Here is a 112,979-nt window from a genome sequence, read left to right on the forward strand (position 1 = left end):
GAATGGGCCAGGCCTGCTGGCCAATCTCCACCCGCCGTTTACCGTTGCCGGCGCGACCGTATTCGCGGGTAAACCCGCTCCTACACACAATGCACAGGCCGTTGTAGGAGCGGGTTCACCCGCGAACACGGGCGAAGCCCGTGCTATCCGCCGCGTTGTCTGTTTCGTGAACAAGCCCGCACGCTCCAGGATATGGCGGTTATTCGACCGCCAACCGCCCCTTGTTCTGCCGCTCGGCCTTGTACTGCATGGCCACTGCCGGTGCCGGCTTGGAGGTACCGGTTTCCAGCCATTGTCGCATGCGGCTGGCATCGGCGAAGTGGGTGTACTTGCCGAAGGCATCGAGAATGACCATGGCCACCGGCCGGTTGTCCATGCGGGTCAGCAGTACCAGGCAGTGCCCGGCTTCGTTGGTGAAGCCGGTCTTGGTCAGCTTGATGTCCCAGTTGCTCTTGTTCACCAGGTGGTCGGTGTTACGGAAGCCCAGGGTGTAGTTAGGCTTGCGGAAGGCCACGGTCTTTTCGCGGGTGGTCGACAGCTCGCTCAGCATTGGATACTTGCGCGAGGCCATCAGCAGCTTGGCCAGGTCGCGGGCAGTGGAGACGTTCTGCGTCGACAGGCCGGTCGGCTCGACATAGCGGGTATGGGCCATTCCCAGGCTGCGGGCTTTGGCATTCATTGCCTTGATGAACGCAGGGTAACCGCCGGGGTAGGCGTTGGCCAGGCTGTTGGCCGCACGGTTTTCCGACGACATCAGGGTAATCAGCAGGGTTTCGCGACGGTCCAGCAGGCTGCCCAGGCGCACGCGAGAGTACATGCCTTTCATTTCCGGGTTGTTGGCGATGGTCATGGTGAGCATTTCATCCATGGGCAGCTTGGCATCCAGCACCACCATCGCCGTCATCAGTTTGGTGACCGAAGCGATGGGCACTACGCGGTCGGCGTGGCTTGAATACAGCTCCTTGCTGCTGTTCAGGTCGATCAGCAGGGCGCTGCCTGAAGCCAGATGCAGTTTGGATGGGTCACGTTGAACCTGGGCCGGGGGTTGTGCAGCAGCAGTCGACGGAAGGGTCGCGGTACCTGTGAGCAACAGCAGCAGGCTGAGGATAGACAGGGAAGTTTTCACGTTGAGGCTCACTAAAAGTTTGTATGTCGTTGGCTGTGCAAGGGTTTTCCCCCTAGAAACCGATGCATTCTGGAGTATGGCTGAATTGCTGTCGAATGCCTTATGACCAAAGGGCGCAAGGTGAACGATATTTAATCCTGTACCCATTACGTTCTTTTCCAGCTTCGCCAGTTCCGTCCAATCGTTGGCAGAATTCAACCACTTGGCGTAGGTCGAGAGAAGCACCTGCACCGAGCGCCCAAGCTGCCCAGCAATGAACGCTGGATTCGTGGTGACGAGCCAGAAGGCTGGAAGATGAATGGCGACTCCGTCGAGACGCGGCGCTTCTGCTTCGAGCGGTATTGCGCGATCTCTCTGGCCCTTGCCAGTGCGCCAAGAGCCCGGCTGTTCAACATTACGGTGCGGGTGTATTTCGTCTTGGTCCGCTCGACTGCCTGCTTTTCAACCACGATCCGGCAGATGTGAGCCGTCTTTTTCTCGACGTCGACCTCATTCCAGCGCAGCGACATAATCTCGCCTGTGCGCATACCCACCCTGCGACACGCTGCTGATGACCCGATTTGCCTCAGAGGCGGTCGACCGTATCTTCAGGCCCGGCTTTCGGTACAGCAAGGCAGAGGTGCTGCTGATGGACTTGCGGCAACCCGGTGAGTTGGCAGAGGACTTGTTTGCGCCCAAGCAATGAGTGGCTGCATTCGACTTACATCTGCCTTTAAAAAAGGACAGCTAACGGCCAGAAGAGGACCGTCGAAGACATTACCTGATGGGCTGATTTGTGGAACGAGGCGGTCATCCATGTTCCGCTGCTAGCATTGATCTGAACTGAGAAATGAGCGCTGAAGATAATCCGGCACCTTCGAACACTGCGCAGGTGAAGCTAACGGGTGCAGGGCCTGGAGCAGTTATGATGCGGTCTGCAACCACAGCTACTGCACTGCTTCGATAGCGCGTGCGCCCGTCATAACCTACGGCATTTTTTTGCAGAAAGTCAGCGCTGTTCGAGGTATGAGGAACCGTGTCGAGTAGCCCAGCTCTTGCAAGTGCCAGCGTTCCACCACAGATGCCAGCAATTGTCGCTCCACTTGAACGACTAGCATGAAGAAAGTCTCGAATATCCGGAGCTTCTGTACGCTCCCAGACCATTCCTCCAATCACGACAACAACGTCCGGTTTCCAGTCCAGGCATTGTTGCAAGCCACTATCGACAGTTACAGCCAATCCGCCCTGCGAGTGGAGCGGCCCTGTAACAGGTGCGAAAAACCTGACGTCGATCCCATAAAATGGAGACGCAGTTCCAGCAATGAATGCGTATTCCCAGTCAGCAAAACCCGGTGTCAGTATCAAACCCACGCGTGCCATCAGCCAGATTCCTCCATGAATGCCGATAGCGTACGGCGGCTTCAAACAGACATCAAGGTTCAGCTAGCGGTGCTCATAGAAGGAAGGATGATGTTCCCGGTCGCGATATTGGATTCAATATCGAAATTAAGAATACTGTGCTGCTGGCACCAGGGCCTTAGAGCAATTTGAAATTTGTCAAGTTTCGGCAAGCTTGATTGACTACGATTATGAGGGCGGAAGCGAAGCTGACGCATCTTAGATAACACGCAATTGACTCCAGACCGTCGGGGGCATTTAGTGAGCCCCTCAGACTTTGTCTTCAGTAAGGGTAACCCTGGATTGAGAGCGGACAGTAAACGTCGGCTATCCGGTGATACCAATTTTGATACCACTGATACGGAAATGAGGGGTACGTGTGTGGTCACAACGCGCTGTTGTGCTCACACGCTTTATGGAATGGCCGCTATGGGTCCAGGCTGTGTGAAAACCCAAACGCATCTGTGAAGAACTCGAGCGTACGTGAAATCTGTAATGGCTAGGTTATTCAGCTATCCCTGATTTCGCGCAGGAGCGCGAAATTCTGGTCGTTTTCTAACCAACCGGATCGCGCCGAACGTTTTCACACAGCCTGGGTCGACAGCGGACTGTGGGAGGTGGCTGTAGCTGACGACCCAGGATGGATCTTGGTTGGCTGAACGCCTGGATGGGGGAGTAAAGCTGTCTAAAACCGCCCGAAAGCGTCTCGGTCTTATTGGGCCAAAGTCGCTGAAACTGGCTGAACCCTATTAGACAGGCCAGATGCTCAGGCCGCTTGCGGTGCGGTCTGAGGATAGACTCCCACGCTACTGCTGCATTGCCGGGATGTGCTGGATGGACGCACAGCCGGCGCGTACCAATTTTTGCACCAATGGCTATGTTTTTGAGTGGGATGCAGTGTAGCGAAAGGTCCCGGTATTGAGGTTCTCGCCCGTGTCCGGTGATCTGATATAAAACCTTTCTGGACAGGGTAAGCGCACACTTGATGTAGCTCAGAGCTTCTGAGCATTGAGAGGTGCGTATGACCATAGATAGGGATGGAATGGATTGTGATCAGCAGGCTATCAGGCCGGCTGAAAACAATGGTCCGCCAGGCGGTCAAGACTCGGAAGGTAAAAGGGAGCAGCCCGAGGATCGCGACGATTCCGCACATAATCGGCCCTTTCGAGGCAGGCAGAGACCAGGCCCGCCGGACCCATCGCGGGCATCCAATGCCGAGCGTTATAGTTATCACAAGCGCCCACTGGAGTAACTGCCAGTACAGTGTGTAAAGGCTGGCGGAAGTACTGTTCAGCCCAGCTGATAGAAGCCCAGCCCCGCGCTGGGCTTTTTGCATTCATGCGACGCCATGAGGGCTTGTGCTAGCAGGGCTGGGCATCGACGTTCAGCGGTGGATGAGCAAGAGCTCGCTGATGATGCAGATCGAGCCGTCCTCGGCGGGTGTTGCGTCGGTGTAATCGACCTGGTTGTAGACCCCGCCGTGGAACTCGAACAGGTGTGAAGCCCAGGTGCTGTCGAGCTGCAAATCGCCCGACGAGGCGGATACCCCGTTGTATTCGGCCGTCACGGTTACCACGCCTTCAGACGTGGTGTGAATGCTGATGTGGAACGTCGCACCCAGTGGCACCCCCTTCAAAACCGTGGAGTTCACCGGATCGGTCTGGTTGAAGGTGCGCCGAAACCCGAAGGTGATGTTGCCCTTGTTCCAGAACACCTTTACCGGCGGGCCGTCATCCCCGCGTACGTGCATCTGGGCAATGACCACCTTCTGCGCCGAGTTGACCTTGGTCAGCGTCATGGTCTGGCGATTCCAGTGATTCTGGGCGCTGGCCAGCGTCCAGTCTTGCGTTTCTGTCCATTCGCAGCGTGTCCTGTGGGTGCTTTTGCTCGAAGCACCTTTGGTGGGTGCTGAAAACTGGATCGAGCCATCGCTGAGCACCGTCACGATGCTGGGGAAGCGGGCAATCGCTTCAGCACCGTTTAGCTCCAGAGCAACGGGGTTGGTTGAGGAGACGGCTATCGGCGTGGCGATGGTGAGGTGGCTGATATCTACGGCCATGGGGAGCTCCTGGCGAAAGGGTTTGAGTGGTTGAGCAGCCGTGCAAATGGCGGTCGAACACAAAATTAGCCTGCGGCTAAAATCAAATCAATAGCTTTTGGCTAAATTAATTTCGCTTTGGGGGATGTTACCTACTGGCGAAATTTTTCGCGATGGGGCTTTACGCTGGCTTTGGCGGTGAGATAAGCTTTAGCTGAATACTGTACGAATATACAGCTATCAGGATAAGAATATGTCTAGGCACATGCAGTCGGGACCCCAACAGCGCCAGGAAATGACTGGAATAGAGCGGCTTAGCCTGCGGGTATCGTCAATGATCAACCACCCACTCGCGCAGACGCAGCGTTGGGTAGTGGTGCACCGCCTGGATACCGACGGTGAAGCGGAATGGGAGGAGGTGATGGGCCAGTTGCTGGAAACGCCCGAGTTACAGTTGACGTTCAACGATGATGCTAGCGTGACGGTGCGATGGGCGCGCTCTAGCGTGGAAGAGCGTGATGATTTTGTCGTCGAGCGCGACTGCGAGATGCAGGTCGAGGAGGCGGCACCTTTCTGAGCTTCAGCAAAAGCCCGCCGGTCAGGGCGGGCTTCGGTTTATACCAGGTGGGCATTCCACACCAGAAGGACCCTGGCCTGAATGTAGGTCTCTTCCCGACGAATCATGCGGTCTTTGTGCCGCGAGTTGTCGGAGATCATCTCGAAGTGGTCCTCGTCCGCGATCTGTAGCCGCTTGATGTAGATGTGGTCGCCCCAGGAAAAGAAGTAGATGCCATCGCCGACGAATTCGCGGATGCTGACGTCGACGATCAGCGGGTCGCGGTGCCTGATGGTAGGTTCCATCGACTGACCCCAGCCGGTCACCATCTTCAGGTGATGGTGCTCGCTGAACTCCACGCCCAGCTCGCGCAGGTGGCTGGGGCTGACGCGAACGTCCTTGAACATCTCGGGGTAGTCGTGGGGGATCTGGCCACCGCCCATGGCGGCCCGCACGTCATAGTGGGCAATCCACACTTCGTCACCGACCAGGCCGGGGCGAAGCGGCTCGGCTTTCAGCAGCGTGGTATCTGCAGGCTCTTGCGCAGCTGCCAGCAGCCTTTGCCGGGTTTCTTCAGAGATCCCTTTGCCGCTTCGGGCCAGCATCTGCTTGACCAGGTCGGCTGCTGAGAGTTTGTTGTCACCTGCCTCGACAGCACCTTGCGCATGTTCGCCTGGCGACAGTGCGTCGAACCAGCCCCGTGGCAGGCCTTCGATGCCCTCGATGCGACGGGCCACGTCATCGCCCAGGTTTTTCACTGTCTTGTCCGAAAGGATCTGGCTCAGGTGTGCAGGCGCCATCCCCCAGCGCTCTGCGCAGGTCCCCTTTCTCTGGCTACCGATCAGTTTCACCAGGTTGTGCTTGCGAATTTGGTAGATGTCCATGGGGTGAAGCATGCCAGTGTTTAGCTTGCTGCTAAATGTGCGCATGGCTAAATCTGCTCTTGTGGTTATGTTAGCTGTAGGCTAAATTAAGCGCGCGAACAAGGAAAGCTAACGAGACATTTTTCTCCGGGGCTGATCACATCATCATCTGTAATGAGGTTCACATGGATCCGACCGACCTCGGCCCGGGCACCGTCACTTGGTTGGGCGGTACGGGGACTGTACTGCTAGGTGCGTTTCTGTGGCTGCGCAAGTGGTTGTCCAGAGATGCAGTCGACCGCGCGATGGACAACGCGGAGCTTGCAGTCATCCGCCACCTGACAGAACTGCTGGACATCGAACGGGATGCCCGACGGGAGGCCCAGGCAAAAGCTGATCTGCTCGCCAAGGAACGAAACGAGCTGGTGATGACCGTAGGCCGGCTGCAAGGCAAGGTCATGGTGCTGACCAGTCAGTTGGGCAGTAGCGGCCAAACACGAGGTGGCAACCCCGGCAATCCGTGAAGAACAAAAAAAAGCCCGCCAGTTTGGCGGGCAACAGGGGCATAGGGAGCAACGCACAACAAATTCGGGTCAGGCAGCCAAGGTGCCTGGCTGCAACTGTTCGGCCAGTGCCCGGGCTGATGCGAGCGTCGGCATCGGGCCGCTGACGGCTTCGCCGTTGCGAACCAGGTACCAGCACGCCAGCAGGCCCTGCTCACGCAGTGAGGTGGGAACGGCGCTACCGACAACGGACATGATCTGGATAGTGGCCATGGGGACCTCCTGTGAAACATGGCTCCACCATACGCAGCAGCCGGGGCAGTTTGAAATCAACTTCCTCGATAGTGATCATTGCTCCTATCAACCGTTACCACGTTCGGGCCTTGTTACTTTGACTCCGTTCTCTGTCAACCGAGCACAGGGAAACGGTAAAGGTTGTGTAAGGGACGACCAGTGGCTGACTCTGTTACGCTGAATAAACGTTTCAGTCATGACTAAGGAGCCTGTTATGCCGACAACTCCAAGCCGGGACACCGTGCTTTGCATCTCTCTGGCCGGTCGCCCGGGGACCTTCGGCGTGCGCTTTCACAACCACCTGTACCAGCAGCTGGGCCTGGATTTCTATTACAAGGCCATGCGCACCGATGACCTGCCGGCGGCGGTGGCAGGGATCCGCGCTTTGGGTATTCGCGGCTGTGGGGTGTCGATGCCCTACAAGGAAGCCTGCATGGCTTTGGTCGATGAAATCGATCCCTCGGCGGCGGCCATCGAGTCGGTCAATACCCTTGTCAACTGCAATGGCCACCTGAAGGCTTACAACACCGATTACCTGGCCGTGCGCCAATTGCTGGTGCAGCACCAGGTCGATCCGGGCACTGCGTTTGCCCTGCGAGGCAGCGGGGGTATGGCCAAGGCCGTGGCCAGCGCCTTGCGCGATGCCGGCTTTGCCGAAGGCATTATCGTTGCACGCAACGAGCAGGCCGGGCGTCAGTTGGCGGATGTCTGTGGTTATCGCTGGATGCCTGAGCCTGGCGATATCTGCCCGCCGATGCTGGTAAACGTGACGCCGATCGGTATGGCAGGCGGGCAGGAGGCAGATGAGCTGGCGTTTCCCGAGCACGCCATCGCGGCGGCGGAGCGGGTGTTCGATGTGGTGGCGATGCCGGCGCAGACGCCGCTGATTCGCCGGGCTCAGGCGTTGGGCAAGCCGGTGATCACTGGGCTGGAGGTCATTGCGTTGCAGGCGCTGGAACAGTTCGTGTTGTACACCGGGGTAAGGCCATCGCAGGAGCAGGTGGATGCGGCTGTGGCGTACGCGCGCGCTATCTAGTTGCCCCAGCCCCCTTCACGGCTTTAGCTGCGAAGGGGGCTGGCGAAACCAGGGTCAGAACACCTTGTTCCCGCCATCGAGCTGCTTGTCGACCAGTGCCCGGCCATGGGCCAGCGACACATGCTGCGCATTCTCAAGGTCGGAGAAGAACTGCATTGGCATCGACATGCGCTTGCTGGTGTGCCCGTCAGGTGCCGTGATCAGGCAGCCGGCGGCATAGGGCAGGGGTGAGTCGGGGTGGGGCATCACGCTGGCGGTGATGGTGTGCTCGCGGTATTCACAGTGAAGAGATTGCATCGTCCTTACCTCGCTGTGGCATGTGAAGCAGTTACCTTCATATACCACAGCAAGAGGCCGGGAGTTCCCGGCCCGACGAGCGCGCCGCGACGAACGCTCAGCCTTTGAGCTCGGTTGGCTGGATCACTTCGACCCAGTAACCGTCCGGGTCCTTGACGAAGGCCAGGTGGTTCATGCGCCCGTCTTGCAGGCGTTTCTGGAACGGTACTTCCAGCTCCTCGAAGCGCGCGCAAGCGGCACGTACGTCGGGTACCGAAATGCAGATATGGCCAAAGCCGCGCGGGTCGGTGTTGCCATTGTGGTAGGCGAACTCGGCATCGTTTTCGGTGCCATGGTTGTGGGTCAGCTCCAGCACGCCAGGGATCGACTTCATCCACTGGTGGCGGGCGTTGTCATCAGCGGGGATCTGTGCCGGGTCGACCAGGGCCAGGAAGTACAGGCTGAAAGCGGCTTCAGGGAAGTCACGCTTGTCCACCAGGCGAAAGCCCAGCACGCGGGTGTAGAAGTCCAGCGACTTCTCGATGTCCTTGACCCGCAGCATGGTGTGGTTGAAGACGAACTGGGCGGTGGCGGCGTCAGGTTGCGCGGTGACGCCAGGCAGGGTTTGCAGATCGTGCAGGCTCATGGGAACTCCTGAGACGGGGCCGGGCGCAGGGCGCCGGCAAAACAGACAGGCTGGCCATGATACGGCAGTGCACCGATTGCGCAAATGAAAGCGCCCTGCAAAGGCAGGGCGCTGAAATTAGAGGCCCGCATGTGCGGGCGCGTGATGGGGTCGCTAATCCTTTAGCTGTTTCGATACTGAGCCAGTCCTTGTGAAAAAAGTGTGAAGCCTGTGTGCACATTTCATCAGCGTACCCAGCTTTCTACCGTGGCGGCCCCATACTGTTCTTTCCAAGCCTTGAGACCGCGGTGGTTGCCACCTTTGGTCTCGATTCGCTCGCCGGTGTGCGGGTTCTGATAGACCTTGACCACCCGTGGGCGGCGTTGTTGCTTGGCGGGTGTGCTGGAAGCGCGGGCCACAGCCTTCGGGTCGAGGATGGCGATGATATCGCGCAGGCTCTTGTCATAGCTTTTCATCAGGCCGACTAGTTTCTGCTCGAATTCGATTTCGCGTTTGAGGCCGGCATCCTTTTTCAACGCTTCCAGTTGCGCCATCTGTTCCTGGAGCGCTTTTTCGGCAGCACGAAACTCTGCAAGTCTGGACACTGTAATCACTCCTGTACGTCGGTCGTGGCAGGGCGTGACGAACATTGAAAAAGAGTAAAACGCCGGCCACGCAGGTGGGTTCCACTGTTCGCTGATATCGAGTGTAGTCATTCATGGCTACCGGGTAAACTGCTAACTTTTTGCAAGTAAGCCGGGAACTTTCCCAGTTTTGCGTGCGGTATTTGGCGGTTTTTCTGCGGTTGCGCGACCGGGGGGCTAGACCATGGTCCAATGGCCTGCGCCAGAGCCTTTGCGCGATCATTTCAGATAATGGCCGACTCATGTTCGGGCTTGCCGCAGTACCGTGGCCAATGCGTGCCGCAGGTTGTTAAATCGTGTTCATTCTGGATGTTTCTTCGCATGTTTTCCCCTTTTCCCCTCGCCCCCGGGCGCCGTGTTACCGGCCTGTTTCTGTTGTGTGCCGGTGTCAACGCCCAGGCTGCCGGGTTTCTTGAAGACAGCAGTGCCAAGGTTGAAGCACGCAATGTCTATTTCAACCGGGACTTCCGGGACGGTTACAGCAGTTCCAGCCAGGGCGCATCCAAGCGCGAAGAGTGGGCACAAGGCTTCATCCTCAATGTGCAATCGGGTTATACGCAAGGCCCGGTAGGTTTCGGAGTGGATGCGCTGGGCATGTTCGGCTTCAAACTGGATTCCAGCCCGGCCGACAGTAACAGTGGGTTGCTGCCCTCGTCCGGTCACGATCCCCGGCACTCGGCCGACCAGTATGCGAAGATGGGCCTGGCGGCCAAGGTCAAGGTCTCCAATACTGTGCTCAAGTACGGCTCAATGATGCCGGATGTGCCGTTGCTCAAGTACAACGATGGCCGTCTGCTGCCGACCCTGTTCCAGGGGGCCATGCTCACCTCCGAAGAACTGCACGACCTGAAGTTCACCCTGGCTCGTCTGGACAAATACACGGCTCGGGATTCCACCGACCGCCAGGACATCCGCGTGCATTGCAAGAACAAGCGTTATGCTTGCGATACCGAAGCCGACCACTTCGACCTGGCCGGTGTCGACTATCGCTTCAACGAGCGTTTCAGCGCCCAGTACCAAGTGGCCAAACTGGAGAACATCTATCGCCAGCACTTTCTCGGGCTGGTGGCCAGTCAACCGCTGGCGGTGGGCAGCCTGTCGGCTGACTTACGGCTGATCAAAAGTGATGACATCGGCAATGCCCGTGCGGGCGAAATCGACCATCGCGCCTTCAGCGGCATGCTTGGCTATAGCCTAGGTGGCCACAAGCTCAGCGGCGGCTGGCAGCGCATGTATGGCAACAGCGCCATGCCGTACCTGGATGGCAGCAACCCGTACCTGGTCAACTACGCCCAGGTCAATGATTTCGCCGCTGCCCAGGAGCGCTCCTGGCAAGTACGCTATGACTACGACTTCAAGGCGCTGGGTGTGCCCGGCCTGACCTTCTTCACCCGTTACATCAACGGTGACAATATCAAGGTGCCGGGCAGCCGTACCGAAGGCAAGGAGTGGGAGCGCGACACCGAGTTCAAGTACCAGGTACAAAGTGGCACTTTCAAGGATGTCAGCGTACGCCTGCGTAATTCCACTTACCGCAGCAACTATGAAAGGTGGGCGCGTGACATGGATGAGACGCGGGTCATTGTCAGCTACAACTTCTCGATCTTCTAAGCGGCCGCTTTGCCAAATACCGGTAGCCGCCTGACAATAGAGGTGGGTTTGCGCAAAGGGCAGGGCAATGAAAGACCTGTTGTTGATCGGCATCGGCGCGGGTGACCCGCGCCAGGTCACCTATGAAGCAGTCGATGCGCTGCGATGCGCTAGCGTGTTCTTCGTGCTCGACAAGGGCGACGGCAAGGATGAGCTGGTGCGCCTGCGCAAGGTCATTCTGCAGCGCTACCGTCCCGAAGGTGGCTATCGCCTGGTGCCGGTGGTCGACCCGTTGCGCGATGTGCAGGCGGAGGACTACCTGGGTGCGGTGCAGAGCTGGCACCGGCGGCGTGCTGCGCTGTATGCGCGCCTGATCGAGGAGGAAATTGGCGACGGGGAAACAGGTGCCTTCCTGCTGTGGGGCGAGCCCACCCTGTACGACAGCACCCTGCGTATTCTCGACCTGGTCCGCGAACACGGCGTGACGTTGCGCTTGCAGGTCATCCCTGGCATCAGCAGTGTGCAGGCGCTGGCGGCGCGGCACCAGGTGCCGCTCAACCGCATCGGCGAGCCCCTGACTGTGCTGCCGGGGCGACGCCTGGCCGGGCAGGGGCCTATCGACAATGTGGTGGTGATGCTCGACGGGCAGTGCGCCTTTGCCGGGCTCGATGACCCGGCGTTGACTATCTATTGGGGGGCGTACCTGGGGACCGAGGATGAAGTGCTGATTGCCGGGCCGTTGCAGGCAGTCAAGGCACAGATACTGGAAGTGCGTGAGCGGGAGCGGGCGCGCAAGGGGTGGATCATGGATACCTATCTGCTGCGCAGAGCGCTGTGAGGTGGGTTGCCTGTGTCGGCCTCTTCGCGGGCAAGCCCGCTCCTACGAGCGAAACAGGCGACACCGTGCTCAAGGGTTACCCAGAATACCCACCACCGTGTCCCGCAACTTGTCGATGCTGAACGGCTTGCCGATCAGGTGCATGCCCTCCGGTACATTGAAACTGTCGGCGTAGCCACTGGCGAACAGCACCGGTAATAGCGGCCGCAGTTCGCGCGCTTTACCCGCCAGCACTTCACCTCGCATGTCCGGCAGCCCCACATCGGTCATCATCAGTGCCAGTGCTTGGTCCGGGTCCTCGAGTACCCGCAGGGCGGCTGCGGCGTCTTCTGCCTCGATGACCTTGTAGCCCAGCTCGTCGAGCACTTCGACCATCAGCATGCGTACGATGTCGTCGTCTTCGACTACCAGAAGGTGCATGGTTCAAATCCTGTACAAATGAGTGTCTTTAATCTGTGCACCGCGCGGCATCAGAAGTTCCCGAGGATACCGCTCCATGCAAACAGATGGAACGATTGCCGAACGCAACCTTCAAATACTGGCTTAATGCCCTGCCAGACCTGTCAAAGCTGGTTAGACTCGCTTATCAGGACAGCGCAGTGGCAGATAACAATAACGACTGACCGGCCACTCTTTTCAATGGACTTTTCTAGCTCGGGCGTTTTCTCATGATTCAAGCAGCCTCGATGGACCAGCGAAGCTTTCGCAAGCTGTTGAGCCGCAACATCGGCCTTCCCTTGGGGGTTGGCCTGCTGGGGGCCGTGGCCTTCGTCGCGGTGATCAACTACCTGCTTTCGGCCATGCAGTGGGTCGAGCACACCGACCGGGTGATCGGCAATGCCAACGATACGGTCAAGCTGTCGATCGATATGGAAACGGGCATGCGCGGCTTCCTGATCACGGGCGACGAGCGCTTCCTTGACCCCTACGAGGTGGCCAAGCCACGCATTTTCGGCAGCCTGCAGAGCCTGCGCGGCATGGTCGAGGACAACCCCCAACAGGTCGACCGCATCGATCGGCTGATCGCCTTGCAGCAGGCCTGGAACGACTTCGGCAACCAGATGATTAACCTGCGCCGCAGCCAAGGCGATTACCAGACCTTGATCGGCAACGGCCGGGGCAAGCGCATCACCGATGAAATCCGCAAGGAATTCGATGACCTGATCAGTACCGAACAACAACTGCGCATGGCCCGCAACGAAAAAGTCAGTTCCGTCACTGTGATGGCGATCTCGTCTTTCGTGCTGTTCATTGTCGGCCTCAGTGCATTGCTGGCTTACCTGGGCCGTCGCGACCTGTTGGCACTTTCGGCCAGCTACGATGAAAACCTGCAGGCCCAGCAACGGTCGGCGCAGCGCCTGGAGCACCAGGCCTGGTTGCGCAGCGGCCAGACTCAGTTGGCGCAGCAGGTGCTCGGGCAACTGACCCTGCCCATGCTTGGCGAGAACATCCTGCGCTTTTTTGCCTCTTATCTGGGCAGCGTGGTGGGCGCCGTGTACGTGCGCGACGAGCATGGCCGGCTGGTGCGCGTGGCCTGTTATGGCCTGGGTGCTGAAGAGCAGGCCCGCGAGCAGGTCGAACCGGACCACCATGGCCTGTTGGCCCAGGCGGTCCGCGAAGGCCGCTTGCTGCGCCTGGACGACCTGCCCGAAGACTTCTATCGCCTCAGTTCCGGCCTGGGCAGCGGCTTGCCGCGCAGTGCGCTGCTGATGCCGGCGACCGAAGACGGGCAGATCAACGGGGTGATCGAGCTGGGTTTCCTGCGCCCCTTGCAAGAGCGGGATGAAGAGCTGCTGGAGCGGGTCGGCGGCAACCTGGGCATGTCGATCGAGAGTGCGCGATATCGTCAGCGCCTGCAGGAAGTGCTGGCCGAAACCCAGCAACTCAATGAAGAGCTGCAGGTGCAGCAGGAAGAACTCAAGACTGCCAACGAAGAGCTCGAAGAACAGTCACGGGTGCTCAAGGAGTCGCAGGCCCATCTGGAGACCCAGCAGGCCGAACTCGAGCAGACCAACGAGCAGTTGTCCGAACGCACTGAAGCACTGGACCGCAAGAACGATGAACTGAGCCAGGCGCAGCTGGAGCTGCAAGCCAGGGCCGACGACCTGCAGCGATCGAGCAAGTACAAGTCCGAATTCCTCGCCAACATGTCCCATGAGCTGCGCACGCCGCTCAACAGCTCGCTGATCCTGGCCAAGCTGCTGGCAGAAAACGGTGAAGGCAACCTCAGCGAAGAGCAGGTCAAGTTCGCCGAATCCATCTACTCGGCCGGCAACGATCTGCTCAATCTTATCAACGACATCCTCGATATCGCCAAGGTCGAGGCCGGCAAGCTCGAAGTACGGCCCGAGACCACCCAGGTCGAGCGACTGGTCGACGGCTTGCGCGGCATGTTCCAGCCGCTTGCCGGTCACAAGGGACTGGCCTTCGAGGTCAAGGTCGAGCCGCAGGTACCGACCACGCTGTTCACCGACCGTCAGCGCCTGGAGCAGATCCTCAAGAACCTGCTGTCCAACGCCATCAAGTTCACCGAGCGTGGCCAGGTCAGCATGAACGTCAGCTTCCAGGCTGGCAGCGGTATCGTGTTCGCGGTCCGTGACACCGGCATCGGCATTGCGGCCGATCAGCAGCAGGCGATCTTCGGCGCCTTCCACCAGGTCGATGGCACCAGCAATCGCCGCTATGGCGGCACTGGCCTGGGCCTGTCGATCTCCCGTGACCTGGCGCATTTGCTCGGTGGCCAGATCAATGTCGACAGCAGCCCCGGGCAAGGCAGCGTGTTCAGCCTGATTCTGCCGGAGCGCTATGCCGCCGAGGACGAAGGCGTCGAGCCGCAAAGCCTGCGCCCGGCCGTCGATGCGTTGCCGCCTGTACCGCAAGCGCCGTTGGCCGCCGCGGTCATGCGCCCGGCACCGGCTTTTGCCGACGACCGCGAGCGCGCCCCTTTCGATACCCGTTGCATTCTGGTGATCGAAGACGAGCCCAACTTTGCCCGCATCCTCTTCGACCTGGCCCATGAGCTGGGCTACAGCTGCCTGGTGGCCCATGGCGCCGACGAAGGCTTCGAGCTGGCCGCCCAGTACATTCCGGATGCGATCCTGCTGGATATGCGCCTGCCCGACCACTCGGGCCTGACCGTCCTGCAGCGCCTCAAGGAGCAGGCCGGCACCCGCCATATCCCGGTGCACATCATTTCGGTGGAAGACCGCGTCGAGGCGGCCATGCACATGGGGGCGGTGGGGTATGCGGTCAAACCCACCAGCCGCGAGGAGCTCAAGGAGGTGTTCGCTCGCCTGGAAGTCAAGCTTACGCAAAAGCTCAAGCACATCCTGCTGGTGGAAGACGACGACCTGCAGCGCGAGAGCATCGCCCGGCTGATCGGCGACGACGATGTCGAGATCACGGCCGTGGCCATGGCCCAGGATGCCCTGGCGCTGTTGCGCCAGAACATCTACGACTGCATGATCATCGACCTCAAGCTGCCAGACATGCTCGGCAACGAGCTGCTCAAACGCATGACCGCAGAGGATATCCGCGCCTTCCCGCCGGTGATCGTGTATACCGGCCGCAACCTCACCCGTGAGGAAGAAGCCGACCTGCTCAAGTATTCACGCTCGATCATCATCAAGGGCGCACGTTCGCCAGAGCGCCTGCTGGACGAAGTGACACTGTTCCTGCACAAGGTCGAATCGCAGTTGTCCAACGAACGTCAGCGCATGCTCAAGACCGCGCGCAGCCGCGACAAGGTGTTCGAGGGCCGCAAGGTGCTGCTGGTGGACGACGATGTGCGTAATATCTTCGCCCTGACCAGTGCCCTGGAGCACAAGGGCGCCATTGTCGAAATCGGCCGCAACGGGCGCGAAGCCATCGAGCGCCTGGAGCAGCACGACGACATCGACCTGGTGCTGATGGACGTGATGATGCCGGAGATGGATGGGTTCGAGGCTACCCGCCTGATCCGTCAGCAACCGCGCTGGCGCAAACTGCCCATCATCGCCGTGACCGCCAAGGCCATGAAGGATGACCAGCAGCGTTGCCTGCAAGCCGGTGCCAATGATTACCTGGCCAAGCCGATCGACCTGGACCGCCTGTTCTCGTTGATCCGTGTCTGGCTGCCGCAACTGGAGCGAATTTGACTAGCGAACGCAACACCGACATCGAGATCCGGCTGCTGATCGAGGCGATCTACCTCAAGTACAGCTACGATTTCCGCAATTATTCCGGTGCTTCGATCAAGCGCCGGATTCTCCACGCGCTGCGTCAGTTCGATTGCCTGACGGTGTCTGCGTTGCAGGAGCGCGTGCTGCACGACCCGGGCATGTTCATGCAGTTGCTGCAGTACCTGACGATCCCGGTCAGCGAGATGTTCCGTGATCCTGACCACTTCCTTGCCGTGCGCAACGAAGTGGTGCCGCTGCTGCGTACCTGGCCCTCGATCAAGGTCTGGATCGCGGGCTGCAGCACGGGGGAAGAGGTGTATTCCATGGCCATCCTGTTGCGTGAGGAAGGGCTGCTTGAACGCACCATCATCTACGCCACCGACATCAACCCGCTTTCGCTGGACAAGGCCAAGCAGGGTATCTACTCGATGCAGAGCATGCGCGAATACGAGGAAAACTACCGCCTGGCCGGTGGCCGCCGAGACTTCGCCGAGTACTACACCGCCGCCTATGGCAACGCCATCATGGACAGCAGCCTGCGCGACAACGTGACTTTCGCCGACCACAGCCTGGCCACCGACAGCGTGTTCTCCGAGACCCAACTGGTGTCGTGCCGCAATGTGCTGATCTACTTCAACAAGGACCTGCAGGATCGGGCGCTCGGCCTGTTCCATGAGTCGCTCTGCCACCGGGGTTTCCTGGTGTTGGGTAGCAAGGAGTCGGTGGACTTTTCGGCTTACAGCGAACGTTTCGAGCCGCTGGTCAAGCCCCAACGGATCTTCCGTAAATCATGAACGCCGTACGTGCAGTGGTGATCGGCGCCTCGGCGGGTGGCGTGGCGGCATTGTTCCAGGTGCTCGGCGCGCTGCCATCGGCGTTTGCCATCCCGGTGCTCTGCGTGTTGCACCTGCCGGACGATCGCCACAGCCAGCTGGCTGGCGTGATGCAGCGGCGGCTGCATCGGCCGGTGTGCGAGGCACATGACAAGGAGAGGATCCGCAGCGGGCAGATCTATGTGGCGGGGCCGGGTTACCACTTGTCGGTGGAGCGCGACCTGACGCTGTCGCTGAGCCAGGAGGAACCGGTGCATTTCTCGCGCCCCGCGATTGATTTCCTGTTCATCTCGGCGGCCGATGCCTATGGCGACGGCCTGCTGGGTGTGCTGCTCACCGGGGCCAACGAAGACGGCGCCAGGGGCCTTGCCTACATCAAGAACAATGGGGGGCGCACGATCGTCCAGGACCCTCGTGACGCACAGGTTGCCCTGATGCCGGAGGCCGCTCTGGCCCTGCACCAGCCCGACCATATCCTTACTCTGAGCGGTATCGGGCAGTTGCTCGCGACCTTGGAATACAGCGCATGCTAAGCCACACCATCGCCAAACTGCTGATTGTCGACGACTTGCCGGAAAACCTGCTGGCGCTCGAGGCCCTGATCCAGGGCGAGGACCGTGAGGTGCACCAGGCCCAGTCTGCCGAGGCTGCGTTGTCGTTGCTGCTCGAGCACGAGTTTGCACTGGCCATTCTCGATGTGCAGATGCCGGGCATGAACGGTTTCGAACTGGCCGAGCTGATGCGCGGCACCGACAAGACCAAGCACATCCCGATCGTCTTCGTCAGTGCGGCGGGCCGCGAGATGAATTATGCCTTCAAGGGCTACGAGAGCGGGGCCGTGGACTTTCTGCACAAGCCGCTCGACACCCTGGCGGTGAAAAGCAAGGTCTCGGTGTTCGTCGACCTGTTCCGCCAGCGCAAGGTGCTTGGCCGGCAACTGGAAGCCCTGGAGCAGAGCCGCCAGGAACAGGAGCTGCTGCTCAGCCAGCTGCAGGTGGCACGGTGTGAGCTGGAGCATGCCGTGCGCATGCGTGACGACTTCATGTCGATCGTCTCCCACGAGGTGCGTACGCCGCTCAATGGCCTGATCCTGGAAACCCAGTTGCGCAAGATGCACCTGGCACGGGGCAACCTGGACGCGTTCAGTGTCGACAAGCTGCAGGCCATGGTCGAGCGCGACGAACGGCAGATCAACAGCCTGATCCGGTTGGTCGAGGACATGCTTGATGTTTCGCGCATCCGTACCGGTAAATTGTCGCTGCGGCCCAAACTGTTTGACCTGGGCCAACTGGTGCGTGGGCTGGTGGAAAACTTCACGGCGCAGGCCATGGCCCTGGAAACACACATCGAATTGCAGCGTTGCGAAGCGCTGAAGGGGGAGTGGGACGAATTCCGGATTGAACAAGTAGTGGCCAACCTGTTGTCCAATGCAATGCGTTACGGCGAGCGCAATCCGGTGCAGGTACGGGTGTTCGAGCAGGGCGGCATGGCCTGGGTGCAGGTGCAGGATCACGGTATCGGTATCAGCGCCGTCAACCAGCAGCGGATCTTCCAGCAGTTCGAGCGGGTCGCTGCCCAGCAGGCTAGCGGAGGTCTGGGCCTGGGGTTGTACATCTCCGAGCAGATCGTCCAGGCGCACGGTGGCCGGATACAGGTTGAAAGCGAGGAGGGCAAGGGTGCCACATTCACCCTGCAATTGCCGCTGGCAACATTCAAAGAACAAAACGACCAGGCGCGGGCAACCTCTGTGTAAGCCTGGGGTCTGATGGCCAACTGTAAGTATTTCAAGGCGTTAACATGAGTGAAGATGCACAAGATGTGGTTCTGGTCGTCGAGGATGAACCGGCGATTCGCATGATTTTGCGCGATTACCTGGCGGGTGAGGGGTACCACGTCCTGGTGGCTGAAGATGGCGAGCAGGCGTTTGCCATCCTGGCCAGCAAGCCGCACCTGGACCTGATGGTGACGGACTTCCGTTTGCCGGGCGGGATCTCGGGCGTGGATATTGCCGAGCCCGCGGTGAAGTTGCGGCCAGACCTGAAGGTGATCTTCATCAGCGGCTACCCGGCGGAGATTCTCGAATCTGGTAGCCCGATCACCCGCAAGGCACCTATCCTGGCCAAGCCGTTTGACCTGGATACCTTGCACGAGCAGATCCAGTCGCTGTTGCGTTGAGGCATCCGGCCTCTTCGCGGGGCAAGCCCGCGCAGGGGCCCTGGCAGGCTATCGCAGTGTCCGCTCAATCCCGCCGACCAGCAAGTTTTCCATCAGCTCCAACCCCTGTTCTTCAGGCAATGCTTTGAGTAACCCCGGCAGCTGATTGAGAAGCGTCGCCAGTACATGCGCTGTGGCGTCCAACGCTTGCCCCGGCAGTTTTGCTTGCGGTGCGATGAGGCGCAGCAAGCCTGCCTCATAACGCTTGCGCAACGCTGCAAGGTGCGCCTGTTGCGCCTCACTCAAACAACACAAATCCCGCTCGGCCAGCCGAAACTGCAGCGGCCGCTCGGCATGCAGCTGCCAGTGCGCAGCAATCAGGCAGCTCAACGCCGATGCCCCACGGGCCATGGCCCGGCGGGCCTGGTCCAGCGTGGCTTGCAGCTCTTCGTACAACTCTTCGATCAAGTCGTACAGCAGGTCCTGCTTGCTGGGGAAGTGATGGTACAGCGAGCCGGCGGTCAGCCCCACATGGGCCGCCAGCTCGCGCATGCTGACCTGGCCAAAGCCCTTTTCGGCAAACAATGCCATGGCCCGGTCACGTCGCTCCTCAAAGTTGGCACAGCGCATTGCGGCATTGACCGGGGGCATGGTGCTTGGTCCTCAGTAGGTGAAGAAACCGCGACCGCTCTTGCGCCCCAGCCAGCCGGCCGCGACCATTTCCTTGAGCAGTGGAGCAGGGCGGTACTTGCTGTCGTTGAAGCCGTCATGGAAGGCCTCCATGATCGCCAGCAGGGTGTCCAGCCCGATCAGGTCGGCCAGGGCCAGCGGGCCGATCGGCTGGTTGCAGCCCAGGCGCATGCCGGTGTCGATATCCTCGGCACTGGCCAGGCCTTCCTGGCGCACGAAGATCGCCTCGTTGATCATCGGCACCAGGATGCGGTTGACCACGAAGCCCGGGCGGTTACCGGCGGTGATCGGGGTCTTGCCGACTTTTTCCGTCACCAGCAGTGCCTGGGCGTAGGTGCTGTCGCTGGTCTGCAGGCCACGAATGATCTCCACCAGCGCCATCATCGGTACCGGGTTGAAGAAGTGCACACCAATGAAGCGCTCGGGGTGCTCGATGCAGGCGGCCAGTTGAGTCACTGACAGCGACGAGGTGTTGGTGGCGATCAGGCAGTCGGCGGCGACGTTGGCTGCCACCTGCTGCAGGATGCGCTGCTTGAGCTGCAGGTTCTCGGTAGCCGCCTCGATCACCAGCTGTGCAGCGCTGAGCTGGGTGTAGTCGGTGCTGGTGCGGATGCGGGCTTTGGCGGCTGCGGCTTTGTCGGCGTCGAGGGTGCCTTTGCTGAGCTGGCGCTCGAGGTTCTTGCTCAAGGTGGCCACACCGCGCTCAAGCGCTGCGTCGGAAACATCCACCAGCAGCACCTGGTAGCCGGCAATGGCGCACACCTGGGCTATGCCGTTGCCCATGGTGCCCGCGCCGATCACGGCGATCTGTTCAATGCTCATGTGTCAGCCTCCCTCAGACGCGCTCGAACACGACAGCGATGCCTTGGCCACCGCCGATACACATCGTGGCCAGCGCGTAGCGGCCCTGGATGCGCTGCAGCTCATGGATGGCCTTGGTGGCGATGATCGCACCGGTGGCACCCACTGGGTGGCCCAGGGAAATGCCCGAACCGTTGGGGTTGACCTTTTCCGGGTCAAAGCCCAGCTCGCGGGCAACCGCGCAGGCCTGGGCGGCGAAGGCTTCGTTGGACTCGATCACATCCAGGTCTTGCAGGTTCAGGCCGGTTTTTTCCAGCACTTTGCGGGTGGCCGGGATCGGCCCCAGGCCCATCAGCTCAGGTTCCACCCCGGCGTGGGCATAGCCCACTAGGCGTGCCAGAGGCTTCAGGCCCAGGCGGCGCACCGCGTCACCTGTGGCCAACACCAGGCCGGCGGCGCCATCGTTGATACCGCTGGCGTTGCCGGCGGTGACGGTACCGTCTTTCTTGAATACCGGCTTCATACCGGCCAGTTGCTCGGCGGTTACATCAGCACGCACATGCTCGTCGACACTGAACTGCACGCTGCCCTTGCGGGTTTTCAGCTCCAGCGCAACGATCTGGCTGGCGAAGCGGCCCTCGGCAATGGCACGAGCAGCGCGGCGCTGGCTGGTCAGGGCCAGTTCGTCCTGCATTTCGCGGGTAATGCCATGCTTGGCCGAGACGTTCTCGGCGGTAATGCCCATGTGGAAGTGCTGGAAGGGGTCCTGCAGTACGCCGACGGTATAGTCGATGCCTTGCAGATCACCCATGCGTGCACCCCAGCGCGCTTGTGGCAGCAGGTAAGGGCCACGGCTCATGGATTCGGCGCCGGCCGCGACGGCCACGTCGGTGTCGCCCAGCAACAGGCCCTGGGCCGCAGAGACAATGGCCTGCAGGCCAGAGCCGCACAGGCGGTTGACGTTGAATGCCGGCGTTTCCTTGGGGATGCCGGCGTTCATTGCCGCTACCCGTGCCAGGTAGGCGTCACGCGGTTCGGTGGGGATTACCGTGCCCATCACCAGGTGGCCGACTTGCTCGGCGGCCAGGCCCGAGCGCTCGATGGCGGCGCGGGTCACGGCGCTGGCCAGGTCGGCCAGTGGCAGGTCCTTGAGAGAACCGCCGAAGCCACCAATGGCTGAACGGACGGCACTGACGACGTAGATTTCTGCGCTGCTCATAAGGGCTCCGATTGCGAAGGCGTGGCGGGACCGGGCCAGGCTCTGCGAGAATGGTTGGCGGCCCCGAAGTGGGATCGAGTCTAGGCAAAGGCTCTGTTGCAGCCTATGCCGGATCTGTTCAAACAACCTGGCACTTTTTGCCACTCAGCATAGACAGCGAAAACCGCCATGCGCGAAAGCGATTCAGTCGCCGTGTACTTCCTCAACGCCATGCTCCACGCTCTGCGCGACACCCCCGCCGAGCGTGACGCCCAGCTGCTTGCAGTGGGCATCGCCCCGCAGCTGCTCGATCAGCCTCAGGCGCGGGTGCCGGCCAAGGCGTTCGCCCAGCTGTGGCTGGCGTTGATCCAGCGCCTGGACGATGAGTTCTTTGGCCTCGACAGCCATGGTATGCCGCTGGGCAGTTTCGCCCTGATCTGCCGGGGCTTGATCCTCGAACCGAACCTGGAAAAGGCCTTGCGCCAGTGCATGGGGGGCTTCGGCCTGTTCCTGCGTGACCTGCGTGGCAGCCTGACAGTACGTGGCGGTCGGGCGTTGATCAGCGTGCAGTCGAACATTGCCGACCCCTTGACTCGGGTGTATGCCGAGGAAACTTACCTGGTGCTGATGATCGGCATGCTGTGCTGGCTGGCCGGGCGGCGAATTGCCATCGACCGCACGGAGCTCGCGGTGTCGCGCCCGGCCCAAGAGGACGACTTGCTGCTGTGGGGGCCGGACCTGCGCCTGGGCAGCGGACGCACCGAGGTGGAGTTCGACAGCGCTTACCTGCGCCTGCCGGTGGTGCAGGACCGGGCGGCTTTGAAGACCTTCCTGCGCAGTGCGCCGCAGGGCCTGGTGATCCGCTTTCGCAATCAGAACGGGCTGGTGGCTGAGGTGTATCGACACCTGCGGGCATTGCGCTATGGGCAGTGGCCGACATTGGCCGCGCTGGCGCAGCAGCAGGGGATCAGTGCCAGTACCTTTCGCCGGCAGTTGGAGCGGGAGGGGCGTTCGTACCAGCAGATCAAGGATGAAGTGCGCCGGGCCATGGCCTTCGAGCGGTTGCGCGAAGGGGCGTTGAGCATCGCCGAAATTGCCGAGCAGGCGGGGTTTCAGGAACCGAGTGCGTTCCACCGGGCGTTCAAGAAGTGGACCGGACAGAGCCCTGGGAGCTACCGGGCACGGTTGGCCGGCCTGCGTTCTACCTGTGGGAGCGGGCATGCCCGCGAAGAAACCAACGCGGTGGATGGCACCGGCTCTGCCGGTGTTCGCGGGTAAACCCGTTCCTACAGGGCACGAACAGAATTGTGGGGGCGGGCATGAATTGTAGGAGCGGGCTTGCCCGCGAATAGGCCAGCACAGGCCACCCGAAAGAATCAGGCCGGCACCATGGCAAAGCCGACGCCGAACCGGTTCCAGGCATTGATGGTGGCAATTGCCAAGGTCAGGTTGGCCACTTCGGCTGGCTCGAAGTGTTCCTGCAGGGCTTCATATTGCCCCTGCGGCGCACCCTGTTCAGGCAAGCGGGTCAGGCTCTCGACCCAGGCCAGCGCAGCACGTTCACGCGGTGTGAAGTAGCTGGTTTCCTGCCACACGCAAAGGGTCTGCTGGCGTGCTTCGGTCTCACCGGCCTTGCGCGCATCGTTGGCGTGCAGGTTGACGCAGTAGGCGCAGCCGTTGATCTGCGAAGCGCGCAGGCGTATCAGCTCCAGCAGCGAGTTCTCAAGGCCGCTGTTGGCCAGGGCCTGCTCCAGGCCGACCATGGCTTTGTAGGCTTGTGGGGCGTGTTTGGCCCATTCGATACGGTTGTGCATGGCAGTCTCCAACGTGCGGGGGTAGGGCGCTACTGTAGCGCCGCTCATTGGCCACCCCGATAGCCAATTTTGCGCATAAGCGGGAGGCCAATCGCCCATTCAGGTGGCCACTGACCTGCATCCAATCTCTTCATTTCTGCCAAGTCAGCCGAGCCGGGATAATGGCCAGTTCCTGCTTCAAGAGAACCGATTCACAATGAGAGCTGCACTGAACCTGTTGCTGGTGATCCTGCTGGCGTTGAACCTGCGGCCGATCCTGACCAGTATCGGCCCGTTACTCGAACCCATGCGCGCCAGCACCGGCCTGGGTTACCAGCAGGCTGCCCTGCTGACGGCGCTACCGGTGCTGTGCATGGGCCTGGTGCCCTTGTTGCAACCGTGGCTGCGACGCTGGGTCAGCGAGCACGGCGGCATGCTTGCGGGCCTGGCCGCGATTGCCCTGGCCTGCCTGTGGCGCCTGCAACTGGATAGCGCCTGGGCGCTGATCGCCAGTGCGCTGGTGGCTGGCCTGGGCGTGGCGGTGGTGCAGGGCATGATGCCGGGGCTGGTCAACCGCTGGTTCCCCGGGCGTCTGGCCGGGGCGATGGGGCTGTACTCGGCGGCACTGATGAGCGGCGGCGGCCTGGCTGCAGTACTCGGGCCACACATCAGCGGCCATTTCGGCTACTGGCAGGCGGGCTTGGGCGTATGGGCGGTCCCGGCCGTGCTGGCGTTGCTGGCGTGGGCCGTGCTGCGGCCAAGGCAGGAGGCGCCGAAGCTGGGAACGGCCACTGGCGGGCACTGGTTCGGCAGTCGCCGGGCGTGGTTGCTGGCCCTGTACTTCGGCCTGATCAACGGCGGCTACACCAGCATGGTGGCCTGGTTGCCGGCTTACCACATCGAGCACGGCGGCAGTGCTCAGGGCGGTGCCGACCTGGTGGGCCTGATGACCGTCTTCCAGGTGCTCGGTGCGCTTGGCCTACCGCTGCTGCTGCGACGTTGGACAGACAGGCGCCCCGGTCTGTCCCTGGCATTGGCGATCCAGCTGGCGGGCTTCCTGGGTCTTTTGCTGGTACCTGCGGGGGCTTCCGGGCTTTGGGTCGCCATGATCGGCTTTGGCTTGGGTGCCTGCTTCAGCCAGTGCCTGACGTTGACCCTGGAACACCTGAAAACGCCTGCCGAGGCCGGCAGCCTGGCGGCGTTCGTACAGGGCATCGGCTTTATCATCACCGGCATCGTGCCGTATATCACCGGTTGGCTGAGGGATGTCAGTGGCGACTTCCAGGCTTCGTGGACGCTGTTGACCGTGACCGTGCTGGCAATGCTGCTGGTGACTGCGTGCTTCAACCCGCGCGGCTATGCGGCGGCCATCGCACGGCCGGCTGCAACCGGCAACGCCGCACCGGTCAACTGAGGCGTTGCAGGGTATCGCGTACCCGGTCCAGCGCCGGGTCGATATCCAGCAGTTCGATGGCGCCGAAGCCCATCAACAGCCCCGGGCGTACCGGCGCCTCGCTGAAGAAGGGTGCCAGCGAATACAGGCCGACCTCTACCTTGCGCGCGAGGTTGGCCAGCAGTTCCACATCCACCCCGTGTGTAGCCAAGGCACTGAGGTGGAAGCCGGCGCTGGCGGGGATGGCGCGGAACCACGGTGCCAGATCGCCACCCAGGCGCGCCAGGATGCGCTCGCGGCGTGCGCTGTAGACCTCGTGGCAGCGGCGGATGTGCTTGTTCAGGTGGCCTTCGCCAAGAAAGCGCGCCAGCGCCCACTGCAGCAGGGTAGGGCTGTGCCAGTCACTGAGGTGCTTGGCCACGCAAGCGGCCTGCAGTACGGCAGGCGGTAATACGGCATAGCCCAGGCGCAGCTCGGGCAGCAAGGTCTTGGAGAAGGTCCCGACGTAGGCTACCAGCCCATGCCGGTCCAGGCGCTGCAGCGCGTCCGAGGCTGGCCCGTGGTAGCGGAATTCACAGTCGTAGTCGTCTTCGATGATCAGTGCACCCAGCTCGGCGGCCCGCGCAAGCAGGGCATGCCGGCGTGGCTCGCTCATCGGCATGCCCAGCGGGAACTGGTGCGAGGGTGTTACGTAGATCAGCCGGGTGCCGTCGGCGATCTGTTCCACGCACAGGCCCTCATCATCCACTGGCACCGATTGCAGGCGTGCACCCAGGGCCAGGAACAACTGCCGTGCTGGCGGGTAGCCGGGATCCTCCATGGCCACCTGGCAGCCCGGTTCGACCAGCACCCGGGCGATCAGGTCCAGCGCCTGCTGGGCGCCGTTGCACACCAGCAGGTCGGCTGCGCTGCAGTGCACCCCGCGCGAGTAGGCGATGTGGTGGGCAATGGCTTCGCGCAGTTCCGGCAAGCCCTGAGCCGGGAATTGTCGCTCGGGGTGGCGCTGGCTACGGCGCAGGGCGTAGTTCAGGCAACTGCGCCACTGGTCGAAGGGGAACTGGGCCTTGCTCGAAGCACCACCGACGAAGTCATAGCGCGATGGCGCCTGCAACTGGCGTTGGCTGAGCACGGTGGCGCGCTGCTGCCAGCGCTCGAGGGAGGCGCCGCCGGCCAGGGGGATGGTGGCTGATTCGGTGCTGCGCAGCGGATGGCGTGGGGTGACGAATGTGCCACGGCCGACCACGCCGTTGAGCAGGTTGTCGTAGGTCAGCCGCGAATAGGCCTCGGCCACGGTCTTGCGCGATACGCCCAGTTGTTCAGCCAGCAGGCGGGTGGGCGGCAGTTGGGTGCCGGCGGCCAGGTGGCCGCTGTCGATACCGTCGCGCAGTTGCTGGTAAAGCTGATCGGCCAGGCCTTTGCGGCCCTCCAGGCGAATGTGCAGTTCCATGGACGGGTCCGGAGCGGAGGATTGCTCAGGATAGCGGATTGGCTGCGACTCAGGTGCTTGTCACAGGCTACGATGATGCCAAGCCAACCGCTCAGAGCCGGGCGGTGCTGACAGTGATGTAGCCTTTTTCTGCCAGGGCAATGCGTATCACGGTTTCATCTTCCGGCGCGTTGCGGTTGCGCTTGATGCGCACGCCTTCTACCGTCGAAGCCTTCATATGCTCTGAAATGGCCCGTCCGTTCGCGTCGAAGAACACCTCGCTGGCCAGCAACTCGATGCGTTCGATCAATTGCCGGGAATGTTCATCGGTGACGCAGAAGAACATGACCCCCGACAAGTGCGGGTCGTTGTCGGGGTTGGTCATGTCATGGGCCAACATTTCGCGCAGGCTGCTGCGCAGTTCGGCGATGGGGCGGGCGTACGGGTGCATGCGGAGCCTCCTCTGGATCGCGACCTTGCGTCCTCCAGCGCCGATCATGTTTTCTCTGGGTAGGGACATCAAGTAAGGCGCTTCTGAGGCTCGTGTAGGAAATGCCTTTAAGGTGCGGAGGCGGGGTCGAATCCCAGGATCTACAAGGCGGCAGCCCCAGCCTTGGCCACTTGGGCATCCTGTTCGGATTTGACGCCGGATACACCGATGGCACCCACCACCTGGCCTTCCACCCGCAGCGGCACCCCACCTTCCAGGCTGGTCAGCAGGGGGGCGGTCACGAATGCAGTACGGCCACCATTGACCATATCTTCATAATCCCGCGTCTCTTTGCGCCCCAGTGCGGCGCTGCGGGCTTTTTCCAGCGCGATATAGGCACTGGCCGGCGCGCAGCCGTCCAGGCGTTCCAGGGCCAGTGGGTGGCCGCCGTCGTCGACCACGGCGATGGTCACGCTCCATGCTCGGGCCTGGGCTTCCTGGCGGGCGGCGGTCAGTACGCGGGCGATTTCGGTCTGGCCGATAACGAACTTGCTATGCATGGGCGGGCTCCGGGTTCAAGGCTGCTTCGACGATTTCGATCCAGTGGCGCACGGGCGTGCGTCCAGCCCCGTCGAGGTGGGCCTGGCAGCCTATATTGGCTGTGGCAATGAGGTGCGGTTTACCGCTTTCCAGCGCATTCAGACGATTGTCGCGAAGTTGCAGTGACAGTTCAGGCTGGGTCAGCGAATAGGTCCCCGCTGAGCCGCAGCACAGGTGACCATCGGGCACCGAGGTCAGGGTAAAGCCGAGCCGCGTCAGCAACGCTTCTACCGCACCGCCCAGCTTCAGGGCGTGCTGCAGGGTGCATGGGCAGTGGAAGGCCAGGCGCTGTTCGGCGCACAGGGCCAATTGTTCGATCGGCTCATCGCGCAAGATTTCCACCAGATCGCGGGAAAGGGCGCTGACCCGGGCGGCCTTGGCAGCGTAATGGGGGTCTTTTTCCAGCAGGTGCCCATAGTCGCGGACAAACGCACCGCAGCCGCTGGCGGTCTGCACGATAGCCTCGGCACCCGCTTCGATGGCGGGCCACCAGGCGTCGATATTGCGCCGTGCCCGCTGCAGGCCTTGCTCCTGGGCATTCAGGTGATAGTCCACCGCGCCACAGCATCCGGCTTGCCGGATCGGTTGCACGCTGATGCCCAGGCGGTCGAGCAGCCGCGCAGCAGCGGCATTGGTATTGGGTGACAGGGCCGGTTGCACGCAGCCTTCCAGCATCAGTACCCGGCGCGCATGGCGCGCTGCCGGACGCTGGCCGGGTGGGGTGACCTGCGCCGGCAACTTGCGTTTGACTGAGGCCGGTAGCAGCGGGCGCAGCGCCTGGCCGCTGCGGGTCAGGGCCTTGAACAGTGCCGGGTGCGGCACCACCGCACGCAGGCCCAGGCGCAACAGGCGCTGGCTGAGCGGGCGTGGCACTTGCTGCTCGACCACCGCGCGGCCGATGTCCAGCAGATCGTGGTACTTCACCCCGGATGGGCAGGTGGTTTCGCAGTTGCGGCAGGTCAGGCAGCGGTCCAGATGCAATTGGGTACTGGCGGTGACCGGCTCGCCTTCGAGCATCTGCTTGATCAGGTAGATTCGCCCGCGCGGGCCGTCCAGTTCGTCGCCCAGCAACTGGTAAGTAGGGCAGGTGGCGGTGCAGAAACCGCAATGTACGCAGGTGCGCAGGATGCGCTCGGCTTCGTCGGCGCGGGCCAGGCGGCGCGATGTTTCGCTAAGGTTGGTTTGCATGGTCTGGCCTCACAGGTCCGGGTACAGGCGACCAGGGTTGAACACCCCCTGGGGATCGAGCTGCTGCTTGAGGGCGCGGTGGTAGCGCATCAGTGCAACCGGCAGTGGCGGGCTGCTGGTTGCACCGGGGGCGTAGCAGGTGGCGTGGCCACCTACCTTGGCGACCTGGTTGCGAATGGCCTGCGCCGGTGCGCGGGTCTTGAGCCAGCGCTGGGCACCCCCCCAGTCGATCAGTTGCTGGCCGGGCATTTCCAGCTCGCCGGTGATGGTGGGTACGGACAGGCGCCACAGGGGGGCGGCGTCGGTAAAGAACGCCAGGCGCTGCTCGCGCAGGTCGCTCCAGAAGCGGTTATCGAGTGTTTCGCCCCCCAGCCGTTGGCGTGCCGACTGCACCGACCCTTCGCCGCCTTCCAGGCGCAGGTATAGCGTTTCGCCGTCATGGCAGGCGGCGCTGATCGGCAGCGGATGCTGGCCCCATTCGGCCAGCTCGGCCAGCGCTTCATTGCGGCCCATCGGCAGGCGCAGGCTCAGGCATAGGCGCGGCCGTGGCAGCACTTTCAGCGAAACTTCGGTCAGCAGCCCCAGGCATCCGAAGCTGCCCGCCATCAGGCGTGACACATCGTAGCCGGCGACGTTCTTCATCACCTCGCCACCAAAGCGCAGCAGTTTGCCGTGGCCGGTGATCACCCGTGTACCCAGTACAAAGTCGCGCACCGACCCGGCCCACGGCCGTCGAGGGCCAGACAACCCCGTCGCGACCATGCCGCCCAAGGTGGCCTCGGGGCCCAGGTGGGGTGGCTCGCAGGGCAGCATCTGGCCAGCCTCGTGCAGGGCTGCCTCGATCTCGCGCAGAGGGGTACCGGCGCGGGCCGTGAGTACCAGCTCGGTGGGGTCGTAGCTGACGATGCCGCGGTGGTTGCGGGTGTCGAGTACTTCGCCCGCCACCGGGTTGCCGAGCATCGCTTTGCTGTTGCTGCCCTGGATACGCAGCGGCGTACCTTCGTTCAGTGCCTGGTTGACTTGTTCCAACAGCCCCTGGCTCATGTCGCGGTCCATGCTCATCAGAAGCGCTCCAGCTCGGGGAAGGGTAGTTGCCCATGGTGCACATGCAGGGCGCCGAATTCGGCGCAGCGGTGCAGGGTGGGAATGTTCTTGCCGGGGTTGAGCAGGCCCTGAGGGTCGAAGGCGGCCTTCACCGCGTGGAACAGGGTGATTTCGTCGCTGTTGAACTGCGCGCACATCTGGTTGATCTTCTCGCGTCCCACGCCGTGTTCACCGGTGATGCTGCCGCCCACCTTCACACATAGCTCCAGAATCTTGCCGCCGATCGCTTCGGCACGCTCCAGCTCGCCGGGCAGGTTGGCATCGAACAGGATCAAAGGGTGCATGTTGCCGTCGCCGGCATGGAACACGTTGGCCACCCGCAGGCCGTACTCCGCGGACAGGTCGCTGATGCCCTTGAGCACCCGTGGCAATGCTCGGCGCGGGATGGTGCCGTCCATGCAGTAGTAGTCCGGGGAGATGCGCCCCACGGCCGGAAAGGCGTTCTTGCGTCCGGCCCAGAAGCGAACGCGCTCGGCTTCGTCGCAGGCCAGGCGCACCTCGCGGGCCCCGGCTTGCGTCAGCACGGCGGCGACGCGCTGGCAGTCGTCGTGAACATCGGCTTCCACGCCATCCAGTTCGCACAGCAGGATCGCCGCCGCGTCCACCGGGTAGCCGGCATGGATGAAGTCTTCTGCGGCGCGGATCGCCAGGTTGTCCATCATCTCCAGGCCGCCGGGAATGATGCCGGCAGCGATGATGTCGGCGACTGCCTGGCCGGCGTCCTCGACGCATTCGAAACTGGCCAGTATCACCCGCGCCACCTGGGGCTTGGGCAGCAGCTTGACGGTGACTTCGGTGACGATACCGAGCATGCCTTCGGAGCCGGTGAACAATGCCAGCAGGTCGAAGCCAGGGCTGTCCAAGGCATCGCTGCCCAGGCTCAGGCGTTCGCCCTCGACGGTGAGGATTTCCACCTTGAGCACATTGTGTACGGTCAGGCCGTACTTGAGGCAGTGCACACCACCGGCGTTTTCGGCGACGTTGCCCCCGATTGAGCAGGCAATTTGCGAGGAAGGGTCTGGTGCGTAGTACATGCCATGGGGGGCGGCGGCCTGGGAAATGGCCAGGTTGCGTACGCCCGGCTGCACGCGGGCGTAGCGCCCCTGCGGGTTGACCTCAAGGATGCGGTTGAAGCGTGCCATCACCAGCAGGATGCCCTTGGCCAGCGGCAGGGCACCACCCGACAGGCCGGTACCGGCACCACGCGCAACCACCGGGACGCCGCGCTGGTGGCAAAGCTTCAGCAGCGTCTGCACCTGCTCCAGGCGCTCGGGGAGCACCACCAGCAGTGGCACGGTGCGGTAGGCCGACAGGCCGTCGCATTCGTACGGTTTGAGGTCTTCATCGCGGTGCAGGATTTCAAGGTCCGGCAGGGCGTCGCGCAGCGCCTGCAACAGGGCGGCCCGGTCCACGTCAGGCAGTACGCCATCGACGCGTTCGTCGTACAGGATATTCATCGGCTCACTCGGCAACGGTTTTTATTGTTGTTGGCAAAGCGGTCACCGTTGCAGCGTGCGCGTGCTAGCGGCCGGGGTCGAGTGAGATGTTGACTGGTCCTACCAGTTTCTTCGGACAATGCTGTTTACTCACGGCTCTGTCCGGCTAGATTGGCGCTATAAGTCAAAGTGGTCCTACCAGCAGGAGTGTGTGCAGTGGGTACTGAAGGCAAGGTCAAGGTCGCCGACCAGGTGGCCGAACGGGTCGAGCGGCTTATCGTCGAAGGTGTGCTCAAGGTGGGCCAGGCGCTGCCGTCGGAGCGGCGGCTGGTGGAGAAGCTTGGCTGTTCACGTTCGGCGTTGCGGGAGGGCCTGCGCATTTTGCGTGGGCGCGGCATCATCGACACCGAACAGGGGCGGGGTTCGTTCGTCGCCGATCTCACCGGGCAGGCGGGTGCTACGCCTTTGATGCACCTGTTCAGTTCGCAACCGCGTACGCTGTTCGACCTGCTGGAGGTCCGGGCGTTGCTGGAGGCTGAGTCGGCGCGGTTGGCTGCGTTGCGCGCTACCGACGTCGACCGCCTGCTGATCCGCCGGCGCTATGAAGAAATGCTGGCTGCGCACGAGGCTGCGCAGGCGCTGGATGCCCGTGAGCATGCCCGTCGTGACCATGCCTTTCACCGGGCAATCAGTGAGGCGTCGCATAACCCGGTGCTGGTGCATACCCTGCAATCGCTCAGTGACCTGACGTTGAGCACCGTGTTTGCTTCGGTCAACAATTTGTATTGCCGGCCGGCGCAGAAACGCCAGATTGATCGGCAGCATGCGCGGTTGTATCGCGCGGTGATGGAGCAACTGCCCGAGCAGGCGCAGCGGGCGGCGCGTGAGCATATCTACGGCATACGCGACAGTTTGCAGGAGATCGAGCAGGAAGAGCAGCGCCTGGTCAGGGCGACCATGCGCATGGATGGCTGGGGGTGAGGTGGCCCTGTACCGCCCTTTTGCGTCGAACCGCTGCGAAAGGCGGTACAGGTTTACGCAATGGTCAGTGGTCAGCCACAGGGTCATCCTGCGACAGGATGGCCCGGGCCAGTTCTTCATCATTGGCCTGCAGCCCTGGATGGTCCTTGCGGGCCTGTTCAAGCGCCGACTCCACATAGGCGCCGCGGATGGCACCGCCGCTGGCGACGAACGCTGAAAGTTCGTCACGGGCCGGGATGATCCGTTTGTCATCCTTGAAGGTCGAATACAGCGAAGCGGAAATACCGGCCGAGGTGGCGACGTCGCCCGCATCGACGCGGGCCAGGGCAGCGCCGGCAGGCATCAGGAGCAGCAGCGCAGGGGCGAGCAGTAGGTGGCGCATGTTGTGTTCTCCAGTAGCGTAAAGCACAGGGAAATAAACCACTCAGTGTCTAAGACGGCCGGGGCGTTCAGGTAGTTCCCTACTCCTGGCAGGCGCCGCTGACGAGGTGGCTGAACTCACGGTTTTCAAGGTACCGACGGAGCGCGTCATGGATTGACCGCGTCGGGATGCGCGTGATTTGCTTGGGTGGATGGCGCTTCGCGGGCAAACCCGCAGAGGGCCCTGCCGATCATTCAAAGGAAACTGAAGGTTCGCCCATGTCCGACTACAAGCTGCATTGCTTTGCCGAATCCGGCAACGCCTACAAGGTTGCGCTCATGCTTGAACTCACCGGCCAGAACTGGCAGCCGGTGTTCGTCGACTTCTTCCATGGCCAGACCCGTGAGCAAGCCTGGCGCGATGAGGTGAACGAGCAGGGCGAGGTGCCGGTGATGGAACACGCTGGCAAGCGTTTCACCCAATCTGCGCTGATCCTGGAATACCTTGCTGAACAGACCGGCCAGTTCGGGCCCCGCGATGAAGACGAAAAACGCGAGATCTGGCGCTGGATGCTGTTCGACAACCATAAGTTCACCAGCTACTACGCTGTGCTGCGCTTTCTGTTCTGCCTGAAGAATACTGGTGAAACCGATGTCACGAGGTTTCTGCGCGAGCGTGCCACGGCGGCTTACCGTATTGTCGACGCGCACCTGGCGAAGATGCCATTCATGATCGGTAACCGGTTGACCATCGCCGACCTGTCGTTGGCGGGGTATGTGTTCATGCCAGAAGACACCGGTATTCCGCTGGCAGAGTTCAACCACATCGAAGCGTGGAAAGCCCGCATTCAGGCGCTGCCGGGGTGGAAACACCCGTATGAGCTGATGCCGCGCACGGCATCCTGACGCATTCGCGGCTATGGCCGCCTCCACAGCGGCCGCGCAAAATCAAGTGTGTGGCACACCCCGAGTGGGTGCGCCGCCCGCATACTCCGGCTTCAGGTGCCCTTGCTCATCCAGCAGATAGGCGTCCATCACCTCCCGTACCACCGGCCCTGCGACCCGGCCCCCAGCCTCGCCGTTCTCGATCATCACCGCCACCACCACGCTGGGATGCTCGGCCGGAGCAAAGCCGACAAACAGGGCATTGTCGCGGTGGCGCTCCAGGGTCTTGTTGCGGTTGTAACGCTCACCCTGCTTGATCGCCACCACCTGCGCGGTACCGCTCTTGCCGGCAATCCGGTACTGCGCACCGGCTGCCGCGGCGCGGGCAATACCGCGCGGGTCGTGCATGACCATCTGCATGCCCTGGTTGACCTGGTCCCAGGCATGCTTGTCGTGCAGAACGATGTTGGGCATGGGGTGGGTGTCGACTGGTGTGTCGCCGCCCACGGTCATGGCCAGGTGCGGGCGGTGCCACACGCCCTTGCTTGCCAGCAGGCTGGTGGCCTGGGCCAGCTGCAGCGGGGTGACCTGCATGTAACCCTGGCCAATGCCCAGGATCAGCGTCTCGCCCGGGAACCAGGCCTGGCGCCGTGTAGCGCGCTTCCACTCGGCCGAGGGCATCAGCCCGGAGGCCTCCTCGAACATGTCCAGCGACACCTTCTGGCCCAGGCCGAACTCGGCCATGTAGTCGTGCAGGCGGTCGATGCCCAGTTTGTGCGCCAGGTCATAGAAGTAGGTGTCGTTGGAACGCATGATGGCGGTGTACATGTCCACCCAGCCGTCACCGCTGCGGTTCCAGTTGCGGTACTTGTGGTGATAGTTGGGCAGTTCGTAGTAGCCCGGGTCGAACACCCGGCTGCCCGGAGTGATCACCCCGCTGTCGAGGCCAGCGATCGCCACTTCAGGCTTCACGGTCGAGCCGGGCGCGTACAGGCCGCGCAGGACGCGGTTGAACAGTGGGCGGTCGATGGAGTCGCGCAGCGCGGCATACTGTTTGAAGCTGATGCCCTTGACGAACAGGTTGGGGTCGAAGCTTGGGTTGCTGACCATCGCCAGGACATCACCATTGGCCGGGTCCAGCACCACTACCGAGCCACGGCGGTCACCCAGCGCTTTTTCTGCGGCTACCTGCAAATGGGCGTCCAGGGTGAGCACTATGTCCTGCCCTGGGGTCGGGGCCTTGTGGTTGAGCACACGCATCACCCGCCCTTGAGCGTTGGTCTCGACCTCTTCGTAGCCCACGTGGCCATGCAGCTGGCTTTCGTAGAAGCGCTCGATGCCGGTCTTGCCAATCGATTGGGTGCCGCGGTACTCCGTGCTGTCGAGCGTCTTGGCTTCTTTCTCGTTGATGCGCCCCACATAGCCCACTGAATGAGCGAAATGCTCGGCCAGTGGGTACTCGCGGATGAATTGCGGCTCTACATCCAGGCCTGGCAGGCGGAACTGGTTCACGGCGACCAGGGCGATCTGTTTCTCGCTCAAACCCACCATGAGGGTCACGGGCTCGAACGGTTTGCGGCCACGGCGCAGGTCCTTGTCGAACTGCTTACGGTCGTCTTCGGTCAGGCCCAGCACCTGCGTCAGGGTGTCGAGCACTTTGGCCGAGTCGCCGCCGGCCCGCTCGCGAGTCATGGTCAGGTCGAAGCTGGGCTTGTTGTCCGCCAGTACCACGCCGTTGCGGTCGTAGATCAGCCCGCGTTCGGGAGCGATGGGCAACACGTGCACGCGGTTGTTTTCCGACACGGCCGTTTGCTGGTCGTGCTGTAGCACTTGCAGCACATAGAGCCGGCCAACCAGGACGGCACACAGGCTGAACACCATGGCGGCGCAGGCCAGAAGCCGACGGTTGACCAGATGTTTTTCCTTTTCGTGGTCCTTTAGAGGGATAGGTTGCGGCATCAGTGAGTCGATCCTGGGGGGGGAGCAGTACGCGCGCGATCGGGCCGCGGATGCTACGCAACCCGTACTGCCCCCTCAAGACGAGCCCCGGCTGCCGGCTGGCTGGCATCGGCTGTGTGCCCCATGATCCGGGCGCTGAGGGGGAATATGAAGATTTGTTCATTGCGGAGTCATGATGGCGAGTCAGGGGTGGTTTTTGATGATTTGTGGATCCATAGATCGATTCTGTTCGGTAACCGAACATCAAGTTTCGTTGGTTGTAAATTTCTAAACTATTGAATTTATTTATAAAAAATATGATTTTTCCTAGCAATGAACTGAAATTGGTTGCGCCTGATTGTTAGGCAGTGCTTTCGTCACGTTGTCTGTGGATCCATTATCTGGTTGATTAGCGCCTGACAACGGCCGGAGCCCTCCTGCCGTATGCGATAACAATTACAAAAAGGGTCCAGTCATGAATGGCTATCCAGCGGCACTGAACCGTCAGGGTTCCTCCCGTTGCGCCTGCGTGTGCGCATCGTTCTTCTCGCCTGTGGCCAAGCCTGGCCGGCAGGTGACCCCATGAATACCGATCTCAAGCAACGTCTGGACAACGACCCGATGGGCCGCTTTCAGTGCCTGGCCATTGGTATTTGCATCATCCTCAACATGATCGATGGCTTCGACGTGCTGGTCATGGCCTTTACCGCTGCCTCGGTGTCTGCCGAGTGGAACCTGAACGGGGCGCAGGTAGGGCTTCTGCTCAGTGCCGGCTTGTTCGGTATGGCGGCCGGGTCATTGTTCATCGCGCCGTGGGCTGACCGCTTTGGCCGACGCCCGCTGATCCTGCTGTGTCTGGCGCTGTCCGGTATCGGCATGCTGCTCTCGGCACTGAGTCAGAGCCCGCTGCAACTGGCGCTGCTGCGTGGTCTGACCGGGCTGGGCATTGGTGGCATCCTGGCCAGCAGCAATGTGATTGCCAGTGAATATGCCAGCAAACGCTGGCGCGGCTTGGCGGTTAGCCTGCAGTCCACTGGTTATGCGCTGGGCGCGACCCTGGGCGGTTTGCTGGCGGTATGGTTGCTGGGGCATTGGGGCTGGCGCTCGGTATTTCTGTTTGGCGGCATCGTTACCGTACTGGTGATTCCGCTGGTACTGCTGTGGTTGCCAGAGTCGCTGGACTTTCTGCTGGCACGCCGGCCGGCCAATGCTCTGGCCCGGGTCAACCGTCTTGCCGTGCGCCTCGGCCAACCGGCATTGGCGCAACTGCCGGCTGTTGCCGCAAGGGCAGCGGGTGCCAACAGCGGTTTCAGGCAACTGCTGGCGCCGGCCATGCGCCGCACCACGCTGGTGATCTGGTTGCTGTTCTTCCTGGTCATGTTCGGCTTCTACTTCGTCATGAGCTGGACGCCGAAACTGCTGGTGGCCTCCGGCTTGTCGGCCCAGCAAGGCATCACCGGCGGCGTACTGTTGAGCGTGGGCGGCATCCTTGGTGCGGCGCTGATCGGCGGCCTGGCTTCGCGCTGGCCACTGACTCGCGTGCTGGCGTTGTTCATGCTCATTACCGCAGCGCTGCTGGTGCTGTTCGTGGCCAATGGTGCCTCGGTCACTGCGGCGCTGGCGTTGGGACTGCTGATCGGGCTGTTTTCCAACGGCTGCGTGGCTGGGCTGTATGCCTTGTCGCCGGTGGTCTACGACGCCTCGGTACGCGCCACCGGCGTGGGCTGGGGTATCGGCATCGGCCGCATGGGCGCCATCCTGTCGCCGACCGTGGCTGGCGTGTTGCTCGATGGCGGCTGGCAACCCCTGCATCTGTATGGCGTGTTCGCCATCGTATTCGTGCTTGCCGCGGGTTGCCTGCTGTTGCTGCGCCCGATGAACAAGCCGGCGTCCACCCTGCCTGCTGATGCACTGAGTCACTGAGTGCAACCCGGCCTGGCCGGGGTATCTGAATGCAACTTCCTGCTCCGGGTCAGGCTGGCCTGGGGCGGCCTGCTGCGCCTATTGAAAGCGGAGAACAATAATAATGATGGATACAACCTGCACGCTGGCCCGTTCGGCCCTGGCAGTTTCGCTGGCGTTTGGTCTCGGTTTGCCGGCCTGGGCCGATGAAGGGGGCTTCTTTGAAGGTGCCAAGGGCGGGCTGACACTGCGCAATTACTATTTCAATCGTGATTTCCGCGACCCGGGGGCAGCCAAGGGCAAGGTTGAAGAATGGGCCCAGGGTTTCATCTTCAAGTTCAGCTCGGGCTACACCCCGGGGCTGATCGGTTTTGGCCTGGACGGTATCGCCTTGTTCGGCGTGAAGCTGGACAGCGGCCGCGGTACCAGCGGCTCAGAACTGCTGCCGGTGCACGATGACGGGCGTGCGGCCGACGACTACGGTCGGGCAGGGCTGGCGGCGAAGCTGCGTATTTCCGCGACCAAGCTGAAGGTGGGGGAGTTGTTGCCGGATGTCCCACTGTTGCGCTACGACGATGGTCGCCTGCTGCCGCAGACCTTTCGTGGCGCCATGCTCGACTCGCGGGAAATCGCAGGCCTTAGCCTGCAGGCCGGCCAGTACCGCGAGGTGAGCCTGCGCCACTCTTCGGACATGCAGGACCTATCTGCCTGGGCCGCGCCCGGGGTCACCTCGGACGGCTTCAACTACGCAGGTGCCGAGTACCGCTTCAACCAGCAGCGAACACTGATCGGCGCCTGGCACGCGCAGTTGGAGGACATCTACCAGCAAAGCTACTTCAACCTGCTGCACAGCCAGCAGGTAGGGGAGTGGAGGTTGGGGGCCAACCTGGGCTACTTCATTGACCGGGATGACGGGCAGGCGCGCATCGGCGACATCCAGAGCCGCACCGGCTACGCCTTGCTGTCAGCTTCGCACAGTGGCCACACGCTGTACCTGGGGTTGCAGAAGGTCAGTGGCGACAGCCAGTGGATGTCGGTGTACGGCAGCAGTGGGCGAACCCTGGGCAATGACATGTTCAACGGCAACTTCAGCAATGCTGACGAGCGCTCGTGGCAAGTGCGTTACGACTACAACTTTGCCGCGCTGGGTGTGCCAGGGCTGTTGGCCATGGTGCGCTACGGCCACGGCGAGAATGCCACCACGGCGGCGGGCAGCAATGGTAAGGAGTGGGAGCGCGATATCGAGGTGAACTACACCTTCCAGAGCGGGGCTTTGAAGAACCTCAACATCCGGCTGAACAACGCGGCCAACCGGCGCAGCTTCAACAGTGATCTCGACCAGACGCGCCTGATCGTCAGCTACCCGCTGACCTTGTAGGGGCGGGTTCACCCGCGAACACCGGCGCAGCCGGTGCCATGTTCCGCGTTGCCTGCTTCGCGGGTAAACCCGCTCCTACATCTACGGCGCATGTCTTGCGCCCGGTTGTTTTCTTGGCGCGCCCCCCGTAGGAGCGGGTTCACCCGCGAACACCGGCGCAGCCGGTGCCATGCCCCGCGTCGCCTGCTTCGCGGGTAAACTCGTTCCTACACAGGCCTGCAGCAACCCCTCGGCTTGCGCTAAGATGCCCGCTCATGTCTGTGGAAGTAGCCTGGATGAGCAAACCCGGTCAAATGGTGCTGGTTGCGCTGCGCAAGATGATCGCTTCGGGCGAGCTGGCGGCCGGCGAACGCTTGATGGAAGTCCCAACCGCTGAACTGTTCGGCGTTTCACGCATGCCGGTGCGCATGGCATTTCGCACCCTCGAACAGGAAGGCCTGCTGGTGCGCTTTGGCGGCCGGGGGTTTCAGGTGCGCTCGGTCAGCGCCGACGACATCGCGGGTGCGGTCGAGGTGCGTGGTGTGCTGGAGGGGTTGGCTGCGCGTCAGGCTGCAGAGCGTGGCTTGTCGGTGCAAGCACGCGCTGCGCTGCAACAGTGCCTGGTCGACGGCGATCAGCTGTTCGACAAGGGCTTTGTGAGCGAAGACGACTTGCAGGCTTATCACGACCTGAACATGCGTTTTCATCAGGTGATCATCGACGCCAGCCACAACCCGGCCATTGCCGTTGCCCTGGCGCGCAATGACCACCTGCCGTTCGCCTCGGTCACCGCACTGGCGGTGGATCGCCATGATCTGGCCCGTGAGTACCGGCGCTTCAACTTCGCCCACATGCAGCACCACGCTGTGTTCGATGCCCTGGTCAACCGCCAGGGTGCTCGCGCTGAAGCGATCATGCGCGAGCACGCCAATGCCACCTTGCGCTATGCCGAAACCTTTGGCGGGGCAGCGGCGGACGCGGGCATGAAAGTCATCCTGGCCTCGTCGTAAGCCAGGTCAGATATCCAGCACCAGCAGCGGCGTCTTCGAGCGCGAGCAGCAGGGCGTGAACTGATCGTTCAAGGCCTGCTCCTGTTCGGTGAGAAACAGATCGCGATGGTCCGGTGTACCCTGCAGCACGCGTGTCAGGCAGGTGCCGCAAATACCCTGCTCGCACGACATGGCGATCTCGATACCGTTCTCTTCCAGCACCTGCACCACGGTCCGCTCGGCTGGCACCTCGAACACCTGTCCCGTGCTGCCCACCTGCACCGAGAAACTGCCGTCGTTGCTGGCATCCACCGGCGCTGCAGCGAAGTACTCGCGGTGCAGGTTGGCCTCCTGCCAGCCCAGCCCCTTCGCGCTGTCCAGCACATGCTGCATGAAGCCGCCTGGTCCGCATACATACAGGTGCACATCATCTTGCGGATTGCCCAGCACCTGGGCGATGTCCAGCGCCGTTTCCGGCTGCTCGTCAAAATGCACGAACAGCCGATCAGCGAACGGCGCACTGCGAATCCGCTCGACAAACGCTGCACGCTCGCTGGAACGGGCACAGTAGTGCAGCTCGAAGGCCTGGCCGCTGTGGGACAGCTGCTCGGCCATGCACAGGATCGGGGTAATACCGATGCCGCCAGCAAACAGCAAACTGCGCTGTGCCCTCTCAGCCAGCGGGAACAGGTTGCGCGGCGCACTGATACGCAGCCGGGCACCGGCCTGCACCTGCTCGTGCAGGCTACGTGAGCCGCCCCGCGAAGCCGGGTCGTTGAGCACGCCAATCAGGTAGCGATGGCGTTCTTCGGGGTGGTTGCACAGCGAGTACTGGCGCACCAGCCCGTCGGGCAGGTGCACGTCGATATGGGCGCCGGCGCTGAACGCCGGCAGCAGGCTGCCATCTGCCGCTGCCAGTTCGAAGCTGCAGATACCCTGCGCTTCATCGTTACGGGAGACCACTACGGCATCGATCATGTCGGCTGTTCCTCAGGCAGGGGTGGCGCTGGTGGCGATCAGTTGCGGCTGCGGTGCACGCTCTTTGGCGATGATCCGCTCCAGCACCTTGCGTGACTGCACGCCGCCGGCATCGATGTTCAGCTTCAGCAAGTTGCGCTCGGGGTAGGCCAGCAGGTTTTGCTGCTGACGTTCGAGCATTTCCAGGTCTTCGCTGAAAATCTTGCCCTGGCCCTCCCGGATGTTGTCGGTCAGGGTCTGGTCGTGCGCAGCGAAGTTGCGCGCCATGCCCCAGAAGTACCAGATAGAGGTATCGCTTTCCGGGGTGATGAAGTCGACCACGATGCTCGACGCCTTGTGCTGTGCATCGGCGTGGTAGCCACCCTTGCCGGCATGCGCCACGCCCACTTCGATCAGTACATGGCTGGGTGGGGTGAAACGGCAGATCTGCCAGCGGTCCACCGGTACATCATCGGCCAGGCCGTTGCCACGCAAGGCCATGCGCCAGAAGGGCGGTGCCATGATGTTTTCCATGTGCCGGGCGGTGACCACTTCGTCGCCGGTGACGGTGGTGACCGGCGGTGCTTCGTCGATCTCCTTCTGGCCGATGCTGGACGCGTGCACATAGGTTTCATGGGTGAGGTCCATGAGGTTGTCGATCATCAGGCGGTAGTCGCAACCGATGTGGAACAGCCCGCCGCCGTAGGCCCACTCATCATTCACCGCCCATTCCAGATGCGGAATCAGCGCCGGGTCGGCCTGCGCCTGGTCACCGGGCCAGACCCAGATGAAGCCATAGCGCTCGACGGCCGCAAAGGTCTTGTTGCAGGGGAAGCCACGCACCCGTTGGCCCGGCATCGACACGGTCTTGCCGTCGCAACCCATCACCAGGCCGTGGTAGCCGCACACCAGGTTGCCGTCCTCGACATAGCCCAACGACAACGGTGCGCCGCGGTGCGGGCAGAAGTCCTCGACGGCGGCTACTTGGTTCTCTCGGGCGCGGTAGAACACGATTTTTTCCCCGCAGATCTGCCGGCCCAGGGGTTTGGTGGCGATCTCATCGGGGGTGCAGGCGACGTACCAGGTATTTTTGGGGTACATGGAAGGCTCTCCGGGGTTTTGTTTTTATTTAATGGATCCATTAAGGCTGCGCATGTAGTGAGTGGTCAATGAATTTTGCTCGTATTAAGTGAATTCCGTGCGATTATCGGTTTTTAGTGGATCCATTGATGGATGTCTCCAACGATTCGCGGGGGCGGCTACAGCAGCACGTCGTCTGACCAGAAGAGCGCTGGCGAGCGCCGGTGCAGAAGCAGGCCTGGCCGAACCTGCTATGCCTAAAGGGACACCCAACCCATCAAGGCCACTCGATGCTAGCCATCGAACAACTTTACAAATCATTCCCCACCCCCCAAGGCCCGCTCCCCATATTGCAGGGGGTCGATGTGCGCCTGGCGCGGGGCAGCAGCCTGGCGCTGATGGGCGAGTCGGGAAGCGGCAAGAGTACTTTGCTGCACCTGGTGGCTGGCCTGGACCGAGCTGACAGCGGCCGCATTCTGATCGACGATGTTCCGCTCGACGGCCGTTCGGAAGCTTCGCTGGCGCAGTGGCGGCGGGAGGGGATCGGCCTGGTGTTTCAGCAGTACAACCTGATCAGCAGCCTGGACGTGGGCCTGAACCTTACCTTCCAGGCCCGTCTCGCCGGGCGGCATGACCCGCATTGGGCGGCTTACCTGGCGCAGCGCCTGGGCCTGGCGGACCTGCTTGAGCGGTATCCGGAACAACTGTCTGGCGGCCAGCAGCAGCGCGTCGCGATCGGCCGTGCACTTGCCGGGCGCCCGGCCTGGCTGCTGGCTGACGAACCGACCGGCAGCCTCGATGAAGCCAGCAGTGACGAGGTGCTGAGTTTGTTGCTGCAGTTGGTCGCCGAAGCCGGCAGCGGGGTACTGATGGTGACCCACAGCCCGCGGCTGGCGGCGCGTTTGCAGCACCGTTGCTACCTGCAGGCCGGCCGTGTGCGGCCCGAGCAGGGCTGATGAAGCTTTTGTCGCTGGCCCTGTTGGCGCTGCTCAGCCACTGGCGGCGCCATCGTGTGCAGTGCTTCAGCATCTTCACTGGCCTGTGGCTGGCCACGGCGTTGTGGACCGGCGTGCAGGCGTTGAACAGCCAGGCACGCAGCGACTATGCCCGGGCCAGCGCGGTATTGACCGGGCCGTTGCAGGCGCAACTGATCGCGCGCAATGGCGAGCGCTTCGATCAGGCGTTGTACGTGCAACTGCGCAGGCTGGGCTGGGCTGTTTCGCCGGTGCTGGAAGGGCGCTTGCGCTTGCCGGGCGAGCCCGCACGCAGTGTGCGACTGATCGGCATCGAGCCGTTGAGCCTGCCGCCTGCCAGCAGCGTTGCCGGGGTGCAGGTGCAGGCATTCGACCTGCAAGCGTTCGTCGGCTCGCCCGGGCAAGCCTGGGTTGGGCCAGACACCTTGCGTCAACTGAACACAAGCCCCGGGTCGCCGACCCGCGACAGTGAAGGGCAGTTGCTGCCGCCTATGGTTTTGCAGCCTGCGTTGGCACCCGGGGTCATCGTGGTGGACATCGGCCACGCGCAGACGTTGCTGAACGCACCGGGGCAGTTGTCTCGTCTGCTGCTGGCCGATACGCCCGGGCCGTTGCCTGCAGATATCGCCCGCTACCTTGAACTGCAGCCGCGGCAGGACGATGGTGGCTTGCAGCGCCTGACCGACAGTTTCCACCTCAACCTGACCGCGCTCGGCCTGCTGGCGTTCGTCGTCGGCTTGTTCATCGCCCACGCCGCGATCGGTCTGGCGCTGGAGCAGCGCCGTGGGCTGATCCGCAACCTGCGCGCGTGCGGCGTCAGCCTGAAGACCCTGCTGGGTGCCCTGGTACTGGAACTGGGCCTGTTCGCGGCACTGGGTGGGCTGGCCGGGGTGGCCAGTGGTTACGCCTTGGCCGCGTGGCTGCTGCCCGACGTGGCCGCCAGCCTGCGTGGTCTGTATGGCGCCCAGGTCGCCGGCACGTTGAGCCTGCCGGCGGGGTGGTGGCTGCTGGGTGTGCTGGTGAGTGTACTCGGGGCATTGCTGGCTGGGCTGCAGAGTGTAATGCGTGCTGCCCGTTTGCCTTTGCTGGCGCTGGCGCAACCCCAGGCCTGGCGGCTGGCGCAGGGGCCATGGTTGCAACGGCAGGCTTTGCTAGCGGGCCTGCTGCTGTTGCTGGCCTTGGGCTGTGGTGTCTTCGGGGCTGGCTTGCTTAGCGCGTTCGGCATGCTGGCAGGGTTGCTGCTGGCGGCGGCACTGCTGTTGCCGGCGTTGCTCGATCGGGTACTGGCCTGGCTGGCGCGTCGTTGCCACCGGCCATTGGCGCAATGGTTCGTGGCTGACAGCCGCCAGCAGTTGCCAGCGCTGAGCCTGGCGTTGGTCGCCCTTTTGCTGGCCCTGGCTGCCAGTGTTGGCGTGGGCAGCATGACCGAGGGTTTTCGCAAGACGTTTGTCGGTTGGCTTGACCTGCGCCTCTCCGCCGACCTGTATGTCACCCCGCGGGACACGGCCCAAGGCTTGCAGATTGTCGAGTGGCTCACGCAGCAGCCCGGGGCCAGCATGGTCCTGCCCGGCTGGCGCGCAGACATGCAGCTGCAAGGTTGGCCGGTGCAAGTGCAGGGCATTGTCGATCACCCTGCCTATCTTACGCGCTGGCCATTGCTGGAACAGCATTCGCGTGCTTGGCAGCAACTGGCCAGCGGACAAGGCTTGATGCTCAGTGAGCAGTTGGCCAGGCGATTGAACCTGCAACTGGGAGACAGCCTGATGCTGCCCGCAGACACGCCAGCCATGCCCGTGGTGGGGATCTATGCCGATTACGGCAACCCCAAGGGGCATGTGCTGGTCAATGCCGACTGGTTGCGCGCCCACTGGCCACAGGCAACCCTGGCCGGCTTGAGTGTCGACCTGAGCGCTGAAGGGGGGGCATCGCTCAAGGACGCGCTGCAACGGCACTTTGCCCTGGATGACAGCCGGGTGGTCGAGCAGGCGCGCCTGAAACGCTGGTCGACCGACGTCTTCAACCGCACCTTTGCCGCCACCGCAGCTCTCAACAGCCTTACCCTTGGCGTGGCCGGTGTGGCGTTGTTCATCAACCTGCTGACCCTGGGCCAGGCGCGGCTGGGCCAGTTGGCACCGCTGTGGGCGCTGGGGGTGCGGCGCATGCAACTGGTCTGGCTGAGCCTGGGGCAGACACTCATGCTCAGCAGCTTCACCGTGCTGCTGGCAATTCCGCTTGGGCTGTTGCTGGCCTGGTGCCTGGTCGCGGTGGTGAACGTGCAGGCCTTCGGCTGGCGCTTACCGCTCTATGTGTTCCCCATGCAACTGCTGCAGTTGACCGTGCTGGGCATGCTCACCAGCCTGTTGGCCTGCGCTTGGCCGCTGTGGCAACTGGCGCGCCGCCAGCCGCGCGAACTGTTGAGGCCGTTGGCCGATGAAGCATAATGCGTGGCTGTTGCTCACCGGGTTGTTGTTGTGCGGCTGTGATCCGCCTGCACCACAAGGCTATGCCGGGCTCGGGCAGCAGGCTGGCGAGTTCAGCCAGGTGACCCGCGATCATCGTCTGGTATTCCCGCATGACCACGGCCCCCACGACGGCTTTCGTATCGAGTGGTGGTATGTCACCGCCAACCTCAAGGACGCCCAGGGCCGTGACTGGGGCGCCCAGTGGACACTGTTCCGCTCGGCTTTGCGCCCCGGTCCGGAGACCCGCGGCTGGAACAGCCCGAACCTGTGGATGGGGCATGCAGCACTGACCGGGCCGGGTGGCCATCAGGCTGCTGAAACCCTGGCGCGGGGTGGTGTCGGCCAGGCCGGCGTGCAGGCCCAGCCGTTTCGGGCATGGATCAACGATTGGGTGTTACAGGGCCGGGGCGGGATTGAACAGCTGCAGATGGCCGCAAGTGGCGACGGTTTTCGCTATGACTTGCAGTTGCACAGCGATCTTCCCTGGGTGCTGCACGGGGAGCAGGGCTACAGCGAAAAATCAGGCAAGGGCCAGGCTTCGTACTATTACAGCCAGCCGTTCTACCACGTCCAGGGGCACGTCCAGCGTGGCAGCCTGTGCATCGCGGTTACCGGGCAGGCCTGGCTGGACCGGGAATGGAGCAGCCAGCCGCTGGCGCCCGGACAGACCGGCTGGGACTGGTTTTCCCTGCACCTGGACAGTGGCGCCAAGCTGATGCTGTTCCAGGTGCGGGAGGCCCACGGGGAACCGTATCGCGCCGGGACCTGGGTTGGGCCACAGGGGGAGGTGGTGGCGCTGGACGCGGCACAGATCCGCCTGCAGGCGCTGGCCTGGTCTGCGCAGAAAAACGGCAAGCAGGTACCGACGCGCTGGCGGGTGCAAGTGCCGGAGCATGGGGTGGATGTGCGGGTCGATGTCGTGGAGACGCAGGCGTGGATGCAGACACGGTTCCCATATTGGGAAGGGCCGGTACGCTTGAGCGGGAGTGCGGGCGGGCGCGGGTATCTGGAGATGACCGGGTACTAGTGCAACAACGTTCAAGCAAGACAGTTGCGCCCATGAAGATCGCGCCAGCCCCTTCAATCCTTGATAAGCCCTCGCAGCACTGCCCGTGCTTCTTCAGTACGCAAGCATTCGATGAACAGTCGGCTTTCCCGCGCCACCGTGGCCTCCAGCTCCGCCCGCTGGCTGTCCTTGAGCAGCCGCTTGCTGATCCGCAGTGCCGCTTGCGGGTAGCCTTGCATCTGCCGCGCCAGCGTGCGGGCAGCGTCCAGGCACTGTTCGCCGTTTTCATGCAGCTCATTGGCCAGTCCCCAGGCCACCATCTGCTCGCCATCCAGCAGCGCATTGGTCAGCAGCAAGCGTGCCGCCCGGGCCTGGCCAAGCACACGCGGCAGCAGCAGGCTGGAACCGAACTCCGGGCACACACCCAGCGGCGCGAAAGGCATGCGCAGCTTGGTCGAGCGGCTGACCAGCACCTGGTCGCAGTGCAGCAACAGGGTGGCCCCGATGCCGATCGCCGCACCACTGACCGCTGCGATCAGCGGCTTGTCCAGGCCCATGATCACCCGCATCAGGCGGAACACCGGGCTGTCCAGGTCGCTGGGCGGGTTGTCGAGGAAGTCGCGAAGGTCGTTGCCAGCGCTGAAGCAATGCGGCCCACCGGTGATGATGATGGCATCGACAGCGGGGTCCTCACTTGCCGCCAGCAATAGGTCACCCAGCAGCTGGTACATGGCAGTGTTCAGGGCATTGAGCTTGTCGGGGCGGTTGAAGGCCAGGGTCAGCAGGCCTTGGTCCAGTTCGCGTGTGATCAGGTTGTTCATGGCAGCCGCTTTTGTTGTTGTGAGGGGGCCCTGCCGGGCAGTGGCGCTTAGGGTTTATCACGCAGTCCGGCTTGTTGTACAGTCGTTCAGTCCAGCCCCTAACCAGAGACCCACCGATGACTCAGGAAGCCCGCTACCACCGCATGCTGCCGGAATTGCGCAAAGCCAACCTGGTCGAGGCGACCCTGGTGTGCCTCAAACGCCATGGTTTTCAGGGGGCTTCGATCCGCAAGATTTCGGCCGAGGCCGGGGTCTCGGTCGGGCTTATCAGCCATCACTACGCCGGTAAGGACGAATTGGTGGCAGAGGCTTACATGGCCGTCACCGGTCGGGTGATGGGCCTGCTGCGCGAGGCCATGGCCCAGGCCGCGCCCAATGCCCGCGAGCGATTGTCGGCGTTTTTCCGTGCCTCGTTCTGCGCCGAACTGCTCGACCCGCAATTGCTCGATGCCTGGCTGGCCTTCTGGGGCGCGGTGAAGACCGCCGATGCGATCAACCAGGTGCACGACCACTCCTACGGCGAGTACCGCAACGAGCTTGGCCAGCTACTGGCCAGACTGGCCGAAGAGGAGGGCTGGCAGGGCTTCGATGCCGACCTGGCGGCCATCAGCCTTAGCGCCTTGCTCGACGGCCTGTGGCTGGAGTCGGGCCTGAACCCCGGCACCTTCAGCCCCGAGCAGGGCGTGATCATCTGCGAGGCCTGGGTCGACGGCCTGCAGGCTGGTGGCCGGAGGCGCTTCAGCCTGCCCGAGGGCTGTTGATCACCTGTTCAGTAACGAGTACGCTGCTGTTGCGAGTGTGTAGAACAACACCAATAAAAAGAGACAACACGCAATGACGCCTCGGGTATTGATCGTCGATGACGATCCGCTTATTCGTGACTTGCTGCAGGCCTACCTGTCCCAGGAAGGCTACGACGTTCACTGCGCCGATACAGCCGAAGGGGCCGAAGCCCTGCTTGCCAGCCAGGATGTCGACCTGGTGCTGCTGGACATCCGCCTGCCCGGCAAGGACGGCCTTACCCTGACCCGCGAACTGCGGGTGCGCTCGGAGGTTGGCATCATCCTCGTCACCGGGCGCAATGACGACATCGACCGCATCGTTGGCCTGGAATGCGGGGCAGATGACTACGTGATCAAACCGCTCAACCCCCGCGAGCTGGTGTCCCGGGCGAAAAACCTGATCCGCCGCGTGCGCCATGCCCGCGAGGCGCACCCCGCCCCGGCCTGTGCGCAGTCGCTGAAGCAGTTCGCCGACTGGGCACTGGATACCGACCGCCGGCGCCTGATCGACGCCCGTGGCGGGCAAACCCTGCTGACCCACGGCGAATTCCAGTTGCTCAGCGTATTTCTACGCAACAGCGGCCATACCCTCAGCCGCGACCAGTTGATGGACCAGATTCGCAACCGCGAGTGGGTGCCCAACGACCGCTCCATCGACGTGCTGGTCGGCCGCCTGCGGCGCAAGCTGCATGACGACCCGGCCGAACCGCAGTTGATCATCACCATTCACGGCACCGGCTACCTGTTCACCGCCAGCGTGGCAGCATGATTCATCGCGCCTGGTTGTTGGCGCTGGCCTTGACGTGGCCCACCCTGCACGCCAGTGCCAGTGAGCCGGTGCGTTACTGTGACTACCCGGTGTATCCGCCCATTTCCTGGAGCGACGGCCACCAGGTGCGTGGCCTGGCCCCGACCGTGGTGCGCGAACTGTTCGCGCGCATGGGCTACGAGGTGCAAACCGTCGTGCTGGGCAACTGGAAGCGCTGCCTGATGGACGCCGCCGCCGGGCGGGTGGATGTGGTGCTGGCCTACAACAGCGACCAGCGTGACCAGCGCATGCGTTTCTCCAAGGTGCCGGTGGTGCGCGAGGAAGTGGCCGTGTTCTACAACCGCAAGCGGCCGGTGCAGTTCCAGCAGCTGGAGGACCTGGCGGGTTACCGCGGCGGCCTGCTGTACGGTGAAAGCTATGGCGCCGAGTTCGACCGCTTCGTCGCCCGCCACCAGAACATCGAGCGGGTATCGTCCAGCCAGCAGAACTTTGGCAAGCTGATCCGCGGGCGCATCGACTATGTGATTCAGGAGCGGCGCACCGGGCTGCTGTTCATCGAGCACCTGCCCGGTGCGCAGGATATTCGCGCATTGCCCACGGCACTGAGCGTGGACTACCTGCGAGTGGCGGTATCGCGACAGTCACCCTTGAGCCAGCGCATGGCTGAAATCGATGCGCAGTTGCAGCGGATGAACCAGGCGGGCGAGATCGCGCGTTGGCTGGAGCAAAGTGAAGTCACTTACCGCGACATGATCAACCTGCCGGCGGATGCACGATGATCCGCCTGCGCACCGATGGCCTGCTGCGCCGTCTGCTGCTGTTCATTCTGCTGTTCAGCTTGTGCTTCACGGTGCTGGCCAGTGGCGTGCAGCTTTACTTCGAGTACCGTCGCGAAATGCGGGATATAGAGGCACGCATGGCGTTGATCCGTGCCGGCTACCTGGCCAGCCTGGAACGCAGCCTGTGGGACCTCGACGAGGCGCAGCTGGATGTTCAGCTGCGCGGCCTGGTGGACTTTTCCGATGTGGCGCGGGTGCGTCTGGTCAGTGATGATTTCCCGCTGTTACGCGGTGAGGCCGACCCCCAAGGGCCGCTGCGCATCGAGCGCTTCCCCCTCGACTACCAGCCGCCCTCAGGGCCAGTCAGGCATCTGGGGGAGCTGGAAGTCAGCATCGACCTTGGCGCGGTACACCGGCGGCTTTACGCCACGGGCCTTGCCAGCCTGTTGTGGATGGGTGTGTTTCTGTGCGGCCTGGCAGTGGCGTTGTCAGGGCTGTTCTACCGCCTGGTCACCCGCCACCTGCAAGTGATGGCCGAGTTCGCCCGCCGCATTGGCGCAGGCCAGTGGCAGGAGCCCTTGCGCCTTGGCCGCCGTCGTTCATCGCGCCCCGACGAAATCGACACTGTGGCCAATGCCCTGGACGATATGCGCCGCGCCATCCTCAGCGATATCGAGCGCCGTGAGCGCGACCGCCTGGCACTGCAGGACAAACGCGACGAATTGCAGGCCATGGTCGAGCGGCGTACGGCCAGCCTGGCTCGGGCCAAGGACGAGGCCGAGGCAGCCAACCTGGCCAAGTCGCGCTTTCTGGCGACCATGAGCCATGAATTGCGTACGCCGCTCAACGGTATTCTGGGCATGGCCGAACTGCTGCGCGGCGGGCGCCTGGAGGTCGCCGACCGCCAGCGTGTCGAGGCCTTGTACAAGGCCGGCGAAGGGCTGTTGGCGATTCTCAACGAAGTGCTGTATTTCGCCCGGCTCGAAGAAGGCGAGAGCCGCGCCGAGCGGGTGGTGTTTTCCTTGCGTCAGTTGTGCCAGGAAGTGCTGGCGTTGCTCGAACCCATGGCCATGGACAATGCCGACACCCTGCAACTGCAGGTCGATGAGCAACTGGCCGCGTACCAGCACGGCGCAGAGCAGTACCTGCGACAGGTGCTGAGCAATCTGCTGGCCAATGCCATCAAGTTCACTGAGTACGGCCAGGTACAGCTTACGGTGCAGGTGCTTGCCAGTAACGAATGCTCGCAGCGCTTGCGGCTGTCGGTCCGTGACAACGGTATCGGCATCGAACCCGCCGTTCAGGCGAAGATCTTCGACCGTTTCGTCCAGGCCAGCGAAGCGGTGACCCTGCGCTATGGCGGCACTGGCCTGGGCCTGGCGATTTGCAAGCACCTGGTGGAAAAGCTGGGCGGTAGCATCGGCCTCGATAGCGCTCAAGGGCAGGGCAGCTGCTTTTGGTTCGAGCTCGACATGGCTCGCGGGCAGCCTGTCTCAGCGGGTTCACCAACCCCTTCGCCCTTGCCCAGCCTGGATATTCTGGTGGTCGAAGACGTTGCGCTGAACCGTGAGGTTGCCGGTGGCCTGCTGATGCGCGACGGTCACCGGGTAAGCTTTGCCGAAGACGCCGGGCAAGCCCTGCAGGCATGCGCGCAGCGGCGCTTCGACCTGGTTCTGCTGGACGTACACTTGCCGGGCATGAGCGGGGTGGCGTTGTGCCGACAGCTGCGCACCTCGCCGGGGCCGAACCGCAACAGTCGGATCCTGGCGCTGACGGCCGGCGTGCAACCGGGCCAGGTAGCGGGTTATCTGGACGCTGGTATGCAGGGCGTACTGGCCAAGCCTTTGCGGCTGGACAACCTGCGCAAGGCGTTGGCTGACGTAGCGCCCGGTGAAGTGGCCAGCGCTGGCGCAGACATGGACTGGTCATTGCTCGACACCCACCGTTCACTGCTGGGGGAGCAGAAGTTGCAGGGCCTGCTGAAGGTCCTGCACCAGTCACTGCAGCAGCACGCCATGGCGCTGGCCGAGGCGCTGCCAGCCCAGGACTTCACCGAAGTGCTGCACCTGGCCCACCGCCTGGCTGGCAGTTGCGATTCCCTGGGGTTTACCGGGCTGGCTACGCTGTTGCGTCGCCTGGAGGAGGCGGCCCGGCAGCATGACCTGCAGGCCATGCAAGCCCTCGGCGAGCCGCTGGCCACCCAGCTAGGTCAGGCCAACGCCACGCTGGAACAGCTGATCCAGAGCTGACGTACAAAAAGCTTACGACTTTTTACATCTTCGATCCGTTCGTACAACGGCACCTTACATCCGTTTCCAATAATCCATGGCAACCGTGTTGCACACGGTCCATGAGGCTTATTGGAGACAAGAATAATGACATGCCGTAGCGCTCAGCCCCTCATTCGAACCCTCCCACGCACCGGCCGCAAAGGCGAGGTGTGCCATGACTGACAACGTTGAGAAGATCCAGCTCACCCGCGCCCTGAAAAGCCGGCACATCTTCATGCTGTCGCTGGGTGGGGTTATTGGAACCGGCCTGTTCATGGGCTCGGGCGTAACCATCAATCAGGGCGGGCCGGTGGGCGCGATCCTGGCTTATTTGGTCGCGGGCTTGCTGATGTACCTGGTGATGGTCTGCCTGGGCGAGCTGTCGGTGCAGATGCCAGTGTCCGGTTCGTTCCAGGCCCACGCCACCAAATACATTGGCCCGGCCACCGGGTTCATGATCGGCTGGGTGTACTGGATGAGCTGGGCCACCACCGTAGGCCTGGAGTTCACCGCTGCCGGCATGTTGATGACCCGCTGGTTCCCGGAGGTGCCGATCTGGTACTGGTCGGCACTGTTCGTGGTGGTGCTGTTCGGCCTCAACGCCCTGGCCACGCGTGCCTTTGGCGAGGCCGAGTACTGGTTCTCGGGCATCAAGGTGGCAACCATCCTTGGCTTCATCGTCATTGGCCTGCTGGTGATTTTCGGTGCCATCCCCCTGAGCAGCGGGGCACCCGCACCGATGCTGAACAACCTGGTGGGCGAGTCGCTGTTCCCCCATGGCCTGTCGGCAGTGTTCGCGGTGATGATGACCGTGGTCTACGCCTTCCAGGGCTGTGAAATCATGGGGGTGGCTGCCGGTGAGACCGAGCACCCGGAAAAGAGCATCCCGCGGGCGGTGCGCAATGTGGTGTTCCGCGTGCTGATTTTCTATGTGCTGGCCATTGCCGTGCTGTCGGCCATTGTGCCGCACGAGCAGGCCGGGCTGATGGAAAGCCCGTTCGTGCAGGTGTTCGACATGGTCGGAATCCCTTACGCCGCCGACTTGATGAACTTCGTCATCCTCACGGCCATCCTCTCGGTAGGTAACTCCGGGTTGTATGCCTCCACGCGCATCCTCTGGGCCATGTCCAAGACTGGCATGGCACCCAAAAGCCTGTCGCCGCTGAGCAAGCGTGGCGTGCCGCTGCGGGCGCTGAGCATCACACTGTGCTTTGCGCTGATTTCGCTGATGACCAGCTTCGTTGCGGCTGACACGCTGTTCATGGTGCTGATGGCGGTGAGCGGTATGTCCGGCACCGTGACCTGGATCGTCATCGCTTTGGCGCAGTACCGCTTCCGCAAGGCCTGGCTGCGCGACGGCGGGCAACTGCAGGACCTGAAGTACAAGGCGCCGCTGTACCCACTGGTGCCGCTGCTGTGCATCACCCTGTGCAGTTCGCTGTTCGTGTTCCTGGCGCTGGACGAAACCCAGCGGCCGTCACTGTACTGGGGCTTTGGCTTCATTGCCCTGTGCTATGCGGCGTACTTCTTCGTCAACCGCCGCCGGCAGGGGGCCTTCGAGCCCAGCGCACCAAGGGTTTGATGCCGTAGTTCGTCGGCGGCAGGTGTTGGTCGCTGCATTTTCAGTACCTGTGAGGTCAAGCGCCGCCCGTGCGGGGCGCGATCTCACAGGCCATAAAGCCGTCACGACGAACGCCCTTGTGTAACGCCAAATACCGAGTTGTGCGAAGTTGTAACAGCCCATCCCGCCTTGTTGAACACTCGTTTAGTATCTTTCTCGTCAAGCCCTCCAAAACCATCACAACAACACCGAGGCCCCCCATGACCACCCCGTCGTCGTCACTGTTGAGCAAGGTCGAAGCCGGCGTTGCCTGGATCACCCTCAACCGCCCCGAGCAGCGCAACGCGCTGGACATTCCCACCCTCAAGCAACTGCACGCCTTGCTCGACAGCCATGCCAGCGACCCAACCGTTCGCGTGGTGGTGCTGACCGGCAGCGGCCGCAGCTTCTGCGCTGGCGCCGACCTGGCCGAATGGGCAGCCGCGGAAGCGGCGGGCACCCTGGAAAGCTACGGCTGGACCGAAACTGCCCATGCCCTGATGTTGCGCCTGCACAGCTTCGACAAACCCACCATCGCCGCCATCAACGGCACCGCCGTGGGCGGAGGCATGGACCTTAGCCTGTGCTGTGACCTGCGCATCGCCGCTGCCTCTGCGCGCTTCAAGGCCGGCTACACCAGCATGGGCTACAGCCCCGATGCCGGCGCCAGCTGGCACCTGCCACGGCTGATCGGTAGCGAGCAGGCCAAGCGCCTGCTGTTCCTCGACGAGTTGTGGGGCGCCGATCGCGCCCTGGCCGCCGGTTTGGTCAGCGAAGTCTGTGCCGACGAGCAGTTGCCTGCCGTCGTCGCCGAGCTGGCCGGGCGCCTGGCCAACGGCCCGACCTTCGCCTATTCGCAGACCAAGCGGCTGATGCGCGACGGTGCCCGGCGCACGCTGGCTGAACAGCTGGAAGCCGAGCGCCACGCCGGCCTGTTGTGCGGCCGCAGCCAGGATGGTGCCGAGGCCCTGCAAGCCTCGGTGGAACGTCGCGCTCCCCGTTTTACCGGCCAGTAATCCGATACCCGACCCTCATCAGGACCTTCGCAGATGAATTTCCAACTGACCCAAGAACAAGAAATGTTGGTGGAAGCGGTACGCAGCTTTGTTGCCAAAGAACTGCTGCCCCATGAGGAAGCGGTGGACCGCGCCGACGCCGTGTCACCCGAGCTGGCTGCGCAGATCCGTGGCAAGGCCATCGCTGCCGGGTTCTATGCCTTCAACATGCCCGAGGAAGTGGGAGGAGGCGGCCTGGACTACCTGTCCCAGGCGCTGATCGAACGTGAGCTGTCCAAGGTGTCCTGGGCGCTGCATGTCTTCGTTGCGCGGCCGTCAAAAATCCTCATGGCCTGCAAGGACGAGCAGATCAACGACTACCTGCTGCCGTGCGTGCAGGGCGAGAAGATCGACTGCTTCGCCCTCACCGAACCGGGCGCTGGCTCTGATGCCAACGCCATCAAGACCCGCGCCGTGCGTCAGGGCGATGACTTTGTCATCAACGGTAGCAAGCACTTCATCAGCCACGCGGGCCACGCCGATTTCGCCATTGTCTTCGCTGTCACCGACACCTACGAGCACAACGGGCGCAAGCGCAATGCGGTCACCGCCTTGCTGGTCGACCGGGGTACGCCGGGCATGACCATCCGCCGTGGTCCCAAGTGCGTGAGCAACCGTGGTTATCACACCTACGAGCTGTTCTTCGACGACTGCCGGGTGCCGGCCAGCAAGGTGCTGGGCGAAGTCGGCAAGGGCTGGGAAGTGGCCAACGCCTGGCTTACCGCTGGGCGGGTGATGGTCGCCGCCAACTGCGTGGGCCAGGCCCAGCGCGCCCTTGACCTGTCGCTGCAATGGGCCGCCGACCGCAAACAGTTCGGCCAGGCCATCGGCAGCTACCAAGGGGTGTCGTTCAAGCTGGCCGACATGGCCACACAGATCCGCGCGGCCGAGATGCTCACCCTGCACACCGCCTGGAAGATGGACCAGGGCAGCATGACCGACGGTGAGGCCGGCATGGCCAAGCTGTTTGCCAGCGAAGTGCTGGGCAAGGTCGCCGACGAAGCGGTGCAGATCTTCGGCGGCATGGGCCTGATGGATGAAGGGCCGGTTGAGCGCATCTGGCGCAACGCGCGTATCGAGCGCATCTGGGAGGGCACCTCGGAAATCCAGCGGCATATCATCGCCCGCGAACTGCTGCGCCCGCTGCTGCGCTGAGCGCCAGGAGAACACCCATGTCGCAATCGATTCGTGACAACCTAAAGCGCCTGCTGGCGCCCCGACACCTGGCCTTCGTCGGCGGGCGCAGCATGGCGCGGGCGCTCAAGCGATGCGCCGAAGGTGGCTTTGCCGGTGAACTGTGGCTGGTCAACCCGCAGCATGAAAGCCTGGAAGGCATCCCTTGCGTGGCACGGGTGGCCGACTTGCCCTACGCCCCGGACGCGGTGTTCATCGCCACCAACCGTGAGCTGACCCTGCAGTGCGTTGCCGAGCTGGCTGCACGCGGGGCCGGTGGCGCCATCTGCTACGCCTCGGGCTTTGCCGAAAGCGGCGAGGAGGGCTGTCAGTTGCAGCAACGCCTGCTCGACGTCGCCGGCAACATGGCCTTGCTCGGCCCCAACTGCTATGGCTTGCTCGACTACCTGCACGGTGCCGCCCTGTGGCCGGTGGCGCATGGTGGCCAGCAGGTGGAGAAGGGGGTGGCGATCCTCACGCAAAGTGGCAACTTCGCCTACAACCTGTCCATGAGCGACCGTTCCCTGCCGGTTGCCTACATGGCCTCGGTCGGCAACCAGGCGCAACTGGGTGTGGCCGAGCTGATGGATGTACTGCTCGACGACCCACGGGTAACCGCCATTGGCCTGCACCTGGAAGGCCTGAAGAACGTGCCGGGCTTCGCCCGCGCCGCGTGCAAGGCACTGCAGCAGGGCACGCCGATCATTGCATTGAAGACCGGCGTTTCGCAGATCGGCGCTGAACTGGCGCTCAGCCACACCAGCTCGTTGTCCGGCTCCGATGCGTTGTACGACAGCCTGTTCCAGCGCCTGGGCGTGATCCGCGTCAGCGGCCCGGTGAGCTTTGTCGAAACGCTCAAGGCCGCAGCCTGCGGACGCTTGCCGGCAGATGGCGAGCTGATTGCGCTGGCCTGTTCAGGCGGCGATGCCGGGCTGATTGCCGACTATGCCGAACGCAACCATCTGCAACTGCCGAAGCTCGAGCAAGGGCAGGTGGCGGCACTGGCGGAGGTGTTGCCGCGCTATGCCAACCTGGTCAACCCACTGGACTTCACTACGGCCATCTGGGGCGATGCAGCCGCCCTGCAACGTATGCTCGACAGTACCCTGAGCGGCGCCGCGGGCGCGGCGATGCTGGTGCTGGACTACCCGGCGGCGTTCACCGGCGAGCGCAAGGAGTGCGACCTGCTGTTGGGGCTGTACTGCGATGCCGTTGAACGCCACGGCAAGATCGGCTTCGTCACCTCGGCTTTCCCGGAACTGTTGCCTGCCAGTGCGCGTGAGCGCCTGCATGCGCGGGGCATCGCAGCCCTGCAGGGCGTGGAAGACGGCCTGGCGGCCTGGGGGCGCATCGTCGCTTACCAAAGGACCCGCCAGCGGTTGCTGGACCAGGGCGAGGCTGCGCGGGTACCGCTGTGCCCGCAGGCCCTCACGGGCGAAAGCCGACTGTTGGACGAATGGCAATCCAAGCAGGCCCTGCGCGCCTTCGGTCTGCCGGTGCCGGCAGGTGTGCTGAGTACGCCCGAGCGCGCTGTGGCAGACGCTGCCCGCGTGGGTTACCCGCTGGTACTGAAGGCGGTCAGCGCACAGTTGCCGCACAAGACCGAAGCTGGCGCCGTGGCGTTGAACCTGCGTGATGCCCGCGCCCTGGAAGCTGCACTGGTGCAGATGCGCCAGTGCATCGCTGACTACGCCCCGCAGGTTGCGTTTGATCAGGTGCTGCTCGAACCCATGGCCGAGCCGCCCTTGGCCGAGCTCATAGTGGGCATCAAGCGTGAACACGACTTTGCCCTGGCCCTGGTGATCGGTACCGGCGGCGTGCTGGTCGAACTGCTCAAGGACAGTGTCAGCCTGTTGCTACCCACCACCGACAGCGCCATCCGGGCGGCGCTGCTGAGCCTGCGTAGTGCCAGCCTGCTGCAAGGCTTCCGTGGCCGTCCGGCCGCCAACCTCGATGCCTTGGTCTCGGCCATCCGCGCGGTGGCCGATTACGCCTGCGAAAACGCCGGGCAGTTGCTGGAGCTGGATGTGAACCCATTGATGGTCGGTGCCAATGGCACCACCGCGGTCGACGCGCTGATCCGCCTCGGCCAGGCGCAAGGAGAACGACATGAATGACCTTACCCTGACTGCCGGCCAGGCGCTGGTGCGGTTGTTGGCCAACTACGGCGTGGAGACCGTGTTCGGCATTCCCGGCGTGCACACCCTGGAGCTCTACCGCGGCCTGCCGGGCAGTGGCATTCGCCATGTACTGACCCGCCATGAGCAGGGCGCCGGCTTCATGGCCGACGGCTATGCGCGAGTCAGTGGCAAGCCGGGGGTGTGCTTCGTCATTACCGGCCCGGGCGTGACCAACGTCGCCACCCCCATCGGCCAAGCCTATGCCGACTCGGTGCCGATGCTGGTGATTTCCAGCGTCAACCACACCGCCAGCCTGGGCAAGGGCTGGGGCTGCCTGCACGAAACCCAGGACCAGCGCGCCATGACTGCGCCCATTACCGCGTTTTCTGCGGTGGCCCTGCAGGGCGACGACTTGCCCGAGCTGATCGCGCGCGCCTGGGCAGTGTTCGACAGCGAACGACCGCGCCCGGTGCATATTTCGGTGCCCCTGGACGTGCTGGCGGCATCGGTCAGCCGGGACTGGAGCGATGAGGTGGTACGCCGGCCGGGGCGTGGCCAGCCGTGCCGCGAAACCCTTGAGCAGGCTGCCCTGAAGCTTGCCGCCGCCAAGCGGCCGATGATCATCGCCGGTGGGGGCGCGTTGCACGCGGCTGAACAGTTGCAGCAACTCAGTACGCGGCTGGCGGCGCCTCTGTTCACCAGCGTGGCCGGCAAGGGCTTGTTGTCGCCAGATGCGCCACTCAATGCAGGCGCCAGCCTGTGCGTAGAACCCGGCTGGCAGTTGATCAGCCAGGCTGATGTGGTGCTTGCCGTAGGCACCGAAATGGCCGACACCGACTTCTGGCGTGAGCGCCTGCCGATCCGCGGCGAGCTGCTGCGCGTCGACATCGACCCGCGCAAGTTCAACGATTTCTACCCCTGTGCCATTGCCCTGCAGGGCGATGCCCGGCAAACCTTGGACGGTTTGCTCGAACACCTGCCTGCCCTTGAGCGTGACCCGGCCCAGGCCAGCGCGGCGGTGGCCGCCCTGCGCCAGGCCATCCGCAATGGGCATGCCCCGTTGCAGGCCACGCACCAGGCCATTCTGGACCGTATCGCCGCCGTACTGCCTGACGATGCCTTCATCAGCAGCGACATGACCCAGCTGGCCTATACCGGCAACTACGCCTTCGCCAGCCGAGCGCCACGTAGCTGGCTGCACCCCACCGGTTACGGCACCCTCGGCTACGGCCTGCCGGCCGGCATTGGTGGCATGTTCGCCAGCGACCACCGCCCCGGCCTGGTACTGGTGGGTGATGGCGGCTTCCTGTACACCGCCCAGGAGCTGGCCACTGCTGTCGAGGAGCTGCACCGGCCGCTGGTGGTGTTGCTTTGGAACAATGACGCCCTCGGCCAGATCCGCGACGATATGCTCGGCCTGGATATCGAGCCGGTCGGCGTGCTGCCGCGCAACCCGGATTTCATCGGCCTGGCCCGCGCCTTCGGTTGCACCGTGCACCAGCCACGTGACCTGGACGCGCTGCAGGCCGACCTGGCCAGTGGCTTCGCCACCCCCGGCGTGACGTTCATCGAACTCAAACACACCTGCGTCTGTTAAGGCGCGCACAACGATAAGAACACGAGTAACCATCATGCCCTTTCGCCGTACGCTTCTGGCTGCATCCCTGGCACTACTGATCACCGGCCAGGCCCCCCTGTATGCGGCCCCCCCGTTGTCGATGGACAACGGCACCAACGCCTTGACCGTGCAAAACAGCAACGCCTGGGTCGAAGTCAGTGCCAGTGCCCTGCAACACAATATCCGCACCCTGCAGGCTGAGCTGGCCGGCAAGTCCCGGCTGTGCGCCGTGCTCAAGGCCGATGCTTATGGCCATGGTATCGGTCTGGTGATGCCGTCGATCATCGCCCAGGGCGTGCCCTGCGTGGCGGTGGCCAACAACGAGGAGGCCCGGGTGGTCCGCGCCAGCGGTTTTACCGGGCAACTGGTGCGGGTCCGTGCGGCCAGCCTGAGCGAGCTGGAAGATGCCTTGCAGTACGACATGGAAGAGCTGGTGGGCAGCGCTGAGTTCGCCCGCCAGGCCGATGCCATCGCCGCGCGCCATGGCAAGACCCTGCGCATCCATCTGGCGTTCAACTCCAGCGGCATGAGCCGTAACGGGGTGGAGATGGCCACCTGGTCCGGCCGCGGTGAAGCGCTGCAGATTACCGACCAGAAGCACCTTGAACTGGTTGCGCTGATGACCCACTTCGCCGTGGAAGACAAGGACGATGTACGCAAGGGCCTGGCGGCATTCAACGAGCAGACCGACTGGTTGATCAAGCACGCCAGGCTAGACCGCAGCAAGCTCACCCTGCACGCCGCCAACTCGTTCGCTACGCTGGAAGTGCCGGAAGCGCGCCTGGACATGGTACGAACGGGGGGCGCGCTGTTCGGCGATACCGTGCCGGGGCGCACCGAGTACAAACGTGCAATGCAGTTCAAATCGCGCGTGGCGGCGGTGCACAGCTACCCGGCCGGCAACACCGTGGGCTATGACCGCACCTTCACCCTGGCCCGTGATTCGCGCCTGGCCAACATTACGGTCGGGTACTCCGACGGCTACCGCCGGGTATTCACCAACAAGGGCCATGTGCTGATCAATGGCCACCGCGTGCCCGTCGTGGGAAAGGTGTCGATGAACACGCTGATGGTCGATGTCACCGACTTCCCTGATGTGAAGGGGGGTAACGAAGTGGTGCTGTTCGGCAAGCAGGCCGGGGGCGAAATCACCCAGGCCGAGATGGAAGAAATCAACGGCGCGTTGCTCGCCGATTTGTACACCGTATGGGGCAGTTCCAACCCGAAGATGCTCGTCGACTGAAATTGCCATTGAAAGGAGATTGCCATGCGCTACGCCAAGCTTACCCAACGCATCGCCGGCGACGGGGCCGCGGCCTGGGACATCCATTACCGCGCCCTGGCGCTGCAGGCCGAGGGCAAGGACATTCTGTTGCTGTCGGTGGGTGACCCGGACTTCGACACCCCCGCGCCTATCGTCGAGGCGGCCATCGACAGCCTGCGCGCTGGCCATACCCATTACGCCGATGTACGCGGCAAGCTGGCGCTGCGCCAGGCCATCGCCAACCGTCACCGGCAACGCAGCGGCCAGACGGTGAGCGCCGACCAGGTGACAGTGCTGGCGGGGGCTCAGTGCGCGTTGTTCTGCGTGGCCCAGTGCATACTCGACCCAGGCGATGAGGTGATCGTTGCCGAACCGATGTATGTCACCTACGAGGCCGTGTTCGGTGCCTGCGGCGCCAAGGTGGTGCCGGTACCGGTCAAGCCTGAGAATGGCTTTCGCGTGTGCCCGCGTGACGTCGCCGAGCGCATTACCCCGCGCACCCGCGCGCTGGCCCTGAACAGCCCGCACAACCCTTCAGGGGCGAGCCTGCCGCGCGCGACCTGGGAAGCGCTGGCCGAACTGTGCGTTGCCCACAACCTGTGGCTGATCTCTGACGAGGTCTACAGCGAGCTGCTGTATGAAGGCGAGCATGTCAGCCCCGGCAGCCTGCCGGGGATGGCCGAGCGCACCGCAACGCTGAACAGCCTGTCGAAATCGCATGCCATGACCGGCTGGCGCATGGGGTGGGTGGTCGGCTCGACAGCACTGGCCACGCATCTGGAAAACCTCGCCCTGTGCATGCTCTACGGCTTGCCGGACTTCGTCCAGGATGCCGCCGTGGTGGCGCTGGAGCACCCGTTGCCCGAACTGGACGCCATGCGCGAAGCCTACCGCCAGCGGCGCGATCTGGTGTGCGAGCAACTGGCCGGCTGCCCGGGCCTGAAGGCGTTGAAGCCAGATGGTGGCATGTTCGTGATGGTCGACATCCGTGAAACCGGCGTCAGCGCCCAGGCCTTCGCCGACTACCTGTTGGACAGCCAGGGCGTGTCGGTGCTCGCCGGCGAGGCATTCGGCCCTAGCGCTGCCGGGCATATCCGCCTGGGCCTGGTGCTGGGCAATGAGGCGCTGGCCGATGCCTGCCAGCGCATTGCCCGCTGTGCCGACGAACTGAAACGGGAGTACGGCCATGCATGAGTATGCGCGGCTGTACATCGATGGCGCCTGGCAGGTGCCGAGCGGGCAGGGCATGGCTGAGGTGATCGACCCGGCCACCGAACAGGCCATTGGCCGGGTACCCTTGGGCACCGAGGCCGATGTCGAGCGGGCGGTGATGGCGGCGCGGCGGGCCTTCGATGGCTGGTCGCGCACGCCGTCCAGCGTGCGCGCCGGGTACATCCGGGCATTGGTCGCACAGCTGAAAAACCGTGCAGCGGAAATGGCAGCGGTCATCACCGATGAGCTGGGCATGCCGGTGCAGTGGTGCCAGGCGGTGCAGGTCGAAGGCCCGATTGCCGGGTTGGAGCAATACGCCGAACTGGCCAGGCTGATGGACGAGGTGCGCGACGTCGGCAATTCGCTGGTGTACCGCGAAGCCGTTGGCGTGTGCGCATTCATCAACCCGTGGAACTACCCGCTGCACCAGATGATCGGCAAGCTGGCGCCAGCCCTGGCCGCGGGTTGTACGGTGGTGGTCAAGCCCAGCCAGGAAACACCGCTGCACGCGTTCCTGCTGGCCGATATGATCGAGGCCATTGGCCTGCCGGCGGGGGTGTTCAACCTGGTCAGCGGCCCGGGGGCCAAGGTCGGCGAAGCGCTGGCCCGGCACCCGCAGGTGGACATGGTGTCGTTTACCGGCTCCACCGGCGCCGGGGTCAGGGTGTCGCAGGCAGCAGCACCGACGGTAAAGCGGGTATGCCTGGAACTGGGCGGCAAGTCGCCGCTGCTGATTACCGCCGACGCTGACCTGCACGCTGCGGTGCGCCATGGCGTGCAGGATGTGATGATCAACTCGGGGCAGACCTGCACGGCACTGACCCGCATGCTGCTGCCGACCAGCCGCTATGCCGAGGCGCTGGACATTGCCGAGGCCGAAACCCGTGCACTGGTCATGGGCGACCCGCGTGACCCGACCAGCTTCCTCGGGCCAATGTGTTCCGCAGGCCAGCGGCGCACGGTGCTCGACTATATCCGCCTGGGCCAGGAAGAAGGTGCGCGCTTGTTGTGCGGCGGTGATCACGGCGGCTTCGAGCGCGGGTTCTACGTGGCGCCGACGTTGTTCGCCGACGTCGACAACCGCATGCGCATCGCCCAGGAGGAAATCTTTGGCCCGGTGCTGTGCCTGATACCTTATGCCGATGAAGCCCAGGCAGTGGCCCTGGCCAATGACTCGCCATTCGGCTTGTCCAGTGCAGTGTGGGCCGGCGGCCGCGAGCAGGGCCTGGCGCTGGCGCGGCAGATACGTGCCGGGCAGTGCTACATCAACGGTGCCGCGTTCAACTACCAGGCGCCGTTCGGGGGCTACAAGCAGTCGGGAAACGGCCGCGAGTGGGGCGAAGAGGGCCTGGCGGAGTTCGTCGAGGTCAAGGCGGTGCAGTGCTGAGCCACTGCGGCAAGATAACCTGTTTTGTGTGAGGAGAATGCTTGTGAATGTACTGATCGTCCACGCTCACCCCGAGCCGCAATCGTTCACGGCTGCCCTGCGTGACCAGGCGGTGGAAACCTTCCGTGCCCAAGGCCATCAGGTGCAGGTCAGCGACTTGTACGGCATGGGCTGGAACCCGGTGGCCAGTGCCGATGACTTTACCCAGCGCGAGAACCCCGAGTACCTGGTGTATGCCCTGGAGCAGCGCCAGGGGGTCAAGCGTGGCGCCATTGCCGCGGACATCCAGCAGGAGCTGGACAAGTTGTTGTGGGCCGACTTGCTGGTGCTGAATTTCCCGATCTTCTGGTTCTCGGCACCGGCCATGCTCAAGGGCTGGATCGACCGGGTGCTGGTGTCGGGGGTGTGCTATGGCGGCAAGCGCTTCTACGACCAGGGCGGGTTGGCCGGCAAGAGGGCGCTGGTGACCGTGACCCTGGGCGGGCGCGAGCACATGTTTGGCGACGGCGCGATTCACGGGCCGCTGGAAGACATGCTGCGGCCGATCCTGCGGGGCACGCTGGCCTATGTCGGGTTCGAGGTGTTGCCGCCGTTCGTGGCGTGGCATGTGCCTTACATCAGTGCTGATGCACGGCAGGACTTTCTGCAGCAATACCGGCAGCGTCTGGAGCAGCTTTCGGACGACCAGCCACTGGTGTTCCCGCGCCTGGCGCAGTTCGATGAAGCGTTGTACCCGCTGACGTGACCTTTCTCCTGTACTGAACACTGGGGCCGCGTTGCGGCCCTTTCGCGACACAAGGCCGCTCCCACAGGATTACCGCCAGCTTCGAAGGCTGCACCGTCCTCCCACAGGATTACCACCAGCTTCGAAGGCTGCGCCTTCCTCCCACAGGATTACCGCCAGCTTCGAAGGCTGCGCCGTCCTTGTGGGAGCGCCCTTGTGTCGCGAAAGGGCTGCAAAGCAGCCCCAACATTTTGTCGGCATACGATGTTCTGCAAACCTTCCAGCGCCACCTGCCAAAAAGCGACCACCCACACATTCGGGGTATGTCACCCCTGGGCAAATCCACCGATAGTGAACCCATCGGCTCGATCCGGAGCACTCACACGATGGAGTTGCCATGCGCAAGGTACTGAAGGTGATTGGCGGTCTGCTGCTGGCGTCTGGCGCCAGCCTGGCCCAGGCGGCAGAGGTGGACAGCGGTAACACGTTACGGTTGTACAACTGGACCGACTACATCGGTGAAACCACCCTGGCCGACTTCGAGAAGGCCACCGGCATCAAGGTCATCTACGACACCTTCGATGGCTACGAAACCGTGCAGACCAAACTGCTCACCGGCCGTTCCGGCTACGACCTGGTCATGCTCAACGCCTCGCTGGTCCCCCCGCTGATCAGCGCCGGCGTGTTCCAGGCACTGGACAAGCAGCAACTGCCCAGTTGGCACAACCTCGACCAGCAGGTGGTGAACGACCTGCAGGGCTACGACCCTGACCTGAAGTATTCTGCGCCCTACACCTGGGGCAGCTCGGGGGTCACCTACAACGTCGACAAGATCACCGCACGCATGCCCGACGCGCCGATCGGTTCGCTGGCCATGCTGTTCGACCCCAGGATCGTCTCGCGCTTCGCCGACTGCGGCGTCACCCTGATGGACGCGCCCACCGAGGTCATCCCACTGGCCCTGCAGTACCTGGGCAAGGACCCACGCAGCGCGTCGCCGGCCGACCTCAAAGCGGCCGAACAACTGTTGCTCGGCATCCGCCCTTACATTCGCAAGTTCGATTCGGTGAATTACCTCACCAGCCTGCCCAATGGTGATGTCTGCCTGGCGCTGACCTGGTCCGGTGACTATGCCACCGCCCAGGCCCGCGCAGTGGAAGCGAAGAAGGACATCAAGCTGTCGTTCTTCATTCCCAAGGAAGGCTCGCTGATCTGGTTCGACAACCTGTACATCCCCAAGGATGCGCCGCACGCGGCCAACGCCCACCGCTTCATCGAGTTTTTGCTGCAGCCGCAGACCATGGCCAAGGTCACCGACTACATCCACTACGCCAACAGCAACGCTGCCGCTACCGCGCTGGTGCGTGATGACATTCGCCAGGACCCGGCCATCTACCCCGACGCACCCACCCGCGAACGCCTGTTCGCGCAGAAAACCCAGAGCCCGAAGGACATGCGCGCCATCACCCGGGTCTGGAGCACGGTCAAGACCGGTTTCTGAACACCGCCCAACGATTCCCGCCAAGGAGCTGCCCATGGCCACCCCAAGCAAAGCATTCGCCATTGCCCACGACCCGCTGGTGGACGCCGACAAGGCCCACTACATGCACGGCTACCATGTGTTCGACGAGCACCGCGAACAAGGTGCGTTGAACATCGTCGCCGGTGAAGGCGCCTACATTCGCGACACCCATGGCAACCGTTTCCTCGATGCCGTCGGCGGCATGTGGTGCACCAACATTGGCCTGGGCCGTGAGGAAATGGCCGTGGCCATCGCTGACCAGGTGCGCCAGCTGGCCTATTCCAACCCGTTCTCCGACATGGCCAACGACGTCGCCATCGAACTGTGCCAGAAGCTCGCGCAGCTGGCGCCGGGTGACTTGAACCATGTGTTCCTCACCACGGGCGGCTCCACCGCAGTCGATACGGCTTACCGGCTGATCCAGTACTACCAGAACTGCCGAGGCAAACCGCACAAGAAGCACATCATCGCCCGCGACAACGCCTACCACGGCTCCACCACCCTGACCATGTCGATTGGCAACAAGGCCGCCGACCGGGTGGCGGAGTTCGATTACCACCACGACCTGATCCACCACGTCTCCAACCCCAACCCGTACCGCGCGCCAGACGACATGGACGAGGCGGAGTTCCTCGACTTTCTGGTAGCGGAGTTCGAGGACAAGATCCTCTCGCTGGGTGCCGACAACGTGGCGGCATTCTTCGCCGAGCCGATCATGGGCTCGGGCGGGGTGATCATTCCGCCCGAGGGGTACTTCCAGCGCATGTGGCAGCTGTGCCAGACCTACGACATCCTGTTCGTCGCCGACGAAGTGGTGACCTCGTTCGGGCGCCTGGGCACCTTCTTCGCCAGTGAGGAACTGTTTGGCGTCGTCCCTGACATCATCACCACCGCCAAAGGCCTGACCTCGGCGTACCTGCCGCTGGGTGCGTGTATTTTTTCCGAGCGCATCTGGCAAGTGATTGCCGAGCCGGGCAAGGGCCGTTGCTTCACCCACGGTTTCACCTACAGCGGCCACCCGGTGTGTTGCACGGCGGCGCTTAAGAACATCGAGATCATCGAGCGCGAGCAACTGCTCGATCATGTCAAGGACGTGGGGGGGTACCTTGAGCAACGTTTGCAGAGCCTGCGCGAGCTGCCGCTGGTGGGTGATGTGCGCTGCATGAAGCTGATGGCCTGTGTCGAGTTCGTCGCCAACAAGGCCAGCAAGGCACTGTTCGTCGATGAGGTGAACATCGGCGAACGCATCCACAGCAAGGCGCAGGGAAAAGGCTTGCTGGTGCGTCCGATCATGCACCTGAACGTGATGTCGCCTCCGTTGATCATCACCCATGCACAGGTGGACGAGATCGTCGAGACCCTGCGCCAGTGCATCATCGAAACCGCGCGTGAACTCACTGCGCTTGGCCTGTACCAAGGCCGATGAACCTGGCGCAAAGGGCTGTGCGCGGGCGTGCCTGGCAGGCTAGACTGCCGGGCATGACCCAGGCCTCTCCCGACACCCCGCTTACCCTCACAATGGGCGCGCTGCAGCAGTGGCACGCGGCGTTGCAACGCGCCCTGGCCCATGGCGAAACCCCCGAGGCGCTGGCGTATGTGGCCGCTGCCATCGGCCAGTTGGTGCAGGTGGAATCGATGATGATCAGCCTTGAGTGCCAGGGGCGGGCACCGCAGTTGCTGTACCAGCAAGGCATCCCCGAACGGCACCGGGCCGCCGTGCTGGAGCGCTATTTCAGTGCCGGCTACCTGCTGGACCCTTTCTGCCTTGCCGTGCAAAGCGGCCTGGCCGAAGGCTTCTACCACCTGCAGGAAATCGCCCCCGACAACTTCTTCGACAGCGACTACTACAAGGCCTATTACCTGGGTACAGGTTGCAGTGAGGACAGCTACTACATCGTCGACCTCAGCGCAGGCCGCAAGCTGTCGCTGAGCCTGTTCCAGGGCTGTAGCGGCACCCGCCTGAATGCCGGGCAGGTCGACCTGTTGCGTGCACTGGAGCCGATGGTACGCGAACTGCTGGGGCGCTATGCCCGGCACAACCTGGAACCGGGCGCTGCATCAACCGAGCGCAGCAGCCTGCAGGCAGCGTTCGACAGCTTTGGCTGCCAGGTGCTGACCGACCGCGAGCGGGAAGTGGCGCACATGATCTTGCGCGGGCACTCGGTGAAATCTACCGCGCTGGAGCTGGGTATCTCGCCGGAGACCGTGCGCATGCACCGCAAGAACCTGTACATGAAACTTGAGATCAACTCGCAATCGGAGTTGTTTGCACGGTTTATCGACTGGTTACGCGGTGATCAGCTGGAAATCCTTAGCGTAACGCGGTGATCAATTTTCTATACCTCCCGGTATATGGACAGCCCTGCACCTTGCCGCATAGCTTAACCCTCGACGGGGCGCGCCATGCTCAAGCCATAACAACAACGATGCCCCGTTACATTTCAGTCCTGCCAACCCAAAACTCTAAAAATGAGGCGGCAAATGGAAAGCATCGGCACCTATGTCATCTACGTCATCATGGTGTGCGCGGTACTGGGTGCCGTGGCATCCATCTACAACCCTGAAGGCGAGCTGGGCCAGGAGTTCATCGCCGGCCTGCACAGCATCGGCCCCATCTTTATCCCGGTAGCCGGCATCATGGCGGCGATCCCGTACATTTCAGCAGGTATCAGTCATGTGATCGCGCCACTGTTCCAGGCCATCGGGGCCGACCCTGGCATTGCCGGTCCCATCTTCATCGCCTCGGACATGGGCGGCTACCAGTTAGCCAAAGCGCTGGCGCAAAGCCAGGAAGGCTGGATCCTCGGCCTGATCACCGGCTTTCAGTGCGGCGCCACCATCATCTTCGTCATTCCGGTCGGGCTGGCCATGCTGCACAAGGCCGACCACAAGTACATGGCACTGGGGATCATGGCCGGGCTGCTGACCATTCCGCTGAGCATCATGATCATTGCCATGACCATGCAGGCGCTTGGCCTGAGCGTGCGTCCGGACATCGCTACCACTGGCGCCGCTACCCAGGCACTGCACTTCACCTGGGCAATGCTGCTGCGCAACCTGATGCCGTTGATCCTGTTTTGCATTGCCCTGGCAGCGGCATTGCGCTACTTCCCCACACTGATGGTGTACCTGTTCCTCAAGCTCGGCCAGTTCATGTACATCGCCGTGGTGTTGGTGCTGGTAGCGTCCATCGTGCAGTACTTCACCGGCCTGTTCAGCCACCTGTTCGGCAGCTGGGGTTTTGCGCCGATCATCGCCGATGCCGATGATCAGTTTCGCGCCTTGGAAATTGCTGGCTACATCGGCCTGATGCTGTGCGGGGCGTTCCCCATGGTGCACTTGCTCAAGCGCTTCCTGGCGCGGCCAATCGAACGGGTGGCCTCGCGCTTTGGCATGTCTGGTGTCGGTGCGGCCGGGGTATTGGCGGCCTCGGCGAATATCCTGGCCATGTTTCGCTTGGTCAGCGAAATGCCGCCCAAGGACAAGGTATTGGTGATCGCTTTCTCTGTGTGCGCCGCGTTCACCTTTGGCGACCACATGGCCTTCTCCGCCAACTTCCAGCCCTCGCTGATACTGCCGTTGATGATAGGCAAACTCAGTGGCGGCCTGATCGCCATGCTGCTGGCCAGTTGGCTGGCGGTGCCCAAGGCGCAGGAGCTGGGACGTCAGGACGCTGCCGCAGGTGTCTGCAAGGGGGTGGCCGAGCCGTCCTGAGCAAAAGCGTCATGCGCATGATCCGGAGCGTCCTGGGCGCTCCGGATTTTGTGTTTTTAACCGATCAAGGCGGTAAGGTCATGCAGGCCTTCGGTGCATGAGCGTGTGGTGAGCAATGACAAAAGATGAGGCAAACGAGTTGGCAGCGGTGATCGAGGCGATCGGCAGCGAACAGCTGGGACCGGCGCTGGATGCGTGGCTGCGCAGCAAGCTGACGTTCGACATGAGTTGCGCCTACCTGTTCCAGTTCAATCAACCAGCACTGCTGGTGCATAACGGGTATAACCGTACGGTCACGGAGCGTACGTTGAACGCCTACGTGCGCGGCGGCTACCTGCTTGACCCGTTCTACGTTGCTTGCGTCAACGAGCACCCATCCGGGCTATGGCGCATGAGCGAACTGGCACCTGACTGCTTCTTCTCTTCAGGGTTTGCCATTTCCAAGGACATCCACCCCTGTGTGTCGTCCGACTATGGGACGGCGGTGGATGAGGTGGGCTTCATCATTCCCCTGCGGCCCCAGTTGGCGATCGTCTATTCGCTGATGCGCAACCACGGCAGTGGGGATTTCGATGCAGGGGAAATGGAGCTGTTGGCGGCAATGTCGCCGCTGCTGGCTTCGGTTTTTGGTCAGCACTGTCGATTGCGTTACGCTGATATCCTGCGCGCGGCACCAGAGGGGGTGGTGCTGGAGGACGCCTTCGTAGAGATCTTGCAAGGGCAACTGACTGAAACCCAGCGCCTTATCGCCAAGTTGTTGTTACAGGGGCACAGCAATGCGTCGATTGCGCGGCAGCTGAATATTTCCGATGGGACGGTAAAGGTGCACAAGCACAACATCTATCAGCGCCTGGAAATTTCATCCAACGCCGAACTGTTTCGCCTGTTTATCGATTATCTGGCCAAGGGCTGATACAGCAAGGGGCTGCAAAGCAGCCCCTTGCTGTATCAGGTACAGGTCACCTGAACAGCGGACTCAGGTGCTCGCTGAGGTAGATCCCTTGCGGATCGAGCTGGCGGCGCAGCTTACGGAAGTCCTCGGCACGCGGGTATATTGCACTCACATCTTCACCCGTCAGGAAATGCAGCTTGCCCCAGTGCGGCCTGGCGCCATAGGAACGCAGGATCTGATCCACCGCCCGCAGATAGTCCCAGTAGTCGGTACCCGGCTGGCCGGACACCGAAATGGTCACGCTGTCCTGCTCGAAGAATGGGCTCATCCACGCCCCGTCTCCGGCAGTAAAGCGGTACTCGATGGGGTAGATGGCCTCGGGGAAGTCCTCCAGCATCAGCTTGCGCACGGCCCGCAACGCTTCCTTGCTGTGGCGCAACGGCACAGCGTATTCCAGCTCGTGAAAGTTGGGCAGGTACTCGATCGGGTACACATCCGAGCTGTAGGCCACTTTCTCGAACTCGCTTTCCCAGATCGGGTGGTCGGTGATGTCCATGACCTTCACTTCGCAGACATCGGTGGTGCGCCCGCTTGTAGAGGTGGCGGCGGTATCGGGTAGGCAATAGCAATGGCGGCTTTGCTCGTAGGGGCACCAGAAGAAGCTGAAGTGGCGGTGTTTGCGTGCCAGTTCGTCGTGCTTTTCCATCACGCTTTCGAAGTCTTCGCGCCAGATGCGCTCGTGCAGGTTGAAGCTGTCGGTCACCTGCAAGGTCAGTTCTGAAACAATGCCCAGTACGCCCAGCGACACCCGGCCCGCCTGTAGCAGGTCGGGGGTGCTTTCGTCGACCACGAGTATTTCGCCATCGGGTTGCACCAGCTTCATGCCGACAATCGACGAGGCCAGGTTGCCGAGGGTCAGACCGGTGCCGTGGGTACCGGTAGTCAATGCGCCTGCAATAGACTGGCTGTCGATGTCGCCCTGGTTGACCATTGACAACCCGGCGGCACGCAATGTCTTGCCCAAGGCATTGATGGTGGTGCCGGCGGCAGCGGTGACGCGCTTTTTCTCGTGGTCGACATGGCGTACGCCGCTCATGTTGGCCAGGGTCAGGTGCAGGCCATTGGTCAGTGCCACCGGGGTGAAGGAATGCCCCGAGCCGGCCACGCGCACGTTCATGCCATTGCTGCTGGCCTGGCTGACCATTGAGCACAATTCGTCCTCGCTGGCCGGTGCCCCGCGTGCTGCACGGATGCAGGACTGGTTTCCGGCCCAGTTGCGCCAGTGCGCGTGTTCAAGGCCGAATTCGTTGATATGCATGTTGTTGGAAGAGGTGCTCACATCGTTCTCCTGCCGGTTGTTCTTGTAATCAGAGGGCGGTGTAGCCATTGTCGGCAAACAGGTGCGCGCCGTTGACGAAACTGGCGTCGTCACTGGCCAGGAACAAGGCTGCGCTGGCGACTTCCGAGGGTTGGCACAAGCGCCCCTGGGCGGCAGCGATGGCCTGTTCGCTGACGTCTACGCCATGCTTGCGCAACATGTCGATCTCGCGCAGGCCGTGGGCGGTGGCGATGAAGCCCGGGCAGATGGCATTGGCGCGAATGCCTCGGTCGCGAAACTCCACAGCGATGGCCCGGGCGAACATATGCGTGGCACCCTTGCTGGTGCAATACAGCACCTCCATCGGCGTGCCCACCACTGCCGAGATTGATGAGGTGCAGACGATACTGCCGCCGCCGGCCGCAAGCATGCCCGGCAACACCGCGCCGGTGACCAGGAACATGCTCTTCACGTTCACGGCCATGATCCGGTCCCATTCTTCTTCACTGGTTTCCAGGAAGGGCATGGCCGACAGGATGCCCGCGTGGTTCATCAGCACGGTGATGTGGCCGAAGGCCTCTTCTACGGCCGCCACCGCGGCCTTCACTTGCTGTGCGTCCGAGACATCGGCGGCAGCGAAGATGGCCTGGTAACCTGCATCACGCAATCGCCTTGCAACTTCGGCGCCCTTGCTGCCGGGCAGGTCGACAATGCCCACCCTGGCCCCTTCTGCCGCGAACAGCTCCGATGCGGCCAGCCCGCAGCCGCCCGCACCGCCAGTAATCAGCGCCACCTTGCCGTTAAGACGTCCAGCCATGTTCGACTCCCGATGATTTTTGATTGACTGTCTTGAGCCCGGGCGTTTCGCGATTCGCGTGCTGGAGCATGAAACAGATCATCGGGAACATCCATATACCGATGGGTATACGGGGCACGCATAGGCAATGGGGCAGGGCTATACAGTCCCTGTGGGGCGCGCCCGCTCCCACAAGGTGCATGGTGTGTTCATATGGCCTGTTGCTCGATCAACGCCAGGCACCGCTGCACGATCGGGCTTACATCACCCTTGCGTCGGCTGAGGATGATCGGGCTGACGGCGCCGCTATCAAGCAGGTCGACATACTCGATATCGGTACGGTGCTGCTGCTGTACCGATGCCGGCACCAGAGTCACGCCGACGCCAACCGCTACCAGGCCGATGGCGGTCTGCAATTCGTTGGCCCACTGGCTGACACGAATGCTCATGCCGTGGTGGGCGAACAGCGCCAGCACGTGGTCGGCATAGCTGGGCCGGGGATTGGCCGGGTAGAGGATGAACGCTTCGCCAGCCAGTTGGGCCAGGCTGAGCGGGCGGCCCGCCAGGGGGTGGCCCTTGGGCAGCACGGCCACCAGTGGGTCCTCGCACAGCACCTGCTGGTGAATCACTGGGTCGTCGATGCGAATGCGCCCGAAGCCAATGTCGATACGCCCGCTTTTCAGCGCCTCCACCTGTTGCAAGGTGGTCATCTCGTTCAGGCCCAGTTCCAGCTCGCTGTCCTGGCGCAGCTCGCGGATCAGCTCCGGCAGCACGGTGTACAGGGTGGAGGGCGCAAAGCCGATGCCCAGCCACTGGCGCTGGCCCTGGCCGATGCGGCGGGTGTTGTCGCTGATGTTCTGCAACTGCTGCAGCACAGTGCAGGTCTGCTCGTAGAAGAAGCGGCCGGCTTCGGTCAGCCGCAGCGGACGTTCGCGCACCACCAGCAGGGTACCGAGCTGGTCCTCCAGTTGGCTGATCTGCCGACTCAGTGGTGGCTGGGCGATGTGCAGCAGCTCGGCGGCGCGGGTGAAGTTCAGGGTCTCGGCCAAGACTTTGAAGTAACGCAGGTGGCGCAGCTCCATCAGACCTCCAGGGTATGGTGGGAGATTCATTTGATATTGGACGGTCGTCAGGGTCTCGCGCAATCCTTCAACAATCAAGTAAACGCATCACTCGGGCCTGCAACTGAAAGCCCGACCTGACGGGACCTGGCAACAATGACAAGCGCGCTGATTGAACACATAGATGCAATTATCGTCGATCTCCCGACCATTCGCCCGCACAAGCTGGCGATGCACACCATGCAGCAGCAGACCCTGGTGGTATTGCGCCTGCGCTGCAGCGATGGCGTGGAAGGCATCGGCGAAGCCACCACCATCGGTGGCCTGGCTTATGGCTACGAAAGCCCCGAAGGCATCAAGGCCAATATCGACGCGCACCTCGCCCCGGCGCTGATCGGCCTGCCAGCAGACAACATCAACGCCGCCATGCTCAAGCTGGACAAGCTGGCCAAGGGCAACACCTTCGCCAAGTCCGGCATCGAAAGCGCCTTGCTCGACGCCCAGGGCAAACGCCTGGGCCTGCCGGTCAGCGAACTGCTGGGGGGGCGCGTGCGTGACAGCCTGGAAGTGGCCTGGACCCTGGCCAGCGGCGACACCGCTCGCGATATCGCCGAAGCCCAGCACATGCTGGACATTCGCCGGCACCGGGTGTTCAAGCTGAAAATCGGCGCCAACCCGGTGGCCCAGGACCTCAAGCACGTGGTCGCGATCAAGCGCGAGCTGGGTGACAGCGCCAGCGTGCGGGTCGACGTCAACCAGTATTGGGACGAGTCCCAGGCCATCCGCGCCTGTCAGGTACTGGGCGACAACGGCATCGACCTGATCGAGCAGCCGATTTCGCGCGTCAACCGCGGTGGCCAGGTGCGCCTGAACCAGCGCAGCCCGGCACCGATCATGGCCGATGAGTCGATCGAAAGCGTCGAGGACGCCTTCAGCCTGGCCGCCGACGGCGCCGCCAGCATCTTCGCCCTGAAAATCGCCAAGAATGGTGGCCCGCGCGCGGTGCTGCGCACTGCACAGATCGCCGAGGCCGCTGGCATCGCCTTGTACGGCGGCACCATGCTCGAAGGTTCGATCGGCACCCTGGCTTCGGCCCATGCATTCCTCACCCTGCGCCAGCTCACCTGGGGTACGGAGCTGTTCGGGCCGCTGCTGCTGACCGAGGAGATCGTCAACGAGCCGCCGCAATACCGCGACTTCCAGCTGCACATCCCCCATACCCCAGGCCTGGGCCTGACGTTGGACGAACAGCGCCTGGCGCGCTTCGCCCGTCGCTGATCAGCAAGCAAGGAGATAACCATGTTGTTCCACGTGAAGATGACCGTGAAGCTGCCGGTCGACATGGACCCGGCCAAGGCCGCCCAGCTCAAGGCCGACGAAAAGGAACTGGCTCAGCGCCTGCAGCGCGAAGGCATCTGGCGTCACCTGTGGCGCATTGCCGGGCATTACGCCAACTACAGCGTGTTCGATGTGCCCAGCGTCGAGGCGTTGCATGACACGCTGATGCAGCTGCCGCTGTTCCCGTACATGGACATCGAGGTCGACGGCCTGTGTCGGCATCCCTCGTCTATCCACAGCGACGATCGCTGATTCGCACCTGTATGCCTGACAAGAACAATACGAGGTAAGCACGATGACCGTGAAAATTTCCCACACTGCCGACATTCAAGCCTTCTTCAACCAGGTGGCTGGCCTGGACCATGCCGAAGGAAACCCGCGCTTCAAGCAGATCATTCTGCGCGTGCTGCAAGACACCGCTCGGCTGATCGAAGACCTGGAAATCACCGAGGACGAGTTCTGGCACGCCGTCGACTACCTCAACCGCCTGGGCGGTCGTAACGAGGCGGGCCTGCTGGCTGCTGGGCTGGGCATCGAGCACTTCCTCGACCTGCTGCAGGATGCCAAGGACGCCGAAGCCGGCCTTGGCGGCGGCACCCCGCGCACCATCGAAGGCCCGCTGTATGTTGCCGGGGCGCCGCTGGCCCAGGGCGAAGTGCGCATGGACGACGGCACTGACCCGGGCGTGGTGATGTTCCTTCAGGGCCAGGTGTTCGATGCCGACGGCAAGCCGTTGGCCGGTGCCACCGTCGACCTGTGGCACGCCAACACCCAAGGCACCTATTCGTACTTCGATTCGACACAATCCGAGTTCAACCTGCGCCGGCGTATCATCACCGATGCCGAGGGCCGCTACCGCGCGCGCTCGATCGTGCCATCGGGGTATGGTTGCGACCCGCAGGGCCCAACCCAGGAATGCCTGGACCTGCTCGGCCGCCACGGCCAGCGCCCGGCGCACGTGCACTTCTTCATTTCGGCACCAGGGCACCGCCACCTGACCACGCAGATCAACTTTGCGGGCGACAAGTACCTGTGGGACGACTTTGCCTATGCCACCCGTGACGGGCTGATCGGCGAACTGCGTTTTGTCGAGGATGCGGCGGCGGCGCGCGACCGCGGTGTGCAAGGCGAGCGCTTTGCCGAGCTGTCATTCGACTTCCGCTTGCAGGGTGCCAGGTCGCCTGACGCCGAGGCGCGAAGCCATCGGCCGCGGGCGTTGCAGGAGGGCTGAGTCCGAGGTTTTGTCACTGTGATTTTGCCTGGGGCTTTCCGTGCGGGGAGGTCCCGGGCTTTTTGCTGCAAGGGCCTGGTGATCTAGGCTCTGTACGAAAAGTCTTGAGACGCAGGTCAGGCAAGGCGAAAACAGCCGAGGAAGCGGAGTGTACTGGAGTACATGAGCATTCCGAGGCTGTTTTCAACGCAGCATGAACAAGTATCAAGGCTTTTCGTACAGAGCCTAGAATCGTCCTTTTGCTCAGGCCCCACACCATGCTCCCCCTCGCGCTGCTGCCAACCACCATCGAACAGGCTCCGCTGATCCGCAATCTCTACCAGTTCTATTGCTACGAGTCCTCCGACTGGGAACAGGAAGACGTTGAGGCGGACGGCCGCTTCTACATCCATGAGGAGCACCTGCAACGCTACTGGCAGGACGACGGCTGGGGCGCGTATCTGGTGCTGGCAGACGGGTTCATCGCCGGCTTCGTGCTGGTCGAGCGCAGCGAACTGCCTGGCATCGATGCGCAGGAGCTTGCCGACCTGTTCATCTTGAAGAAGTACCGCCGCCAGGGCATCGGCCAGGCGGTGGCGTTGCAGTTGCTGGGGGGCGAGGGTGACTGGCTGCTGCGCTGCTATGCACAGGATCTGGCCGCTGTGGCTTTCTGCAATGCAGTGCTGGCCAACCTGCCGCGGCCGGCGCAGGCTATCGCCTTGGGGGATGAGCCGGACTTGCTCAATTTTCTGGTGACCGGCACCCGCCATTGAGGGTTGGTGCGCTTTCGTTCGTCCTGATAAGGGGAAGCGTCATTTTTGTGAGTTGCTTCACAAAATTTTCATGGGCAGCATAATGCCATTATCGCTTTCCAAGACTCGGCCGCCGCTTGCCGGGTCCCTTTTCATGCGTTTCGAAGGTTCAGGTAAAGTTCATGTCGCTCGCAGCAAACCCCGACATCATGTACCGGCTATTGATCCAGAGCGTGGTGGATTATGCCATCTACCTGCTTACCCCTGAAGGTATCGTCGCCAACTGGAACCCCGGCGCCCAGCGCGCCAAGGGGTACCATGCCGATGAGATCGTCGGCCAGCACTACTCGGTGTTCTACACCGATGGCGAGCGCGCAGCCGGGTTGCCGACGTTAAACCTGGAGCAGGCGCGCAGCACCGGACGCTTTGAAGAAACGGGCGTGCGTCTGCGCAAGGACGGTACGGCCTTCCACGCCCATGTGGTCATCGAAGCGGTATACGACGATGCCGGACACCTGGTGGGTTTCGCCAAGGTCACCCGCGACATTTCCGAACGCCACCGCCAGGAACTCGAACTGCTGCAGGCCAAAGAGCTGGCCGAGCAGTACAGCCAGGAGATGGCCAAGCTGTCGCAGTTTCTCGATTCGGTCATTGCCAACATTCCCGCGAGCGTCATCGTCCAGGACCTGGAAAGCCAGCGCATCCTGTTGGCCAACCAGCAGGCCGAACGCCTGTTCGGCGGGCCGCAGCGCAGCATGATCGGCCAGTTGCCCCGGGAATGCCTGGCACCGGCTGCCGGTGACTACCTGGAGCAGCAATTCGTGCGTGGTGCCCGCAGTACCAAGGGGCACGCAGCCGAAACCCGCGTCGACACTGCCCGTGGCCCCCGCACCCTGCGCAGCCGTACCCTGCTCAGCCAGAGCCGCGAGGGGCAGGCCGATTACGTGTTGTTCGTGGCTGAAGACGCCACCGAAGAGCTGGCCGCCCATGCGCAGATTCACCACATGGCGCACCATGACGCGCTCACCGGGCTGCCCAACCGGACGCTTTTCCACGAACGGCTGCGTCAGGCCTTGTTGCGCGGCAGCGAAAACGCCAAGCTGACCGCTGCCCTGTGCCTGGACCTGGACAACTTCAAAAACATCAACGACTCCCTTGGCCATGCCTTTGGCGACAAGCTGCTACGCGAGTTGGGCAAGCGTCTGCGCCGCGAACTGCGTGAGCACGACACCTTGGCCCGCCTGGGTGGCGATGAGTTTGCCGTGGTGCTGACGGGCCTGGAAGGGCGGGATGCCGCATGTAATACCGCGCAACGCCTGATCAAGGCCATCAGCCCGCCGTTCCAGATCGAAGGGCATCAGTTCGCGGTGGGGGTGAGCATCGGCATCGCCATCGCGCCTGATGACAATGACCAGGCAGAGCAGCTGTTGGGCTATGCCGACATGGCGCTGTACCAGGCCAAGCGTAACGGCCGTAATCGTTATGAATGCTTCGATGTCGAACTGGACGTTGCCGCCCGCCAGCGCCGTCTGATGGAAACCGACCTGCGCACAGCGCTGCACCTGGGGCAGTTGCAGCTGCACTACCAGCCGGTAGTCGATCATCAAACCAGCAGCGTTACCGGTTATGAGGCGTTGCTGCGCTGGGAACACCCGACCCGGGGCATGGTCATGCCGATGGATTTCATCCCCATTGCCGAAGAAACCGGGTTGATCCACGAGTTGGGCAACCGTGCGCTGAATCTGGCCTGCCAGGAGGCGGCCAGCTGGGACGGTGAGCAGACGGTGTCGGTCAACCTGTCGGCGGTGCAGTTCAAGAACGGCGATCTGGTGCATACCGTCGCCCTCGCGCTGGCCGACTCGGGCCTGCCGCCGCAGCGACTGGAGCTGGAAATTACCGAATCGGTGCTGCTGGGCAACAGCGAGGAAAACGTGCGCACCTTGCGCGCCCTGAAAGACCTGGGCGTGTCCATTTCACTGGATGACTTTGGTACGGGCTACTCATCGCTGGGCTACCTGCGCTCGTTCCCCTTCGACCGGATCAAGATCGACAAGTCGTTTGTGCATGACATGTGCGACAGCCGCGAGGCCATGTCGATCATTCGCGCCATTACCGAGCTGTCCAACAGCCTGATGATCAAGACCACGGCCGAAGGCGTGGAGTCGGAGGAACAGATGCGCCGGCTCGCGGCGGAAGGCTGTTCGCACTTCCAGGGCTACTTTTACGGGCGGCCGGCACCGGCGAGCGAGCGGTTGAAGCAGGTCATCACGCAAGAACAATGACTTGCGCGGCGGCCTCAGCTGTTCCAGTCCGGGGCAAACGGCGGGCTAACCACGCGCTGGTCTTTCGGCAGCCCGGCGATGGCTGCGCGGTCTTCGTCATCCAACTGCACGGTCAACGCGGCCAGGTTGGCCAGCTGGTTTTCGCGGCTGCTGGCTTTGGGGATCGCCGCCACGCCGTCCTGGTCCAGCAGCCATTTCAGCGCTACCTGGCTGGGCAGCACGCCATGCTTGCGGGCAATCGCCTGGATCACCGGCTGCGCCGCTGCCTGGCCGCGTGCCAGCGGGGTATAGGCGGTGAGCAACAAATCATGGCTGCGGGCGAAGTCGAGTAGCGGCTGCTGGTTGAGCAGAACATGGTACTCCACCTGAATCGCCGACAACGGCGCGCCCAGGGTTTCCACCACCTGGCGCAGTAACCCCAATGGGAAGTTGGCCACGCCAATGTGGCGCGCCTTGCCTTCGTCACGCAGGGCTATCAGGGTGTCGATGCTGCGGGCCAGGTCCCAGTCTGTGCCTGGCCAGTGGATGTGGAACAGGTCAACCTGTTCGGTACCCAGCGCGCGCAGGCTGTCTTCCAGCGACTGACGCATGGCTTGGGGCGCCAGACGGTCCCACCAGACCTTGGTGGTCAGATGGATCTGCTCGCGTGGCACGGCGCTGTCACGCAGCGCCTGGCCAACGGCCGCTTCGTTTTCGTAGGCGGTGGCGGTGTCGATGTGCCGGTAACCCACGTCCAGTGCCTGGCGCACGGCCTGGGTGCATTCACTGCCGGTCATTGGCCAGGTGCCCAGGCCGATGGCGGGCAGGTCCAGGCCGGTGCGGGTGGTGAGCCGTTGCATGTAAATTCCTTGTAGGGTGCAGGGGTCGGTCGATGGTCAGCGATCAACCGTGCACGGGCCATGCATGCCAGGTGGAAAGTGGTCGATCAGCGAACAGAAATTGCACTTGGCCGGGGCAAGCGGCAAATGAACTTCCTTATTCTGCGGCATCTCTTCTAGAATCCCAGCTGTTACATCCGCCGGGCAATGCCTGCGCGTCCTTCCCCGGGCGCGGCTTGCTGCCGCGCCGTCATCGAGAGAGCCATGAGTTCCAGCACACCGCTGTCCGGCGTCAACCAACCCCTGCGCGGCATCGCGTTGGTGGTGGTGGCGACGTTCCTGTTCGCCAGCCACGATGCCTTGTCCAAATTCCTGGGTGGCCTGTACCCGATAGTCATGGTGGTGTGGGCGCGTTATGTGGTGCACACGTTGCTGATGGCCGGCATCTTCCTGCCCAAGTCTGGGCTCAACGTGTTGCGCACCCGCCGGCCGGTATTGCAGACCTTGCGGGCCCTGAGCCTGCTGAGCACCAGCCTGCTGTTCACGACCGGCTTGCAGTACCTGCCACTGGCGGAGGCCACGGCCGTCAACTTTCTTGCCCCGGTACTGGTCACCGCGCTGTCGGCGCCGCTGCTGAAAGAGCGAGTGACAGTCGGGCAGTGGGTGGCGGTGGTGATGGGCTTTATTGGCGTGCTGGTGGTGGTGCACCCTGGCGGGGCGATGTTTACCCCGGCCATTCTGTATCCGTTCGGTTCGGCGTTGGGCTTCTGCTTCTATCAGTTGCTGACGCGCATTCTGGCGGCGCATGACAGCCCGACCACCAGCAACTTCTATGCGGGGTTGTGCAACACCTTGGCGATGAGTGCGCTGGTGCCGTTCTTCTGGGAGGTCCCGCGCTGGGACCATGCCCTGTTGATGCTGGCACTGGGCGGCTTTGGCATGACTGCGCACCTGCTGTTGACCCAGGCCTTCCGCCATGCAGCGCCAGCGTTGCTGGCACCGTTCAGCTATTGCCAGATCGTGTTTGCCGGGTTGCTTGGCTTCGTGGTCTACAGCCAGGTGCCGGATACCCTGAGCCTGGTAGGGATTTTGGTGATCTGTCTCAGCGGGCTCGGTGCAGCGTGGATGCAGCGCGGCAAATAGTAGCCGCGTGCTTCAGGCTGTACGGGCGGTAGGCGCAGCGTTGCGCTGCGAAGAGGGCATCACTGCGTGGTCATGAACTGCAGGATGCGGTCGCGCAGCCAGCGCTCGGCGGGGTCGTTGTCCTGGGCGCCGCTCCAGACCATCGACAGCTCGGCCTCGGTGATGTCGAACGGCGCCGGGTCGGCGCGCAGGCTGCCGTCGTCGGCGAGAGCGCAAGCGGCGTAGTCCGGCACCGTGGCGATCAGCTCGGTGTTGCGCAGCAGGGCGCGCAGGCTACCGAACTGCGGCACCGCCAGCACCACCTTGCGGCAACGACCGATGCGTGCCAGATCGAGGTCGATGTTGCCGCTCATGTCACCGGAGAACGACACCATCACATGCGGGCGGGCGCAGTATTCGTCGAGGGTCAGCGGCCCCGGGCGGTCGTCGGCGCGCAGCACCCGTACGCCGATGTCGCGCAGCTTGCGGCGTTTGGCGGTGGCCGGTAGGTCGGTGGTATAGCTCACGCCTACCGAGATCTCGCCGCTGGCCAGCAAGCCGGGCATCAGCAGAAAGTTGGCCCGCCGCACTACCACGCTGATCTCCGGGGCCTCTTCACGCAGGGCCTGCAGCAGAGCCGGAAACAGGCCGAACTCGGCATCATCGGAAAGCCCCAGGCGGAACACGTTGCAGCTGTTGGCCGGGTCGAATTCGCGGGCGCGACTGATGGCGGCGGAAATCACGTCCATGGCCGGGCCAAGTTCGGCAAAGATCTGCAGGGCCCGTGGCGTGGGTTCCATGGCCCGGCCGTTGCGTATCAGCAGCGGGTCGTCGAACAGTTCGCGCAGGCGGGCGAGGGCGGCGCTGACGGTGGATTGGGTGATAAACAGCTTTTCGCCGACGCGGGTCAGGTTGCGTTCGATCATCAGGGCTTCGAACAGCACCAGCAGGTTCATGTCGACGCGGCGCAGGTCGTTGCGGTTCATGAGGGCTCGGCGTCCGGGGCAAAGGGTATGGCTGTGTATTGAAGCACGGTGCCGGGCCTTGTGCCTTGTATGGATGTGCCGGCCTCGTCGCGGGCTTGATCGCGAAGCGGTCGATACAGGCCAGTGCCTGACAGAGCCAGCCTATCAGGCTCCAACAGCCACTCTATTAGAACTCTGCCCAAGCTCGACTAGTCTTTCCCGTGGCCCCGCGAATTCCGCGACCGGGCAGCGCGTCAGCACCTGTGTGCAAGACCGTGGCCCCCCGGCGTGACAGCTTCGCAAGCCCCGTGTACACCTGATGAGGGGTAGTACGAGCCCACCCGCTCGGCTGAAAGAACACTGGCATAGACCGGAAATCTGGATAACCGACCCAAAGGTACCCGCAGATGTCGAACGAATCGAAATGCCCGTTCCATCAAACCGCAGGTGGCGGCACCACCAATCGTGACTGGTGGCCTGACCAGCTCAACCTGAGAATTCTTCACCAGCATTCCTCCAAGTCCAGCCCTGACCCGGACTTCGACTATGCCAAGGCGTTCAAGAGCCTCGACTTCCAGGCCCTGAAGAAAGACCTGACCGCCCTGATGACCGACTCGCAGGACTGGTGGCCGGCCGATTTCGGCCACTACGGCCCGCTGTTCATCCGCATGGCCTGGCACAGCGCCGGCACCTACCGCATTGGTGACGGCCGTGGGGGGGCGGGCTCCGGCCAGCAACGCTTCGCCCCGCTCAACAGCTGGCCGGACAACGTCAGCCTGGACAAGGCCCGGCGCCTGCTGTGGCCGATCAAGCAGAAGTACGGCAACAAGATTTCCTGGGCCGACCTGATCGTACTCACCGGTAATGTTGCCCTCGAATCCATGGGCTTCAAGACCTTCGGCTTCTCCGGCGGGCGTGCCGACGTGTGGGAGCCGGACGAAGACGTGTACTGGGGGTCGGAAAAGGAGTGGCTGGGCGGCGATACCCGTTACGGCAAGGATCAGGCCAAGGCGCAGGCGCCAGGGCAGGGTGACCTGGTGGCCGAGCCGGCCAAGCATGGTGAAGAGCAGAATCGCAACCTGTCGGCCGAGCGTAACCTGGAAAACCCGCTGGCCGCCGTGCAGATGGGCCTGATCTACGTGAACCCGGAAGGCCCGGAAGGTAACCCCGACCCCGTAGCCTCAGGCAAGGACATCCGTGAAACCTTTGGTCGCATGGCCATGAACGATGAAGAAACCGTGGCCTTGATCGCCGGTGGGCACGCGTTCGGCAAGACCCACGGTGCCGGCCCCGCCGACAACGTCGGCCCCGAGCCGGAAGCGGCAGGCCTGGAGATGCAGGGCCTGGGCTGGCACAACACGTTTGGCTCCGGCAAAGGCGGGGATACCATCACCAGTGGCCTGGAAGTGATCTGGACCTCCACCCCGACCCAATGGAGCAACGAGTACCTGAATAACCTGTTCGACTTTGAGTGGGAGCTGACCAAAAGCCCGGCCGGCGCGCACCAGTGGCGGCCGAAAGACGGCAAAGGCGCAGGCACGGTGCCAGATGCACACGATCCCGGTAAAAGGCATGCACCGTCGATGTTGACCTCCGACCTGGCATTGCGCTTCGACCCTATCTACGAGCCGATCGCCCGCCGTTTCAAAGACAACCCTGACCAGTTGGCGGATGCGTTCGCCCGTGCATGGTACAAGCTGATCCACCGCGACATGGGCCCGCTGGCGCGCTATCTGGGCCCGGAAATGCCCAATGAAGAGTTGCTGTGGCAAGACCCGCTACCCAAAGCCGACCCAGCCACGATCAGCGAGCAAGACATCGCGACCCTCAAGTCCAGGATCCTGGCCTCGGGTTTGAGCGTGGGCGAACTGGTCTCCACCGCCTGGGCATCCGCGTCGACCTTCCGTGGCTCCGACAAGCGCGGTGGTGCCAACGGCGCGCGTTTGCGCTTGGCCCCACAGAAGGACTGGGCTGCAAACCAGGGCGTGGACAAGGTGCTGGCGGCATTGGAGAAGATCCAGGCCGAGTTCAACAACAGCGGCAAGAAGGTTTCCCTGGCTGACCTGATCGTGCTGGCCGGTACCGCGGCAGTCGAAAAAGCTGCCAAGGATGCCGGTTACAGCGGCAGCGTAGGATTCCGCCCGGGGCGGGTCGATGCGTCCCAGGAGCAGACCGACGTCGAGTCGTTCGCCGTGCTGGAGCCGCTGGCCGATGGCTTCCGCAACTTCACCAAGGCACGTTACAGCGTCAAGGCCGAGAAACTGTTGCTGGACAAGGCGCAGTTGCTGACCCTGACCGCGCCAGAGCTGACCGTGCTGATCGGTGGCCTGCGGGTGCTCGGTGCCAACCATGGTGGCAGCAAACTCGGGGTGTTCACCGACAAGCCGGGGACGCTGAGCAACGACTTCTTCCGCAACTTGCTGGATATGAGCGTGGAGTGGAAACCGACCTCGGCGGACAACGAGACCTTTGAAGGCCGCGACCGCAAGACCGGGCAGGTGAAGTGGAGCGGTAGCCGAGTAGATCTGGTGTTCGGTTCGCATGCCCAGTTGCGGGCGTTGAGCGAGGTGTATGCCAGCAGTGATGGCGGTGACAAGTTTGTCCGGGACTTTGTAGCCGCCTGGCAGAAGGTCATGGAGCTGGACCGCTTTGATCTGAAATAGCGTTGCCTGGCGGGGGGCGCTCAGCGCCCCCTTGGCCAGTGGTCATCCCGCCAATTCCAGGTCGGATAGATACAAAAGTGTCCTCGTCGGTTCTGTTGCAATGCTTCTCAGGCGGCCGGCCTGAACAGCGTGCTCACAACGACAAGGAACCCCGACCATGCAAATGCCCAAGACCCTGAAAATCCGCAATGGCGACAAGGTGCATCCAACCTTCTCCGCCCAGGAATACGCTGCTCGCCACGCCCGGCTGCGGGCCTATATGGCCGAGCAGGACATCGAGGCGGCAATCTTCACCTCGTATCACAACGTCAACTATTACAGCGATTTCCTCTACTGCTCGTTCGGCCGCCCTTATGCGCTGGTGATCACCCAGGACAAGGTGGTCTCGATCAGTGCCAACATCGACGGCGGGCAACCCTGGCGGCGCACGGTGGGCACTGACAACATCGTCTACACCGACTGGCAGCGCGACAACTATTTCGTCGCCATCCAGCAAGCGTTGCCGCTGGCCTCGCGCATTGGCGTGGAGTACGACCACCTGAACCTGCAAAACCACGGCAAATTCGCCGCCTGCTACCCCAAGGCCGAGCTGGTGGACATCGCTGCGCCGTGCATGCGTATGCGCATGATCAAGTCGGCCGAGGAGCAGGCGCTTATCCGTCACGGTGCGCAGGTGGCCGACATCGGCGGGGCGGCAGTGGTCGAGGCCCTGCGTGAGCATGTGCCCGAGTACGAGGTGGCACTGCATGCCACCCAGGCAATGGTGCGCGAAATTGCCAAACGCTTCCCGGACGCCGAGCTGATGGACACCTGGACCTGGTTCCAGTCCGGGCTCAACACCGATGGCGCGCACAACCCGGTCACCAGCCGCCGTGTGGGCAAGGGCGAGATCCTCAGCCTCAACTGTTTCCCCATGATCGCCGGCTACTACACCGCGCTGGAGCGCACCTTGTTCCTTGACCACTGCCCGGACGAGTACCTACGCCTGTGGCAGGCCAACGTCGAAGTGCACGAAGCCGGGCTGCAACTGGTGCGCCCGGGCATGCGCTGCAGCGATATCGCCCGCGAACTGAACGAGATCTTCCTGCGCCACGACCTGCTGCAGTACCGCACCTTCGGCTATGGCCATTCGTTCGGCACGCTCAGCCATTACTACGGCCGCGAGGCGGGGCTGGAGCTGCGCGAGGACATCGATACCGTGCTGGAGCCGGGCATGGTGGTGTCGATCGAGCCGATGATCATGCTGCCTGAAGGGCGACCGGGGGCGGGCGGTTATCGCGAGCATGACATCCTGATCGTCAACGACAACGGCGCCGAGAACATCACCAAGTTCCCGTATGGGCCGGAGCACAACATCATTCGCAAATAAGCATCGGCGTCGGCTGCTTCGCGGGTGAACCCGCTCCTACAAAGATTTCACCGTTTTCGTAGGCGCGGGTTCACCCGCGAAAAGGCTGGCCCAGACAACAAAAGATCCCCGTATGACCACCAGACCCTGCCTCCAATTAAAAGAACCAGAGGGTACCCGTCATGTCCAGCACCACCCTTGACCCGTCCGCTATCGCCGGCCCCGCGCACAACGCCGAACGCCAGGCGCTGCGCAAGGCCGCCCGGGCCAGCTTCATGGGCAACTTCGTCGAGTGGTTCGACTACGCTGCCTACGGCTATCTGGCCACCATCATCGCCGCCAACTTCTTCCCGCAAACTGACAAGACCACCGGTTTGCTGGCCACCTTCGCGGTATTCGCCCTGTCGTTCCTGGTACGCCCGCTGGGTGGCATCGTCTGGGGCCATTTCGGTGACCGACATGGTCGGCGCAACGCGCTGTCGTGGTCGATCCTGATCATGTCGGTATCCACCTTCTGCATCGGCTTGTTGCCGGGCTATGCGCAGATCGGGCTGTGGGCGCCGGCCTTGCTTTTGCTGATCCGCCTGGTACAGGGGTTTTCCGCCTCGGGTGAGTACGCCGGGGCCGCTGCGTTCCTGGCCGAGTACGCGCCGCCTGGGCGGCGTGGCTTGTACACCAGTATCGTGCCAGCCAGCACGGCAGCGGGGTTGTTGTTCGGTGCGGCGTTCGTCGCGGTGCTGCATGAGCTGCTCAGCAGTGAAGCCCTGCATGAGTGGGGCTGGCGCCTGCCTTTCCTGCTGGCGGCGCCGTTCGGTCTGGTAGGGCGCTATATCCGCATGAGCCTGCAGGACACGCCCAAGTTCCTGGAGATGGAGCAGCGCCTGGAAACCAAGGCCGGCATGGCCACGACGCCGCTGCGCGAACTGCTGGGCCAGCACCGGCGCAGTCTGGCGATCGGCATAGGTGTCACCTGCCTGAATGCGGTTGCGTTCTACCTGTTGCTCAGTTACATGCCGACCTACCTGTCCAGTGAAATGGGCATGAGCGAGCGGGATTCGTTCATCGCCTCGACGGTGTCGCTGGCCACCTATATCGGCTTGATCTTCCTGATGGGACGGTTGTCCGACCAGTTTGGTCGCAAGACCATGCTGGTGGTGGCCTCGCTGTTGTTCCTGGGGTTGACCGTGCCGTTGTTTCGCCTGCTGGACGGCCAGCCGCTGCTGGTGATTCTGGCCATCCAGATCCTTTTCGGTGCGATGCTGGCGATGAATGACGGGACCTTGCCGTGCCTGCTGGCCGAAATCTTTCCGACCCGGGTGCGCTTCAGCGGGTTTGCCTTGAGCTTCAATGTGGCCAATTCGTTGTTTGGCGGGACTGCGCCGTTCATTGCCACCTGGCTGATTCAGGTGACGGGCAGCAAGCTGGCCCCGGCAGGCTACTTGCTGGTGGCAGCACTGGTGGCGCTGGTGGCCATGCTGATGTGTCGGGAGACGGCGCACGCGGCCCTTGAAGATTAGTTGACCTGCACTGGCTTCTTCGCGGGCAAGCCCGCGCCTGTAGGAGCGGGTTTACCCGCGAATACGGTGGCGGCGGCAACGGTGAGCGGCGGGTGGAGATTGGCCAGCAGGCCCGGCCCTTTCGCGGGTGAACCCGCTCCTACAACGGCCTGTGCCGGACCACCGATGTGCGTGCAGGAGCGGGCTTGCCCGCGAAGAGGCCAGCCAAGCCAGTACATGACCCCATTCAATGGAGAGAGGCCTGCCGCCGCTCCCCTAAAGGCGACAGCCCGAAGAACCGGCTGTAACTCTTGGAGAAATGCGCAGGCGAACTGAAGCCGCAAGCCAGCGCTACCTCACGGACTTGCACGTCACTGCGCAGCAGTAACTCCCGCGCCCGCGACAACCGCAGCTCCAGGTAGTACTGGCTGGGCGTGCGCTGCAGGTACTTGTGGAACAGCCGCTCCAGTTGGCGCACGGTCACTTCGTTGAGGCTGGCCAGTTCCTCCAGCCCCAGCGGTTCCTCCAGATTGGCCTCCATGATCGCCACCACCTGGCTCAGTTTGGGCTGGGCGCTGCCGAGCAGGGTGCGCAGCGGCACACGCTGGCGCTCACGTTCACCGCGTACGCGGTCGCACAGCAACAGTTCGGCGGCCTTGGCCGCGATGTCCTGGCCGCCCGTGTCCCGGGCCACCAGTTGCAACATCATGTCCATGGCCGCCACGCCGCCTGAGCAGGTGTAACGGTCGCGGTCCAGTTCGAACAGCTGGCTGGAGATCACGATACCGGGGAAGTGCGCCTGCAACGTCGGCAGGTCTTCCCAGTGGATGGTGCAGCGGTAACCCTTGAGCAATTCGGCCTTGGCCAGCAGGTAACTACCGGTGCAGATACCGCCCAGCGGCAAGCGCTGGCGGGCCAGTTGGCGCAACCAGTCGATCAGTGGGCGGTTGCTACGGCTTCGGTCGATCGGGTTGGCGCCGACCACCAGCAAGGCATCCAGCGCGGGGGCGTTGGCGATGTTGTAGTCGGGCAGTACGCGCATGCCGTTGCTGGCCACCACCGGCGCGTCGTCTGCGGCGATCAGTACACTGCGATACAGTGGCTTGCGCGCGGCCAGGTTGGCCATGCGCAGGGTCTCCACCGCCGACGCAAGGCCGATGGTGGTGAAATTGGGCAAAATCAGGAAGCCAAAGGTCTTTGCCGAACAACCCTTTACAATAGACGGCGATAGGTTTGCAGAAGCGGGGTGGACCATTGCGCTGTTCCTGTGCAAGCTGAGGCCTGGTTGGTCAGGGGCAGTGAGAAAGCAGAGCCTCGCGTGGTTCTTGTTGTTATGTGTCGTTGCGGGGTCGATCATACACCCCGGATGCAGCGGCCAGGAATGGCCCCGCCGGCTGGCAGGGCCGACAGTGATTGCACAGAGAAGGTGAGCGTCAGTGAACCCCGAAACCATGCTGGCGGGCTTGCCAGGCTATGCCATGGCCCCCGAAGCGATACAGGTGCTGCCCGATGCCAGGGCTTACCGCGCCTGCCTGTTCGAGCGTATCCGTACGGCGACTCGGCGCATCGTTATCGTTGCGCTGTACCTGCAGGAGGACGAGGCCGGCCAGGAAGTGCTGGATGCCTTGTACCAGGCCAAGGCCGCGCGGCCAGGCCTGGAGATCACCATCGTGGTCGACTGGTTCCGCGCCAGGCGCGGGCTGCTGGGGGCCGGGCGTCAGCCGGGCAATGCCGCCTGGTATCAGGCCCAGCGCCAGTTGCGCGGGCTGGACATCGCGATCCATGGCGTGCCAGTGCAGACCCGCGAACTGTTCGGGGTGTTGCACCTCAAAGGCAGCATCATCGACGATTGCGTGATCTACACCGGCGCCAGTCTGAACAATGTCTACCTGCATCGTTTCGACCGCTATCGCCTGGATCGCTACCACCTGTTCCAGTCACCGGCACTGGCTGATGCCATGGTCGGCCTGGTTCAGCGTTTGCTGCACCATACCGCCACACCGCGCCTCGACCTGCCGGCGCCACCTTCTACCCGCAGCTTGCGCGGTGACATTCGGCGCTTGCGCGCACGGCTGCGGCGCATGGCCTACGAGGTACCGGCCAGCGTGACGGGGCAGGGCCTGCAGGTGATCCCGTTGCTGGGTGTGGGCCGTGGCAATCCACTGAACCGGGCGCTGTGCGCCTTGCTGGCAGTGGCGCGCACGCAGATCATCATCAGTACGCCGTATTTCAACCCGCCGCAGGTCGTGATGCGCGAGCTTGACCATGCCCTGGCGCGGGGGGTTGGGGTGGAACTGATTGTCGGTGACCGCACCGCCAACGACTTCTACATCGCCCCTGGCGAACCGTTCAGTGCCAGTGGAGCATTGCCCTATCTGTATGAGGACAACCTGCGCGCCTTCGCCCGCCGCCGCCACGCCGCGATTGCCAGTGGCCAGCTGCAAGTACGCATCTGGAACGATCCTGGGCATACCTTCCATGCCAAGGGCGTGTGGATCGACCAGCGTTATTCGCTGTTGACCGGCAACAACCTGAACCCGCGCGGGTTCAACCTGGACCTGGAGAACGGCCTGCTGATCGACGACCCGCAGGGTCAATGGCTGGCGCCACGGGAAGCAGAGTTGACCGAACTGCGGCGCTTTGCGCCGAGAATCGGCTCGGCAGAGGCGCTGGGGGCGAAGGCCGAACATCCCAAGCAAGTGCGCAAGTTTCTGCGCCGGTTGCGCTACAGCCGGTTGGAACCGTTGATCAAACGGGTGCTCTGACGGCACCTGGACTGGCCCTGTCACCGGCAAGCCAGCGACAGGGCCAGAGTGGTGCGCACTGCGCATTGATGTCATTATGATATTGCTGCCCGCGGCCCTTTGTCAGGGCCTGGATTACAATGTGCAGGCAACCGTGCAAGGCCCCTCTGAACGTGATCACGATCGCATACAGTCGGGCCTTTTCCCGTTAACCAGACAGGCCAATGCGTATATGGCGTTAGATCCACCCACGATGCTGACTATTTCAGTCGCTTTGGCCGCTGCGGCCGCCTTGTACCTGGCGATTGAATGGCGCAGTGTGCGCGAACCCTCGTTGCTGTACTGGAGTGCGGGTTTCGCCACGATTACGGTTGGTAGCACCCTGGCATTGTTGCGCGGGGTCGGCTTGCTGTTCATCGGTATCTGGTTCGCCAATGGCTTGCTGGTGGTGGCCCACGTGTTTTTCCTGATCGGCGTGCTGCGCTTCACCCAGGAGCGCTTGTCACGCGCCTGGCTGATGATCGTGGTGGTCTGGTTCGCCTTGCTGCTGCTGCCCGTGGGCCCGCAGTGGTCGAAGGTGATGCTGATGGTCAACTCGCTGTTGGTGGCCTCGCTGACGCTCAAGGCCAGCTTCCTGCTGCGGCCACATGGCAAATCGCTGAGCGTCGGGGCCGTGCAACTGCGCTATGTGTTGCTGATCCATGGGCTGTTCTATGTGGCCAAGGCAGCCATCGCGATCACGCCAGGCACGCTGATTGACCTGGCGACCTTTGGCGGGCTGATCATTCAGGTTTCGCTGGTGGAAGGCGCGATGGCGATCATGCTGATTGCCTTGTCGATGACCGGCACCGTACGTTATCGGCGTGAAGAGCGCATTGCCCGGCTGGCAGCCCGTGACCCGCTGACTGCGCTGTACAACCGGCGTGCACTGGAGGTGCGGGCGGGGCATTTCTTCAAGGACGTGAGCCCGGCGCAGCCCGGGGCATTGCTATTGATCGACATCGACAACTTCAAACTGGTCAACGACCTGCACGGGCATATAGCCGGCGACCGATTGCTGATTGCCTTGAGCGAGATGATTCGTACGGCGCTGCCCGAGCGCTCGCTGGCGGCGCGGTTGGGCGGGGATGAGTTCGTCATCTTGCTGAGTGGCGCGAGCAGTGAACGGGTCATGGAACTGGGGAGTGGGCTGCGTGAGCAGTTCCAGCATTACGCCGACAAGACCGTGCCTACGCCCCAGGCGGTTACCTTGAGCATTGGTGCCAACGTGTTCGATCAGCCGCCGGCGAGCCTGGCGGCGTTGATCGAGCAGGGGGATGTGGCGCTGTACCAGTCCAAACGTGGGGGACGCGACAGCATTCGGTTTTTCGAGCGGGCGATGGTTGAACTCCGCCAGTGAGCGAGCCACCTGGGTGGCTGAGCTTTCATGAAACCCATGTGGGTGATCCGTACAGGCGCACCCGTCACCCGGCCCCCGCCTTTGACGGGCATCCACGCCCGTCATCAGCAAAACAGCGTGGTCAGGTTGCCACCTGATAGCACGGCACATACTCCGCGCCACCGGGCAGCTTCATCCGGTGCTGGTCGACGAATGCCTGCAGCAGCCGGCCCAGCGGGTCCAGTACGGCGCTGTCGCCGTGGATCTGATACGGCCCGTGTTCCTCGATCAGGCGGATGCCTTTGTCCTTGACGTTGCCTGCGACAATGCCGGAAAACGCCCGGCGCAGGTTGGCCGCCAGTTCATGGGGCGGCAGCTCGCGGCGCAAGTCCAGTTCAGACATGGCCTGGTGGGTCGGGTCGAACGGTCGCTGGAAGCTCTCCTCGATCTTCAGCAGCCAGTTGAAGTGGAAGGCATCGTTGCGCTCGCGGCGGAACTGCTTGACCGCTTTGAGGCCGTCGACCATGTGCCGGGCGACCTCCGCCGGGTCGTCGATGATGATTTCGTACAGGCGATGGGCGGCTTCTCCCAGCGTGGCACCGACAAAAGCATGCAACTGTTGCAGATAAGGCTCGGCGCTGCGCGGGCCGGTGAGCACCACCGGGAACGGCAGGTCCTCGTTGTCCGGGTGCATGAGGATGCCCAGCAGGTACAGGAACTCCTCCGCTGTGCCGGCCCCGCCTGGGAAGATGATGATGCCGTGGCCGACACGCACGAAAGCCTCCAGGCGCTTTTCGATGTCAGGCAGGATCACCAGTTCGTTGACGATCGGGTTGGGCGCCTCGGCGGCGATGATGCCGGGCTCGGTGAGGCCCAGGTAGCGGCTGCCATGCATGCGTTGCTTGGCGTGAGCGATGGTGGCGCCCTTCATCGGGCCTTTCATCACGCCCGGGCCGCAGCCGGTGCAGACATCCAGTTTGCGCAGGCCCAGTTCGTGGCCGACCTTCTTGGTGTACTGGTATTCCTCGGTGCTGATCGAGTGGCCGCCCCAACACACCACCATCTTCGGCTCCACGCCCGGGCGCAAGGTGCGCGCGTTGCGCAGCAGGTGGAAAACGTAGTCGGTGATGCCCTGGGAGCTTTCCAGATCGATGCGCTGGCTGGCCAGCTCGCTTTCGGTGTAAACGATGTCGCGCAAGGCGCTGAACAGCATTTCACGGGTGCTGGCGATCATTTCGCCATCGACGAAGGCATCGGCCGGGGCATTGAGCAGCTCCAGGCGCACGCCGCGGTCCTGTTGGTGGATACGCACCTCGAAGTCCTTGTAGGCCTCAAGGATGGTCTTGGCATTGTCGACATGGGCGCCAGTGTTGAGGATTGCCAGGGCGCACTGGCGGAACAGTGTGTAAAGGCTGCCGGTACCGACTTCACTCAGTTGCTGCACTTCACGTTGTGACAGCGTCTCCAGGCTGCCTTTGGGGCTGACGGATGCATTGATGACATGGCGTTGAGGCATCTAAGTCTTTCCTGTGCGGGTAAAACATCCTTCTTTGGCACCACCATACCGAGAAATGTGGACGGCAACGAGGGGGGTTGTGAAAAACCTTGAGACCGAGCTGCCTGCTTCGCGGGTGAACCCGCTCCTACAGGGGCCTTGCCGTCTTCAAGGCAGCACCCACCTGTAGGAACGGGTTTACCCGCGAAGCAGCCAACCCGGTCTCGAATCAGCCCAAAAGCTTCTGCACCCCCAGGGTAATCGCCAGCCCCCCGCCAACCAGCCACAGGTTCAGAATCGCCCCGGTAGCCAGCGCCCGTGGCCCAGCCTGGCGAATCTGGCTGAAGCGCGTTTCCATTCCCAGCGCGGTCATGGCCATGGTCAAGGCAAAGGTGTCCAGGCTGTTCACTGCCTGGGTCACGCTGCCGGGCAGCACGTGCAGCGAATTCACCAGGACCAGTGCCAGGAAGCCGAAAGCGAACCAGGGCATGGCAATGCGCCCGTTGCCCTGCGCCTGGCCAGCCTTGCGCGAACGGCTGATCCACAGGCCCACCACCAGCAGTACCGGTACCAGCAGCATGACCCGGGTCATCTTGACGATGGTGGCGACGTGCGTGGCTTCGGGGCTGACATTGCTGGCCGCGCCTACCACCTGAGCCACTTCGTGGACAGTGCCGCCCAGCAACAGCCCGGCGCCCATGGTATCCAGATGCAGCCAGCCGGCATTGATCGCCAGTGGGTAAAGGAACATCGACAAGGTACCGAACAGCACCACGCTTCCGACTGCCATGGCGCTTTTATGGGGGGCGCTGCGCAGCGCCGATTCGAATGCCAGCACGGCGGCCGCGCCGCAGATGGCGCTACCCGCGGCGGTCAGCAAGGCGGTATCGCGGTCGAGCTTGAACACCTTCATGCCACACCACAGGCCGATCAGCAGGGTACTGGTGACTACCAGCACCGATACGATAAGCCCCGACCAGCCGACTTCGGCAATTTCCTGCAGGCTTACCCGCAAACCAAAGAACGCCACGGCGATACGCAACAGGCCGCGAGCGGAAAAGTTGATACCGGCTGCCCAGCTTGCCGGTACACCGTCACGCAGCGCGTTGCCATACAAGGCACCTGCGACGATACCCACGATCAGCGGGCTGATGCCCAGGTTGGCGATAGCGGGCATGGCCGCCAGTTGCGTGACTGCGACCGCGAACAGCGCGACGAACAGAATGCCATTGAGCCGCCCTCGGGTGGAGAGGGTAGGGGCAAAGGCGGGGTTGGACGGAACCGTGGCCATGTGAGTCCTCCGGAAAAGGTGTTTCGACAAGGCCTACGTTAATCTGGTTATAAGCTTATAAAAAATCGTAATTTAGGATGGCAAATATCCGAATAGCTGATATTTTTGAAGAATGACCCCAGAGCAACTGATAACGTTCGCCACGGTTGCCGAACACGGCAACATCAGCCATGCGGCCCAAGCCCTGCACCTGTCGCAGCCGGCGGTGTCCGGCCAGCTCAAGCTCTTGCAAGAGGCGTTTGGCGAACCCCTTTACCAACGTGCCGGTCGCGGCGTGCGGCTGACAGCGGCCGGTGATCAGTTGCTGGCGCATGCCGAGCGCCTGCGCGAAACCTTCCGCCAGGCCCAGGCGCTGCGCGAGGCCATGCGCGGGCTGGAGCGCGGCACATTGCGTGTTGGCGCCAGTACCACACCCGCCAGTTACCTGCTGCCTTACCTGATCGCCGATTTTCACGGGCGTTATCCGGATGTGCTGGTCAGCACCTCGCATGGCAACACGGCGGAGATCGTCGCCGCCCTGGACAGTGTCGATATCGCCCTGATCGAGGGGCCGCCTGGGCAGGAGTTGCCGTTGGGTACGCAAGTCACGCCGTGGCGCGAGGACGAGATCGTGGCGATTGTGCCCCGTGTGCACCCCCTGGCAGGCAGTGGCCCGCAGACGCTGGCGGAACTCGGCGCCTACCCGTTGGTGCTGCGTGAAAGCGGCTCGGGTGTGCGGCAGATCGTCGAGCGGGCGTTTGCTCGTGATGGCGTGGCGATGCGTGTGGCGCTGGAGATCGCGGGCGTTGAAGGGGTAAAAGAGGCGGTCCGCGCCGGGATGGGGGTTGGCTTTGTGTCGGCGATGTCCATTCGTCATGAGGATGGGGCGCTGCACCGGTTGCAGGTTGCGCCGCAGGCGCTGGTGCGGCGTTTCTCCATTCTGTTGCCGCATGGGGCTACGCCTTCGCGGGCTGCCTCGCGGTTTCTTGAATTATGTGTTGCCATGCAAGAGGTGGGTTGATTGTAAAGGTCTCTTCGCGGGCGCGATCCAAAACGTTTTGCAATAAAAAACAAGGAGTGTTGACATCTGGCATAGTGATATTGGTACAGAGACGTTCTGTGGGCTTGTATGCTTTGCAAGGCAGCCTTCGGTATCAAGTTAGCAACGGAGCCCCGGATGGATTTTTCTGCCCACAAAGGCACCACGTCGATCAGCCTCGTGCGGGACGCACTTCAAGGAGCAGAACTGCGTGGCCTGGATGTTTCGACTGTACTCCGCCACGCACATATTGATCCGCTGTTGCTGGCCCAAAACTATGCCAGGGTACCTGCTGGTACGTTCTCCAGATTGTGGATTGCGTTAGCGGATTTGCTCGACGATGAGTTTTTTGCGGCAGACAGTCACCCCCTTCGCAGAGGTAGCTTCAAGCTGATGGCTCAGTTGGCCCTCGGCTGCGACACCCTTGGACAGGCGCTCAAACGGATTCTGGCGTTTCTCAGGACTGCCCTTGATGACATCTACGGGGCGGTGGAATGCGAGGGAGAGCATGCTGCAATTATCATTCATGATCATGGTGAGTTGCGAAGGGTGTTTTGTTACGGTGCCTGGCTGGTGCTCGTGCACGGCCTGCTTTGCTGGCTGTGCGACCGGCGCATCCCTATTTTGAAGTTATCGATGCGTCCTCCTCGGCCGGTGGACGACAGCGACTATCGAATGCGCTTTTGTGAGGAAATCGAGTGGAGGGCCGATAGAACCACCGCTGTTTTCGAGAAGAGCTTTCTGGAGTACAAGGTTTGCCAAACACCTGGTTCTCTTCCTGCCTTTTTAAAAGGAACGCCAAGTAACTTCCTTGTGAAATACCGTAACGACGACAGTACGAGCATTATGATCCGGCGGCGATTGAAACTGCTCTCTCCCCACACCTGGCCTGAACTCGATGAGCTCGCACGCGACTTGAGCATGTCCAGTTCCACCCTGCAACGAAGGCTCTATGCTGAGGGTTTCACCTACCAACGGCTCAAAGACAATCTCAGGCGGGATATTTCCATCAGTCTGCTGTGCCGAGCAGGTATGACAGTGGATGGCGTTGCGTCAGAGGTTGGCTTCATTGAGACCAGTGCGTTCCACCGGGCATTCAAGAAATGGACGGGTATCACCCCTGGTGCTTACAGACGCTCGTTGCGTAGCCATCGAGGGAACTAGTCCTCTGCGCGTGGGCTGATCACACTCAGTCTGAAGCCATCGGGCTCCAAAACTGCCCGTTCCGGTCAAGCAGAATGATGCCATTGGGCATGGTTGGCGCTTGCCATAAGGCCTACGATTTTCCTCGGGCGCCGTCTAGTTGGTGCCTCTCAACTCTCCCGACTCACACCCGGAACCATGCGTACCTGTGCGTGTGGTCGAGTTGTGCCAGATCGCTATACGTATGTGGACTTCAAAAACACAACAATAAGATTGAAGGAGACACGGTATGAGTTCTTTGAATATGTACACGTTGACCGAAGAGTCGAAGTTCAACCGCTTTCATGGAATTATTCTGTTCTGGTGCGTGTTGATTCTGATTATCGATGGTTACGACTTGGCAGTGGTGGGGGCTGCCCTGCCAGCCATCATGGCCGATATGCAAATTGACGCAACCAGCGCCGGGGTAATGGCTGGCTCAGCATTGTTTGGGACAATGCTGGGCGCCATTTTTTTAGGCACATTGGCAGATCGAATTGGCCGGCCGAAAATGATCGCGATGTGTGTAGCGCTGTTCAGCGTTTTCACCGCTGCGGCAGGGTTCACTGACAGCCCGCTGACCTTCAGTATCATGCGCTTTATCGCCGGCTTGGGAATCGGCGGTGTGTTGCCCATCTGTACGGCGCAGATGGGTGAGTTCTCACCCTTGAAAGTTCGCACCCGGCTGGTGACCATCGTTTTCGCAGGCTATTCGGTGGGGGGGATTCTGGTAGCGCTTACGGGTAAACAACTGATCGAAAGCTACGGTTGGCAATATGTGTTTTACGTGGCAGTCCTGCCAGTGGTTTTGATTCCTTTCATTCTCAAGACAATGCCCGACTCTATCGGCTTTATGTTGAAGCAGGGTCGACAAGACGAGTTGAAAGTCATCGCGCGTCGCCTTCGTCCTGACCTTGTGATCAAGGATGACACGCAGCTCGTTGGCAATCCGCAGATTATCTCTGCTCAAGACAAGCCGGTACGAAGCCTCTTCCTGGAAGGCCGTGGATACAGCACGGTCATGATCTGGATGGCATTCATGACCGGGCTGTTCATGGTGTATGCACTCAATTCGTGGCTCACCAAGTTGATGGCCATGGCGGGCTTCAGCCTCGGTTCAGCCCTGAATTTCGTCATCGTGTTCAACCTCGGTTCGATCTTCGGTGCAATTCTGGGTGGATGGCTTAGCGACAAATTCAGCATCAAGCACGTCTTGGTGGTGTTCTATGTAGTGGGCGCGGTCGCACTCACCTTGCTGGGATATACCCGCTCCACCGAACTGCTCTTTGTCGTCGTGTTCATCGTGGGTGCCTCGACCCTTGGCACCCAGCTTCTGGCCTATGCATACGCCGGCGATTTCTATCCCTCCACCATCCGCTCGACTGGTGTCGGTTTTGCATCGGGGGTCGGTCGCGTCGGGGCGATTGTCGCACCTGTTTTGATTGGTGCCTTGGTGTCGATGGCGTTGCCGCTGGAGCAGAACTTCATGGCAATCGCGCTCGCCGGCCTGATAGGGGCTGTTGCAGTGACCATGATCAATCAATCTCGCTCGGACTCGGCTGTAGTGAGGAAGAAGGCCACGGTTGCCCACGAGCTGACCTGACCGTAATTCTGAGAGACAGGTTCCACGTATGCTTATTGATCGTTTGCGCAAATCACCGGTAGGTTTGGACGAAACAGCCCGTTTGATCGACTGGGCAATTGTCTCACGTCGGAGCATCAGGTCGTTCCTCCCAACCCCAGTTCCGCTAGAGGAAATCGAAACGATGCTGAACGTTGCTCGCTTTAGCGCAACAGGCGTCAACCTGCAGCCCTGGAACGTGCATGTTGTTACCGGTGATATGAAGGCACGGTTGTCCGCAGCACTTGCTGAGGTTGATGACCATCCGGCTGATGACCAACGCTTTTCTGATCCCTACGCGTATTACCCCAGGGAGTGGACATCTCCCTACATCGAACGGCGCAGGGAGGTAGGGTGGGGGCTCTATAGCCTGTTGGGCATCAGTCGAAGCGATAAACAAAGGATGCACGAGCAACACGGCCGGAATTATCGCTTCTTCGGGGCGCCTGTTGGCCTGTTCTTCACGATTGACCGCGTGCTCCAGGAAGGGAGTCTGCTGGACTATGGCATGTTCCTGCAAAGCCTCATGATTGCCGCACGGGGAAGAGGCTTGCACACCTGCCCGCAGGCAGCATTCCTTAAATATCACAGCATCATCACTGAAATGCTGGAAATACCGAAGAGCCAAATGCTTGTCTGTGGGATGAGCTTGGGTTACGCCGATGATGGCAGCATTGAGAACACGCTGGTTACTGGCCGTGAACCCGTGCGTGCATTCACTACCTTTCACTCTGAATAAAAACCTGGCATCTGCCCTGTCCACGGTTGGCGTCGGGCAGGGTGATGCTGTTTCGATCATTCCGCTAAAGCGGGCCTTAACCCATTTGTAGGACTGGCATTGCATGGGGCGCTTCGCTGCGGTCCATGCTCAAGCACACAACAAGAACAAGGTGCCTGTGATGTCTATTGCTTTTAAAAAAACGTTGGCTTGTTCAGCAGCACTGCTGGTCGCGCCTTATGCTTCTGCCGCGTTCGTGGAAGACTTCAAAGGCAGTCTCGAGCTCCGAAACTTCTACTATAATCGCGATTTTCGCAATGACGGTGCCACTCAGTCCAAGCGCGATGAGTGGGCGCAAGGCTTTATTTTGAACCTGCAATCCGGTTTTACAGAAGGACCGGTGGGCTTCGGTATTGATGCGATGGGCTTGCTGGGGGTGAAGCTTGATTCCAGCCCGGACAGAACAGGATCAGGGCTGCTGGCCTACGATTCCGACAGGAATGTTGAGGATGAATACGGCAAGTTCGTGGCCACCGCCAAAGCAAGGATGGGCAAGACGGAATTGAGGATAGGGGGAGTAAACCCTCTGATGCCGCTACTCTGGAGTAATAATAGCCGCCTACTGCCTCAGATCTTTCGCGGTGGCTCGCTGACCGTCAACGACATCGATAAATTGACGGTAACGGCTACAAGGGTCAACGCAGTGAAGCAGCGTAATTCCACCGATTTCGAATCACTCACAGCCACTGGCTATGCCCCGGTTGAGGCGGATCACTACAACTACCTGGCATTTGACTTCAAGCCTGCGAAGGACATGACCTTCAGTTTGCACGCCGCCGAACTTGAAGATCTCTATAAATCCTACTTCGCCGGCATTAAAGTCATCAAGCCGTTGTGGGAAGGCAATGTGATCGCGGATGTTCGCGTGTTCGATGCCAGCGAGACGGGCTCCAAAAAACTGGGTGAGGTGGACAACAGAACGCTGAGTAGCTACTTCGCCTACAGCATCAAGGGGCACACCATCGGCGGCGGTTACCAGAAGGCTTGGGGCGACACCTCGTTTGCGTTCGTAAACGGCGCGGATACCTATTTGTTCGGCGAATCGCTGGTCAGTACATTCACTGCCCCTAACGAGCGAGTGTGGTTTGCGAGATACGACTTTGATTTCGCTGCTTTGGGTGTACCGGGCTTGCTGTTCACCACCCGGTACATGAAAGGTGATGATGTCGATCCTGATCTGTTGACGAGCCGCCAAGCCGCTTCACTCCGCCTCAACGGGGAGGAGGGCAAAGAATGGGAGAGGGTCACTGATATCTCTTATGTCATTCAGAGTGGGCCGGCGAAGGGTGTTTCGTTCCAGTGGCGTAACTCCACGAACCGCTCGACCTACGCTGACAGCGCTAATGAAAATCGCCTGATCATGCGCTACACCTTCAACTTCTAAATAGCGAAACGGGCCGGCCTTCTGAAGCCGGCCCATTTTTTTGAGCCGCCTCCGACATCTCCAGCGAGGTCAAGGAGGGGCGTGGGCATTCGCAGGCCTCCCCGGTGGCCGCAAGTGCGCCGGTGAGGGCAATTCGGAAAGGTCACGCGTGTTGAGGTGTTGGGCATGCCTTGGCGGGGCGCGCCGACTGGGCGTTCCATCCTGGATTGCTCGCAAGGCAGTGCGCCACTGTTCTCGAAGGAGGCGGCTATGGGTCAATAAATCCCGATACGCCAGTGTTTGTTGTTATGGTATAACATCATTTGCCATAAGGCAGACGCAGATCTTGCCTTCTTCATCTGTGCGCCAATACACACTCAACCCCGCGTCAGGAACCTCCATGCGATTCACCCCAGCCTCGTTCGCCATCTTCACGGCAATGTTCACACCTGAAATCCTCGCCGAACAGACCGGTACCTCCACCATCGTCCTCGGTGAAGTGAATATCACCCAAACGGCCGGTACAGCCTTGAGCACTGAAAATGTGCTTACGTCGGTCGACGTCCTGGGCGGCGACCAGGTGCGAGACAAAAATGTGATGAACAGCTGGCAGTTGTTGGGGCAGATGCCGGGCATCCAGCTGACCGAAACGGGGCAAGGTGCCGAGTCCGGCAAGGTCACCTTCCGCGCGTTCAATGGTGAGGGCTACATCAACGGCATCAAGACCCTGATCGACGGTGTGCCGAGCAACGTCAACAGTGGCAACCAGCGCTTCATCGACATGATCTTCCCGCTGGACATCGAGTACATCGAGGTGGTCCGCGGTACCAACGATCCGCGCTATGGGCTGCACAATATCGGCGGCAACATCAACTTCGCGACCCGCCAGGGGGGAAACTATGTCGATAGCCGTGTGACTTACGGCAGCTTCGATACGCGCGAAGTGCAGTTGGCGGTCGGGCACGAGGAGGGGAATTTCGCCCAGAACTATATCCTCGCCAAGCAAGACAGCAACGGTTACCGCGACCACAGCGAATCCAACAAATACACGCTCGGCGGCAAGTGGTTCGTCAGCAACGACGAACAAGACTTCCGTGTTGGCCTGATCGCTCGCCTGTACCACCACCAGGCCCAAGAGTCAGGCTTCCTCACCCGCGAGCAACTGCACGCCAGCCGTACCCAATCGCCGGCCAAGAACGCCAATGATGGTGACGATCGTGACATGAAGCAGCTGAGCCTGCACGCCGACTGGCAGCTCGACGACGACCTGAGTCTGAGCAGCAAGCTGTACTACAACAGCTACAACGATGATCGAACCATCACGTTCACCGATTACCAGCCCGGCAACGCGCCACGCCAGCGTCGGCAGTGGGATGAACAGCAGCGAGGGATGCTCAGCAACCTGACCTGGCGCGCTGACGATCTGCTGACGCTGGATGGCGGCATCAACTACGAGGAGCAGGACAACCAGTATCGTCGCCTGCGCTACAGCTACGGGATCCCGACCGATTTCGACGCCACGCCGGCACGTGTGCAGAACGACGACACTTACACCCTGCGCAATATTGGCGGTTATGTGCAGGCGGTCATTCAGCCGACCGACGCGCTGAAGATCATTCCTGCCATGCGCGTCGACAAGTTTTCGGGTAACAGCGAAACGCTCGGCGGTGTCAAGGCATCCCTGCAGGATTATGGCTGGATCCGCCAGCCGAAGCTGAGCGTAATCTACAGCCTCACGCCCGAGATCGACCTGTACGCCAACTGGGGGCGTACCTTCCAGATTCTTACGGGCTCCGGCGGGCCAGCTTATAGGGTGCCAGGGCAAGCCTCGTACGACCCGTCGATCAACACCGGCAAGGAAGTGGGCATCAAGTTTCAGCCATTCCCGGGCGCTCAGGCGCGGGTTGCGCTGTGGCAGCAGGACGCGACCGATGAAGTCGCGAACATGCCCAGCACTGGCACCACGGTCGGCCTTGGCGAAACACGCCGGCGTGGCGTGGACATGCAGATCAGTGCGCAGCTGGACGATCAATGGACGGTATGGGCGTCCCACGCGATCCAGGAGGCCAAGGTGGTCAAGGCCTACGCTGCAAACGGCCAGTCATTGTCGGGCAAAGAGGTATTTTCCACCCCGCGCTACATCAGCAATGTGGGTGTCGACTACCGGTACAATGATGACTGGAAGTTCGGTGCGCAGGGGCGGGCGCAGGGCAGCTACTACATCGACGAGCTGAACGAGCAGGGCAAGTACGGCGGTTTCGTTGTCGTGGACGCCAGTGTCAGTTACCGTGTCACCTCGTCGACCAGCGTAGATTTGCAGGTGAAAAATCTGTTTGACCGTGAATACGAATACGTCTGGTACGACAACTTCTTCTGGGGGGGCAACGACCAGGCGATGTTCTCGCCAGCACCAGGCCGTTCAGCGTTCGTCTCGATAAACATGAGTCTTTGACGGGAACCTCTTGAGGGCGAAACCTATCGCCCTCAAGAGGTCTCCAGGATCTTAGGCCAGTTCACCTTGTGCTGCGAATGGCCAGTGCAGCTTAAGCCACTGCTGCCAGCTTGGCGCTGGTTTGCCGACGACGGTAGGCACTGTCACGGCTCGCCAGCCACCAGTACAGCGGCGAGGTGATCGCCAACCCTACCAGCCACGACAGGTCAGCCCCGTTGATGTGCTCGGAAATCGGCCCGACGTACAGCGGGGTGTTCATGAACGGTATCTGCACCACGATACCCACAGCGTAGGCGATCAGTGCCTGCGGGTTGTAGCGCCCATAGATCCCACCATCGACCTGGAAGATCGACTGGATGTCGTAGTCGCCTTTGTGAATGGCGTAGAAGTCGATCAGGTTGATCGCCGTCCACGGCACCAGCACCACCAGCAGTACCAGCACCATGTCAACGAAGTGGCCGATGAAGTCTGCCGAAGCGAACACCGCTACCACGCAGCAGGCCGACAGCACGATCAGCGAAAGCACTGCCCGGCTTTTGGCGGTGGGGATCCAGCGGTAGGCGAACGTTTGCACCAGGGTGATGATCGACAGCACCGCACCATACAGGTTGAGGGCGTTATGGCTGATCACGCTGAGCAGGAACAGCACCAGCATGATCGGGCCGAGCGTGCCGGTGGCCAGCTTGACCGCGTCCATGGTGTCCATGCCGGCCGGGATCGCCAGCACGGCCACGGCGCCGAAGATGAATGACAGACTTGAGCCCAGGGCCGAACCCAGGTAGGTGGTCCAGAAGGTCGAACTGACTTTGACATCTGCCGGCAGGTAGCGCGAGTAGTCCGACACATAGGGCGCAAAGGCGATTTGCCACAACGCCGCCAGCGACACGGTGGCCAGCCAGCCGGCCAGGTTGAAGCTGCCACGGGTGAGGAAATCGTCGCTTTGTACATGGGTGAAGATGTAGCCGAAGCCGACCACGATACCGATGCCCAGTACCCAGGTGCCAATGCGATTGAGCACGTGGATGAAGCGGTAGCCGATGATGCCGATGATGCCTGAACCCAGCGCACCGATGACGATGCCCACCGGTACCGGAACGGCGTCGACCACGCCATGCAGTGACTTGCCGGCAAGGACGATGTTGGATGCGAAGAAGCCGATGTACATGACGCCGGCGATCACCACCACCAGCAGCGCGCCGAGGGTGCCGAACTGCGCGCGGCTCTGGATCATCTGCGGAATGCCCATTTGCGGGCCCTGGGCTGAGTGAAGGGCCATCAGCACCCCGCCGACCAGGTGGCCGACAAGGATGGCGACGATGCCCCATACCAGGTTCAGGTGGAACAGCTGCACACCCAGCGCGCCGGTGACGATGGGCAACGGCGCGATGTTGCCGCCGAACCAGAGTGTGAACAGATCCCTTACCTTTCCATGGCGGTCTTGCGGGGGCACGTAGCCGATCGTGTGTTTTTCTATCAGGGGTGCCGAATTGGCTGCACTGGTCATGACTGACTCCAAGGCAAGGTAGGGCATTGGGAACTGCCCGGGGGCGTGCCGGCGGTGGGCGACGCGTTCTTGTTGGAGCGATGATGAGGGGCGCGGGGATAACGAGAAATTAGTAAATATGTGCCCATAAGCGTTAAAAAAACTAAGGCTGACAAAAGCTTAAGCGGGTGACGGTAGCAAGGAGAGTGCCAGCTGGCTGAAGGCCTTGGGGTAGAGGGACGGCGGGGGTGGCAACCGGATCACGGTGGGCTTGGTTGGTGCGATGTGCGCGTTTTCAGGGCAGATGAAAGGTTGCCTGGGCCGGCCCCTTCGCGGGTAAACCCGCTCCTACAGCAGGCGCGGGTTTACCCGCGAAGAGGCCGGCACAAGAGGAAACAGCTACATGGGGAGCAACCGATCCTGAAGCACTTCCTTCATCACCAAGGTCGAGCTCAAGCGTTTCACATTGGGAATACTGGTCAGGTGCTCGTCATACAGCTTCTGAAACGCCGGCAGGTCCTTGGCCACCACATGCAGCAGGTAATCCGGGTCGCCGAACAGCCGCTGCGCTTCGACAATCTGCGGGATCTGCGCCAGTGCCGTTTCAAAGTCCGCCACCGGCTGGCGGGTTACCTCGCGTAGCGTCACGAATACCAGCGCGGCAAAGTTCAGCCCAAGGGCGCTAGGTGCCAGCCGTGCGTGATAGCCCAGAATGGCTCCGGACTCTTCCAGTGTCTTCAAACGCCGATGGCAGGGTGACAGGCTGAGCCCTACGCGGTCGGCCAGTTCGGTTACCGACAGGCGCCCGTCTTTTTGCAGCTCGGCAAGGATTTTTCGATCAGTTCTATCCATTGGGAAGAATCTTCCAATTCATGAATGCTAAGGGGAAATATACGAAAGAAAATCCCCAAGCGAAATCCGTAATCTTTCGACATCCCAATGCAGTAGATAAGGAAGATTCAAGTGGCTATCAGTGTGCTGACAGCGTTCTGGGCTGTGTCGATGCTGTTCGTGATTACCCCGGGTGCAGATTGGGCTTATGCCATCTCTGCAGGCATGCGCGGTCGCTGGGTGATGCCAGCGGTGGCGGGGATGTTGTCGGGGCATTTCCTGGCCACGCTGGTGGTGGCGGCCGGGGTTGGCAGCCTGCTGGCTGGTCACCCGTTGGCGCTGACCTTGCTGACCCTGGCGGGGTGCACCTATTTGCTGTGGCTGGGCGGCAACCTGTTGCTCAGCCCGTCCTTGCCGGCGGCCGGGCAGGGTGGCGCGGGGGAGTCGGGCTCGCGCTGGGCGTTGAAGGGTTTTTGCGTCAGCGGCCTGAACCCCAAGGTATTCCTGCTGTTCCTGGCCCTGCTGCCGCAGTTCACCGACCCGCAGTCGAGCTGGCCCGTACCGTTGCAGATCTTGTTGCTGGGGCTGGTCCACCTGTGCAGTTCGCTGGTGATCTACACGCTGGTCGGCTATGGCGCCAAAGCGGTGCTGAGCACCCGGCCGGGGGCGGCAAAGCTGGTCGGGCGGGTGTCTGGGATGGCGATGATTACCGTGGCTCTAGGCTTGATAGCCGGGCAAATAAGCTGACTACGCGAGGCTGGTTTGGTTTGTCTTGTCCGTGTGGTTTTGAGCTTCGCGGCGCCGTTGATCGCCCATCGCGATGCAAGGTATCAGTGGCCGAGTACTTTCCCGAGCATCTGGCACACCTGTTCTGCCGAGTAGGGTTTGGCCAGGAAGGTGAACCCTTGGTGCCCGCCTTCGGCAATCGCATCGCTAAAGCCCGAAGTAAGGATCACCGGCAACTGCGGGCGCTGGCGGCGAAGTTCGCGGGCCAGTGCCAAGCCACCCATGCCGGGCATGACCACATCGGAAAACACCGCATCAAAATCACCTGCCGGGCCAGTCAACTGCGCCAACGCTTCTTCTGCCGAACGCGCATAGCTGACCCGGTAGCCGTGGTCCTCGAGGAACTGAGCCGTGAAGCTGCCCAGGTCGGGGTTGTCTTCTACCACCAGTATTCGTTGCCGCTCGCCCTGTACCTGCGCCTGGCTGCCGGCCGAGGCGTCTTCGGGCAAGGTCGCAGGTGAGTCCTCCTGCGGCAGGTACAGGGTAAAGGTGGTGCCCTGACCGGGGATGCTGTTCACCTGTACATCGCCCCCGGATTGCTTGGCGAAACCGAACACCTGCGACAACCCGAGCCCGGTACCTTCACCCGGGGCCTTGGTAGTGAAGAAAGGGTCGAAGATGCGCTCCATCAACTCGCTGGCAATACCGACCCCGTTGTCGCTCACCGATATCGCCGCGAATGGGCCTGGCAGTGGAGGCTGACCGCGCAAGGCCGGCAGGCACTGGTCGGCCTGCAGACGCAGCTGCAAGGCACCTTCACCCGCCATGGCATCGCGGCCGTTGAGCATCAGGTTGATCACCGCGGTTTCCAACTGGCTGAGGTCGGCGCGGATGTGGCAGGGCGCTTGCGGTAACTGCAGCTCGACCCGGATGCGCGCGCCAGTGACGGTGTCGAGCATGTCGGCCATGGCTTCCAGCCGTGGCCCGGCTTCGAACACCTGCGGGCTGAGGGCTTGGCGGCGGGCGAAGGCCAGCAGCTGGCCGGTCAGTTTGGCACCACGATCGACCGTATCGGATATGGTCTTGAGGTAGCGCTCGCGGCGCTCCTCGGCCAGGTTGGGGCGCTGCAGAAAGTGCAGCGACGAGCGGATGATGGTCAGCAGGTTATTGAAGTCGTGGGCTACACCACCGGTCAGCTGGCCAATGGCTTCCAGCTTCTGGGCCTGGCGCAGCACGGCCTCGGTGTGCAGCAACTGAGTGGTGCGTTCTTCGACACGATGTTCCAAGGTGGTGTTGAGCGCTTCAAGGGCCGCCATCGCTTCGCGCACTTCGGCATGGGCCTGGGCCCGTTGTATGTGCGCCCAGCATCGTTCGGTCACTTCGCTGATCAGTGTTTGCTCGTAGTCGGTCCATGCCCGGGGTACGCGGTCATGAATCGCCATCAGCGCGGTCAGTCTGCCACCCTTGATCAGTGGCATGCAGATGGTGGCCGTAATGCCGATGGCCTGAAAAGTCGCCGCCTCGTCAGTGGCGAGTTCGCGCAGGTTGTCATTGATCACCAGGGCCAGGCCGCTGCGCAGGCGGCTGACCGCCAGGCTGCCGAAGTCATGCAGGTGATAGTGGCCCACCAGACGCGGTGAGCCGGGTGCCACCGCATCGCCGCAGATGGTGAAACCATCCTCGTCGGGGTCCATCACCGCATAGGCGCAGCTGGACAGGCCAAGGTGCTCGACCAGCATGCGGGTGGTGATGGCCATGATCTGATCCGGGTCGGCCGCCTCGGTCACGGCTCGCCCGAGGGTATCGAGAAAGTGCAGGCGCTGGTTGGTGACCACGCTGGCGGTGGTTTCGGTGACCGTGTCGAGCATGCCTAGTATCTCGCCATCATGGCTGCGAATCGGGCTGTAGCAGAAGGTGAAATAGGCCCGCTCCAGGCCGCCGTTGCGGTCGATCGTCAGCGGGAAGTCCTCGATGTACACCGCTTCACCGGCCAACGCACGTTCTGCCATATGGCGGATTTCGTCCCAGGCTTCGTGCCACACGTCGCGGAAGGGAATGCCCAAGGCCAGGGGCTTGCGACCTAGAATCGGGGTGAAGGCATCGTTGTACAGGGTGATCAAGTCCGGGCCCCAGAGCACGGCTTGCGGAAAGCGCGAGGCAAGACACAGAGCCATCGTGGTTTTCAGGGCGTCGGGCCAATGTTCCAGCGGGCCCAGCGGAGTGCTGGCCCAGTCGTGGTTGCGGATGCGTTCGGCCATTAGCCCGCCGCCGTCTAGCCATCTAGCCATGTGCTTTGCCGGTCCTCTTTCTCAAGGCCCTTAGGGTGCACCGAGAATAGACCGTTGGCGAGGGTTTTGTGAGTGGTCGTGCCACTGCACAAGCCTCTGCAACTGCGCGATCCGATTGAGTGCAGGTTCACCCGCGAAGCGGCCGGACCGGCTAGCGCATGAAGTGCACCTTGCCGGTGTCATCATTGCCCATGTAAATGCCATACACCCCGGCTTGCCGCTCGAGGATGTAGCGCTCGAGAATTTGCCGGATAGCCGGGTAGTAGATCTCATCCCAGGGGATTTCATCCGGTTCGAAGAACTTGTACGCCAGCGTCTCCGGCCCGTACTGCCCTGTCTCTTCGGTAACGATGGCACGGAAGATGATGTACACCTCGCTGATCTTTGGCACGCTGAAGATCGAATACGGCGAGACGATGTCCGCACGTACGCCGCTTTCTTCCCATACCTCGCGCAGCGCTGCCTGTTCGGTGGTTTCGCCAGCCTCCATGAACCCGGCAGGCAAGGTCCAGGTGCCGGGGCGAGGGGGGATGGCGCGCTGGCACAGCAGGTACTTTCCATCGCGCTCGATGATGCAGCCGGCGATGATCTTGGGGTTGATGTAATGGATGTAGCCGCAGCCGGTGCAATGCAGGCGTTCGTGGGTATCGCCTGTGGGAACGCCCCGGGCCAGTTCCTTGGTGCAGTGCGGGCAGTAGCGCGGGGCATTGGGCATGATCAGCGACCTATGCGGGGTTCCTTCAGGGCCAAGGGTTCGACAATGTCGCGCACCTTGGCGTTGTCATCCTGCTTCTGGCGCAGGTAGTCCAGGGCCACCTTGGCGGCGGCGCGGACGTGGTCGACCGAGGCCTGGTGGGCGACCAGCGGGTCGCCGCCCTTGATGGCCTCGACGATTTTTTCCATTTCGCGGTTGCTGGCGCCGCGGCGGTTTTCCTGCGATACCGAGGTGGCGCGCAGGTAGCTGATGCGGGCTTGCAACTGGCGCAACTGCTGGGCCGCCACCTGGTTGCCCGAGCCTTCCAGCAGCACATCGTAGAAACCTTGTACCGAATCCAGCACCTGTTGCAGCTCGCCTTCTTCCAGTGCCTCGCGGTTCACTTCCAGCGCGCGCTCCAGCGCACGGATGTCCTTGGCCTTGGCGTTGAGGGTGAACAGTTGCACGATCAGGCCTTCGAGCACACAGCGCAGCTCATAGATGTCACGCGCGTCTTCCAGGGTGATGATGGCCACGCGCGGGCCTTTGGCGTCAGCGAACTCGACCAGGCCTTCGGACTCCAGGTGACGCAGCGCTTCACGTACTGAAGTGCGGCTGACGCCGAGGCGGTCGCACAGGTCGCGCTCTACCAGGCGGTCGCCGGGCAGCAGGTGAAAGTTCATGATTGCGGTGCGCAGCTTGTCGAGCACGATTTCGCGCAGAGTAACGGGGTTGCGGTTGACCTTGAAGCTGTCGTCGAGTGGCTGGCGTTTCATCAGGTGCGCTCTTTATGAGGCTGTTGCGCCAACATCGCGGAATGCCCCGAACCGAGGCTTTCCATGCAGTGGTTCGAACAGCCCGTTGTTAACGGGTTGGCTCCGCATCGGCTTCGGCAAACGCTTCACGGGCCAGGCGGAAACTGTCCACCGCCGCGGGTACGCCGCAATAAATGCCGACCTGGAGCAGGATTTCGCGAATCTGTTCACGGCTCAGGCCATTGCGCAGGGCACCGCGAATGTGCAACTTGAGCTCGTGGGGCCTGTTGAGCGCGGAAATCATGGCCAAGTTTATCATGCTGCGCTCTTTCAGCGACAAGCCTTCGCGGCCCCAGACGTGACCCCAGCAATACTCGGTGACCAGCTCTTGCAACGGTTTGGTGAACTCATCTGCGTTCTGGATCGAGCGGTTGACGTAGTCCTCGCCCAGCACCTGGGTGCGGATTTTCAGACCCTTTTCGTACTTTTCATTGCTCATGTGCAGTACTCCGGCAAAAAACAGGGGCCGCAACCGAGGGTGAGACGATTAGCGCGACCCCTGAAAACAGGGGCATCGGTGTTGGCTTCTTCGCGGGCTTGCCTGCTCTCACAGGTTCCGGAATCTGTGGGAGCGGGCAAGCCCGCGAAGAGGCCAACACCGACTTCAAGGTATATCAGCCGAGGGGCGGCAGGGCGCCCAGCTTGCCTTTGTGGTAGACCATCGGGGTCACCGGCTCGGCCGGCAACACCAGGTTCTTCACCGCGCCGACAATGATCGCGTGGTCACCGCCGTCGTACTCGCGCCACAACTCGCATTCGATGATCGCCGTGGCCTTGGCCAGCAGGGGGTTGCCCAGCTCGCTCAGGTGCCACTCGATGTCCTTGGCCTTGTCCTTGCCCTTGCCTGCGAAGGCATAAGCTTCGGCGGTCTGGTCGGCGGACAGCAGGTGAATGGCGAACCGCTTGCTATCGCGCAGGATCGGGTAGGTGTCGGAGGCATAGTTGGGGCAGAACAGTACCAGCGCCGGGTCGATCGACAGCGCGCTGAACGCACTGGCGGTGATGCCGACGATGCCGCCGTCGGCGTCCAGGGTGGTCACTACCGTGACGCCGGACGGGAAGGAGCCCATCACGTCTTTGTAGATGCCGGGTTCGATCATCTCGTGTTCCTCCTAGCGCATCACGAACGGGTCGGGCATCGGCGCGGTGGACAAGTTGATCCACACGGTCTTCAGCTCGGTATAGGCCAGCACCGAATCGATGCCGCTCTCACGGCCGTAGCCGCTGTTCTTGAAACCACCTATCGGTGCCATGGCCGACACGGCGCGGTAGGTGTTGACCCAGATGATCCCCGAACGCACGTCACGGGCCAGGCGATGGGCACGGCCCAGATCGCGCGTCCAGATGCCGGCAGCCAGGCCGAACTGCGAGTCGTTGGCTATGGCCAGGGCTTCTTCTTCGGTTTTGAAGCGGATCACCGCGGCGACCGGGCCGAACACTTCTTCCTGCATGATGGTCATCGCGTTGCTGTCGCACTCGAACAGGGTGGGCTCGTAGAACCAGCCGTCACCTTCAACGTCGGCACGCTTTCCACCCATATGCAGTTTGGCGCCTTCGGCCTTGGCTGCTGCCACCAGGCCTTCGACGACAGCCAGCTGCTGTGCGGTGGCCATCGGGCCCATTTCGCTGGCGTCGTCCTGCGGGTTGCCGATGCGGATGCGCTTGGCGCGGGCAATCAGGCGCTCGACGAATACGTCGAAAATTTCATCCTGCACCAGCAGGCGCGAACCGGCCACGCAGCTTTGCCCGGACGCGGCATAGATGCCGGCCACGGCGCCATTGATGGCGCTGTCCAGGTCGGCGTCGGCGAAGATGATGTTCGGCGACTTGCCACCCAGTTCCAGCGACAGCTTGGCGAAGTTTTCGGCACTGCTGCGCACCACGTGGCGGGCGGTGGCGGCACCGCCGGTGAAGGCGATCTTGCGCACCAGCGGGTGGCGGGTCAGCGCCGCGCCGGTGCTGGGGCCGTAGCCTGTGACCACGTTGACCACCCCGGCCGGGAAGCCGGCCTCAAGGGCTAGACGGGCCAGCTCGAGAATGGTCGCCGAGGCGTGCTCGGACGGTTTGAGTACGATGGTGTTGCCGGCAGCCAGGGCAGGGGCCAGCTTGATCGCGGTGAGGTACAGCGGGCTGTTCCAAGGGATGATCCCGGCAACCACGCCGATTGGCTCGTGCACGGTGTAGGCGAACAGGTCGGGTTTGTCCAGCGGCAGGGTGCCGCCTTCGAGCTTGTCGGCCAGGCCCGCAGTGTAGTGGAAGAATTCCGGCAGATAGCCGACCTGGCCGCGCGTTTCGCGGATCAGCTTGCCGTTGTCACGGCTTTCCAGCTGGGCCAGGTGCTCTTTGTTCTCGGCAATCAGGTCACCCAGACGACGCAGCAGCTTGCCGCGCGCGGTGGCGCTGATGCTGCGCCACGCCTTGCTGTCGAAGGCACGCTGGGCGGCCTGAACGGCCAGCTCCACATCGGCTTCATCGGCGTCGGGCAGTTGCGCCCAGGCCTGGGCGGTGGCCGGGTTGAGGCTGTCGAAGGTCTTGCCGCTCTGGGCATCGCGCCATTGGCCGTCGATGCACATCTGGAAACGAACGAGGGTCATGCAACAATCCCCTTGGCGGATTCGGTGAGGGTGCGGGCTTGGGTGAGGAAGTCCAGCAGCATCTTGTTGACTTCACGCGGTGCTTCCACCGGCATCATATGCCGTTGCTCGGCGAGGACCACGCTCTGTGCGCCAGGAATACAGGCGGCGAGCTGGCGGGTCATGGCCGGGGTGGAGCCCGAGTCGAGTTCGCCAGTGGCGATCAGCGTCGGCACCTGGATACTGCCCAGGTCGTCGGCGCGGTACATGTCCTGAGTGGCGAACAGCGAATAAGTGGTGTGGTAGCCTTGCGGGTCGTTGCTCGCCAGCACCTGGCGAATGGCGGCGACCTGCGCCGGGTTGGCAGCCTTGTATTCACGGCTGAACCAGCGGTCCAGGGCAGCATCGACGTTGGCGTCGGGGCCCAGCTCCGCCGCCTGGGCGGCACGCGCGATCACCCCGGCACTCTGCTCGGGGGTACGGTTGAACACACTGTTGAGCACGACCAGTGCAGCCAGGCGCTGCGGGTAATTGAGGGCGAATGCACGGGCAACCAGGCCACCCATGGAGAAGCCGATCACGGTGGCTTGTGCGACTTGCAGGTGGTCAAGCAGTTCGGCGAGCTGGTCGGCATAGCCTTCCAGCGGTGTGTCGGCAGCCGGTACGCGGCTTTGACCGTGGCCGAGCATGTCGTAGGCGATGACGCGGTAGTCGTTGGCCAGGCCAACGAACTGACCGCCCCACATTTCCTTGTTCAGGCCCACGCCGTGGATCAGTACCACGGGTTGGCCCTGGCCGACATCCAGATAACTGGTGCCGGCAGGTGTGCGTTCAGCGACAGGCTGAATCATGGAGGGCGCTCCTTGAAGGTCGGGCGCGGCGGGTAAGCACGCCACGCCCCGGCCCGTCTTGGTTATTGTTATTGAGCGTTGGCTTTTTCGGCAGCCAGTTCTTCCAGGTCGATGTAACGGTTGCCGATGCGCGGGTGCAGGCGGCCGCCGTCGGCTGCGCCCAGGACCACGACGATTTCATCGGCACGCGGTGCGTCTTCGATCTGCATTTCCAGGGTGATGTAGTGCGAACGCAGGCCTTCGTCGTCCTTCTGCATCATCGGGATCTGAATCGAAGTGCCTGGGCCACCGCGCTTGTTGGTGAAGCTCAGGTAGCTCTTGGCCTGCACTGCCTCGCGGTAGTGGTTGCCGAAGCGCAGGGTGTGGATCACGGCCGAGGCGTGCTCGATTTCGCCATCGGCGCCGACGACGGCGGCCTTGCCGTAGGCTTCGATCTTGTCGGCACCGCCGATGGCAGCAGTCAGGCGCTCGACCATCAGGGCACCCAGCTCCGAGCAGTTGGCGCGAATTTCCGGCTTCAGATCTTCAACGAAACCGCGACCGGCCCATGGATTCTTGATCACGACGGCCAGGCCGACCATGGTCACCGGCTTGTCGGTGGCCTTGCCGCCTTCGATGCGGGTCTCTTCGGAGTAGGTGACGATCTTGCGGATTTCGAAACT

99 protein-coding genes and 1 pseudogene (1 of these 100 running past the window's edge) are annotated in these 112,979 nt (G+C 62.5%); 57 read left to right on the forward strand and 43 right to left on the reverse strand.

Features of this window, described 5'->3' with window-relative positions; all coding sequences use genetic code 11:
* Window positions 1-199: 199 nt before the first annotated feature.
* Together pbpG and ACF8EF_RS12060 are read right to left on the reverse strand one after the other, a co-directional pair.
* Window positions 200-1,126, reverse strand: a complete 927-nt coding sequence (gene pbpG, locus ACF8EF_RS12055; RefSeq protein WP_176682497.1) for a D-alanyl-D-alanine endopeptidase — start codon at window positions 1,124-1,126, stop codon at window positions 200-202.
* Window positions 1,127-1,320: 194 nt separating this feature from the next.
* Window positions 1,321-1,635, reverse strand: coding sequence for a hypothetical protein (locus ACF8EF_RS12060; RefSeq protein WP_256122316.1), 315 nt, complete (start codon window positions 1,633-1,635; stop codon window positions 1,321-1,323).
* A 17-nt stretch (window positions 1,636-1,652) separates the two neighbouring features.
* On the opposite strand from ACF8EF_RS12060, the pseudogene ACF8EF_RS12065 reads away from it, so the two are divergent.
* Window positions 1,653-1,808, forward strand: a pseudogene (locus ACF8EF_RS12065) (DNA polymerase V subunit UmuC); the annotation flags it as partial.
* A gap of 107 nt (window positions 1,809-1,915) precedes the next feature.
* Here ACF8EF_RS12065 and ACF8EF_RS12070 read toward each other — a convergent pair.
* Both ACF8EF_RS12070 and ACF8EF_RS12075 read right to left on the reverse strand, forming a co-directional pair.
* The gene (locus ACF8EF_RS12070) at window positions 1,916-2,485 is read right to left on the reverse strand and encodes a DJ-1/PfpI family protein (RefSeq protein WP_176682405.1); all 570 of its coding nucleotides are present in this window, start codon (window positions 2,483-2,485) and stop codon (window positions 1,916-1,918) included.
* Window positions 2,486-3,887: 1,402 nt separating this feature from the next.
* Window positions 3,888-4,562, reverse strand: a complete 675-nt coding sequence (locus ACF8EF_RS12075) for a polysaccharide lyase family 7 protein (protein ID WP_176682406.1) — start codon at window positions 4,560-4,562, stop codon at window positions 3,888-3,890.
* A gap of 232 nt (window positions 4,563-4,794) precedes the next feature.
* On the opposite strand from ACF8EF_RS12075, the gene ACF8EF_RS12080 reads away from it, so the two are divergent.
* On the forward strand, window positions 4,795-5,118 hold the full coding sequence (locus ACF8EF_RS12080) for a DUF1654 domain-containing protein (RefSeq protein WP_176682407.1): 324 nt from the start codon (window positions 4,795-4,797) through the stop codon (window positions 5,116-5,118).
* 38 nt (window positions 5,119-5,156) lie between these two features.
* Here ACF8EF_RS12080 and ACF8EF_RS12085 read toward each other — a convergent pair whose 3' ends face one another.
* Complete coding sequence (locus ACF8EF_RS12085) at window positions 5,157-5,981, reverse strand: S24 family peptidase (RefSeq protein WP_176682408.1); 825 nt, start codon at window positions 5,979-5,981, stop codon at window positions 5,157-5,159.
* Window positions 5,982-6,145: 164 nt separating this feature from the next.
* On the opposite strand from ACF8EF_RS12085, the gene ACF8EF_RS12090 reads away from it, so the two are divergent.
* Window positions 6,146-6,484 (forward strand): chemotaxis protein, encoded by a 339-nt coding sequence (locus tag ACF8EF_RS12090; RefSeq protein ID WP_176682409.1) that lies wholly within the window; start codon window positions 6,146-6,148, stop codon window positions 6,482-6,484.
* Between the two features lie 69 nt (window positions 6,485-6,553).
* Here the strand turns inward: ACF8EF_RS12090 and ACF8EF_RS12095 are convergent, their stop codons facing one another.
* Window positions 6,554-6,736, reverse strand: coding sequence for a hypothetical protein (locus ACF8EF_RS12095; protein WP_176682410.1), 183 nt, complete (start codon window positions 6,734-6,736; stop codon window positions 6,554-6,556).
* Between the two features lie 235 nt (window positions 6,737-6,971).
* On the opposite strand from ACF8EF_RS12095, the gene ACF8EF_RS12100 reads away from it, so the two are divergent.
* Window positions 6,972-7,793, forward strand: a complete 822-nt coding sequence (locus ACF8EF_RS12100) for a shikimate 5-dehydrogenase (protein WP_176682411.1) — start codon at window positions 6,972-6,974, stop codon at window positions 7,791-7,793.
* Window positions 7,794-7,847: 54 nt separating this feature from the next.
* Here the strand turns inward: ACF8EF_RS12100 and ACF8EF_RS12105 are convergent, their stop codons facing one another.
* From ACF8EF_RS12105 to ACF8EF_RS12115, 3 genes are all read right to left on the reverse strand, one after another.
* Window positions 7,848-8,090, reverse strand: a complete 243-nt coding sequence (locus tag ACF8EF_RS12105; protein WP_021782100.1) for a hypothetical protein — start codon at window positions 8,088-8,090, stop codon at window positions 7,848-7,850.
* A 97-nt stretch (window positions 8,091-8,187) separates the two neighbouring features.
* Window positions 8,188-8,715 carry a lactoylglutathione lyase gene (gene gloA / locus ACF8EF_RS12110; RefSeq protein WP_021782099.1) on the reverse strand — a complete coding sequence of 176 codons (528 nt, stop codon included), beginning with the start codon at window positions 8,713-8,715 and terminating at the stop codon, window positions 8,188-8,190.
* Window positions 8,716-8,939: 224 nt separating this feature from the next.
* Entirely contained in the window at window positions 8,940-9,299 is a 360-nt protein-coding gene (locus ACF8EF_RS12115; protein ID WP_176682412.1) for a histone-like nucleoid-structuring protein, MvaT/MvaU family, read from the reverse strand.
* Window positions 9,300-9,659: 360 nt separating this feature from the next.
* Here ACF8EF_RS12115 and ACF8EF_RS12120 point away from each other — a divergent pair, with 360 nt between their 5' ends.
* Both ACF8EF_RS12120 and cobF read left to right on the forward strand, forming a co-directional pair.
* Window positions 9,660-10,949 (forward strand): OprD family porin, encoded by a 1,290-nt coding sequence (locus ACF8EF_RS12120; protein WP_176682413.1) that lies wholly within the window; start codon window positions 9,660-9,662, stop codon window positions 10,947-10,949.
* 67 nt (window positions 10,950-11,016) lie between these two features.
* The gene (gene cobF, locus ACF8EF_RS12125) at window positions 11,017-11,766 is read left to right on the forward strand and encodes a precorrin-6A synthase (deacetylating) (protein ID WP_176682414.1); all 750 of its coding nucleotides are present in this window, start codon (window positions 11,017-11,019) and stop codon (window positions 11,764-11,766) included.
* Window positions 11,767-11,835: 69 nt separating this feature from the next.
* Here cobF and ACF8EF_RS12130 read toward each other — a convergent pair whose 3' ends face one another.
* Entirely contained in the window at window positions 11,836-12,186 is a 351-nt protein-coding gene (locus ACF8EF_RS12130; protein WP_176682415.1) for a response regulator, read from the reverse strand.
* 248 nt (window positions 12,187-12,434) lie between these two features.
* Between ACF8EF_RS12130 and ACF8EF_RS12135 the strand changes: the two genes are divergently transcribed.
* The 5 genes from ACF8EF_RS12135 to ACF8EF_RS12155 are packed head-to-tail and all read left to right on the forward strand — an operon-like array spanning window position 12,435 to window position 18,934.
* Window positions 12,435-15,902 (forward strand): response regulator, encoded by a 3,468-nt coding sequence (locus ACF8EF_RS12135; RefSeq protein ID WP_392461387.1) that lies wholly within the window; start codon window positions 12,435-12,437, stop codon window positions 15,900-15,902.
* A complete protein-coding gene (locus tag ACF8EF_RS12140; RefSeq protein ID WP_176682417.1) occupies window positions 15,899-16,720 on the forward strand; it encodes a protein-glutamate O-methyltransferase CheR in 822 nt (273 codons plus the stop codon). Before ACF8EF_RS12135 ends, ACF8EF_RS12140 begins: the two co-directional genes overlap by 4 nt.
* Window positions 16,717-17,292 (forward strand): chemotaxis protein CheB, encoded by a 576-nt coding sequence (locus ACF8EF_RS12145; RefSeq protein ID WP_392461389.1) that lies wholly within the window; start codon window positions 16,717-16,719, stop codon window positions 17,290-17,292. Before ACF8EF_RS12140 ends, ACF8EF_RS12145 begins: the two co-directional genes overlap by 4 nt.
* Window positions 17,286-18,512 carry an ATP-binding protein gene (locus ACF8EF_RS12150; RefSeq protein WP_392461390.1) on the forward strand — a complete coding sequence of 409 codons (1,227 nt, stop codon included), beginning with the start codon at window positions 17,286-17,288 and terminating at the stop codon, window positions 18,510-18,512. The genes ACF8EF_RS12145 and ACF8EF_RS12150 overlap by 7 nt, the downstream gene beginning before the upstream one ends.
* Window positions 18,513-18,556: 44 nt before the next feature.
* Entirely contained in the window at window positions 18,557-18,934 is a 378-nt protein-coding gene (locus ACF8EF_RS12155) for a response regulator (RefSeq protein WP_003256176.1), read from the forward strand.
* 48 nt (window positions 18,935-18,982) lie between these two features.
* Here the strand turns inward: ACF8EF_RS12155 and ACF8EF_RS12160 are convergent, their stop codons facing one another.
* From ACF8EF_RS12160 to ACF8EF_RS12170, 3 genes are read right to left on the reverse strand one after another with little or no spacing between them, the layout of a single operon-like run.
* Window positions 18,983-19,564 (reverse strand): TetR/AcrR family transcriptional regulator, encoded by a 582-nt coding sequence (locus ACF8EF_RS12160; RefSeq protein ID WP_176682420.1) that lies wholly within the window; start codon window positions 19,562-19,564, stop codon window positions 18,983-18,985.
* Between the two features lie 12 nt (window positions 19,565-19,576).
* The gene (locus ACF8EF_RS12165; RefSeq protein WP_392461392.1) at window positions 19,577-20,425 is read right to left on the reverse strand and encodes a 3-hydroxybutyryl-CoA dehydrogenase; all 849 of its coding nucleotides are present in this window, start codon (window positions 20,423-20,425) and stop codon (window positions 19,577-19,579) included.
* A gap of 13 nt (window positions 20,426-20,438) precedes the next feature.
* Window positions 20,439-21,623, reverse strand: coding sequence for an acetyl-CoA C-acyltransferase family protein (locus ACF8EF_RS12170; RefSeq protein WP_003256172.1), 1,185 nt, complete (start codon window positions 21,621-21,623; stop codon window positions 20,439-20,441).
* 168 nt (window positions 21,624-21,791) lie between these two features.
* Here ACF8EF_RS12170 and ACF8EF_RS12175 point away from each other — a divergent pair, with 168 nt between their 5' ends.
* Window positions 21,792-22,880: an AraC family transcriptional regulator ligand-binding domain-containing protein gene (locus ACF8EF_RS12175; protein ID WP_392461394.1), complete on the forward strand. Its 1,089-nt coding sequence runs from the start codon at window positions 21,792-21,794 to the stop codon at window positions 22,878-22,880.
* A 98-nt stretch (window positions 22,881-22,978) separates the two neighbouring features.
* Here ACF8EF_RS12175 and ACF8EF_RS12180 read toward each other — a convergent pair whose 3' ends face one another.
* Window positions 22,979-23,416 carry a carboxymuconolactone decarboxylase family protein gene (locus ACF8EF_RS12180; RefSeq protein ID WP_392461396.1) on the reverse strand — a complete coding sequence of 146 codons (438 nt, stop codon included), beginning with the start codon at window positions 23,414-23,416 and terminating at the stop codon, window positions 22,979-22,981.
* Window positions 23,417-23,612: 196 nt separating this feature from the next.
* Between ACF8EF_RS12180 and ACF8EF_RS12185 the strand changes: the two genes are divergently transcribed.
* Entirely contained in the window at window positions 23,613-24,809 is a 1,197-nt protein-coding gene (locus ACF8EF_RS12185; RefSeq protein WP_392461398.1) for a CynX/NimT family MFS transporter, read from the forward strand.
* Here the strand turns inward: ACF8EF_RS12185 and ACF8EF_RS12190 are convergent.
* The 6 genes from ACF8EF_RS12190 to glcD form a co-directional block, all read right to left on the reverse strand.
* Complete coding sequence (locus ACF8EF_RS12190; RefSeq protein ID WP_392461400.1) at window positions 24,802-26,235, reverse strand: PLP-dependent aminotransferase family protein; 1,434 nt, start codon at window positions 26,233-26,235, stop codon at window positions 24,802-24,804. The two genes, ACF8EF_RS12185 and ACF8EF_RS12190, sit on opposite strands and share 8 nt — an antisense overlap.
* Before the next feature lie 91 nt (window positions 26,236-26,326).
* Window positions 26,327-26,665, reverse strand: a complete 339-nt coding sequence (locus ACF8EF_RS12195) for a hypothetical protein (protein ID WP_176682425.1) — start codon at window positions 26,663-26,665, stop codon at window positions 26,327-26,329.
* A gap of 140 nt (window positions 26,666-26,805) precedes the next feature.
* Entirely contained in the window at window positions 26,806-27,204 is a 399-nt protein-coding gene (locus ACF8EF_RS12200) for a heme-binding protein (RefSeq protein WP_392461402.1), read from the reverse strand.
* Window positions 27,197-28,432, reverse strand: coding sequence for a glycolate oxidase subunit GlcF (glcF, locus tag ACF8EF_RS12205; protein WP_392461404.1), 1,236 nt, complete (start codon window positions 28,430-28,432; stop codon window positions 27,197-27,199). The genes ACF8EF_RS12200 and glcF overlap by 8 nt, the downstream gene beginning before the upstream one ends.
* A 9-nt stretch (window positions 28,433-28,441) precedes the next feature.
* Window positions 28,442-29,494: a glycolate oxidase subunit GlcE gene (glcE, locus tag ACF8EF_RS12210; protein WP_176682428.1), complete on the reverse strand. Its 1,053-nt coding sequence runs from the start codon at window positions 29,492-29,494 to the stop codon at window positions 28,442-28,444.
* Window positions 29,494-30,993, reverse strand: coding sequence for a glycolate oxidase subunit GlcD (gene glcD, locus ACF8EF_RS12215; protein WP_392461405.1), 1,500 nt, complete (start codon window positions 30,991-30,993; stop codon window positions 29,494-29,496). The genes glcE and glcD overlap by 1 nt, the downstream gene beginning before the upstream one ends.
* Window positions 30,994-31,188: 195 nt before the next feature.
* Here glcD and glcC point away from each other — a divergent pair, with 195 nt between their 5' ends.
* Window positions 31,189-31,953 (forward strand): transcriptional regulator GlcC, encoded by a 765-nt coding sequence (gene glcC / locus ACF8EF_RS12220; protein ID WP_392514606.1) that lies wholly within the window; start codon window positions 31,189-31,191, stop codon window positions 31,951-31,953.
* 64 nt (window positions 31,954-32,017) lie between these two features.
* On the opposite strand, the gene ACF8EF_RS12225 is transcribed toward glcC, so the two are convergent.
* Complete coding sequence (locus tag ACF8EF_RS12225; RefSeq protein ID WP_003256154.1) at window positions 32,018-32,335, reverse strand: DUF2388 domain-containing protein; 318 nt, start codon at window positions 32,333-32,335, stop codon at window positions 32,018-32,020.
* 257 nt (window positions 32,336-32,592) lie between these two features.
* Here ACF8EF_RS12225 and ACF8EF_RS12230 point away from each other — a divergent pair, with 257 nt between their 5' ends.
* Window positions 32,593-33,219, forward strand: a complete 627-nt coding sequence (locus tag ACF8EF_RS12230; protein WP_176682431.1) for a glutathione S-transferase family protein — start codon at window positions 32,593-32,595, stop codon at window positions 33,217-33,219.
* A gap of 42 nt (window positions 33,220-33,261) precedes the next feature.
* Here the strand turns inward: ACF8EF_RS12230 and mrdA are convergent, their stop codons facing one another.
* Entirely contained in the window at window positions 33,262-35,157 is a 1,896-nt protein-coding gene (gene mrdA / locus ACF8EF_RS12235) for a penicillin-binding protein 2 (RefSeq protein ID WP_392461408.1), read from the reverse strand.
* A 561-nt stretch (window positions 35,158-35,718) separates the two neighbouring features.
* On the opposite strand from mrdA, the gene ACF8EF_RS12240 reads away from it, so the two are divergent.
* The 3 genes from ACF8EF_RS12240 (at window position 35,719) to ACF8EF_RS12250 (ending at window position 39,405) form a co-directional block, all read left to right on the forward strand.
* The gene (locus ACF8EF_RS12240) at window positions 35,719-37,059 is read left to right on the forward strand and encodes an MFS transporter (RefSeq protein WP_339444320.1); all 1,341 of its coding nucleotides are present in this window, start codon (window positions 35,719-35,721) and stop codon (window positions 37,057-37,059) included.
* Between the two features lie 103 nt (window positions 37,060-37,162).
* Complete coding sequence (locus ACF8EF_RS12245; RefSeq protein WP_392461410.1) at window positions 37,163-38,416, forward strand: OprD family porin; 1,254 nt, start codon at window positions 37,163-37,165, stop codon at window positions 38,414-38,416.
* A 275-nt stretch (window positions 38,417-38,691) separates the two neighbouring features.
* Entirely contained in the window at window positions 38,692-39,405 is a 714-nt protein-coding gene (locus tag ACF8EF_RS12250; protein WP_176682498.1) for a GntR family transcriptional regulator, read from the forward strand.
* Window positions 39,406-39,411: 6 nt separating this feature from the next.
* Here ACF8EF_RS12250 and ACF8EF_RS12255 read toward each other — a convergent pair whose 3' ends face one another.
* Window positions 39,412-40,362 carry a PDR/VanB family oxidoreductase gene (locus ACF8EF_RS12255; RefSeq protein ID WP_176682435.1) on the reverse strand — a complete coding sequence of 317 codons (951 nt, stop codon included), beginning with the start codon at window positions 40,360-40,362 and terminating at the stop codon, window positions 39,412-39,414.
* A gap of 12 nt (window positions 40,363-40,374) precedes the next feature.
* Window positions 40,375-41,442 (reverse strand): Rieske 2Fe-2S domain-containing protein, encoded by a 1,068-nt coding sequence (locus ACF8EF_RS12260; protein ID WP_392461194.1) that lies wholly within the window; start codon window positions 41,440-41,442, stop codon window positions 40,375-40,377.
* Window positions 41,443-41,711: 269 nt separating this feature from the next.
* On the opposite strand from ACF8EF_RS12260, the gene ACF8EF_RS12265 reads away from it, so the two are divergent.
* The 3 genes from ACF8EF_RS12265 to ACF8EF_RS12275 are packed head-to-tail and all read left to right on the forward strand — an operon-like array spanning window position 41,712 to window position 45,884.
* Window positions 41,712-42,377, forward strand: a complete 666-nt coding sequence (locus tag ACF8EF_RS12265; protein ID WP_209966853.1) for an ABC transporter ATP-binding protein — start codon at window positions 41,712-41,714, stop codon at window positions 42,375-42,377.
* A complete protein-coding gene (locus tag ACF8EF_RS12270; protein WP_266023829.1) occupies window positions 42,377-44,836 on the forward strand; it encodes an ABC transporter permease in 2,460 nt (819 codons plus the stop codon). The genes ACF8EF_RS12265 and ACF8EF_RS12270 overlap by 1 nt, the downstream gene beginning before the upstream one ends.
* Window positions 44,826-45,884 carry a lipocalin-like domain-containing protein gene (locus ACF8EF_RS12275; RefSeq protein ID WP_392461195.1) on the forward strand — a complete coding sequence of 353 codons (1,059 nt, stop codon included), beginning with the start codon at window positions 44,826-44,828 and terminating at the stop codon, window positions 45,882-45,884. Before ACF8EF_RS12270 ends, ACF8EF_RS12275 begins: the two co-directional genes overlap by 11 nt.
* A 53-nt stretch (window positions 45,885-45,937) precedes the next feature.
* Here ACF8EF_RS12275 and ACF8EF_RS12280 read toward each other — a convergent pair whose 3' ends face one another.
* On the reverse strand, window positions 45,938-46,684 hold the full coding sequence (locus tag ACF8EF_RS12280) for an enoyl-CoA hydratase-related protein (RefSeq protein ID WP_176682439.1): 747 nt from the start codon (window positions 46,682-46,684) through the stop codon (window positions 45,938-45,940).
* A gap of 116 nt (window positions 46,685-46,800) precedes the next feature.
* Between ACF8EF_RS12280 and ACF8EF_RS12285 the strand changes: the two genes are divergently transcribed.
* The 18 genes from ACF8EF_RS12285 (at window position 46,801) to ACF8EF_RS12370 (ending at window position 69,586) form a co-directional block, all read left to right on the forward strand.
* Entirely contained in the window at window positions 46,801-47,445 is a 645-nt protein-coding gene (locus tag ACF8EF_RS12285) for a TetR family transcriptional regulator C-terminal domain-containing protein (RefSeq protein ID WP_014756232.1), read from the forward strand.
* A 73-nt stretch (window positions 47,446-47,518) separates the two neighbouring features.
* Entirely contained in the window at window positions 47,519-48,235 is a 717-nt protein-coding gene (locus ACF8EF_RS12290; RefSeq protein ID WP_176682440.1) for a response regulator, read from the forward strand.
* Complete coding sequence (locus ACF8EF_RS12295) at window positions 48,232-49,014, forward strand: ABC transporter substrate-binding protein (RefSeq protein ID WP_176682441.1); 783 nt, start codon at window positions 48,232-48,234, stop codon at window positions 49,012-49,014. The genes ACF8EF_RS12290 and ACF8EF_RS12295 overlap by 4 nt, the downstream gene beginning before the upstream one ends.
* A complete protein-coding gene (locus ACF8EF_RS12300) occupies window positions 49,011-51,263 on the forward strand; it encodes an ATP-binding protein (RefSeq protein ID WP_392461196.1) in 2,253 nt (750 codons plus the stop codon). The genes ACF8EF_RS12295 and ACF8EF_RS12300 overlap by 4 nt, the downstream gene beginning before the upstream one ends.
* 196 nt (window positions 51,264-51,459) lie before the next feature.
* On the forward strand, window positions 51,460-52,866 hold the full coding sequence (locus ACF8EF_RS12305; protein ID WP_176682443.1) for an amino acid permease: 1,407 nt from the start codon (window positions 51,460-51,462) through the stop codon (window positions 52,864-52,866).
* 239 nt (window positions 52,867-53,105) lie between these two features.
* A complete protein-coding gene (locus ACF8EF_RS12310; protein WP_252459787.1) occupies window positions 53,106-53,900 on the forward strand; it encodes an enoyl-CoA hydratase/isomerase family protein in 795 nt (264 codons plus the stop codon).
* A 33-nt stretch (window positions 53,901-53,933) separates the two neighbouring features.
* A complete protein-coding gene (locus tag ACF8EF_RS12315; RefSeq protein WP_039613897.1) occupies window positions 53,934-55,094 on the forward strand; it encodes an acyl-CoA dehydrogenase family protein in 1,161 nt (386 codons plus the stop codon).
* Window positions 55,095-55,111: 17 nt separating this feature from the next.
* Entirely contained in the window at window positions 55,112-57,229 is a 2,118-nt protein-coding gene (locus ACF8EF_RS12320; protein ID WP_392461197.1) for an acetate--CoA ligase family protein, read from the forward strand.
* Window positions 57,222-58,829 (forward strand): 5-guanidino-2-oxopentanoate decarboxylase, encoded by a 1,608-nt coding sequence (locus tag ACF8EF_RS12325; RefSeq protein ID WP_392461198.1) that lies wholly within the window; start codon window positions 57,222-57,224, stop codon window positions 58,827-58,829. The genes ACF8EF_RS12320 and ACF8EF_RS12325 overlap by 8 nt, the downstream gene beginning before the upstream one ends.
* A gap of 34 nt (window positions 58,830-58,863) precedes the next feature.
* Window positions 58,864-60,093, forward strand: coding sequence for an alanine racemase (alr, locus tag ACF8EF_RS12330; RefSeq protein ID WP_392461199.1), 1,230 nt, complete (start codon window positions 58,864-58,866; stop codon window positions 60,091-60,093).
* A 24-nt stretch (window positions 60,094-60,117) separates the two neighbouring features.
* The gene (locus ACF8EF_RS12335) at window positions 60,118-61,308 is read left to right on the forward strand and encodes a pyridoxal phosphate-dependent aminotransferase (RefSeq protein WP_392461200.1); all 1,191 of its coding nucleotides are present in this window, start codon (window positions 60,118-60,120) and stop codon (window positions 61,306-61,308) included.
* Complete coding sequence (locus ACF8EF_RS12340; RefSeq protein WP_392461201.1) at window positions 61,301-62,713, forward strand: aldehyde dehydrogenase family protein; 1,413 nt, start codon at window positions 61,301-61,303, stop codon at window positions 62,711-62,713. Before ACF8EF_RS12335 ends, ACF8EF_RS12340 begins: the two co-directional genes overlap by 8 nt.
* Before the next feature lie 43 nt (window positions 62,714-62,756).
* On the forward strand, window positions 62,757-63,458 hold the full coding sequence (locus ACF8EF_RS12345; protein WP_176682450.1) for an NAD(P)H-dependent oxidoreductase: 702 nt from the start codon (window positions 62,757-62,759) through the stop codon (window positions 63,456-63,458).
* Window positions 63,459-63,834: 376 nt separating this feature from the next.
* Window positions 63,835-64,938 (forward strand): polyamine ABC transporter substrate-binding protein, encoded by a 1,104-nt coding sequence (locus ACF8EF_RS12350; protein WP_392461202.1) that lies wholly within the window; start codon window positions 63,835-63,837, stop codon window positions 64,936-64,938.
* A gap of 34 nt (window positions 64,939-64,972) precedes the next feature.
* Window positions 64,973-66,385, forward strand: coding sequence for an aminotransferase (locus ACF8EF_RS12355; protein ID WP_392461203.1), 1,413 nt, complete (start codon window positions 64,973-64,975; stop codon window positions 66,383-66,385).
* Between the two features lie 53 nt (window positions 66,386-66,438).
* Window positions 66,439-67,287, forward strand: a complete 849-nt coding sequence (locus tag ACF8EF_RS12360) for a LuxR C-terminal-related transcriptional regulator (protein WP_392461204.1) — start codon at window positions 66,439-66,441, stop codon at window positions 67,285-67,287.
* 153 nt (window positions 67,288-67,440) lie between these two features.
* Entirely contained in the window at window positions 67,441-68,673 is a 1,233-nt protein-coding gene (gene eutH, locus ACF8EF_RS12365) for an ethanolamine utilization protein EutH (protein ID WP_176682454.1), read from the forward strand.
* A gap of 115 nt (window positions 68,674-68,788) precedes the next feature.
* Window positions 68,789-69,586, forward strand: a complete 798-nt coding sequence (locus ACF8EF_RS12370) for a LuxR family transcriptional regulator (RefSeq protein ID WP_176682455.1) — start codon at window positions 68,789-68,791, stop codon at window positions 69,584-69,586.
* A 46-nt stretch (window positions 69,587-69,632) separates the two neighbouring features.
* Here the strand turns inward: ACF8EF_RS12370 and ACF8EF_RS12375 are convergent, their stop codons facing one another.
* The 3 genes from ACF8EF_RS12375 to catR form a co-directional block, all read right to left on the reverse strand.
* Window positions 69,633-70,904 (reverse strand): D-arabinono-1,4-lactone oxidase, encoded by a 1,272-nt coding sequence (locus ACF8EF_RS12375; protein ID WP_176682456.1) that lies wholly within the window; start codon window positions 70,902-70,904, stop codon window positions 69,633-69,635.
* A 28-nt stretch (window positions 70,905-70,932) separates the two neighbouring features.
* Window positions 70,933-71,700, reverse strand: a complete 768-nt coding sequence (locus ACF8EF_RS12380; protein ID WP_012051983.1) for an SDR family NAD(P)-dependent oxidoreductase — start codon at window positions 71,698-71,700, stop codon at window positions 70,933-70,935.
* 188 nt (window positions 71,701-71,888) lie between these two features.
* Window positions 71,889-72,761, reverse strand: a complete 873-nt coding sequence (gene catR, locus ACF8EF_RS12385; RefSeq protein WP_274148270.1) for an HTH-type transcriptional regulator CatR — start codon at window positions 72,759-72,761, stop codon at window positions 71,889-71,891.
* Window positions 72,762-72,896: 135 nt separating this feature from the next.
* Between catR and ACF8EF_RS12390 the strand changes: the two genes are divergently transcribed.
* The 5 genes from ACF8EF_RS12390 (at window position 72,897) to ACF8EF_RS12410 (ending at window position 78,322) form a co-directional block, all read left to right on the forward strand.
* On the forward strand, window positions 72,897-74,018 hold the full coding sequence (locus ACF8EF_RS12390) for a muconate cycloisomerase family protein (protein ID WP_176682458.1): 1,122 nt from the start codon (window positions 72,897-72,899) through the stop codon (window positions 74,016-74,018).
* 21 nt (window positions 74,019-74,039) lie between these two features.
* Complete coding sequence (catC, locus tag ACF8EF_RS12395; RefSeq protein WP_010954550.1) at window positions 74,040-74,330, forward strand: muconolactone Delta-isomerase; 291 nt, start codon at window positions 74,040-74,042, stop codon at window positions 74,328-74,330.
* 43 nt (window positions 74,331-74,373) lie between these two features.
* Entirely contained in the window at window positions 74,374-75,309 is a 936-nt protein-coding gene (catA, locus tag ACF8EF_RS12400; RefSeq protein ID WP_176682459.1) for a catechol 1,2-dioxygenase, read from the forward strand.
* A gap of 257 nt (window positions 75,310-75,566) precedes the next feature.
* Complete coding sequence (locus tag ACF8EF_RS12405) at window positions 75,567-76,061, forward strand: GNAT family N-acetyltransferase (RefSeq protein WP_176682460.1); 495 nt, start codon at window positions 75,567-75,569, stop codon at window positions 76,059-76,061.
* A 161-nt stretch (window positions 76,062-76,222) separates the two neighbouring features.
* Window positions 76,223-78,322 carry a putative bifunctional diguanylate cyclase/phosphodiesterase gene (locus ACF8EF_RS12410; protein WP_392461205.1) on the forward strand — a complete coding sequence of 700 codons (2,100 nt, stop codon included), beginning with the start codon at window positions 76,223-76,225 and terminating at the stop codon, window positions 78,320-78,322.
* Between the two features lie 14 nt (window positions 78,323-78,336).
* Here the strand turns inward: ACF8EF_RS12410 and ACF8EF_RS12415 are convergent, their stop codons facing one another.
* Window positions 78,337-79,161, reverse strand: a complete 825-nt coding sequence (locus ACF8EF_RS12415; protein WP_392461206.1) for an aldo/keto reductase — start codon at window positions 79,159-79,161, stop codon at window positions 78,337-78,339.
* A gap of 243 nt (window positions 79,162-79,404) precedes the next feature.
* On the opposite strand from ACF8EF_RS12415, the gene ACF8EF_RS12420 reads away from it, so the two are divergent.
* A complete protein-coding gene (locus ACF8EF_RS12420) occupies window positions 79,405-80,283 on the forward strand; it encodes a DMT family transporter (RefSeq protein WP_010954509.1) in 879 nt (292 codons plus the stop codon).
* A 59-nt stretch (window positions 80,284-80,342) separates the two neighbouring features.
* Here ACF8EF_RS12420 and ACF8EF_RS12425 read toward each other — a convergent pair whose 3' ends face one another.
* Entirely contained in the window at window positions 80,343-81,248 is a 906-nt protein-coding gene (locus ACF8EF_RS12425; RefSeq protein WP_392529106.1) for a LysR family transcriptional regulator, read from the reverse strand.
* A gap of 386 nt (window positions 81,249-81,634) precedes the next feature.
* Between ACF8EF_RS12425 and katG the strand changes: the two genes are divergently transcribed.
* The 3 genes from katG (at window position 81,635) to ACF8EF_RS12440 (ending at window position 86,755) form a co-directional block, all read left to right on the forward strand.
* Window positions 81,635-83,890 (forward strand): catalase/peroxidase HPI, encoded by a 2,256-nt coding sequence (gene katG / locus ACF8EF_RS12430; protein ID WP_392461208.1) that lies wholly within the window; start codon window positions 81,635-81,637, stop codon window positions 83,888-83,890.
* A 157-nt stretch (window positions 83,891-84,047) separates the two neighbouring features.
* Entirely contained in the window at window positions 84,048-85,259 is a 1,212-nt protein-coding gene (locus ACF8EF_RS12435) for a M24 family metallopeptidase (protein WP_392461209.1), read from the forward strand.
* Between the two features lie 161 nt (window positions 85,260-85,420).
* Window positions 85,421-86,755, forward strand: coding sequence for an MFS transporter (locus tag ACF8EF_RS12440; protein WP_392461210.1), 1,335 nt, complete (start codon window positions 85,421-85,423; stop codon window positions 86,753-86,755).
* 226 nt (window positions 86,756-86,981) lie between these two features.
* Here ACF8EF_RS12440 and ACF8EF_RS12445 read toward each other — a convergent pair whose 3' ends face one another.
* On the reverse strand, window positions 86,982-87,989 hold the full coding sequence (locus ACF8EF_RS12445) for a GlxA family transcriptional regulator (RefSeq protein ID WP_103444257.1): 1,008 nt from the start codon (window positions 87,987-87,989) through the stop codon (window positions 86,982-86,984).
* A 181-nt stretch (window positions 87,990-88,170) separates the two neighbouring features.
* Here ACF8EF_RS12445 and pssA point away from each other — a divergent pair, with 181 nt between their 5' ends.
* Both pssA and ACF8EF_RS12455 read left to right on the forward strand, forming a co-directional pair.
* On the forward strand, window positions 88,171-89,499 hold the full coding sequence (gene pssA, locus ACF8EF_RS12450) for a CDP-diacylglycerol--serine O-phosphatidyltransferase (protein WP_392461211.1): 1,329 nt from the start codon (window positions 88,171-88,173) through the stop codon (window positions 89,497-89,499).
* Between the two features lie 232 nt (window positions 89,500-89,731).
* The gene (locus tag ACF8EF_RS12455) at window positions 89,732-90,877 is read left to right on the forward strand and encodes a GGDEF domain-containing protein (RefSeq protein ID WP_392461212.1); all 1,146 of its coding nucleotides are present in this window, start codon (window positions 89,732-89,734) and stop codon (window positions 90,875-90,877) included.
* A gap of 121 nt (window positions 90,878-90,998) precedes the next feature.
* On the opposite strand, the gene ppnN is transcribed toward ACF8EF_RS12455, so the two are convergent.
* Complete coding sequence (gene ppnN / locus ACF8EF_RS12460) at window positions 90,999-92,372, reverse strand: nucleotide 5'-monophosphate nucleosidase PpnN (RefSeq protein WP_176682468.1); 1,374 nt, start codon at window positions 92,370-92,372, stop codon at window positions 90,999-91,001.
* A gap of 208 nt (window positions 92,373-92,580) precedes the next feature.
* Complete coding sequence (locus ACF8EF_RS12465) at window positions 92,581-93,642, reverse strand: YeiH family protein (protein ID WP_176682469.1); 1,062 nt, start codon at window positions 93,640-93,642, stop codon at window positions 92,581-92,583.
* A gap of 112 nt (window positions 93,643-93,754) precedes the next feature.
* Here ACF8EF_RS12465 and ACF8EF_RS12470 point away from each other — a divergent pair, with 112 nt between their 5' ends.
* The 6 genes from ACF8EF_RS12470 (at window position 93,755) to ACF8EF_RS12495 (ending at window position 102,056) form a co-directional block, all read left to right on the forward strand.
* Window positions 93,755-94,642 (forward strand): LysR family transcriptional regulator, encoded by an 888-nt coding sequence (locus ACF8EF_RS12470; protein ID WP_339443373.1) that lies wholly within the window; start codon window positions 93,755-93,757, stop codon window positions 94,640-94,642.
* Between the two features lie 156 nt (window positions 94,643-94,798).
* On the forward strand, window positions 94,799-95,824 hold the full coding sequence (locus tag ACF8EF_RS12475) for an AraC family transcriptional regulator (protein WP_176682471.1): 1,026 nt from the start codon (window positions 94,799-94,801) through the stop codon (window positions 95,822-95,824).
* Window positions 95,825-96,092: 268 nt separating this feature from the next.
* Complete coding sequence (locus ACF8EF_RS12480; protein WP_176682472.1) at window positions 96,093-97,445, forward strand: aromatic acid/H+ symport family MFS transporter; 1,353 nt, start codon at window positions 96,093-96,095, stop codon at window positions 97,443-97,445.
* A 28-nt stretch (window positions 97,446-97,473) separates the two neighbouring features.
* Window positions 97,474-98,202: a nitroreductase gene (locus ACF8EF_RS12485; RefSeq protein ID WP_176682473.1), complete on the forward strand. Its 729-nt coding sequence runs from the start codon at window positions 97,474-97,476 to the stop codon at window positions 98,200-98,202.
* A gap of 103 nt (window positions 98,203-98,305) precedes the next feature.
* Window positions 98,306-99,625 (forward strand): OprD family porin, encoded by a 1,320-nt coding sequence (locus ACF8EF_RS12490; protein ID WP_176682474.1) that lies wholly within the window; start codon window positions 98,306-98,308, stop codon window positions 99,623-99,625.
* Window positions 99,626-100,004: 379 nt separating this feature from the next.
* A complete protein-coding gene (locus ACF8EF_RS12495) occupies window positions 100,005-102,056 on the forward strand; it encodes a TonB-dependent receptor (protein WP_392461213.1) in 2,052 nt (683 codons plus the stop codon).
* A gap of 91 nt (window positions 102,057-102,147) precedes the next feature.
* Here ACF8EF_RS12495 and ACF8EF_RS12500 read toward each other — a convergent pair whose 3' ends face one another.
* Together ACF8EF_RS12500 and ACF8EF_RS12505 are read right to left on the reverse strand one after the other, a co-directional pair.
* Entirely contained in the window at window positions 102,148-103,560 is a 1,413-nt protein-coding gene (locus tag ACF8EF_RS12500) for a cytosine permease (protein WP_014590635.1), read from the reverse strand.
* 378 nt (window positions 103,561-103,938) lie between these two features.
* On the reverse strand, window positions 103,939-104,391 hold the full coding sequence (locus ACF8EF_RS12505) for an Lrp/AsnC family transcriptional regulator (RefSeq protein WP_209966767.1): 453 nt from the start codon (window positions 104,389-104,391) through the stop codon (window positions 103,939-103,941).
* Between the two features lie 111 nt (window positions 104,392-104,502).
* Between ACF8EF_RS12505 and ACF8EF_RS12510 the strand changes: the two genes are divergently transcribed.
* Window positions 104,503-105,117 carry a LysE family translocator gene (locus ACF8EF_RS12510; protein ID WP_392461214.1) on the forward strand — a complete coding sequence of 205 codons (615 nt, stop codon included), beginning with the start codon at window positions 104,503-104,505 and terminating at the stop codon, window positions 105,115-105,117.
* Window positions 105,118-105,200: 83 nt separating this feature from the next.
* Here ACF8EF_RS12510 and ACF8EF_RS12515 read toward each other — a convergent pair whose 3' ends face one another.
* The 8 genes from ACF8EF_RS12515 to ACF8EF_RS12550 all read right to left on the reverse strand — a co-directional run.
* Window positions 105,201-107,384 (reverse strand): ATP-binding protein, encoded by a 2,184-nt coding sequence (locus ACF8EF_RS12515; protein ID WP_392461215.1) that lies wholly within the window; start codon window positions 107,382-107,384, stop codon window positions 105,201-105,203.
* A 151-nt stretch (window positions 107,385-107,535) separates the two neighbouring features.
* Entirely contained in the window at window positions 107,536-108,099 is a 564-nt protein-coding gene (locus tag ACF8EF_RS12520) for an NUDIX hydrolase (RefSeq protein ID WP_010954491.1), read from the reverse strand.
* Window positions 108,100-108,101: 2 nt separating this feature from the next.
* Window positions 108,102-108,854 carry a GntR family transcriptional regulator gene (locus ACF8EF_RS12525; RefSeq protein WP_010954490.1) on the reverse strand — a complete coding sequence of 251 codons (753 nt, stop codon included), beginning with the start codon at window positions 108,852-108,854 and terminating at the stop codon, window positions 108,102-108,104.
* Between the two features lie 88 nt (window positions 108,855-108,942).
* A complete protein-coding gene (locus ACF8EF_RS12530; RefSeq protein WP_003256073.1) occupies window positions 108,943-109,332 on the reverse strand; it encodes a carboxymuconolactone decarboxylase family protein in 390 nt (129 codons plus the stop codon).
* Between the two features lie 175 nt (window positions 109,333-109,507).
* Window positions 109,508-109,993, reverse strand: coding sequence for a flavin reductase family protein (locus ACF8EF_RS12535; protein WP_209966761.1), 486 nt, complete (start codon window positions 109,991-109,993; stop codon window positions 109,508-109,510).
* 12 nt (window positions 109,994-110,005) lie between these two features.
* The gene (locus tag ACF8EF_RS12540; protein WP_176682479.1) at window positions 110,006-111,487 is read right to left on the reverse strand and encodes an aldehyde dehydrogenase; all 1,482 of its coding nucleotides are present in this window, start codon (window positions 111,485-111,487) and stop codon (window positions 110,006-110,008) included.
* Window positions 111,484-112,317 carry an alpha/beta fold hydrolase gene (locus tag ACF8EF_RS12545; RefSeq protein ID WP_176682480.1) on the reverse strand — a complete coding sequence of 278 codons (834 nt, stop codon included), beginning with the start codon at window positions 112,315-112,317 and terminating at the stop codon, window positions 111,484-111,486. The genes ACF8EF_RS12540 and ACF8EF_RS12545 overlap by 4 nt, the downstream gene beginning before the upstream one ends.
* Before the next feature lie 68 nt (window positions 112,318-112,385).
* On the reverse strand, window positions 112,386-112,979 hold the 3' portion of the coding sequence (locus tag ACF8EF_RS12550; RefSeq protein WP_003256068.1) for an amino acid synthesis family protein. Its footprint extends 3 nt past the window's final position; 594 of the gene's 597 nt are visible here — the last part of the coding sequence; its start codon lies off the right edge, out of view; the stop codon is at window positions 112,386-112,388.

Source organism: Pseudomonas sp. zjy_15 (assembly GCF_043101865.1).
Classification (GTDB): Bacteria; Pseudomonadota; Gammaproteobacteria; order Pseudomonadales; family Pseudomonadaceae; genus Aquipseudomonas; species Aquipseudomonas putida_Y.

What these genes read in the sequence shown, in the direction of transcription:
- catC (WP_010954550.1), top strand. Translation starts at nt 74,040, where the DNA reads ATGTTGTTCCACGTGAAGATGACCGTGAAGCTGCCGGTCGACATGGAC.
- ACF8EF_RS12270 (WP_266023829.1), top strand. Translation starts at nt 42,377, where the DNA reads ATGAAGCTTTTGTCGCTGGCCCTGTTGGCGCTGCTCAGCCACTGGCGG.
- ACF8EF_RS12475 (WP_176682471.1), top strand. Translation starts at nt 94,799, where the DNA reads ATGGATTTTTCTGCCCACAAAGGCACCACGTCGATCAGCCTCGTGCGG.
- ACF8EF_RS12490 (WP_176682474.1), top strand. Translation starts at nt 98,306, where the DNA reads ATGGGGCGCTTCGCTGCGGTCCATGCTCAAGCACACAACAAGAACAAG.
- ACF8EF_RS12190 (WP_392461400.1), bottom strand. Translation starts at nt 26,235, where the DNA reads ATGGAACTGCACATTCGCCTGGAGGGCCGCAAAGGCCTGGCCGATCAG.
- catR (WP_274148270.1), bottom strand. Translation starts at nt 72,761, where the DNA reads ATGGAGCTGCGCCACCTGCGTTACTTCAAAGTCTTGGCCGAGACCCTG.
- ACF8EF_RS12435 (WP_392461209.1), top strand. Translation starts at nt 84,048, where the DNA reads ATGCAAATGCCCAAGACCCTGAAAATCCGCAATGGCGACAAGGTGCAT.
- ACF8EF_RS12390 (WP_176682458.1), top strand. Translation starts at nt 72,897, where the DNA reads ATGACAAGCGCGCTGATTGAACACATAGATGCAATTATCGTCGATCTC.
- ACF8EF_RS12505 (WP_209966767.1), bottom strand. Translation starts at nt 104,391, where the DNA reads ATGGATAGAACTGATCGAAAAATCCTTGCCGAGCTGCAAAAAGACGGG.
- ACF8EF_RS12405 (WP_176682460.1), top strand. Translation starts at nt 75,567, where the DNA reads ATGCTCCCCCTCGCGCTGCTGCCAACCACCATCGAACAGGCTCCGCTG.
- ACF8EF_RS12370 (WP_176682455.1), top strand. Translation starts at nt 68,789, where the DNA reads ATGACAAAAGATGAGGCAAACGAGTTGGCAGCGGTGATCGAGGCGATC.
- ACF8EF_RS12175 (WP_392461394.1), top strand. Translation starts at nt 21,792, where the DNA reads ATGCGCGAAAGCGATTCAGTCGCCGTGTACTTCCTCAACGCCATGCTC.
- ACF8EF_RS12340 (WP_392461201.1), top strand. Translation starts at nt 61,301, where the DNA reads ATGCATGAGTATGCGCGGCTGTACATCGATGGCGCCTGGCAGGTGCCG.
- ACF8EF_RS12285 (WP_014756232.1), top strand. Translation starts at nt 46,801, where the DNA reads ATGACTCAGGAAGCCCGCTACCACCGCATGCTGCCGGAATTGCGCAAA.
- ACF8EF_RS12100 (WP_176682411.1), top strand. Translation starts at nt 6,972, where the DNA reads ATGCCGACAACTCCAAGCCGGGACACCGTGCTTTGCATCTCTCTGGCC.
- ACF8EF_RS12355 (WP_392461203.1), top strand. Translation starts at nt 64,973, where the DNA reads ATGGCCACCCCAAGCAAAGCATTCGCCATTGCCCACGACCCGCTGGTG.
- ACF8EF_RS12165 (WP_392461392.1), bottom strand. Translation starts at nt 20,425, where the DNA reads ATGAGCATTGAACAGATCGCCGTGATCGGCGCGGGCACCATGGGCAAC.
- ACF8EF_RS12310 (WP_252459787.1), top strand. Translation starts at nt 53,106, where the DNA reads ATGACCACCCCGTCGTCGTCACTGTTGAGCAAGGTCGAAGCCGGCGTT.
- ACF8EF_RS12130 (WP_176682415.1), bottom strand. Translation starts at nt 12,186, where the DNA reads ATGCACCTTCTGGTAGTCGAAGACGACGACATCGTACGCATGCTGATG.
- ACF8EF_RS12485 (WP_176682473.1), top strand. Translation starts at nt 97,474, where the DNA reads ATGCTTATTGATCGTTTGCGCAAATCACCGGTAGGTTTGGACGAAACA.
- ACF8EF_RS12230 (WP_176682431.1), top strand. Translation starts at nt 32,593, where the DNA reads ATGTCCGACTACAAGCTGCATTGCTTTGCCGAATCCGGCAACGCCTAC.
- ACF8EF_RS12350 (WP_392461202.1), top strand. Translation starts at nt 63,835, where the DNA reads ATGCGCAAGGTACTGAAGGTGATTGGCGGTCTGCTGCTGGCGTCTGGC.
- ACF8EF_RS12525 (WP_010954490.1), bottom strand. Translation starts at nt 108,854, where the DNA reads ATGAAACGCCAGCCACTCGACGACAGCTTCAAGGTCAACCGCAACCCC.
- katG (WP_392461208.1), top strand. Translation starts at nt 81,635, where the DNA reads ATGTCGAACGAATCGAAATGCCCGTTCCATCAAACCGCAGGTGGCGGC.
- ACF8EF_RS12185 (WP_392461398.1), top strand. Translation starts at nt 23,613, where the DNA reads ATGAGAGCTGCACTGAACCTGTTGCTGGTGATCCTGCTGGCGTTGAAC.
- ACF8EF_RS12300 (WP_392461196.1), top strand. Translation starts at nt 49,011, where the DNA reads ATGATCCGCCTGCGCACCGATGGCCTGCTGCGCCGTCTGCTGCTGTTC.
- ACF8EF_RS12295 (WP_176682441.1), top strand. Translation starts at nt 48,232, where the DNA reads ATGATTCATCGCGCCTGGTTGTTGGCGCTGGCCTTGACGTGGCCCACC.
- ACF8EF_RS12180 (WP_392461396.1), bottom strand. Translation starts at nt 23,416, where the DNA reads ATGCACAACCGTATCGAATGGGCCAAACACGCCCCACAAGCCTACAAA.
- glcF (WP_392461404.1), bottom strand. Translation starts at nt 28,432, where the DNA reads ATGCAAACCAACCTTAGCGAAACATCGCGCCGCCTGGCCCGCGCCGAC.
- ACF8EF_RS12360 (WP_392461204.1), top strand. Translation starts at nt 66,439, where the DNA reads ATGACCCAGGCCTCTCCCGACACCCCGCTTACCCTCACAATGGGCGCG.
- ACF8EF_RS12320 (WP_392461197.1), top strand. Translation starts at nt 55,112, where the DNA reads ATGTCGCAATCGATTCGTGACAACCTAAAGCGCCTGCTGGCGCCCCGA.
- ACF8EF_RS12090 (WP_176682409.1), top strand. Translation starts at nt 6,146, where the DNA reads ATGGATCCGACCGACCTCGGCCCGGGCACCGTCACTTGGTTGGGCGGT.
- ACF8EF_RS12155 (WP_003256176.1), top strand. Translation starts at nt 18,557, where the DNA reads ATGAGTGAAGATGCACAAGATGTGGTTCTGGTCGTCGAGGATGAACCG.
- ACF8EF_RS12260 (WP_392461194.1), bottom strand. Translation starts at nt 41,442, where the DNA reads ATGTACCCCAAAAATACCTGGTACGTCGCCTGCACCCCCGATGAGATC.
- ACF8EF_RS12170 (WP_003256172.1), bottom strand. Translation starts at nt 21,623, where the DNA reads ATGAGCAGCGCAGAAATCTACGTCGTCAGTGCCGTCCGTTCAGCCATT.
- alr (WP_392461199.1), top strand. Translation starts at nt 58,864, where the DNA reads ATGCCCTTTCGCCGTACGCTTCTGGCTGCATCCCTGGCACTACTGATC.
- ACF8EF_RS12480 (WP_176682472.1), top strand. Translation starts at nt 96,093, where the DNA reads ATGAGTTCTTTGAATATGTACACGTTGACCGAAGAGTCGAAGTTCAAC.
- ACF8EF_RS12415 (WP_392461206.1), bottom strand. Translation starts at nt 79,161, where the DNA reads ATGCAACGGCTCACCACCCGCACCGGCCTGGACCTGCCCGCCATCGGC.
- ACF8EF_RS12275 (WP_392461195.1), top strand. Translation starts at nt 44,826, where the DNA reads ATGAAGCATAATGCGTGGCTGTTGCTCACCGGGTTGTTGTTGTGCGGC.
- ACF8EF_RS12240 (WP_339444320.1), top strand. Translation starts at nt 35,719, where the DNA reads ATGAATACCGATCTCAAGCAACGTCTGGACAACGACCCGATGGGCCGC.
- ACF8EF_RS12515 (WP_392461215.1), bottom strand. Translation starts at nt 107,384, where the DNA reads ATGGCTAGATGGCTAGACGGCGGCGGGCTAATGGCCGAACGCATCCGC.
- ACF8EF_RS12455 (WP_392461212.1), top strand. Translation starts at nt 89,732, where the DNA reads ATGCTGACTATTTCAGTCGCTTTGGCCGCTGCGGCCGCCTTGTACCTG.
- ACF8EF_RS12195 (WP_176682425.1), bottom strand. Translation starts at nt 26,665, where the DNA reads ATGCACCCGTACGCCCGCCCCATCGCCGAACTGCGCAGCAGCCTGCGC.
- ACF8EF_RS12080 (WP_176682407.1), top strand. Translation starts at nt 4,795, where the DNA reads ATGTCTAGGCACATGCAGTCGGGACCCCAACAGCGCCAGGAAATGACT.
- catA (WP_176682459.1), top strand. Translation starts at nt 74,374, where the DNA reads ATGACCGTGAAAATTTCCCACACTGCCGACATTCAAGCCTTCTTCAAC.
- glcD (WP_392461405.1), bottom strand. Translation starts at nt 30,993, where the DNA reads ATGAATATCCTGTACGACGAACGCGTCGATGGCGTACTGCCTGACGTG.
- ACF8EF_RS12305 (WP_176682443.1), top strand. Translation starts at nt 51,460, where the DNA reads ATGACTGACAACGTTGAGAAGATCCAGCTCACCCGCGCCCTGAAAAGC.
- ACF8EF_RS12540 (WP_176682479.1), bottom strand. Translation starts at nt 111,487, where the DNA reads ATGACCCTCGTTCGTTTCCAGATGTGCATCGACGGCCAATGGCGCGAT.
- ACF8EF_RS12315 (WP_039613897.1), top strand. Translation starts at nt 53,934, where the DNA reads ATGAATTTCCAACTGACCCAAGAACAAGAAATGTTGGTGGAAGCGGTA.
- ACF8EF_RS12325 (WP_392461198.1), top strand. Translation starts at nt 57,222, where the DNA reads ATGAATGACCTTACCCTGACTGCCGGCCAGGCGCTGGTGCGGTTGTTG.
- ACF8EF_RS12440 (WP_392461210.1), top strand. Translation starts at nt 85,421, where the DNA reads ATGTCCAGCACCACCCTTGACCCGTCCGCTATCGCCGGCCCCGCGCAC.
- ACF8EF_RS12105 (WP_021782100.1), bottom strand. Translation starts at nt 8,090, where the DNA reads ATGCAATCTCTTCACTGTGAATACCGCGAGCACACCATCACCGCCAGC.
- eutH (WP_176682454.1), top strand. Translation starts at nt 67,441, where the DNA reads ATGGAAAGCATCGGCACCTATGTCATCTACGTCATCATGGTGTGCGCG.
- ACF8EF_RS12465 (WP_176682469.1), bottom strand. Translation starts at nt 93,642, where the DNA reads ATGGCCACGGTTCCGTCCAACCCCGCCTTTGCCCCTACCCTCTCCACC.
- ACF8EF_RS12255 (WP_176682435.1), bottom strand. Translation starts at nt 40,362, where the DNA reads ATGATCGATGCCGTAGTGGTCTCCCGTAACGATGAAGCGCAGGGTATC.
- ACF8EF_RS12520 (WP_010954491.1), bottom strand. Translation starts at nt 108,099, where the DNA reads ATGCCCAATGCCCCGCGCTACTGCCCGCACTGCACCAAGGAACTGGCC.
- ACF8EF_RS12495 (WP_392461213.1), top strand. Translation starts at nt 100,005, where the DNA reads ATGCGATTCACCCCAGCCTCGTTCGCCATCTTCACGGCAATGTTCACA.
- ACF8EF_RS12445 (WP_103444257.1), bottom strand. Translation starts at nt 87,989, where the DNA reads ATGGTCCACCCCGCTTCTGCAAACCTATCGCCGTCTATTGTAAAGGGT.
- ACF8EF_RS12335 (WP_392461200.1), top strand. Translation starts at nt 60,118, where the DNA reads ATGCGCTACGCCAAGCTTACCCAACGCATCGCCGGCGACGGGGCCGCG.
- ACF8EF_RS12380 (WP_012051983.1), bottom strand. Translation starts at nt 71,700, where the DNA reads ATGGCTGGACGTCTTAACGGCAAGGTGGCGCTGATTACTGGCGGTGCG.
- ACF8EF_RS12160 (WP_176682420.1), bottom strand. Translation starts at nt 19,564, where the DNA reads ATGCCCCCGGTCAATGCCGCAATGCGCTGTGCCAACTTTGAGGAGCGA.
- ACF8EF_RS12420 (WP_010954509.1), top strand. Translation starts at nt 79,405, where the DNA reads ATGAGTTCCAGCACACCGCTGTCCGGCGTCAACCAACCCCTGCGCGGC.
- ACF8EF_RS12265 (WP_209966853.1), top strand. Translation starts at nt 41,712, where the DNA reads ATGCTAGCCATCGAACAACTTTACAAATCATTCCCCACCCCCCAAGGC.
- ACF8EF_RS12060 (WP_256122316.1), bottom strand. Translation starts at nt 1,635, where the DNA reads ATGTCGCTGCGCTGGAATGAGGTCGACGTCGAGAAAAAGACGGCTCAC.
- ACF8EF_RS12200 (WP_392461402.1), bottom strand. Translation starts at nt 27,204, where the DNA reads ATGCATAGCAAGTTCGTTATCGGCCAGACCGAAATCGCCCGCGTACTG.
- ACF8EF_RS12425 (WP_392529106.1), bottom strand. Translation starts at nt 81,248, where the DNA reads ATGAACCGCAACGACCTGCGCCGCGTCGACATGAACCTGCTGGTGCTG.
- ACF8EF_RS12545 (WP_176682480.1), bottom strand. Translation starts at nt 112,317, where the DNA reads ATGATTCAGCCTGTCGCTGAACGCACACCTGCCGGCACCAGTTATCTG.
- ACF8EF_RS12070 (WP_176682405.1), bottom strand. Translation starts at nt 2,485, where the DNA reads ATGGCACGCGTGGGTTTGATACTGACACCGGGTTTTGCTGACTGGGAA.
- ACF8EF_RS12530 (WP_003256073.1), bottom strand. Translation starts at nt 109,332, where the DNA reads ATGAGCAATGAAAAGTACGAAAAGGGTCTGAAAATCCGCACCCAGGTG.
- glcE (WP_176682428.1), bottom strand. Translation starts at nt 29,494, where the DNA reads ATGAGCATGGACCGCGACATGAGCCAGGGGCTGTTGGAACAAGTCAAC.
- ACF8EF_RS12500 (WP_014590635.1), bottom strand. Translation starts at nt 103,560, where the DNA reads ATGACCAGTGCAGCCAATTCGGCACCCCTGATAGAAAAACACACGATC.
- ACF8EF_RS12280 (WP_176682439.1), bottom strand. Translation starts at nt 46,684, where the DNA reads ATGAACAACCTGATCACACGCGAACTGGACCAAGGCCTGCTGACCCTG.
- ACF8EF_RS12095 (WP_176682410.1), bottom strand. Translation starts at nt 6,736, where the DNA reads ATGGCCACTATCCAGATCATGTCCGTTGTCGGTAGCGCCGTTCCCACC.
- ACF8EF_RS12410 (WP_392461205.1), top strand. Translation starts at nt 76,223, where the DNA reads ATGTCGCTCGCAGCAAACCCCGACATCATGTACCGGCTATTGATCCAG.
- cobF (WP_176682414.1), top strand. Translation starts at nt 11,017, where the DNA reads ATGAAAGACCTGTTGTTGATCGGCATCGGCGCGGGTGACCCGCGCCAG.
- ACF8EF_RS12535 (WP_209966761.1), bottom strand. Translation starts at nt 109,993, where the DNA reads ATGATCGAACCCGGCATCTACAAAGACGTGATGGGCTCCTTCCCGTCC.
- ACF8EF_RS12145 (WP_392461389.1), top strand. Translation starts at nt 16,717, where the DNA reads ATGAACGCCGTACGTGCAGTGGTGATCGGCGCCTCGGCGGGTGGCGTG.
- ACF8EF_RS12245 (WP_392461410.1), top strand. Translation starts at nt 37,163, where the DNA reads ATGATGGATACAACCTGCACGCTGGCCCGTTCGGCCCTGGCAGTTTCG.
- ACF8EF_RS12085 (WP_176682408.1), bottom strand. Translation starts at nt 5,981, where the DNA reads ATGGACATCTACCAAATTCGCAAGCACAACCTGGTGAAACTGATCGGT.
- ppnN (WP_176682468.1), bottom strand. Translation starts at nt 92,372, where the DNA reads ATGCCTCAACGCCATGTCATCAATGCATCCGTCAGCCCCAAAGGCAGC.
- mrdA (WP_392461408.1), bottom strand. Translation starts at nt 35,157, where the DNA reads ATGCCGCAACCTATCCCTCTAAAGGACCACGAAAAGGAAAAACATCTG.
- ACF8EF_RS12470 (WP_339443373.1), top strand. Translation starts at nt 93,755, where the DNA reads ATGACCCCAGAGCAACTGATAACGTTCGCCACGGTTGCCGAACACGGC.
- ACF8EF_RS12075 (WP_176682406.1), bottom strand. Translation starts at nt 4,562, where the DNA reads ATGGCCGTAGATATCAGCCACCTCACCATCGCCACGCCGATAGCCGTC.
- ACF8EF_RS12290 (WP_176682440.1), top strand. Translation starts at nt 47,519, where the DNA reads ATGACGCCTCGGGTATTGATCGTCGATGACGATCCGCTTATTCGTGAC.
- gloA (WP_021782099.1), bottom strand. Translation starts at nt 8,715, where the DNA reads ATGAGCCTGCACGATCTGCAAACCCTGCCTGGCGTCACCGCGCAACCT.
- ACF8EF_RS12250 (WP_176682498.1), top strand. Translation starts at nt 38,692, where the DNA reads ATGAGCAAACCCGGTCAAATGGTGCTGGTTGCGCTGCGCAAGATGATC.
- ACF8EF_RS12120 (WP_176682413.1), top strand. Translation starts at nt 9,660, where the DNA reads ATGTTTTCCCCTTTTCCCCTCGCCCCCGGGCGCCGTGTTACCGGCCTG.
- ACF8EF_RS12225 (WP_003256154.1), bottom strand. Translation starts at nt 32,335, where the DNA reads ATGCGCCACCTACTGCTCGCCCCTGCGCTGCTGCTCCTGATGCCTGCC.
- ACF8EF_RS12135 (WP_392461387.1), top strand. Translation starts at nt 12,435, where the DNA reads ATGATTCAAGCAGCCTCGATGGACCAGCGAAGCTTTCGCAAGCTGTTG.
- ACF8EF_RS12150 (WP_392461390.1), top strand. Translation starts at nt 17,286, where the DNA reads ATGCTAAGCCACACCATCGCCAAACTGCTGATTGTCGACGACTTGCCG.